At 71.2% G+C, this 107587-nt stretch carries 126 protein-coding genes and 4 tRNA genes (2 of these 130 running past the window's edge); 37 read left to right on the top strand and 93 right to left on the bottom strand.

Annotated features, from left to right (window positions below; translation table 11 throughout):
- Positions 1–240, bottom strand: the start of a protein-coding gene (locus tag ACF1BN_RS19585; protein ID WP_392332817.1) for a polysaccharide deacetylase family protein. Its footprint begins 687 nt before the window's first position; the window shows 240 of its 927 coding nt (coding positions 1–240); the start codon lies at positions 238–240; its stop codon lies off the left edge, out of view.
- A 126-nt stretch (positions 241–366) separates the two neighbouring features.
- Between ACF1BN_RS19585 and ACF1BN_RS19580 the strand changes: the two genes are divergently transcribed.
- Positions 367–1551 carry an SAM-dependent methyltransferase gene (locus tag ACF1BN_RS19580; protein ID WP_392332816.1) on the top strand — a complete coding sequence of 395 codons (1185 nt, stop codon included), beginning with the start codon at positions 367–369 and terminating at the stop codon, positions 1549–1551.
- On the opposite strand, the gene ACF1BN_RS19575 is transcribed toward ACF1BN_RS19580, so the two are convergent.
- The 8 genes from ACF1BN_RS19575 to tsaB all read right to left on the bottom strand — a co-directional run bounded on the left by ACF1BN_RS19575 (position 1487) and on the right by tsaB (position 7348).
- On the bottom strand, positions 1487–2152 hold the full coding sequence (locus ACF1BN_RS19575) for a hypothetical protein (RefSeq protein WP_392332815.1): 666 nt from the start codon (positions 2150–2152) through the stop codon (positions 1487–1489). The genes ACF1BN_RS19580 and ACF1BN_RS19575 overlap by 65 nt on opposite strands.
- 10 nt (positions 2153–2162) lie before the next feature.
- Positions 2163–3455 (bottom strand): RNA polymerase sigma factor, encoded by a 1293-nt coding sequence (locus tag ACF1BN_RS19570; protein WP_392332814.1) that lies wholly within the window; start codon positions 3453–3455, stop codon positions 2163–2165.
- Positions 3456–3471: 16 nt separating this feature from the next.
- On the bottom strand, positions 3472–3837 hold the full coding sequence (locus ACF1BN_RS19565; protein ID WP_392332813.1) for a YciI family protein: 366 nt from the start codon (positions 3835–3837) through the stop codon (positions 3472–3474).
- Positions 3838–3933: 96 nt separating this feature from the next.
- Complete coding sequence (locus ACF1BN_RS19560) at positions 3934–4767, bottom strand: polysaccharide deacetylase family protein (protein WP_392332812.1); 834 nt, start codon at positions 4765–4767, stop codon at positions 3934–3936.
- Positions 4768–4822: 55 nt separating this feature from the next.
- Entirely contained in the window at positions 4823–5077 is a 255-nt protein-coding gene (locus ACF1BN_RS19555; protein ID WP_392332811.1) for a hypothetical protein, read from the bottom strand.
- Positions 5074–6189 carry a tRNA (adenosine(37)-N6)-threonylcarbamoyltransferase complex transferase subunit TsaD gene (tsaD, locus tag ACF1BN_RS19550; protein ID WP_392332810.1) on the bottom strand — a complete coding sequence of 372 codons (1116 nt, stop codon included), beginning with the start codon at positions 6187–6189 and terminating at the stop codon, positions 5074–5076. The genes ACF1BN_RS19555 and tsaD overlap by 4 nt, the downstream gene beginning before the upstream one ends.
- Entirely contained in the window at positions 6189–6650 is a 462-nt protein-coding gene (gene rimI, locus ACF1BN_RS19545; protein WP_392332921.1) for a ribosomal protein S18-alanine N-acetyltransferase, read from the bottom strand. The genes tsaD and rimI overlap by 1 nt, the downstream gene beginning before the upstream one ends.
- 38 nt (positions 6651–6688) lie before the next feature.
- On the bottom strand, positions 6689–7348 hold the full coding sequence (tsaB, locus tag ACF1BN_RS19540; RefSeq protein ID WP_392332809.1) for a tRNA (adenosine(37)-N6)-threonylcarbamoyltransferase complex dimerization subunit type 1 TsaB: 660 nt from the start codon (positions 7346–7348) through the stop codon (positions 6689–6691).
- A 146-nt stretch (positions 7349–7494) separates the two neighbouring features.
- On the opposite strand from tsaB, the gene ACF1BN_RS19535 reads away from it, so the two are divergent.
- The gene (locus ACF1BN_RS19535) at positions 7495–8037 is read left to right on the top strand and encodes a hypothetical protein (RefSeq protein WP_392332920.1); all 543 of its coding nucleotides are present in this window, start codon (positions 7495–7497) and stop codon (positions 8035–8037) included.
- Between the two features lie 117 nt (positions 8038–8154).
- On the opposite strand, the gene ACF1BN_RS19530 is transcribed toward ACF1BN_RS19535, so the two are convergent.
- From ACF1BN_RS19530 to ACF1BN_RS19510, 5 genes are all read right to left on the bottom strand, one after another.
- Positions 8155–8325: a hypothetical protein gene (locus tag ACF1BN_RS19530; protein WP_392332808.1), complete on the bottom strand. Its 171-nt coding sequence runs from the start codon at positions 8323–8325 to the stop codon at positions 8155–8157.
- 111 nt (positions 8326–8436) lie between these two features.
- A complete protein-coding gene (gene tsaE / locus ACF1BN_RS19525; protein ID WP_392332807.1) occupies positions 8437–8937 on the bottom strand; it encodes a tRNA (adenosine(37)-N6)-threonylcarbamoyltransferase complex ATPase subunit type 1 TsaE in 501 nt (166 codons plus the stop codon).
- Positions 8938–8947: 10 nt separating this feature from the next.
- Positions 8948–10099: an alpha/beta fold hydrolase gene (locus tag ACF1BN_RS19520; protein WP_392332806.1), complete on the bottom strand. Its 1152-nt coding sequence runs from the start codon at positions 10097–10099 to the stop codon at positions 8948–8950.
- Between the two features lie 6 nt (positions 10100–10105).
- The gene (gene alr / locus ACF1BN_RS19515; RefSeq protein WP_392332805.1) at positions 10106–11257 is read right to left on the bottom strand and encodes an alanine racemase; all 1152 of its coding nucleotides are present in this window, start codon (positions 11255–11257) and stop codon (positions 10106–10108) included.
- Between the two features lie 101 nt (positions 11258–11358).
- Positions 11359–12810 (bottom strand): NAD(P)H-hydrate dehydratase, encoded by a 1452-nt coding sequence (locus ACF1BN_RS19510; protein ID WP_392332804.1) that lies wholly within the window; start codon positions 12808–12810, stop codon positions 11359–11361.
- Between the two features lie 384 nt (positions 12811–13194).
- Between ACF1BN_RS19510 and ACF1BN_RS19505 the strand changes: the two genes are divergently transcribed.
- Together ACF1BN_RS19505 and ACF1BN_RS19500 are read left to right on the top strand one after the other, a co-directional pair.
- Positions 13195–13764: a hypothetical protein gene (locus tag ACF1BN_RS19505; protein WP_392332919.1), complete on the top strand. Its 570-nt coding sequence runs from the start codon at positions 13195–13197 to the stop codon at positions 13762–13764.
- On the top strand, positions 13761–15278 hold the full coding sequence (locus ACF1BN_RS19500) for a YncE family protein (RefSeq protein ID WP_392332803.1): 1518 nt from the start codon (positions 13761–13763) through the stop codon (positions 15276–15278). The genes ACF1BN_RS19505 and ACF1BN_RS19500 overlap by 4 nt, the downstream gene beginning before the upstream one ends.
- A gap of 110 nt (positions 15279–15388) precedes the next feature.
- Here ACF1BN_RS19500 and ACF1BN_RS19495 read toward each other — a convergent pair whose 3' ends face one another.
- Together ACF1BN_RS19495 and glmS are read right to left on the bottom strand one after the other, a co-directional pair.
- On the bottom strand, positions 15389–15757 hold the full coding sequence (locus tag ACF1BN_RS19495) for a holo-ACP synthase (RefSeq protein WP_376604641.1): 369 nt from the start codon (positions 15755–15757) through the stop codon (positions 15389–15391).
- Positions 15758–15765: 8 nt separating this feature from the next.
- Positions 15766–17613: a glutamine--fructose-6-phosphate transaminase (isomerizing) gene (gene glmS / locus ACF1BN_RS19490; protein ID WP_392332802.1), complete on the bottom strand. Its 1848-nt coding sequence runs from the start codon at positions 17611–17613 to the stop codon at positions 15766–15768.
- A 130-nt stretch (positions 17614–17743) separates the two neighbouring features.
- Between glmS and coaA the strand changes: the two genes are divergently transcribed.
- Both coaA and ACF1BN_RS19480 read left to right on the top strand, forming a co-directional pair.
- Positions 17744–18751 (top strand): type I pantothenate kinase, encoded by a 1008-nt coding sequence (gene coaA, locus ACF1BN_RS19485; protein WP_392332801.1) that lies wholly within the window; start codon positions 17744–17746, stop codon positions 18749–18751.
- 18 nt (positions 18752–18769) lie between these two features.
- On the top strand, positions 18770–19720 hold the full coding sequence (locus ACF1BN_RS19480) for a DUF389 domain-containing protein (protein ID WP_392332800.1): 951 nt from the start codon (positions 18770–18772) through the stop codon (positions 19718–19720).
- Positions 19721–19788: 68 nt separating this feature from the next.
- On the opposite strand, the gene glmM is transcribed toward ACF1BN_RS19480, so the two are convergent.
- The 4 genes from glmM to ACF1BN_RS19460 all read right to left on the bottom strand — a co-directional run bounded on the left by glmM (position 19789) and on the right by ACF1BN_RS19460 (position 22878).
- Positions 19789–21147, bottom strand: coding sequence for a phosphoglucosamine mutase (gene glmM, locus ACF1BN_RS19475; RefSeq protein ID WP_392332799.1), 1359 nt, complete (start codon positions 21145–21147; stop codon positions 19789–19791).
- A gap of 129 nt (positions 21148–21276) precedes the next feature.
- Positions 21277–21789, bottom strand: coding sequence for a 30S ribosomal protein S9 (gene rpsI, locus ACF1BN_RS19470; RefSeq protein WP_030494273.1), 513 nt, complete (start codon positions 21787–21789; stop codon positions 21277–21279).
- Between the two features lie 44 nt (positions 21790–21833).
- Positions 21834–22277: a 50S ribosomal protein L13 gene (gene rplM / locus ACF1BN_RS19465; RefSeq protein WP_189974780.1), complete on the bottom strand. Its 444-nt coding sequence runs from the start codon at positions 22275–22277 to the stop codon at positions 21834–21836.
- A gap of 205 nt (positions 22278–22482) precedes the next feature.
- Positions 22483–22878, bottom strand: coding sequence for a winged helix-turn-helix transcriptional regulator (locus ACF1BN_RS19460; protein ID WP_392332798.1), 396 nt, complete (start codon positions 22876–22878; stop codon positions 22483–22485).
- A gap of 120 nt (positions 22879–22998) precedes the next feature.
- On the opposite strand from ACF1BN_RS19460, the gene ACF1BN_RS19455 reads away from it, so the two are divergent.
- Positions 22999–23937 carry an NADP-dependent oxidoreductase gene (locus tag ACF1BN_RS19455; protein ID WP_392332797.1) on the top strand — a complete coding sequence of 313 codons (939 nt, stop codon included), beginning with the start codon at positions 22999–23001 and terminating at the stop codon, positions 23935–23937.
- Positions 23938–24003: 66 nt separating this feature from the next.
- Here ACF1BN_RS19455 and ACF1BN_RS19450 read toward each other — a convergent pair whose 3' ends face one another.
- A complete protein-coding gene (locus ACF1BN_RS19450) occupies positions 24004–25626 on the bottom strand; it encodes an ABC-F family ATP-binding cassette domain-containing protein (protein ID WP_392332796.1) in 1623 nt (540 codons plus the stop codon).
- Positions 25627–25682: 56 nt separating this feature from the next.
- Here ACF1BN_RS19450 and ACF1BN_RS19445 point away from each other — a divergent pair, with 56 nt between their 5' ends.
- The gene (locus ACF1BN_RS19445; protein WP_392332795.1) at positions 25683–26741 is read left to right on the top strand and encodes a hypothetical protein; all 1059 of its coding nucleotides are present in this window, start codon (positions 25683–25685) and stop codon (positions 26739–26741) included.
- 10 nt (positions 26742–26751) lie between these two features.
- Here the strand turns inward: ACF1BN_RS19445 and truA are convergent, their stop codons facing one another.
- The 39 genes from truA to ACF1BN_RS19250 form a co-directional block, all read right to left on the bottom strand.
- A complete protein-coding gene (truA, locus tag ACF1BN_RS19440) occupies positions 26752–27606 on the bottom strand; it encodes a tRNA pseudouridine(38-40) synthase TruA (RefSeq protein WP_376602563.1) in 855 nt (284 codons plus the stop codon).
- An 82-nt stretch (positions 27607–27688) separates the two neighbouring features.
- A complete protein-coding gene (gene rplQ, locus ACF1BN_RS19435) occupies positions 27689–28159 on the bottom strand; it encodes a 50S ribosomal protein L17 (RefSeq protein WP_030759335.1) in 471 nt (156 codons plus the stop codon).
- A gap of 180 nt (positions 28160–28339) precedes the next feature.
- Positions 28340–29362 (bottom strand): DNA-directed RNA polymerase subunit alpha, encoded by a 1023-nt coding sequence (locus ACF1BN_RS19430; protein ID WP_030759338.1) that lies wholly within the window; start codon positions 29360–29362, stop codon positions 28340–28342.
- A 140-nt stretch (positions 29363–29502) separates the two neighbouring features.
- On the bottom strand, positions 29503–29907 hold the full coding sequence (gene rpsK / locus ACF1BN_RS19425; RefSeq protein WP_003956432.1) for a 30S ribosomal protein S11: 405 nt from the start codon (positions 29905–29907) through the stop codon (positions 29503–29505).
- 66 nt (positions 29908–29973) lie between these two features.
- Entirely contained in the window at positions 29974–30354 is a 381-nt protein-coding gene (gene rpsM, locus ACF1BN_RS19420; RefSeq protein ID WP_015035595.1) for a 30S ribosomal protein S13, read from the bottom strand.
- 190 nt (positions 30355–30544) lie between these two features.
- Positions 30545–30658 (bottom strand): 50S ribosomal protein L36, encoded by a 114-nt coding sequence (gene rpmJ, locus ACF1BN_RS19415; protein WP_003956441.1) that lies wholly within the window; start codon positions 30656–30658, stop codon positions 30545–30547.
- 63 nt (positions 30659–30721) lie between these two features.
- Entirely contained in the window at positions 30722–30943 is a 222-nt protein-coding gene (gene infA, locus ACF1BN_RS19410; protein ID WP_003956442.1) for a translation initiation factor IF-1, read from the bottom strand.
- A gap of 255 nt (positions 30944–31198) precedes the next feature.
- A complete protein-coding gene (gene map, locus ACF1BN_RS19405; RefSeq protein WP_392332794.1) occupies positions 31199–32050 on the bottom strand; it encodes a type I methionyl aminopeptidase in 852 nt (283 codons plus the stop codon).
- Positions 32051–32146: 96 nt separating this feature from the next.
- Positions 32147–32794, bottom strand: a complete 648-nt coding sequence (locus tag ACF1BN_RS19400; protein ID WP_392332793.1) for an adenylate kinase — start codon at positions 32792–32794, stop codon at positions 32147–32149.
- Positions 32794–34113, bottom strand: coding sequence for a preprotein translocase subunit SecY (secY, locus tag ACF1BN_RS19395; protein ID WP_392332792.1), 1320 nt, complete (start codon positions 34111–34113; stop codon positions 32794–32796). Before secY ends, ACF1BN_RS19400 begins: the two co-directional genes overlap by 1 nt.
- Before the next feature lie 216 nt (positions 34114–34329).
- On the bottom strand, positions 34330–34785 hold the full coding sequence (rplO, locus tag ACF1BN_RS19390) for a 50S ribosomal protein L15 (RefSeq protein WP_030494264.1): 456 nt from the start codon (positions 34783–34785) through the stop codon (positions 34330–34332).
- Between the two features lie 2 nt (positions 34786–34787).
- Positions 34788–34970: a 50S ribosomal protein L30 gene (gene rpmD / locus ACF1BN_RS19385; RefSeq protein ID WP_005313525.1), complete on the bottom strand. Its 183-nt coding sequence runs from the start codon at positions 34968–34970 to the stop codon at positions 34788–34790.
- Positions 34970–35575 carry a 30S ribosomal protein S5 gene (gene rpsE / locus ACF1BN_RS19380; protein ID WP_030201551.1) on the bottom strand — a complete coding sequence of 202 codons (606 nt, stop codon included), beginning with the start codon at positions 35573–35575 and terminating at the stop codon, positions 34970–34972. The genes rpmD and rpsE overlap by 1 nt, the downstream gene beginning before the upstream one ends.
- A gap of 45 nt (positions 35576–35620) precedes the next feature.
- The gene (gene rplR, locus ACF1BN_RS19375) at positions 35621–36004 is read right to left on the bottom strand and encodes a 50S ribosomal protein L18 (RefSeq protein WP_169088486.1); all 384 of its coding nucleotides are present in this window, start codon (positions 36002–36004) and stop codon (positions 35621–35623) included.
- 3 nt (positions 36005–36007) lie between these two features.
- Complete coding sequence (rplF, locus tag ACF1BN_RS19370; RefSeq protein WP_392332791.1) at positions 36008–36547, bottom strand: 50S ribosomal protein L6; 540 nt, start codon at positions 36545–36547, stop codon at positions 36008–36010.
- A gap of 20 nt (positions 36548–36567) precedes the next feature.
- A complete protein-coding gene (rpsH, locus tag ACF1BN_RS19365) occupies positions 36568–36966 on the bottom strand; it encodes a 30S ribosomal protein S8 (RefSeq protein WP_030759363.1) in 399 nt (132 codons plus the stop codon).
- Between the two features lie 223 nt (positions 36967–37189).
- Complete coding sequence (locus ACF1BN_RS19360; protein ID WP_003956452.1) at positions 37190–37375, bottom strand: type Z 30S ribosomal protein S14; 186 nt, start codon at positions 37373–37375, stop codon at positions 37190–37192.
- 5 nt (positions 37376–37380) lie between these two features.
- The gene (rplE, locus tag ACF1BN_RS19355) at positions 37381–37938 is read right to left on the bottom strand and encodes a 50S ribosomal protein L5 (RefSeq protein WP_360309124.1); all 558 of its coding nucleotides are present in this window, start codon (positions 37936–37938) and stop codon (positions 37381–37383) included.
- Positions 37935–38246, bottom strand: coding sequence for a 50S ribosomal protein L24 (rplX, locus tag ACF1BN_RS19350; protein ID WP_043230276.1), 312 nt, complete (start codon positions 38244–38246; stop codon positions 37935–37937). The genes rplE and rplX overlap by 4 nt, the downstream gene beginning before the upstream one ends.
- 2 nt (positions 38247–38248) lie before the next feature.
- Entirely contained in the window at positions 38249–38617 is a 369-nt protein-coding gene (rplN, locus tag ACF1BN_RS19345) for a 50S ribosomal protein L14 (protein ID WP_003956455.1), read from the bottom strand.
- A gap of 97 nt (positions 38618–38714) precedes the next feature.
- The gene (gene rpsQ / locus ACF1BN_RS19340) at positions 38715–38996 is read right to left on the bottom strand and encodes a 30S ribosomal protein S17 (RefSeq protein ID WP_024755411.1); all 282 of its coding nucleotides are present in this window, start codon (positions 38994–38996) and stop codon (positions 38715–38717) included.
- On the bottom strand, positions 38996–39220 hold the full coding sequence (rpmC, locus tag ACF1BN_RS19335) for a 50S ribosomal protein L29 (RefSeq protein WP_345039134.1): 225 nt from the start codon (positions 39218–39220) through the stop codon (positions 38996–38998). Before rpmC ends, rpsQ begins: the two co-directional genes overlap by 1 nt.
- Positions 39220–39639, bottom strand: a complete 420-nt coding sequence (rplP, locus tag ACF1BN_RS19330; RefSeq protein ID WP_030494257.1) for a 50S ribosomal protein L16 — start codon at positions 39637–39639, stop codon at positions 39220–39222. The genes rpmC and rplP overlap by 1 nt, the downstream gene beginning before the upstream one ends.
- A 5-nt stretch (positions 39640–39644) precedes the next feature.
- Positions 39645–40475, bottom strand: a complete 831-nt coding sequence (rpsC, locus tag ACF1BN_RS19325; RefSeq protein WP_030759375.1) for a 30S ribosomal protein S3 — start codon at positions 40473–40475, stop codon at positions 39645–39647.
- Positions 40475–40822 carry a 50S ribosomal protein L22 gene (gene rplV / locus ACF1BN_RS19320; protein ID WP_055517281.1) on the bottom strand — a complete coding sequence of 116 codons (348 nt, stop codon included), beginning with the start codon at positions 40820–40822 and terminating at the stop codon, positions 40475–40477. The genes rpsC and rplV overlap by 1 nt, the downstream gene beginning before the upstream one ends.
- Before the next feature lie 44 nt (positions 40823–40866).
- Positions 40867–41148: a 30S ribosomal protein S19 gene (gene rpsS, locus ACF1BN_RS19315; protein ID WP_043230274.1), complete on the bottom strand. Its 282-nt coding sequence runs from the start codon at positions 41146–41148 to the stop codon at positions 40867–40869.
- Between the two features lie 12 nt (positions 41149–41160).
- Positions 41161–41997, bottom strand: a complete 837-nt coding sequence (gene rplB, locus ACF1BN_RS19310) for a 50S ribosomal protein L2 (protein WP_017239576.1) — start codon at positions 41995–41997, stop codon at positions 41161–41163.
- 39 nt (positions 41998–42036) lie between these two features.
- A complete protein-coding gene (gene rplW, locus ACF1BN_RS19305; RefSeq protein WP_030759382.1) occupies positions 42037–42354 on the bottom strand; it encodes a 50S ribosomal protein L23 in 318 nt (105 codons plus the stop codon).
- The gene (gene rplD / locus ACF1BN_RS19300; RefSeq protein ID WP_392332790.1) at positions 42354–43004 is read right to left on the bottom strand and encodes a 50S ribosomal protein L4; all 651 of its coding nucleotides are present in this window, start codon (positions 43002–43004) and stop codon (positions 42354–42356) included. The genes rplW and rplD overlap by 1 nt, the downstream gene beginning before the upstream one ends.
- A 4-nt stretch (positions 43005–43008) precedes the next feature.
- On the bottom strand, positions 43009–43653 hold the full coding sequence (rplC, locus tag ACF1BN_RS19295; protein WP_392332789.1) for a 50S ribosomal protein L3: 645 nt from the start codon (positions 43651–43653) through the stop codon (positions 43009–43011).
- 11 nt (positions 43654–43664) lie between these two features.
- The gene (gene rpsJ / locus ACF1BN_RS19290) at positions 43665–43973 is read right to left on the bottom strand and encodes a 30S ribosomal protein S10 (protein WP_003948644.1); all 309 of its coding nucleotides are present in this window, start codon (positions 43971–43973) and stop codon (positions 43665–43667) included.
- 436 nt (positions 43974–44409) lie between these two features.
- Positions 44410–45654 (bottom strand): RNA polymerase sigma factor, encoded by a 1245-nt coding sequence (locus tag ACF1BN_RS19285; protein WP_392332788.1) that lies wholly within the window; start codon positions 45652–45654, stop codon positions 44410–44412.
- Positions 45651–46013 carry a YciI family protein gene (locus tag ACF1BN_RS19280; RefSeq protein WP_392332787.1) on the bottom strand — a complete coding sequence of 121 codons (363 nt, stop codon included), beginning with the start codon at positions 46011–46013 and terminating at the stop codon, positions 45651–45653. The genes ACF1BN_RS19285 and ACF1BN_RS19280 overlap by 4 nt, the downstream gene beginning before the upstream one ends.
- A gap of 125 nt (positions 46014–46138) precedes the next feature.
- On the bottom strand, positions 46139–47512 hold the full coding sequence (gene gdhA, locus ACF1BN_RS19275) for an NADP-specific glutamate dehydrogenase (protein WP_392332786.1): 1374 nt from the start codon (positions 47510–47512) through the stop codon (positions 46139–46141).
- Between the two features lie 399 nt (positions 47513–47911).
- Positions 47912–49105: an elongation factor Tu gene (gene tuf / locus ACF1BN_RS19270; protein WP_376603358.1), complete on the bottom strand. Its 1194-nt coding sequence runs from the start codon at positions 49103–49105 to the stop codon at positions 47912–47914.
- A gap of 161 nt (positions 49106–49266) precedes the next feature.
- Positions 49267–51393 carry an elongation factor G gene (gene fusA / locus ACF1BN_RS19265; RefSeq protein WP_392332785.1) on the bottom strand — a complete coding sequence of 709 codons (2127 nt, stop codon included), beginning with the start codon at positions 51391–51393 and terminating at the stop codon, positions 49267–49269.
- Positions 51394–51432: 39 nt separating this feature from the next.
- A complete protein-coding gene (rpsG, locus tag ACF1BN_RS19260) occupies positions 51433–51903 on the bottom strand; it encodes a 30S ribosomal protein S7 (RefSeq protein WP_030494244.1) in 471 nt (156 codons plus the stop codon).
- Positions 51904–51905: 2 nt separating this feature from the next.
- Complete coding sequence (rpsL, locus tag ACF1BN_RS19255; protein ID WP_003948652.1) at positions 51906–52277, bottom strand: 30S ribosomal protein S12; 372 nt, start codon at positions 52275–52277, stop codon at positions 51906–51908.
- Positions 52278–52576: 299 nt separating this feature from the next.
- Complete coding sequence (locus ACF1BN_RS19250; protein WP_392332784.1) at positions 52577–53026, bottom strand: helix-turn-helix domain-containing protein; 450 nt, start codon at positions 53024–53026, stop codon at positions 52577–52579.
- Between the two features lie 246 nt (positions 53027–53272).
- On the opposite strand from ACF1BN_RS19250, the gene ACF1BN_RS19245 reads away from it, so the two are divergent.
- Genes ACF1BN_RS19245 through ACF1BN_RS19235 form a run of 3 tightly spaced genes read left to right on the top strand, consistent with a single transcriptional unit; the run spans position 53273 to position 54620 of the window.
- Positions 53273–53695 carry a WhiB family transcriptional regulator gene (locus tag ACF1BN_RS19245; RefSeq protein ID WP_392332783.1) on the top strand — a complete coding sequence of 141 codons (423 nt, stop codon included), beginning with the start codon at positions 53273–53275 and terminating at the stop codon, positions 53693–53695.
- A complete protein-coding gene (locus tag ACF1BN_RS19240; protein WP_392332782.1) occupies positions 53692–54423 on the top strand; it encodes a hypothetical protein in 732 nt (243 codons plus the stop codon). Before ACF1BN_RS19245 ends, ACF1BN_RS19240 begins: the two co-directional genes overlap by 4 nt.
- On the top strand, positions 54417–54620 hold the full coding sequence (locus ACF1BN_RS19235) for a hypothetical protein (protein WP_030759416.1): 204 nt from the start codon (positions 54417–54419) through the stop codon (positions 54618–54620). The genes ACF1BN_RS19240 and ACF1BN_RS19235 overlap by 7 nt, the downstream gene beginning before the upstream one ends.
- Positions 54621–54690: 70 nt before the next feature.
- Here ACF1BN_RS19235 and ACF1BN_RS19230 read toward each other — a convergent pair whose 3' ends face one another.
- Positions 54691–55521, bottom strand: a complete 831-nt coding sequence (locus ACF1BN_RS19230) for a hypothetical protein (protein ID WP_392332781.1) — start codon at positions 55519–55521, stop codon at positions 54691–54693.
- Positions 55522–55817: 296 nt separating this feature from the next.
- Here ACF1BN_RS19230 and ACF1BN_RS19225 point away from each other — a divergent pair, with 296 nt between their 5' ends.
- The 4 genes from ACF1BN_RS19225 to ACF1BN_RS19210 all read left to right on the top strand — a co-directional run bounded on the left by ACF1BN_RS19225 (position 55818) and on the right by ACF1BN_RS19210 (position 57857).
- Positions 55818–56225: a hypothetical protein gene (locus tag ACF1BN_RS19225; protein WP_392332780.1), complete on the top strand. Its 408-nt coding sequence runs from the start codon at positions 55818–55820 to the stop codon at positions 56223–56225.
- A gap of 165 nt (positions 56226–56390) precedes the next feature.
- Positions 56391–56996 (top strand): phage tail protein, encoded by a 606-nt coding sequence (locus ACF1BN_RS19220; RefSeq protein WP_392332779.1) that lies wholly within the window; start codon positions 56391–56393, stop codon positions 56994–56996.
- Positions 56997–57093: 97 nt separating this feature from the next.
- Positions 57094–57384, top strand: coding sequence for a hypothetical protein (locus tag ACF1BN_RS19215; protein WP_392332778.1), 291 nt, complete (start codon positions 57094–57096; stop codon positions 57382–57384).
- A 215-nt stretch (positions 57385–57599) separates the two neighbouring features.
- Positions 57600–57857 carry a hypothetical protein gene (locus ACF1BN_RS19210; protein WP_392332777.1) on the top strand — a complete coding sequence of 86 codons (258 nt, stop codon included), beginning with the start codon at positions 57600–57602 and terminating at the stop codon, positions 57855–57857.
- A 65-nt stretch (positions 57858–57922) separates the two neighbouring features.
- Here the strand turns inward: ACF1BN_RS19210 and ACF1BN_RS19205 are convergent, their stop codons facing one another.
- Positions 57923–58858 (bottom strand): hypothetical protein, encoded by a 936-nt coding sequence (locus ACF1BN_RS19205; RefSeq protein WP_392332776.1) that lies wholly within the window; start codon positions 58856–58858, stop codon positions 57923–57925.
- A gap of 305 nt (positions 58859–59163) precedes the next feature.
- Between ACF1BN_RS19205 and ACF1BN_RS19200 the strand changes: the two genes are divergently transcribed.
- From ACF1BN_RS19200 to ACF1BN_RS19135, 14 genes are all read left to right on the top strand, one after another.
- Positions 59164–59376 (top strand): hypothetical protein, encoded by a 213-nt coding sequence (locus ACF1BN_RS19200; RefSeq protein ID WP_392332775.1) that lies wholly within the window; start codon positions 59164–59166, stop codon positions 59374–59376.
- Between the two features lie 90 nt (positions 59377–59466).
- A complete protein-coding gene (locus ACF1BN_RS19195; RefSeq protein ID WP_392332774.1) occupies positions 59467–60378 on the top strand; it encodes a hypothetical protein in 912 nt (303 codons plus the stop codon).
- Positions 60379–60409: 31 nt separating this feature from the next.
- Positions 60410–61615, top strand: coding sequence for a phage tail protein (locus ACF1BN_RS19190; protein WP_392332773.1), 1206 nt, complete (start codon positions 60410–60412; stop codon positions 61613–61615).
- Entirely contained in the window at positions 61612–62895 is a 1284-nt protein-coding gene (locus tag ACF1BN_RS19185; RefSeq protein WP_392332772.1) for a tape-measure protein, read from the top strand. Before ACF1BN_RS19190 ends, ACF1BN_RS19185 begins: the two co-directional genes overlap by 4 nt.
- Before the next feature lie 36 nt (positions 62896–62931).
- Positions 62932–63855: a phage distal tail protein gene (locus ACF1BN_RS19180; RefSeq protein WP_392332771.1), complete on the top strand. Its 924-nt coding sequence runs from the start codon at positions 62932–62934 to the stop codon at positions 63853–63855.
- 113 nt (positions 63856–63968) lie between these two features.
- Complete coding sequence (locus ACF1BN_RS19175; RefSeq protein WP_392332770.1) at positions 63969–65165, top strand: hypothetical protein; 1197 nt, start codon at positions 63969–63971, stop codon at positions 65163–65165.
- A gap of 34 nt (positions 65166–65199) precedes the next feature.
- On the top strand, positions 65200–66390 hold the full coding sequence (locus tag ACF1BN_RS19170) for a hypothetical protein (RefSeq protein WP_392332769.1): 1191 nt from the start codon (positions 65200–65202) through the stop codon (positions 66388–66390).
- 35 nt (positions 66391–66425) lie between these two features.
- Positions 66426–67568, top strand: coding sequence for a hypothetical protein (locus ACF1BN_RS19165; protein ID WP_392332768.1), 1143 nt, complete (start codon positions 66426–66428; stop codon positions 67566–67568).
- A 10-nt stretch (positions 67569–67578) separates the two neighbouring features.
- Positions 67579–68679, top strand: coding sequence for a hypothetical protein (locus tag ACF1BN_RS19160; protein ID WP_392332767.1), 1101 nt, complete (start codon positions 67579–67581; stop codon positions 68677–68679).
- Positions 68679–69320, top strand: coding sequence for a hypothetical protein (locus tag ACF1BN_RS19155; RefSeq protein WP_392332766.1), 642 nt, complete (start codon positions 68679–68681; stop codon positions 69318–69320). Before ACF1BN_RS19160 ends, ACF1BN_RS19155 begins: the two co-directional genes overlap by 1 nt.
- Before the next feature lie 25 nt (positions 69321–69345).
- Positions 69346–69795 (top strand): ATP-binding protein, encoded by a 450-nt coding sequence (locus ACF1BN_RS19150; RefSeq protein WP_392332765.1) that lies wholly within the window; start codon positions 69346–69348, stop codon positions 69793–69795.
- A gap of 74 nt (positions 69796–69869) precedes the next feature.
- Complete coding sequence (locus tag ACF1BN_RS19145; RefSeq protein WP_392332764.1) at positions 69870–70781, top strand: peptidoglycan-binding protein; 912 nt, start codon at positions 69870–69872, stop codon at positions 70779–70781.
- Positions 70782–70804: 23 nt separating this feature from the next.
- Positions 70805–71038: a hypothetical protein gene (locus ACF1BN_RS19140; protein ID WP_392332763.1), complete on the top strand. Its 234-nt coding sequence runs from the start codon at positions 70805–70807 to the stop codon at positions 71036–71038.
- Positions 71025–71288, top strand: a complete 264-nt coding sequence (locus ACF1BN_RS19135) for a hypothetical protein (RefSeq protein ID WP_392332762.1) — start codon at positions 71025–71027, stop codon at positions 71286–71288. Before ACF1BN_RS19140 ends, ACF1BN_RS19135 begins: the two co-directional genes overlap by 14 nt.
- Positions 71289–71359: 71 nt before the next feature.
- On the opposite strand, the gene ACF1BN_RS19130 is transcribed toward ACF1BN_RS19135, so the two are convergent.
- The 10 genes from ACF1BN_RS19130 to ACF1BN_RS19085 all read right to left on the bottom strand — a co-directional run bounded on the left by ACF1BN_RS19130 (position 71360) and on the right by ACF1BN_RS19085 (position 84598).
- On the bottom strand, positions 71360–75259 hold the full coding sequence (locus ACF1BN_RS19130; RefSeq protein WP_376601477.1) for a DNA-directed RNA polymerase subunit beta': 3900 nt from the start codon (positions 75257–75259) through the stop codon (positions 71360–71362).
- A gap of 100 nt (positions 75260–75359) precedes the next feature.
- Positions 75360–78842, bottom strand: a complete 3483-nt coding sequence (gene rpoB / locus ACF1BN_RS19125; RefSeq protein ID WP_392332761.1) for a DNA-directed RNA polymerase subunit beta — start codon at positions 78840–78842, stop codon at positions 75360–75362.
- 547 nt (positions 78843–79389) lie between these two features.
- On the bottom strand, positions 79390–79773 hold the full coding sequence (rplL, locus tag ACF1BN_RS19120; protein ID WP_364627775.1) for a 50S ribosomal protein L7/L12: 384 nt from the start codon (positions 79771–79773) through the stop codon (positions 79390–79392).
- Between the two features lie 111 nt (positions 79774–79884).
- On the bottom strand, positions 79885–80415 hold the full coding sequence (rplJ, locus tag ACF1BN_RS19115) for a 50S ribosomal protein L10 (RefSeq protein WP_030494216.1): 531 nt from the start codon (positions 80413–80415) through the stop codon (positions 79885–79887).
- Positions 80416–80659: 244 nt separating this feature from the next.
- On the bottom strand, positions 80660–81595 hold the full coding sequence (locus ACF1BN_RS19110) for a hypothetical protein (protein ID WP_392332760.1): 936 nt from the start codon (positions 81593–81595) through the stop codon (positions 80660–80662).
- Between the two features lie 153 nt (positions 81596–81748).
- Positions 81749–82477 (bottom strand): 50S ribosomal protein L1, encoded by a 729-nt coding sequence (gene rplA, locus ACF1BN_RS19105; protein ID WP_392332759.1) that lies wholly within the window; start codon positions 82475–82477, stop codon positions 81749–81751.
- A gap of 83 nt (positions 82478–82560) precedes the next feature.
- The gene (rplK, locus tag ACF1BN_RS19100) at positions 82561–82995 is read right to left on the bottom strand and encodes a 50S ribosomal protein L11 (protein ID WP_030494213.1); all 435 of its coding nucleotides are present in this window, start codon (positions 82993–82995) and stop codon (positions 82561–82563) included.
- A gap of 186 nt (positions 82996–83181) precedes the next feature.
- Positions 83182–84099, bottom strand: a complete 918-nt coding sequence (gene nusG / locus ACF1BN_RS19095) for a transcription termination/antitermination protein NusG (RefSeq protein WP_392332758.1) — start codon at positions 84097–84099, stop codon at positions 83182–83184.
- A gap of 44 nt (positions 84100–84143) precedes the next feature.
- Positions 84144–84422, bottom strand: coding sequence for a preprotein translocase subunit SecE (gene secE / locus ACF1BN_RS19090; protein WP_387270832.1), 279 nt, complete (start codon positions 84420–84422; stop codon positions 84144–84146).
- Between the two features lie 103 nt (positions 84423–84525).
- Positions 84526–84598: transfer RNA gene (locus ACF1BN_RS19085), tRNA-Trp, on the bottom strand.
- 203 nt (positions 84599–84801) lie between these two features.
- On the opposite strand from ACF1BN_RS19085, the gene ACF1BN_RS19080 reads away from it, so the two are divergent.
- Together ACF1BN_RS19080 and ACF1BN_RS19075 are read left to right on the top strand one after the other, a co-directional pair.
- On the top strand, positions 84802–86028 hold the full coding sequence (locus tag ACF1BN_RS19080; protein WP_392332757.1) for a pyridoxal phosphate-dependent aminotransferase: 1227 nt from the start codon (positions 84802–84804) through the stop codon (positions 86026–86028).
- Between the two features lie 126 nt (positions 86029–86154).
- Complete coding sequence (locus ACF1BN_RS19075; RefSeq protein ID WP_392332756.1) at positions 86155–87192, top strand: adenosine deaminase; 1038 nt, start codon at positions 86155–86157, stop codon at positions 87190–87192.
- Here the strand turns inward: ACF1BN_RS19075 and ACF1BN_RS19070 are convergent.
- From ACF1BN_RS19070 to ACF1BN_RS19045, 6 genes are all read right to left on the bottom strand, one after another.
- Positions 87189–88274, bottom strand: a complete 1086-nt coding sequence (locus tag ACF1BN_RS19070) for a UDP-N-acetylmuramate dehydrogenase (RefSeq protein WP_392332755.1) — start codon at positions 88272–88274, stop codon at positions 87189–87191. The genes ACF1BN_RS19075 and ACF1BN_RS19070 overlap by 4 nt on opposite strands.
- Positions 88275–88293: 19 nt before the next feature.
- A complete protein-coding gene (locus ACF1BN_RS19065) occupies positions 88294–88722 on the bottom strand; it encodes a MaoC family dehydratase (protein WP_392332754.1) in 429 nt (142 codons plus the stop codon).
- Between the two features lie 2 nt (positions 88723–88724).
- Positions 88725–89177, bottom strand: a complete 453-nt coding sequence (locus ACF1BN_RS19060; RefSeq protein ID WP_392332753.1) for a MaoC family dehydratase N-terminal domain-containing protein — start codon at positions 89175–89177, stop codon at positions 88725–88727.
- A gap of 84 nt (positions 89178–89261) precedes the next feature.
- Positions 89262–89426 (bottom strand): 50S ribosomal protein L33, encoded by a 165-nt coding sequence (gene rpmG, locus ACF1BN_RS19055; protein WP_003956487.1) that lies wholly within the window; start codon positions 89424–89426, stop codon positions 89262–89264.
- A gap of 116 nt (positions 89427–89542) precedes the next feature.
- Positions 89543–89615: transfer RNA gene (locus tag ACF1BN_RS19050), tRNA-Met, on the bottom strand.
- A gap of 44 nt (positions 89616–89659) precedes the next feature.
- Positions 89660–89732: transfer RNA gene (locus ACF1BN_RS19045), tRNA-Thr, on the bottom strand.
- A 205-nt stretch (positions 89733–89937) separates the two neighbouring features.
- Here ACF1BN_RS19045 and ACF1BN_RS19040 point away from each other — a divergent pair.
- Positions 89938–91200 (top strand): amidohydrolase family protein, encoded by a 1263-nt coding sequence (locus ACF1BN_RS19040; protein ID WP_392332752.1) that lies wholly within the window; start codon positions 89938–89940, stop codon positions 91198–91200.
- A 16-nt stretch (positions 91201–91216) separates the two neighbouring features.
- Positions 91217–91873 carry an NAD(P)H-binding protein gene (locus ACF1BN_RS19035; RefSeq protein WP_392332751.1) on the top strand — a complete coding sequence of 219 codons (657 nt, stop codon included), beginning with the start codon at positions 91217–91219 and terminating at the stop codon, positions 91871–91873.
- A 73-nt stretch (positions 91874–91946) separates the two neighbouring features.
- On the opposite strand, the gene ACF1BN_RS19030 is transcribed toward ACF1BN_RS19035, so the two are convergent.
- Positions 91947–92028: transfer RNA gene (locus ACF1BN_RS19030), tRNA-Tyr, on the bottom strand.
- A gap of 183 nt (positions 92029–92211) precedes the next feature.
- Between ACF1BN_RS19030 and ACF1BN_RS19025 the strand changes: the two genes are divergently transcribed.
- Genes ACF1BN_RS19025 through ACF1BN_RS19015 form a run of 3 tightly spaced genes read left to right on the top strand, consistent with a single transcriptional unit; the run spans position 92212 to position 93888 of the window.
- Positions 92212–92703 carry a YajQ family cyclic di-GMP-binding protein gene (locus ACF1BN_RS19025; RefSeq protein ID WP_043228851.1) on the top strand — a complete coding sequence of 164 codons (492 nt, stop codon included), beginning with the start codon at positions 92212–92214 and terminating at the stop codon, positions 92701–92703.
- Positions 92704–92758: 55 nt separating this feature from the next.
- On the top strand, positions 92759–93265 hold the full coding sequence (locus ACF1BN_RS19020) for a methylated-DNA--[protein]-cysteine S-methyltransferase (RefSeq protein ID WP_392332750.1): 507 nt from the start codon (positions 92759–92761) through the stop codon (positions 93263–93265).
- Entirely contained in the window at positions 93262–93888 is a 627-nt protein-coding gene (locus ACF1BN_RS19015) for an alpha-ketoglutarate-dependent dioxygenase AlkB family protein (protein ID WP_392332749.1), read from the top strand. Before ACF1BN_RS19020 ends, ACF1BN_RS19015 begins: the two co-directional genes overlap by 4 nt.
- A 40-nt stretch (positions 93889–93928) precedes the next feature.
- Here ACF1BN_RS19015 and ACF1BN_RS19010 read toward each other — a convergent pair whose 3' ends face one another.
- The 14 genes from ACF1BN_RS19010 to ACF1BN_RS18945 all read right to left on the bottom strand — a co-directional run bounded on the left by ACF1BN_RS19010 (position 93929) and on the right by ACF1BN_RS18945 (position 106706).
- Positions 93929–94948 carry a hypothetical protein gene (locus ACF1BN_RS19010; protein ID WP_392332748.1) on the bottom strand — a complete coding sequence of 340 codons (1020 nt, stop codon included), beginning with the start codon at positions 94946–94948 and terminating at the stop codon, positions 93929–93931.
- Between the two features lie 3 nt (positions 94949–94951).
- Entirely contained in the window at positions 94952–95386 is a 435-nt protein-coding gene (locus ACF1BN_RS19005; protein ID WP_392332747.1) for a YccF domain-containing protein, read from the bottom strand.
- A complete protein-coding gene (gene htpX, locus ACF1BN_RS19000) occupies positions 95383–96246 on the bottom strand; it encodes a zinc metalloprotease HtpX (protein ID WP_392332918.1) in 864 nt (287 codons plus the stop codon). Before htpX ends, ACF1BN_RS19005 begins: the two co-directional genes overlap by 4 nt.
- A 227-nt stretch (positions 96247–96473) precedes the next feature.
- Entirely contained in the window at positions 96474–96929 is a 456-nt protein-coding gene (gene mscL / locus ACF1BN_RS18995; protein ID WP_392332746.1) for a large conductance mechanosensitive channel protein MscL, read from the bottom strand.
- 43 nt (positions 96930–96972) lie between these two features.
- The gene (locus ACF1BN_RS18990; RefSeq protein WP_392332745.1) at positions 96973–98508 is read right to left on the bottom strand and encodes an NADH-quinone oxidoreductase subunit N; all 1536 of its coding nucleotides are present in this window, start codon (positions 98506–98508) and stop codon (positions 96973–96975) included.
- A complete protein-coding gene (locus ACF1BN_RS18985; protein ID WP_392332917.1) occupies positions 98508–100061 on the bottom strand; it encodes a NuoM family protein in 1554 nt (517 codons plus the stop codon). The genes ACF1BN_RS18990 and ACF1BN_RS18985 overlap by 1 nt, the downstream gene beginning before the upstream one ends.
- A 27-nt stretch (positions 100062–100088) precedes the next feature.
- Positions 100089–102068: an NADH-quinone oxidoreductase subunit L gene (locus ACF1BN_RS18980; RefSeq protein WP_392332744.1), complete on the bottom strand. Its 1980-nt coding sequence runs from the start codon at positions 102066–102068 to the stop codon at positions 100089–100091.
- Positions 102065–102427, bottom strand: a complete 363-nt coding sequence (gene nuoK / locus ACF1BN_RS18975) for an NADH-quinone oxidoreductase subunit NuoK (protein ID WP_392332743.1) — start codon at positions 102425–102427, stop codon at positions 102065–102067. The genes ACF1BN_RS18980 and nuoK overlap by 4 nt, the downstream gene beginning before the upstream one ends.
- On the bottom strand, positions 102427–102981 hold the full coding sequence (locus ACF1BN_RS18970) for an NADH-quinone oxidoreductase subunit J (RefSeq protein WP_392332742.1): 555 nt from the start codon (positions 102979–102981) through the stop codon (positions 102427–102429). The genes nuoK and ACF1BN_RS18970 overlap by 1 nt, the downstream gene beginning before the upstream one ends.
- A complete protein-coding gene (locus ACF1BN_RS18965) occupies positions 102978–103538 on the bottom strand; it encodes a NuoI/complex I 23 kDa subunit family protein (RefSeq protein WP_392332741.1) in 561 nt (186 codons plus the stop codon). Before ACF1BN_RS18965 ends, ACF1BN_RS18970 begins: the two co-directional genes overlap by 4 nt.
- Positions 103539–104501: a complex I subunit 1 family protein gene (locus tag ACF1BN_RS18960; protein ID WP_360309098.1), complete on the bottom strand. Its 963-nt coding sequence runs from the start codon at positions 104499–104501 to the stop codon at positions 103539–103541.
- Positions 104498–105676, bottom strand: a complete 1179-nt coding sequence (locus ACF1BN_RS18955; protein WP_392332740.1) for an NADH-quinone oxidoreductase subunit C — start codon at positions 105674–105676, stop codon at positions 104498–104500. The genes ACF1BN_RS18960 and ACF1BN_RS18955 overlap by 4 nt, the downstream gene beginning before the upstream one ends.
- The gene (locus ACF1BN_RS18950; RefSeq protein WP_392332739.1) at positions 105673–106323 is read right to left on the bottom strand and encodes an NADH-quinone oxidoreductase subunit B; all 651 of its coding nucleotides are present in this window, start codon (positions 106321–106323) and stop codon (positions 105673–105675) included. Before ACF1BN_RS18950 ends, ACF1BN_RS18955 begins: the two co-directional genes overlap by 4 nt.
- Positions 106314–106706: an NADH-quinone oxidoreductase subunit A gene (locus ACF1BN_RS18945; protein WP_376600847.1), complete on the bottom strand. Its 393-nt coding sequence runs from the start codon at positions 106704–106706 to the stop codon at positions 106314–106316. The genes ACF1BN_RS18950 and ACF1BN_RS18945 overlap by 10 nt, the downstream gene beginning before the upstream one ends.
- 156 nt (positions 106707–106862) lie before the next feature.
- On the opposite strand from ACF1BN_RS18945, the gene ACF1BN_RS18940 reads away from it, so the two are divergent.
- Positions 106863–107587, top strand: the 5' portion of a protein-coding gene (locus ACF1BN_RS18940) for a sensor histidine kinase (RefSeq protein WP_392332738.1). The gene runs 460 nt beyond the window's last position; the window shows 725 of its 1185 coding nt (coding positions 1–725); its start codon is at positions 106863–106865; the stop codon falls past the right edge of the window.

Here is a 107587-nt window from a genome sequence, read left to right as displayed (position 1 = left end):
GCCCCACTTCTTCGCGGCGGCGGCCCGGGCGGCCCGGCGCTGCGCCAGAGCGGCCTTCTTCTCCGCGGCGAGCCGGGCCGCGGCCTGCGCGGCGGTCCGCTCCGGGGCCTGCTGGCCGGCAGCGGGGGCGGGAGCGCCGGAGGACGCGGGCTCGGAGCCGCCCGCGCAGGCGGCGGTGGAGGTGAGCGCGGCGACGAGGAGCGCGGCACCGAGGGCGCGACGCGAGGAGCCCTTTGCCATCATTTCTTCCTTTTGTCGTACGAGCGGTATGGCGCCGCATCCTGTCAGCGCGACCCGCTCCTCCGGTCGCGACACCGCCGTACCGGCCCCACCGTCCCCCGCCCGGCCCACAGGGAGAATGGAAAGGTGACCGACCTCGCCGCCTTCGCCGCCCTGCTCGCCCCCGAGGGCCAGACGCTCCTCGCCGCCCTGCGCGACCACGACCCCGCACAGGAGCTGGCGGTCGCCTCCCGGCTGCGCCGGGACCACCCCGTCGAGCTGGTCTCGGCGGCCCTCGGGCAGGCCCGGCTGCGGCAGCGCGCGGTGGCGAAGTTCGGTCCCGAGGACGCGTACCGCATGTACTTCACGCCGAACGGCGTCGAGCAGTCCACCCGGGCGGCCGTCGGCACCTACCGCGCGGCCCGCCTCAAGGCCCTCGGCGTCGGCTCGGTCGCCGACCTCTGCTCCGGGATCGGCGGCGACGCGCTGGCCCTCGCCCGCGCCGGCATCTCCGTCCTCGCCGTCGACCGCGACCCGCTCACCGCCGAGGTCGCCCGCGCCAACGCCGCCGCGCTCGGCCTCGCGGACCTGATCGAGGTCCGCTGCGCCGACGTCACCGAGATCGACACCAGCCCCCACGACGCCGTCTTCGTCGACCCCGCGCGGCGCGGAGGGCGGGGCCGGATCTTCGACCCGGAGGCGTACTCCCCGCCGCTGTCCTGGGCCATGGAGGCGGCCCGCAAGGCCCCGCACGCGGCCCTGAAGATCGCCCCCGGCGTCCCCCACGAGACCGTCCCCGAAGAGGCCGAGGCGGAGTGGATCTCGGACGGCGGCGACGTGAAGGAGGCCGTCCTCTGGTTCGGTACGGAGCCCGGCGCCCGCCGCGCCACGCTGCTGCCCTCCGGTGCGAGCCTCACCGGCCGGGGACTGCCCGACCCGGCGGTCCGCCCCGTCGGCCGCTACCTCTACGAGCCGGACGGCGCCGTCATCCGCGCCCATCTGGTCGCCGAGGCCGCCGAGGAGCTGGGCGGCGGCCTGATCGACCCGACGATCGCCTACATCACCGCCGACACCCTGAGCCCCACCCCGTACGCCTCCGCCTACGAGATCACCGACGAACTCCCCTTCAACCTCAAGAAGCTGAAGGCCCTGCTCCGGGAGCGCGAGGTGGGCACGCTGACCGTGAAGAAGCGCGGCTCGGCCGTCGCGCCCGAGGAGATCCGGCGCAGGGTCGCGCCGAAGGGGCCGAACTCCGCGACGGTGCTGCTCACACGTGTCGCGGGGGCGCCGACGATGCTGATCGGCCGGCCCGCGCGGGCGGAGCGATCCTGATCGCCGTCCGGTAGTGCCCGACGGCCTTGAAGAGCCCGATCAGGCCGTTGATCCAGAAGATCAGGGCGACGCCCATGCCGTACGCGACGACGTAGTGGCCCCCGGCGGCCGGGGTCGCCCCGGCCGGCACGGCGAAGCCCAGCCACAGCCCGAGGCCGCACAGGACGGCGGAGAGCAGCATCCAGCAGGCGCTCTGCACGGGCCGGCGCAGCCGCGCGTCCGCCGCCGCGTCCCGGTCCAGCGCGGCCCAGGCGAGGAATCGTTCCCGCACCACGCGGTCCTGCCGCACCCCGCGCACGACGAGCCAGACGCCCGGCACCAGCACACCGAGACCGAGGACGGCGGCGATCAGCTGGATCAGCAAGGTGAACGGGTCGAGGATCGCCCGGTCGGGGTCGGCCAGCAGCATGCCCACCATGCCCCAGCCCAGCTGGAGCGTCAGCACCGAACCGGCGAACAGCGCGAACCGCCCGCCGCCGAGCAGCCGTCGCCCCAGCGCGTCGAGCGCCCTCGCCCGGTCCGCCAGGAGCGCCTCCCGGTCGGGCCAGCTCCGGACCTCGACGGGCGGGGGCGGCGGAGGCAGGGGGATACGCGGAGACATGCCCAGAACCCTAGGGCCTGCCGTCCCGGTCGGCCCGGACACCCCCAGGGCCCCCCGACTCCCCCGACTCCCCCGCGCGGCCCCGCAGCAACGCCCGCTCGCTCTCGTTCCGGGTGAGCTCCGCCGCCCGCGCGAACTCCGCCCGCGCCTCGTCCGCCCGCCCCAGCCTGGCCAGCAGGTCGCCGCGGACGCTCGGCAGCAAGTGGTAGCGGTCCAGGGCCGGTTCGGCGGCGAGCGCGTCGACGATCGGGAGCGCCGCGGCCGGCCCCTCGGCCATCGAGACGGCCACCGCCCGGTTCAACTCGACCACGGGCGAGGGCGCCAGCTCCATCAGCCGCCCGTACAGCCCGGCGATCACCGCCCAGTCCGTCTCCGCGTAGGACCCGGCGCGCGCGTGGCAGGCGGCGATCGCGGCCTGGAGGGCGTAGGGGCCGTACCCGCGCCCTCCCCCGGCCCGGGCGAGGGCGTCGTAACCGCGCCGCACGAGGAGGCGGTTCCACCGGCTCCGGTCCTGGTCGGCGAGGAGCACCGGCCTGCCGCCCGGCCCGGTCCTCGCGGGAGCACGGGACGCCTGGAGTTCGAGGAGGGCGGCGAGGCCGTGCGCCTCGCTCTCGCCGGGCATCAGGGCGGCGAGGCCGCGGGCCAGCCGGAGCGCGTCCTCGCAGAGCCCGGGCCGCAGCAGGTCGTCGCCGGCGGTGGCCGCGTACCCCTCGTTGAAGACCAGGTAGACGACCTCCAGGACGGAATCGAGCCGCGCCGCCCGCTCCGCCCCGTACGGCACCTCGAACTCGACGCCCGCCTTCGCGAGCGCCCGCTTGGCGCGGGTGATCCGGGCGGCGACGGTCGCCTCCGGGACGAGGAAGGCGCGGGCGATCTCGTCCGTCCGCAGTCCGCCGACCAGCCGCAGGGTGAGCGCCGCCCGGGCCTCGGCGGAGAGCACGGGGTGGCAGGTGGTGAAGACGAGCCGGAGCACGTCGTCGTCGATGTCGCCGGGGCCGGAGGGCTCGGGGTCGTACGACTCCTCCGGCAGCGCCCGGCCGACCTCGGCGAGCTTGCGCGCGTAGGTCTCGCGGCGCCGCACGAGGTCGACGGCGCGGTGCTTGGCGGTGGCCGTCAGCCAGGCGCCCGGGTTGTCCGGGACGCCCGTCCGCGGCCACTGCTCCAGAGCGGCGACCAGCGCGTCCTGGGCGATCTCCTCGGCGATGCCGACATCGCGGACGACGCGGGTCACCGTGGCGATGATCCGCGCCGACTCCATCCGGAAGACCGTCTCCAGCGTGCTCCGCACCGTCACGCCCTCCATGAGAGCACGGCCGGGGTCAGCCCTCCGGCATCTCCTCGACCTCGCGGACCTCCAGGCCGACCTTCCACTGCGGCGGGTGCACCGCGAGGAACCGCTTGCCCCACTCGACGGCCTCGGCCATGTCCTTGCACTGGAGCATCGCGTACCCGCCGACGACCTCCTTGGTCTCGGTGAAGGGCCCGTCGGTGAAGGACAGCTTCCCGCCCTCCCAGGTGATGCGGGTGGACTCGGCGGTCGGCCGCAGGCCCGCGGTGTCGACCATGGCGCCGGCCTTGGTGATCTCCTCGAAGAGCGCGCCCATCCGCTCCTCGAAGCCGGGGTCGGCGCTCTCCATGTCGATGGTGTTCTCCTCGATGCGGACGAGGGAGAGGAAGCGGGGCATGGTGACTCCTGGGGGTGCGGTGGCGGGGCCGTTCCCCGCCTTCCACACATACGTCGAACGGGCCCGGCCCGCATCGACACCACGCCCGGGAAATCTCTAGACGTAGTCCTCCAGGCGGGCCACCGTGAAGCCCTGCTCCTGGATCCTGCGGAGCATCGTCGCCGTCATCTCGGTCATCGTGCGGCCCTTGAGCTCGGCGGGGCCCCGGAAGTGGGCGAGGACGATGTCGCCGGGGTGGAGCCTCCGGTCGCCGCGCTGGTACTGCATGTTCTTGATCTGCATGGACTCGCGCCAGAGGACGATCGCGTCGACCCCGCACCGCCCGGCCGCCGCGCGGGTGGCCTCGTTCCAGTTGCCGAAGGGCGGGCGGAAGAGGCGGGGGGTGGTGCCGTACCGCTGCCGCAGCTTCTCCTGCTGGCCGCAGATCTCGCGGCGCTGGGCCTCCGGGGAGAGGGTGCGCAGGTTCGGGTGGGTGAGGGTGTGGTTGGCGACGCCGTGGCCCTGCCGGACGAGCGGGTCGAAGTAGCCGTAGTCCCCGCTGATCACCGAGTCGGTGAGGAACATCGTGAAGGGGACGTCCAGTTCGTCCATCATCCGCACGAACGCGGGGTCCTTCTCGGCCCCGTCGTCGATGGTGAGGAAGACGACCTTGTCCCGGGTGGGTATGTCGCTGATCACCGGGACCGGGCCGCCGGGCATCCGCTTCACCGGCTTGACGGCGGGCGGGGCGGGCGGCGCGGGGAAGGGCTTCAGGCCCCACTTCCCGTACGCGGCGGCCCGGGCGGCCCCGGGGGCGGGGGCCGGATCCGGCGCGGCGGCCTTCGCCGAGGGGGTCGCGAGCGGGACGGCCGGCGGGGCCTGGGCCGTGCAGCCCGTCATCAGGAGCACCACGGCGGTCAGCGCCGCCCACACCGCGATCTGCTTCTTCACGGGCTGTGGGATGCCCGAACCGCTCGAATGGTTGCCCGAACGCCGAACGGATCGGCTATTCGACCGATTCGAAGCGCCAGCGGTGGACCGGCCGGGTGATCAGCTCCGCCTCCGGCTCGGGCAGCTCGGGCAGCTCGGCGTCGAAGGTGTCCGCCTCCCACCAGGTGAGGACGAGGACCCGGTCCTGGGGGGCCCGGAACACCTCCCGGCGCAGCGGCTCGCGTGCCAGGACCCGGGCCCGCGCCCACTCCAGGAGCTCCGGGCCCCGGCCCTGCACGGCCCGGGCCTCCCACATGAGCGTGACCCTCACGAGTACAGGTTCTCCTTGCTGATCTCGTGCACGTGGTCGTGGTCGTGGTCGTGCGGGTGGGCGTGGGCGCCGGGCACGTGCGGGTCCGTCACCGGCAGCGAGGAGTCCGCCGACAGCTCCAGGTCGGAGGCGGCCCGGTTGCGGGCGACCATCTCGGCGCCGAGCGCGGCGACCATCGCGCCGTTGTCGGTGCACAGGCCCGGCCGGGGCACCCGGAGCCGGATCCCGGCCCGCTCGCAGCGCTCTTCGGCGAGGGCGCGGAGCCGCGAGTTGGCGGCGACGCCGCCGCCGATCATCAGGTGGTCGACGCCCTCGTCCTTGCAGGCCCGGACGGCCTTGCGGGTGAGGACGTCGACGACGGCCTCCTGGAAGGAGGCGGCCACGTCCCGGACCGGCACCTCCTCGCCGGCCGCCCGCTTCGCCTCGATCCAGCGGGCCACGGCGGTCTTCAGACCGGAGAAGGAGAAGTCGTACGCCGGGTCCCTGGAGCCGCTGAGGCCGCGCGGGAACGCGATGGCGGCCGGGTCGCCCTCCCGGGCGAGCCGGTCGATGACGGGTCCGCCGGGGAAGCCCAGGTCGAGGACGCGGGCGATCTTGTCGAAGGCCTCGCCGGCGGCGTCGTCGATGGTGGCGCCCAGCGGCCGCACGTCGGAGGTGATGTCGGCGGAGAGCAGCAGCGAGGAGTGCCCGCCGGAGACCAGGAGGGCCATCGTCGGCTCGGGCAGCTTGCCGTGCTCCAGCTGGTCGACGCAGATGTGCGAGGCCAGGTGGTTGACGCCGTAGAGCGGCTTGCCCAGCGCGTAGGCGTACGCCTTGGCGGCGGAGACGCCGACGAGCAGCGCGCCCGCGAGGCCGGGGCCCGCGGTGACCGCGATGCCGTCGAGGTCTCTCGCGGAGACGCCGGCGGTCTCCAGGGCCCGCTCGATCGTCGGGACCATCGCCTCCAGGTGGGCCCGGGAGGCGATCTCGGGCACCACGCCGCCGAAGCGGGCGTGGGTGTCGACGCTGGAGGCCACGGCGTCGGCGAGCAGGGTGGTGCCGTGGACGATGCCGACACCGGTCTCGTCGCAGGAGGTCTCGATGCCGAGGACCAGCGGTTCGTCAGCAGCCATCAGATCTCAGTCCCTGTTCCTTGAACGGTGAGTCGCATCACGAGCGCGTCGATGTTGCCCGGCTGGTAGTAGCCGCGCCGGAAACCGATGGGCTCGAAGCCGAAGCGCTCGTACAGCTTCTGCGCCCGGGTGTTGTCCACGCGCACCTCGAGCAGGACCTCGTCGCACTCGAAGGCCGTGGCGTGCTGGAGGAGGTCGGTGAGGAGCCGGGCGCCGAGCCCGGTGCCCCACTGCCCGCGGGAGACGGCGATGGTCTGGACGTCCCCGAGCCCGCCGGCCGCGGCGAGACCCGCGTAACCGGCCAGCTCCCCGGCGGCGGTCTCAGCGACCACGTACCGCCGGGTGGCCCGGGGCCCGCGCGCGTGCGCCAGCTCGGACCAGAACATCCCCTCCGACCAGGCGTCCTCGGGGAAGAGATCCGCCTCCAGGGCCAGCACCTCCGGCAGGTCCCACCAGCGCATCTCGCGCAGGACGGCACCGCCGGTCGCCGCTTCCCCGCTCACTGGGGGGTGACCACCTTGTAGTTCTTCGGCACCTGCGCGTCGGGGCGCCGCAGGTACATCGGCTGCGGGTCGAGGAAGCCCTCGCCGCCGGCCGCGAGCCGCTCGGCCGCGAGGGCGGCGAGCGCGGCGGCGGACTGGTGCTCCGGGCCGCGGGCGTCCGGGAAGGCGTCCGGGTAGAGCAGGGCGCCCGCGCCGACGACCGGCAGTCCGGCGAGCTCGGCGGCGATGTCGGCGGGCCGGTCGACGGAGGCGTCGGTGACCCGGGTGCGGGCGTCGTCGTACCGCGCCCAGTAGACCTCCTTGCGGCGGGCGTCCGTCGCCACGGCGAAGGGGCCTTCGAGGCCGGAGGCGTACGCGAGGCCGTCGAGGGTGCACAGGCCGTGCACGGGCACCCCGCCGAGGGCGGAGGAGAAGGCGGCGGCGGTGACGAGCCCGACCCGGAGTCCGGTGTAGGGGCCCGGGCCGACCCCGACCACGATGCCGGTCACCGCGTCGAGCGCGGTCCCGGCCTCTGTGAGGACCCGGTCGACGGCGGGGAGCAGCAGCTCCCCGTGACGGCGGGCGTCGACGGAGGTCGACTCGGCGACGACGGCCGTGCCGTCGTGGAGGGCGACGGTGACGGCGGGGGTGGCGGTATCCATGGCGAGCAACAGCACGCGAACAGCCTACGGCGCCACGAGCGGGCGATGCGGCGCGCGGCCCTCCGGGGGCCCGGCTGCTACCGTCGGGCCGGACAGCTCGTCAGGCTCGGGCACGTACGTACGAAGAGGTGGAGACGGTGGCAAGGAGCAGCTCGGGATTCGTGGCCGGGCTCACCGCGGCGGCCGTCGCCGTGGTCGCCTTCCTCGCCTACCAGGCGTCGGCGAGCGTGCCGGCCGACCTCGCGGAGCCCTCGCGGACGCCGAGCGCGGTCACCCCCTCGGCGTCGGCGCCGGCCGGGGCGAAGAAGCCCGCGAAGGACCCGCTGGCGGTGCCGGCGGCCTCGGGATCGGGCGAGCGGGTGGTGTACGGGCTGAAGGACCGCCGGGTGTGGCTGGTCGACGGGAAGAACAAGGCCACCCGCACCTTCACGGTGGCGCCGAGCTCGGTGAGCCCGGCACCCGGCGCGTACGCGGTGACCTCGCGGTCGGGTTCGGTGACCGGCTCGGACGGGGTGCAGATCGAGCACGTGGTCCGCTTCGCGACCGTGCAGGACGTGACGGTCGGCTTCAGCGCGGCGCTGGACGGCTCGATGCCGTCGCCGGACCCGGCGCGGAAGACCGGCGGCATCCGGATGAAGCGCGCCGACGGCGACGCGATGTGGACCTTCGCGACGGTCGGCTCGAAGGTCGTCGTCGTCCCCTGAGACGGGTCGGGCGCCTCGCGGCACTCCTCGGCGCCCCTGGGAACCTCCCGAGCCCCCTGGGCGCCCCTCGGCGTCCCTGAGGGTCACCCGGCGCCGGTCGCGCCGTCCCCGTAAGGGTTACGCGGCCTCGTCCCTCAGGTCCTGCTCCGGCTCGTCCTCCGGCCGCGCGTGCTCACGCGCGGGCGGGGTCGATACGGCGCTGGCCGCGGCGCAGGCTGCCAGCAGCTCGCTCATCGAGACGCGCTCCTCGGCGGTGCGGTCGTCGCGCTCCGGCATCTGCGTCGCCATGCATGCCTCCCGTAGGTTAGGTAGACCTAACCAGCTCGTGCCTCCATGTGACCACGGCACCGAGCGGCGGCGCAACATTTTCCCGACATGCTGTCGGAACCTACGTGAGGTTCACAGCAGCGACAGGTCCTCGTCGGCCCACCGTCCGCCGACCCCGCGCAGCACGACCGTGCGCCGGTCGTCGTCGGTGTCGCCGGTGACCCGGTGGATGAGCACGTGCAGCCGGTCGTCGGTCAGCTCCTCGACCTTGCCGTCGCCCCACTCCACGACCACCACGGACTCGGGCAGCGAGACGTCGAGGTCCAGGTCCTCCATCTCGTCCAGACCGCCGCCGAGCCGGTAGGCGTCCACGTGCACCAGGGAGGGGCCGCCGACGAGCGAGGGGTGGACGCGGGCGATGACGAAGGTCGGCGAGGTGACCGCGCCGCGCACGCCCAGGCCCTCGCCGAGGCCGCGGGTCAGCGTGGTCTTCCCGGCGCCCAGCTCGCCGGTGAGCATGACGAGGTCGCCGGGGCGGAGGGTCTTCGCGAGCCGGCGGCCGAGCTCCTGCATCCGCTCGGGGGAGTCGACGGAGAGGGTGGCGCCGGAGACGGGCGGGTGCGCTGCTTCCATACCCGCCAACCTATCCGCTCGCGGGACCCTCCCCCGAGTCCGGCGGTACGGCCCCGACCCTGGCCAGGAGGTCGAGGAGCGCGCCGGTGACCGCCTCGGGGCGCTCCAGCATCACCAGATGGCCGGCGTCGGGGACGAGGACCAGCTCGGCCCCGGGCAGTTCGGCGGCGATGACCTCGGTGTGCGAGGCGGGGGTGACGAGGTCCTGGTCCCCGGCGAGGGCCAGCGCAGGCAGGCCGCGGAAGGCGGCGAGCGCGAGCCGCTTGTCGTGCGCGGCGAAGGCCGGATAGAACTCGGCGACCACATCCACCGGGGTCGCCTCGATCATCCGCTCGGCGAAGCGGACGACGGCCGGATCGACGTCCTCGGAGGCGAAGGAGTACTTCTTCACCAGTCCGGCGAAGAGGTCGGCGGTGGCGCGGCGGCCCCTCTCGACCAGTTCCGCCTGGGAGCCGAGGGCCCGCAGCACGCCGGGCAGGACCCGGCGGACCGCGTTGACGCCGGCGACCGGCAGCCCGTACGAGACCTCCTCCAGGCGGCCCGCGGAGGTGCCGACCAGGGCGACGCCGACCACCCGGTCCCGGATCAGCTCGGGGTACCGCTCCGCCAGCGCCATCACCGTCATGCCGCCCATCGAGTGCCCGACGAGGACGAGCGGCCCCTCGGGCGCGGCGGCGTCGATGACGGCCCGCAGGTCGCGGCCGAGCCGGTCGATGGTGACGGGCACGCCGTCGGCGCCCGTCTGGGAGGCGCCGCGGGCGGAGCGGCCGTGCCCGCGCTGGTCCCAGAAGACGGTCCGCACCCGGCCCCGGAGGGCGGCGCGCTGGTAGTGCCAGGAGTCCTGGCTCAGGCAGAAGCCGTGGGAGAAGACGACGGTGACGACCGGGCCGGGGGCCTCGCCGGTCCCGTCGGCCTCGCCGACCTCGTCGACCTCGTACGCGAGGGCGGTGCCGTCGTCCGCGAGGGCGCGCTCGGGGGCACCGCGGAGGGTGCCGTACGGGCCGGTGGAGTCCAGGGCGAGCCGGGCCTTCCGGCGTACCGAGCGGCCCACCGTCAGGCGTTCGATCGCGACCCCGGCCGCCGCGCCGGCGGCCAGCACGCCTATCGCCGCGCCGGCGAACCCCGCGCGGCGCCAGCCGCCTCCCCCGGTCCCCTCCCCCATGGCGGGCTACTCCCCCACGTAGACGCGCGGCACGCGGGCGCCGATCCGGGTGACGATCTCGTACGCGATGGTGTCGGCGGCCTCCGCCCAGTCCTGGGCCGTCGGCTCGCCGTGCTCGCCGGAGCCGAAGAGGACGGCCTCGGTGCCGGGCGCGGGCCGGTCGCCGCCGAGGTCCACCACGAACTGGTCCATGGCGACCCGCCCGGCGACCGTCCGGACCGTGCCGTCGACCAGGACGGGGCCGCGGCCGGAGGCGTGCCGGGGGACGCCGTCGGCGTAGCCCACCGGGATCAGGCCGAGGGTGGTCTCGCCGCCGGTGACGTAGTGGTGCCCGTAGGAGACGCCGTGGCCGGCCGGGACCTCCTTCACCAGCGCGACGCTCGCCTTCAGCGACATCACCGGGCGCAGGCCGAGCTCGGCGGAGGTGCCCAGCTCGGGCGCGGGCGAGACGCCGTACATCGCGATGCCGGGCCGGACCAGGTCGAAGTGGGTCTCGGGCAGGGTGAGCGTGGCGGGCGAGTTGGCGATGTGGCGGACCTCGGGCTCGACGCCTGCCTTCTCGGCGTAGGCGAGCATCGAGCGGAAGACGTCGAGCTGGGCGGCGATCGAGGGGTGGCCCGGTTCGTCCGCGCACGCGAAGTGGGACCAGAGCCCCGTCACCTTGACCAGGCCCTCCTGCTCGGCCCTCAGCGCGTCGGTGACGAGCGCGGGCCAGTCGGCCGGCTGGCAGCCGTTGCGGCCGAGGCCGGTGTCGGCCTTGAGCTGGATACGGGCCGTGCGGCCGGTGCGGCGCGCGGCGGCGGTCACCTCGTCGAGGGCCCACCGGCCGCTGACCGCCATGTCGAGACCGGCCTCGACGCCCGCGTCCCACGGGTCGCCGGGGGTCCACAGCCAGCACAGCACGGGCACGTCGGTGATCCCGGCGGCGCGCAGCGCCAGCGCCTCCTGCGGGGTGGCCGTGCCGAGCCAGCTCGCGCCCGCCTCGAGGGCGGCGCGGGCGCAGCGCGCGGCCCCGTGTCCGTACGCGTCGGCCTTGACCACGGCCATGACCCGGACGTGGGGCGCGACGCGGGCGCGCAGCGCGCGGACGTTGGCGCGCAGCGCCCCGAGGTCGATCTCGGCGCGGGCTCGGCTGGGCGGCGGTGCTGTCTCAGTCATCGCGCCCAGTCTCTCAGGTGGCCGGAGTCCCGGCCGCGCGCCCCGGCTGTCGGCCCGGTCACCCGCCGCCGGGAGCCGCGGCCGGCCGGAGGCGCGGCGGGTCAGGGTTCCCTGACGTCCCGCCAGGCGGCGCGGAGCGCGTCGGCGACCTCGGTCGCGGTGACCGGGCCGGTGCCGCCGGCGGCGCGGCGGGCCGCGAGGCCGTGCAGGTAGGCGGCGCAGGAGGCGGCCTCGACGGGGTCGAGTCCGCCCGCGAGGAGGGAGCCGGCCAGACCGGAGAGGACGTCGCCGGAGCCGGCGGTGGCGAGCCAGGGGGTGCCGGTCGGGTTGACCCGCACCGGGCCGGTGCCGCCGGGGCCGCAGACCAGGGTGGTCGAGCCCTTGAGGAGGACGGTGGCGCCGTAGCGGCCGGCGAGCGCGCGGACGGCGGCGAGCCGGCCGGCCTCCACGGCCGCCCGGTCGGTGCCGAGCAGGGCGGCGGCCTCGCCGGCGTGCGGGGTGAGCAGGGTGGGCGCGGCGCGCTCGCGCAGGGCGTCGGGGTCGAGGGCGCGCAGGCCGTCCGCGTCGACGAGGACGGGGACGTCGGAGGCGAGGACCTCGGCGACGGCGGCCTCCGATCCGGGGCCGTCGCCGAGGCCGGGTCCGACGACCCACGCCTGGACGCGGCCGGCCTTGTCCGGCGGGCCCGAGTGCACCAGCGTCTCCGGGTGGGCGGCGATCACCGCCTCGCGGGCGGGGCCCACGTACCGGACGGCACCGGCACCGCCGCGCAGCGCGCCCGCGACGGCGAGGACGGCGGCGCCGGGGTAGCGGGCGGAGCCGGCGACGACCCCGAGGACGCCGCGCCGGTACTTGTCGCTCTCCGCGCCGGGCACCGGCAGCAGCCGGGCCACGTCCTCGTGCTGGAGGGCCTCCAGGGCGGGCACGGACGGGAGGGTGGCGGCGAGCCCGATGTCGACCAGCCGCAGGGCTCCCGCGTACTCCCGGGCGGGGTCGACGAGCAGTCCGGGCTTGTACGTGCCGAAGGTGACGGTGGCGTCGGCGCGCAGGGCCTCCCCGGTGACCTCGCCGGTGTCGGCGTCGACACCGCTGGGCAGGTCGACGGCGACGACGACCGCGTCGGAGCCGCGCGCGGCCCGGGCGACGGGCACGGCCTCGGGGCGCAGTCCGCCGCGCCCGCCGATGCCGGTGACGCCGTCGAGGACGAGGTCGGCGGCGGCCAGCGCCTCGTACGGGTCCTCGGTGACGCGTCCGCCGGCGGCCCGGAGCGCGGCGAGTCCGGCGCCGTGGGCGCGGGCGCCGAGCAGCACGGCGGTGACGCCGGCGCCGCGCCGGGCGAGCCGGGCGCCGGCGTAGAGGGCGTCGCCGCCGTTGTCGCCGCTGCCGACGAGGAGGACGACCCGGGCTCCGTACACCCGGCCCCTGCCGAGCAGGGAGCAGCAGGCGGCCGCGAGTCCGGCGGCGGCCCGCTGCATCAGCGTGCCTTCGGGCAGGCGGGCCATCAGCTCGGCCTCGGCGGCCCGGACGGTCTCCACGTCGTGAGCGGTACGCATGGTCAGCAGTCTGCCGCAGGTACGGGCCGCCCGCCGGGAAGGGCCGGGCGGGCGGCTGTCGCGACCTGCGCGGTACGGGCCGCCCGCCGGGAAGGGCCGGGCGGGCGGCTGCCGCGACCCGCGGTGAGAGGCCCGGGCGGGGCGGCTGCCGTGACGCCGGGGAGGGGCCGGGCGGCTGCCACGACCTGCCGGGGCCGCCGGATGGGCCGGCTCCGCGACCCGCGGGGAGAGGCCACAGTGCGGGGGCCTCGGGACCCTCGGGATGAGGCCGGGCGGGCGGGACGGTCCCCAAGAGGCGGCCGAAAAGCGCGGGTTGACGCCCCGTCGACGATCAACTTAGGTTTGCCTTACCTAACCGACTCGCCCTGGAAGGCCGGCTTCGCCATGCGCACCCGCACCCGCACCGCCCTCACCTCCGCCCTCGCCCTCGCCTCCGCGAGCGCCCTCACCCTCGGGCTCGCCTCCTCGGCCTCGGCCGCCACCGCCGGCCGTACCGTCACCGACGGCACCCGCAGCTACACGCTCTCCCTCACCGCCCCGAGCACCGCCGCGGCCACCGGCGCCAACGTCACCGTCACCGGCTCCGGCTACAACCCCGACCAGGGCGTCTACGTCGGCCTGTGCGCGATACCCGCGGGCGTGAACACGGCCGACCCCTCCACCTGGAACAGCAAGCCCACCCCCTGCCTCGGCGGCCAGGACGAGACCGGCACCACCGGCGCCTCCCACTGGGTGAACAGCGACTGGTACTGGATGTCCCCGTCCAACTCCTCCCCGTTCACCGAGTCCGGCGGCCTCGGCTCCTTCTCCGTCCAGATCCACGTCAAGGCCCAGCTCTCCTCCACCGTCACCTGCGGCCAGTCAGGCGTGACCTGCGCGATCGTCACCCGGGCCGACCACTTCGACAGCTCCGACCGCAAGTACGACGTCTACGTCCCGGTGACCTTCCAGTGAGAACAGCCCTTCTGACGGCCGCCGCCGCGCTCGCCCTCGCGGGCGGGGCGGCGGCCCCCGGCCCGGCCGGACCGCACCACGAGACGCTCCGCACGATCACCCCGTCCGCCGGGGCCGCCCTGGACGCCGAGGTCGACCCGGCCGCCGACCGCCTCTACGTGAGCAGCAGCGACGGCAGCGTCCACCACCTCACCGTGTACGACACGGCGACCGGCGCCGCCGTCGGCGACCCGGTGCCGCTGCCCGCCCCGGCGACCGTGCTCGCGCTCGGCACGGGCGGCACGCTCCACCTCGGCCTCTCCACCCGGATCGCCGCCTTCGACCCGGCGACCCGCACCCTGACCGACGACCGGATCCCGGTCACCGGCAGCGTCACCCTCCTCGCCGCCGACCCCGGCCAGGGCCGGCTGTACGTCGGCAACCAGGCCGCGAAGTCGGTCACCGTGTACGACACGGCCACCGGCGCACCCGTCGGCGACCCCGTCGTCCTGCCCTTCCACCCGGCAGGACTCGCCGTGGACACCGCCCGGCACACCGGGTACGCCACCTATGTCGGCGGCGCCGTCGAGAACGGCTCGGTCGTGTACAGGAACGTGCTCAACGCGGTCGACGGCGCCACCGGCCGCCTCACCGGCAGCGTCAGCCTCGGCTCCACCGCCCTCGGCTCCATGGGCGTCACCGTCGACCCGGCCACCCGCACCGGCTACGTCGCCAACCTGGCCGCCGGCACGGTCTCGGTCGTGGACCTCGCCGCCGAGCGGGTCACCGGCACGCTCCCGGTCCCCGGAAACCCGAAGGCGCTCGCGTACGACCCCGGCACCGCCGTCCTCTACGCGGCGCAGACCGGCAGCTCGTCCGTGGCCGTCGTCGACCCGGCGAAGGGCGAGGTCACCGAGACGATCCCGACCGGCGAACGCCCGGCGGCCCTCGCCCTGGACCCCGAGGACCACACGGTCTACACGGTGGCGGGCGGGGCGGTCACCCAGACGGTCCGGAGGACACCCCCGGAGCCGACCCCGGAACCGACCCCCACGCCCACGGGCAAGCCGACCCCCACGCCCACCGGAGAGCCCACCGGCACGGCCTCCCCCACCCCGACCGGCACCCCGGAACCGACCCCGACGGACACCCCGACCGACACCCCGACAGGCACGCCCACCGGAACCGCGTCCCCGACCACGACGGCGACCGCGACCTCGCCCCAGACCGCGACCACGGAGCCGGATCCGGACGACACGGGCACCGGCACCGTCGCTCCCGACGCGACGGCGGGCACTGGCTCGGGCTCCGGCTCGGGCGGCGGTGCCGGCACCGCCTCGGGCGGCGGCGGCTCCCTCCAGGCGGCCGGCTCCGACCCGGTCGCCGCCGGCTCGGCCGACGGCTCGGCGCTCGCCTCCACCGGCGGTCGCACCCTCACCCTCACCGTCGCGGCCGTCGCCTTCGCGGCCCTCGGCGGCACCGCCGTGGCCGTGGCCCGGCGCCGGCAGCGCGCCGAGGAGGGACCCGCCTTCTAGAGACCCCGCGCGCGGCACTCGCGACCACCGCCGGCCCCGGCGGTCGCGCGCGGCACGGAGCGGGGCCCGGCACCGCCTCCCCGCGGCCGGGCCCCGCTCCCGTCCCTCCGTCACCCCTCGGCGATCACCACCGCCGACGCCACTCCCGCGTCATGGCTCAGCGACAGGTGCCAGTGCTCCACGCCCAGCTCCGCCGCGCGGGCCGCCACCGTGCCGCGCACCCGCAGCCGGGGCCGGCCGGTGGACTCGACGTACACCTCGGCGTCCGTCCAGAGCAGGTTGCCCGGCGCGCCGAGCGCCTTCGCCAGTGCCTCCTTGGCCGCGAAGCGCGCCGCCAGGGAGGCCGGTCCGCGCCGCTCCCCGCTCGGCAGCATCAGCTCGTCGCGGACGAAGAGCCGGTCGAGCAGCGCCGGCGTCCGCTCCAGCGACGCGGCGAACCGGTCGATCTCCGCCACGTCGATCCCCACCCCGATGATCATCTCTTCACTCACTCCACCGTCACGGACTTGGCCAGGTTGCGCGGCTGGTCCACCTCGTTGCCCCGCGCGGTGGCCAGCTCGCAGGCGAAGACCTGGAGCGGCACCGTCGAGACGAGCGGCTGGAGCAGCGTGGGCGTGGCGGGGATCCGGACGAGATGGTCGGCGAAGGGGACGACGGCCTCGTCGCCCTCCTCCGCGATCACGATCGTCCGGGCGCCGCGGGCCCGGATCTCCTGGATGTTGGAGACGATCTTGTCGTGGAGGACCGAGCGGCCCTTCGGCGAGGGCACCACGACGACGACCGGCAGGTCCTCCTCGATCAGGGCGATCGGCCCGTGCTTCAGCTCGCCGGCCGCGAAGCCCTCGGCGTGCATGTACGCCAGCTCCTTCAGCTTCAGCGCGCCCTCCAGGGCGACCGGGTACCCGACGTGCCGGCCGAGGAAGAGGATCGTGTCCTTGTGGGCGAGGGAGCGGGCGAGCGCCCGTACCGGCTCCATCGTCTCCAGCACCCGCTCGACCTCCTCGCCGATCCTGGCGAGCTCGCGGACGACGGCGCGGATCTCGTCGCCCCACTTGGTGCCGCGCACCTGGCCCAGGTAGAGGGCGAGCAGGTAGCAGGCGACGAGCTGGGTGAGGAAGGCCTTCGTGGACGCGACCGCGACCTCGGGCCCGGCGTGCGTGTACAGCACGGCGTCGGACTCGCGCGGGATCGTGGAGCCGTTGGTGTTGCAGACGGCGAGGACCTTGGCGCCCTGCTCGCGGGCGTGCCGCAGCGCCATCAGCGTGTCCATGGTCTCGCCGGACTGCGAGATCGCGATCACCAGCGTCCGCTGCCCGAGGATCGGGTCGCGGTAGCGGAACTCGCTGGCCAGCTCCACCTCGCACGGGATCCGGGTCCAGTGCTCGATGGCGTACTTGGCGATGAGGCCGGCGTGGAAGGCGGTGCCGCAGGCGACGATGACGATCTTGTCGGCCTCGCGGAGCACCGCGTCGGGGATCCGCACCTCGTCGAGGGTGAGCCGCCCGGAGGCGTCGATCCGGCCGAGGAGGGTGTCGGCGACCGCCTTCGGCTGCTCGGCGATCTCCTTGAGCATGAAGTGGTCGTAGCCGCCCTTCTCGGCGGCGGAGGCGTCCCAGTCGACGTGGAAGGCACGCACCTCGGCGGGCGCGCCGTCGAAGTCGGTGACGGTGACGCCGTCCCTGGTGAGCTCGACGACCTGGTCCTGGCCCAGCTCGATCGCGGACCGGGTGTGGGCGATGAAGGCCGAGACGTCGGAGGCGAGGAAGTTCTCCCCCTCGCCGACGCCGACGACGAGCGGCGAGTTGCGGCGGGCGCCGACGACGACGTCCGGCTGGTCGGCGTGGACGGCGACCAGGGTGAAGGCCCCGTCGAGCCGCCGGCAGACCAGCCGCATGGCCTCGGCGAGGTCGCCCACCGAGGAGAACTCCTCCGCCAGCAGATGGGCGACGACCTCGGTGTCGGTCTCGGAGAGCAGGGTGTGGCCGCGCCCGGTGAGCTCCTCGCGGAGGGCGGCGAAGTTCTCGATGATCCCGTTGTGGACGACGGCGACCCGGCCCGCGTTGTCGAGGTGCGGGTGGGCGTTGGCGTCGGTGGGGCCGCCGTGGGTGGCCCACCGGGTGTGCCCGATGCCGACGGTGCCGCCGGCCAGCGGCCGTTCGACGAGCTCCTTCTCCAGGTTGACGAGCTTGCCCGCCTTCTTCGCGGCGGCGAGCCCGCCGTCCGCGAGCACGGCGACCCCGGCCGAGTCGTACCCGCGGTACTCCAGCCGCTTCAGCCCCGCGACGACCACATCAAGCGCCGACTGCCCGCCGACGTATCCCACGATTCCGCACATGGCGGCAGCCTACGGCCGAAGCGGGCGCCCGTCCCGGACCCCGCACGGAGTCGGGGCGGCATCCGTCAACCGCGCGGCACGTGACCCACCCCACGGCCCACGGCGCGCGGGAAGCCGGGACAATGGCGGGGTGATCACTTCGCCGCCACGAAGCGCCAACGGCAACGGTGCCGGGAACGGTGGGCCCCGCAGGGCCGCCGAGCCGACGCCGTACGTCGACCTCACCCGCGCCGAGTGGAGCGCCCTGCGCGACAAGACCCCGCTCCCCCTGACCGCCGACGAGGTCGAGCGGCTCCAGGGCCTCGGGGACGTCATCGACCTCGACGAGGTCCGGGACGTCTACCTGCCCCTCTCCCGGCTGCTCAACCTGTACGTGCAGGCCACCAGCGGACTGCGGGGGGCGTTGAACACCTTCCTCGGCGAGAAGGCCGAGCAGCGCGGCACCCCCTTCGTCATAGGGGTGGCCGGCTCGGTCGCGGTCGGCAAGTCGACGGTGGCCCGCCTCCTCCAGGCGCTGCTCGCCCGCTGGCCGGAGCACCCGCGGGTGGAGCGGATCACCACCGACGGCTTCCTCTATCCGATGGAGGAGCTGAAGGCGCGCGGGCTGATGTCCCGGAAGGGCTTCCCGGAGTCGTACGACCGGCGGGCGCTGACGAAGTTCGTCGCGGACGTGAAGGCCGGGAAGGACGAGGTCACCGCACCCGTCTACTCGCACCTCATCTACGACCGGGTGCCCGGCGAGCAGCTGGTGGTGCGGCGCCCCGACATCCTGATCGTCGAGGGGCTGAACGTGCTCCAGCCGGCGCTGCCCGGCAAGGACGGGCGGACCCGGGTGGGTCTGGCGGACTACTTCGACTTCTCGGTGTACGTGGACGCGCGGCCGGAGGACATCGAGGGCTGGTACCTCAACCGCTTCCGCAAGCTGCGGGAGACGGCGTTCCAGGACCCGTCGTCGTACTTCCGGCGGTGGACGCAGGTCTCCGAGGAGGAGGCCCTGGACTACGCCCGCACGATGTGGCGGACCGTCAACAGGGTGAACCTGCTGGAGAACGTGGCGCCGACGCGCGGCCGGGCGACGCTCGTCGTCCGCAAGGGCCCGGACCACAAGGTGCAGCGCCTGAGCCTGCGCAAGCTCTGATTTCCGTAAGCTCGGGGGATGTTGCATCTGCGGATGATCGTGCCCCCGGACCGCACGGAGGCGGTCACGGAACTGATCGGCTCGACGGTGGGCACCACCCATCTGGTGGTGCTGCCGGGGGCGGCGCGGGCCCCCGCGGGCGACGTGGTGATGTGCGACGTGGCCCGCGAGGCGGGGGACGAACTCCTGCACGGGCTGCGTGATCTGAAGCTGGATCAGGACGGTTCGATCGCGGTCGAGAACATCGACCTGTCGATGTCGCGGCGGGCGGACGCGGCCGAGGACGACGCTCCCGGCGAGGGCGCGGACGCGGTGATCTGGGAGCAGTTGGCGGAGGCGACCCACGAGGAGTCGACGCTCTCCGTCACGTACCTCTCCTTCATGCTGCTCGCGACGATGATCGCCGCCTGCGGTGTGGTCCTGGACAACGCGATCCTCATCGTGGGCGCCATGGCGGTCGGCCCGGAGTTCGGCCCGATCGCCGGGGTGTGCACGGCGATCGTGCAGCGGGCGCCGCGGCTGGCGGCCCGCGCGCTGATCGCGCTGCTGATCGGCTTCGTGGCGGCGATCGCGGTGACGACCTTGTTCAGCCTGCTCATGGACCGGCTGGACCTGTTCAGCGAGGAGATGCTGGACGGGGAGCGACCGCAGACCGGCTTCATCTGGCAGCCCGACCCGTTCTCGCTGGTGGTGGCGCTGCTGGCGGGCGCGGCCGGCACCCTGTCGCTGACCTCGTCCAAGTCGGGCGCGCTGGTGGGCGTGGCGATCTCGGTGACGACCGTGCCGGCGGCGGCGAACGCGGCGGTGGCCCTCAGCTACGGCGAGGTCGGCCAGACGTGGGGGTCGATCGAGCAGCTGCTGCTCAATCTGGTGGCGCTCATGGTGTCGGGCACCGCGACGCTCGCCCTGCAGAAGAGGCTGTGGCGGACCCAGCGCGGCAAGCTGCGGCGCCGCCTGCGGAGGGGCTGAGCCGGGCCGTACGGGAAGGGGCCCCGCGCACCGGAGTGCGCGGGGCCCCTTTCCGTACCGATCAGGCCCTAGCCCAGCGCGGACTTCACGACGTCGGCGAGACGCTGCGCGACCGAGCGGGCCTGCTCGATGTCGGCGGCCTCGACCATCACGCGGACCAGCGGCTCGGTGCCGGAGGAGCGGAGCAGGACGCGGCCGGTGGTGCCCAGTTCGCGCTCGGCGTCGGCGACGGCGGCGGCGAGTTCGGCGGACGTGGTGACCCGGGACTTGTCGACGTCCTTGACGTTGATGAGGATCTGCGGCAGCCGCTCCATCACGGAGGCCAGCTCGGCGAGGGACTTGCCGGTGGCGGCGACCCGGGCGGCCAGCATGAGGCCGGTGAGGGTGCCGTCGCCGGTGGTGGCGTGGTCGAGCACGATGACGTGCCCGGACTGCTCGCCGCCGAGGGCGTAGCCGTGCTCCTTCATGGACTCCAGGACGTAGCGGTCGCCGACCGCGGTCTGGACGAGGGTGAGGCCCTCGCGCTCCATGGCGAGCTTGAAGCCCAGGTTGGACATGACGGTGGCGACGACGGTCTCGCCGCGGAGGGTGCCGGCCTCGCGCATGGCGAGGGAGAGCACGGCGAGGATCTGGTCGCCGTCCACCTCCTCGCCGGTGTGGTCGACGGCGAGGCAGCGGTCGGCGTCGCCGTCGTGGGCGACGCCGAAGTCGGCGCCGTGCTCGATGACGGCGGCCTTGAGCAGCTCCAGGTGGGTGGAGCCGCAGCCGTCGTTGATGTTGAGGCCGTCGGGGGCGGCGCCGATGGTGACGACCTGGGCGCCGGCGCGGGTGAAGGCCTCCGGGGAGACGCGGGCGGCGGCGCCGTGGGCCTCGTCGAGGACGATCTTCAGGCCGTCGAGGCGGTTGGGCAGCACGGTGAGGAGGTGGGAGACATAGGTCTCGAAGCCCTCGTCGTAGTCGCGGACGCGGCCGACGCCGGCGCCGGTGGGGCGGTCCCAGGGAGCGCCGGTGCGGTGCTCCTCGTAGACGGCCTCGATCTTGTCCTCCAGGTCGTCGGCCAGCTTGTGGCCGCCGCGGGCGAAGAACTTGATGCCGTTGTCGGGCATGGCGTTGTGGCTGGCGGAGAGCATCACGCCGAGGTCGGCGCCGAGGACGCCGGTGAGGTGGGCGACGGCCGGGGTCGGCAGGACGCCGACGCGCAGGACGTCGACACCGGCGCTGGCGAGGCCGGCGACGACGGCCGCCTCCAGGAACTCTCCGGACGCGCGGGGGTCACGGCCGACCACGGCCGTCGGCCGATGGCCCTCGAAGGTCCCCGCCTCGGCGAGCACGTGCGCCGCCGCGACCGACAGGCCGAGCGCGAGCTCCGCCGTCAGGTCGGCGTTGGCGACGCCGCGTACGCCGTCGGTGCCGAAGAGTCGTCCCACAGCTGTCCTCCGAAAATGCGTGCCCAAAGGTGGAAAAAGTCCAGGGGTGCAAAAGGTTAAGAAAAAACGTACGCCCCGACGGCACGCGCAGTGCGCCGGGGCGTACGTACAAGCAGTGCTGGCAGGCGATTAACGCTTGCTGTACTGCGGAGCCTTGCGGGCCTTCTTGAGACCGGCCTTCTTCCGCTCGACCGCGCGGTCGTCACGGGAGAGGAAGCCGGCCTTCTTCAGCGCCGGGCGGTTGTTCTCGACGTCGGCCTCGTTCAGGGCGCGGGCGACACCGAGACGCAGGGCGCCGGCCTGGCCGGAGACACCGCCACCCGCGATGCGGGCGATGACGTCGTAGCGGTTGTCGAGCTCGAGCACCTTGAAGGGCTCGTTGACTTCCTGCTGGTGCACCTTGTTGGGGAAGTAGTCCTCAAGGGTGCGACCGTTGATCTTCCACTTGCCGGTACCCGGGACGATCCGGACGCGGGCGATGGCGTTCTTGCGACGGCCCAGGCCGGCGGCCGGCTGCGGGTCGCCGAAGCGGGAGGCCAGGGACTCGGAGGTGTAGTCACCCTCCACGACCTCGGTCTCGGTGGTGTACTCCTCGACGCCCTCGAACTCGTCGACGGGGGTCTCAGGGGTGGTCTCGGCCACGATGCTCCTCAGATTTCTTTCGTTCTTAGGGGGTGTGGCCGGAACTACTGCGCGACCTGGGTGATCTCGAACGGGACCGGCTGCTGGGCAGCGTGCGGGTGGTTCTCGCCCGCGTAGACCTTCAGCTTCGAGAGCATCTGACGGCCCAGGGTGTTCTTGGGGATCATGCCCTTGATGGCCTTCTCGACGGCCTTCTCGGGGTTCTTGGCCAGCAGCTCGTCGTAGCGGACGGAGCGCAGACCACCCGGGTAGCCGGAGTGGCGGTAGGCCATCTTCTGGGTCTTCTTGTTGCCGGACAGGTGGACCTTGTCGGCGTTGATGATGATGACGAAGTCGCCCATGTCCATGTGGGGGGCGTAGACCGGCTTGTGCTTGCCTCGCAGGAGGTTCGCAGCCGTGGTCGCCAGACGGCCCAGGACGATGTCCTGCGCGTCGATGATGTGCCACTGGCGAGTGACATCGCCGGGCTTGGGGCTGTACGTACGCACTTCGTAGCCTTCGCTTCTTCAGTGGATGGAGTCCAGACACACCTGAAGCGATCATGCAGCTGGGGCCTGCACTGCCGGGACGCGATGCCCGTATGCGAGCCACTGGTAACTGCTCCAGGGAACCTGCGTAAGGGCCCCTCGCGTGAGAACGACGCGGCCTATACGCATAACAAACCTGAAGACTACCCGGGCTCCCCGCGGCGGGTCAAAACGCGTCGTACGCCGCCCGCGCCGCCGCCACCTCCCCCATGTTCCCGTCCGCCCACGCCTTGACCGCCGCCACCACGGGCAGCAGCGAATCGCCCAGCGGCGTCAGCGCGTAGTCGACCCGGACCGGCACGGAGGGGGTCACGGTGCGGGTCACGAGGCCGTCGCGCTCCAGCCCCCGCAGGGTCTGCGTGAGCATCTTCTGGCTGACGCCGGCGACCTTGCGGCTCAGTTCGGCGTACCGCCGGGGGCCGTCCGCCAGGGCGTTCAGGACGAGGGTGACCCACTTGTCGGAGAGCCGGTCGAGGAGCTGCCGGGCGGGGCACTCGGCGAGGTACGCGTCGTACGCGCGGCGCGCCTCGGCGCGCCGCTCGGCGGCGGTACGGGTGGCCATGGGCGCTCTCCCTCGGGTGCGGTACGCACTTCCAGGTGCCTGCTTCCCGAAGGAGAGTAGCGCTCCCTAGGTTCGTGAGGAGCCTCACATCCGCCCGCCGTCCCGCGAAAGGCCCCTCCCATGCGCGCACTCGTCCTCGACTCCTTCGGCGGGCCGGAGGTCCTGCGGATCGCCGACGTCCCCGTCCCCGCCGCCGGCCCCGGGCGGGTGCGGGTGCGGGTCGAGGCCGCCACCGTGCACCCGGTGGACCTCGCGACCCGCGCCGGGGTCCTCGCCGAGGCCGGGGTGATGAGCGGCGGGGGCCGCCTCGGGCTCGGCTGGGACGTGGCCGGGGTGGTCGAGGAGACCGGCCCGGACGTCACCCACGTCCGCCCCGGCGACCGGGTCATCGGCATGAACGACCGGCTCGACGTGCCCCTCGGCACCCAGGCCGAGCAGGTCGTCCTGGACGCCCACGCGGTGGTGCCCGCCCCGGCCGGGCTCGAACCGGTGGCCGCCGCGACCCTCCCGCTGGCCGGTCTGACCGCCCTCCAGGCCCTGGACGCCCTCGCCCTGCCCGGCGGCGAGACGCTGCTGGTCACCGGGGCCGCGGGCGCGGTCGGCGGCTACGCGGTGCAGCTGGCCGCCGCGCGCGGCCTCCGGGTGGTGGCGACGGCCCGCGCCGCCGACGAGGCGTCCGTACGGGAGCTGGGCGCCGCGCTCTTCGTGCCCGCGGGCGCGGGCCGGCTCGGCGAGGAGGTCCGCGCCCTGGTGCCCGGCGGCGCGGCCGCGGCCCTGGACGCCGCCGTCCTGGGCGCGGCGGCCCTGGACGCGGTCCGTACCGGCGGCTCCTTCGCCGCCCTGGTCGCCGGCGGCGCCCCGTACCCCCTCCGGGGCATCCGGGTCGCCCCGGTCTGGGTCCGCGCGGACGGCGCCGGCCTGACCCGTCTGGCGTCCCTGGCCGAGGAGGGCGTCCTCACCCCCCGCGTCGCGGAGGCCCTGCCCCTGGCGGAAGCGGCGGAGGCCCACCACCGCCTGGCCCGGGGCGGCCTCCGCGGCCGCCTGGTCCTGGTCCCGTAGCGGCCCTGCCGCCCGGCCGGGTCCCGAAGCGGCCCTGCCGGGCCCGGTCGGGCCCCGTGACGGCCCCTACCGCGCCCGGTCGACCCGCCGCTCGTCCCACACCGGCTCGGTCGTCTCCCGTACGACGCCGTCCGAGCCGAAGACCAGGAAACGGTCGAAGCTCTTCGCGAACCAGCGGTCGTGGGTGACGGCCAGGACCGTGCCCTCGTACGACTCCAGTCCGTCCTGGAGGGCCTCCGCCGATTCCAGGTCCAGGTTGTCCGTCGGCTCGTCCAGGAGGAGCGCCGTGGTGCCGGCCAGCTCCAGGAGCAGGATCTGGAAGCGGGCCTGCTGTCCGCCGGAGAGCTTGTCGAAGGGCTGGTCGCCCTGGCGCTCCAGCTCGTACCGGCGCAGCATCGACATCGCCGCGCCCCGGTCCTTGGCGTGCTCGGTCCACAGGATGTCGACCAGCGGGCGCCCGGCGAGCTCGGGGTGGGCGTGGGTCTGGGCGAAGTGCCCGGGGACGACCCGCGCGCCCAGCTTCCACGTACCGGTGTGGGCCACCGACGCGTCACCGGCGAGGAGCCGCAGGAAGTGGGACTTGCCGGAGCCGTTCGAGCCCAGGACGCCGACCCGCTCCCCGTAGAAGATCTCCAGGGAGAAGGGCTTCATCAGACCGGTGAGCTCAAGGTTCTCGCAGGTCACGGCCCTGACGCCGGTACGTCCGCCGCGCAGCCGCATCCGGATGTCCTGCTCGCGCGGCGGCTCCGGCGGCGGACCGGCCTCCTCGAACTTCCGCAGCCGCGTCTGGGCGGCGGCGTACCGGGACGCCATCTCGTGGCTGACCGCGGCCGCCTGCCGCAGGTTGACGACCAGCTTCTTCAGCTGCGCGTGCTTCTCCTCCCAGCGCCGCTTCAGCTCCTCGAAGCGGGCGAACCGCTCGCGCCGGGCGTCGTGGAAGGTGTCGAAGCCGCCGCCGTGCACCCACACGTCGGAACCGGCCGCGCCGGGCTCCACCGCGATGATCTTCTGCGCGGCCCGCGACAGCAGCTCCCGGTCGTGGGAGATGAAGAGCACGGTCTTGCGGGTCTCCCGCAGCCGCTCCTCCAGCCACCGCTTGCCCGGCACGTCGAGGTAGTTGTCCGGCTCGTCGAGGAGCAGCACCTCGTCGCCGCCGCGCAGCAGCGACTCCAGGACGAGCCGCTTCTGCTCGCCGCCGGAGAGCGTCCGCACCTGACGGAACTGCGCCTTGTCGTACGGCACGCCCAGCGCGGCCATGGTGCAGATGTCCCACAGCGTCTCCGCCTCGTACCCCTGCACCTCCGCCCAGTCGGCGAGCGCCTGCGCGTACTTCATCTGCGCGGCCTCGTCGTCGACCGTCATGATCAGGTGCTCGGCCTCGTCGACGGCCTTCGCGGCCTCCCGGATCCGCGGGTGCGCCACGGAGACCAGCAGGTCGCGGACGGTCGACTCGTCCCGTACGGAGCCGATGAACTGCGGCATCACGCCGAGCCCGCCGCTGACGGTGACGGAGCCGCCGTGCGGCTGGAGGTCCCCCGCGATCATCCGCAGCAAGGTGGTCTTGCCGGCGCCGTTGGCCCCGACGAGCGCGACGACGGCGCCCTCCCCCACCCGGAAGGAGGCGTCCCCGAGCAGGACCCTCCCGTCGGGAAGGTAGTACTCCAGATGCGCGGCCTCGACATGTCCCATGAGGTGCATTGTCGCCGCCCGCGTCCGCTTCTCCCAAGCGGATTAGGATGCGCGGCATGAGCTTTGGGGGACCGCAGTGGCCACAGGAGCCGCAGCAGCAGGGGCAGGGGAACGGACAGCACGGGTACGGATACCCGCCCCAGCAGGGGAACGGGCAGCAGGGGGGGTACGGATACCCGCCGCCTGCGCAGGGGAACGACCGGCAGGGGGGATACGGATACCCGCCGCCGCAGGGTCCGCACGGACAGCAGCACGGGTACGGCTACCCGCCGCCGCAGGACCCCTTCGCGGGCGGCCGGGACGGCGACGGCACCCCTGACTGGGGCGCCCTCGCGGACGCCTCGGCGGCGGGCGGGCGCCGCAGGCGCCGACTGCTGATCGGCGGCGGTGTCCTCGCGACCGTCGCCGTCGGCGCCATCGTCGCCACCGCCGTCGTGGCGACGAACAAGAAGAACGACGAGGCCAAGAACGGCGGCGGACCGACCCCGACGGGCGCCGTCACCACGACGGCCCCGCCCACCCCCGCCCCGACCTTCTCCTCCGTGGCCCCGCCGCCCCCGCCGGACCCGAAGGACTACATCACCGATCCGAAGAAGGACACGGCGCCGCTGACCGCCGAGGGGCTGTACCCCGGCTCGAAGCTCACCATGTTCGGCCGCCCCTACAAGAAGGGCGCGACCTCCGCGGCGAAGAACTGCGCCTCGGTCACCACGGGCGGCCTCGGATCCGTCCTCCAGAAGAACGGCTGCGAGCGCGTCCTGCGCGCCACCTACGTCAAGGACGGCGTGGCGATCACGGTCGGCGTGGCCGTCTTCCCCTCGGAGAAGGCGGCGCTGGCCGCGAAGAAGCAGGCCACCGGCGGCATCGCGCCCCTCGCCGGCAAGGGCGTGAAGAACTTCTGCCACGCCACCGTCTGCCTGCGCCGCGCCAACTCGGTCGGCCGCTACGCCTACTTCACCCAGGCCGGCTTCGCCAACGGCAAGAAGGTCACCACCGGGGACAAGCCCGTCTTCCAGGCCAGCGACGACCTCGGCACCTTCGTCTTCAACCAGATCTACGCCCGCGGCAAGAGCCAGGCGAAGGCGGCGGCCGCCTCCTCCGCCCCGCCGCGGTAGCGGACCCGTCTCAGCAGCAGCCGGCGCCGGGGAGGGTCCGCTTGTTGCGGGCCTCTCGGCTGCGGGCGGCGAGCTGGTCGTCGGCGGGGTAGCCGACCTCTTCGAGGGTGAGGCCGTGGGGGCGGACGACGTGGACGGCGGAGTCCCGCACCCCGGCGGCCAGCACCTTGCCCGGCCACTCGACCGGCCGGTGCCCGTCGCCGACGAAGAGCAGCGCGCCGACGAGCGAGCGGACCATGTTGTGGCAGAAGGCGTCGGCCTTGACGGTGGCCTCCAGGACGCCGTCGGGCCGCCGCTCCCAGCGCAGCTCCTGGAGGGTGCGGATGGTGGTGGCGCCCTCGCGCTTCTTGCAGTACGCGGCGAAGTCGTGCTCGCCGATCAGCGCGGCCGCGGCCTCGTTCATGGCGTCCATGTCGAGCGTCCAGTCGTGCCACAGCACATGGCCGCGCAGCAGCGGGTCGACGCCGCCGGGGTGGTCGGTGACCCGGTAGGCGTACCGGCGCCAGATCGCGGAGAAGCGGGCGTTGAAGCCCTCGGGGGCCTCGGCGACGCTCCACACCCGGACGTCGTGCGACAGCCGCCCGGCGAGCCGCCGCAGCAGCTTCTCGCGGTGCTCCCGCCACAGCTCCTCCGGCAGGTCCACGTGGGCGACCTGACCGCGCGCGTGCACCCCGGCGTCGGTCCGGCCGGCGACGGTCAGCTCGAACGTCTCCGGGGACCGCGTCACGGTCTTCAGCGCGGACTCGATCTCGCCCTGCACGGTCCGCTGCCCGCGGGCCTGCTTGGCCCAGCCGGAGAAGTCCCGGCCGTCGTACGACAGGTCCAGCCGCACCCGTACGAACCCGGGCTGCACGTCATCACTCACCAGAAGATCCTCTCAGACACACGGGAACGGGCCCGCACCCCAGGGGGTACGGGCCCGTCCGCGAGAAACGTCGGAAGAACGCTTACGCGTCCTTCGCCTCGTCCTCGGTCGCCTCGGCGGCGGGGGCCTCGTCGGCCTCCTTGACGGCGCGCTTGGTGGCGGCCTCGGCCTCGGCGACGGTCGCCTTCTTGGCGATCTCGCCCTCGACCAGCTCGATCACGGCCATCGGGGCGTTGTCGCCACGACGGTTGCCGATCTTGGTGATGCGGGTGTAGCCACCCGGACGCTCCGAGTAGCGCGGGGCGATCTCGGTGAAGAGGGTGTGGACGATGCCCTTGTCGGTGATCGTCTGCAGCACCAGGCGACGGTTGTGGATGTCGCCCTTCTTCGCCTTGGTGATCAGGCGCTCGGCGACGGGACGCAGACGGCGGGCCTTGGCCTCGGTCGTCGTGATGCGGCCGTGCTCGAACAGCGACTTCGCCAGGTTGGCGAGGAGCAGCTTCTCGTGAGCGGCGGAACCGCCGAGGCGGGCACCCTTCGCGGGACGCGGCATGGTGTTTCTCCTTGTGATCTGCACCGGCCGTATGAGGTACCGGTGTCAGTGTCCGAGCGGGCGGTCACCCGTCGGAGATCCGGACAAGCCCCGAAGGGGCGAGTCCGGAAGGGGCGCGGGGAACTGCGCGATCAAGCACAGCGCACCCGCGCCGAAGTACGGACCCGAGGGCCCGAGCTCTCAGTACTGCTCGGTCTCGACGAACCCGGCGTCCGCGTCGTCGTCCGCGCCGAAGGCGTCCGCGGCGGCGGTCGGGTCGAATCCGGGCGGGCTGTCCTTGAGCGCGAGGCCCATGCCGGCCAGCTTCGCCTTGACCTCGTCGATCGACTTCGCACCGAAGTTGCGGATGTCGAGCAGGTCGGCCTCGGAGCGCGCCACGAGCTCACCCACGGAGTGGATGCCCTCGCGCTTGAGGCAGTTGTAGGAGCGGACGGTGAGCTCCAGCTCCTCGATCGGCAGCGCCAGGTCGGCGGCGAGGGCGGCGTCCGTCGGGGACGGGCCCATGTCGATGCCCTCGGCGTCGATGTTCAGCTCGCGGGCGAGACCGAACAGCTCGACCAGGGTCTTGCCGGCGGACGCCATGGCGTCGCGCGGGCGCATGGCCTGCTTGGTCTCGACGTCGACGATGAGCTTGTCGAAGTCGGTGCGCTGCTCGACTCGGGTCGCCTCGACCTTGTAGGTGACCTTGAGAACCGGCGAGTAGATGGAGTCGACCGGGATACGGCCGATCTCCTGGCCCACCTGCTTGTTCTGGACGGCGGAGACGTAGCCGCGACCGCGCTCGACGGTCAGCTCCATCTCCAGCTTGCCCTTGGCGTTCAGGGTCGCCAGGACGAGGTCGGGGTTGTGCACCTCGACACCGGCCGGGGGCGCGATGTCGGCGGCGGTGACCAGACCCGGGCCCTGCTTGCGCAGGTACATCACGACCGGCTCGTCGTGCTCCGAGGAGACGACCAGCTGCTTGATGTTGAGGATGAGGTCGGTGACGTCCTCCTTGACGCCCGGCACGGTGGTGAACTCGTGCAGGACACCGTCGACGCGGATGCTGGTGACAGCGGCACCCGGGATCGAGGAGAGGAGGGTACGGCGGAGGCTGTTGCCGAGGGTGTAACCGAAGCCCGGCTCCAGCGGCTCGATCACGAACCGGGAGCGGAACTCGTCGACGACCTCTTCGGTCAGCGACGGACGCTGAGCGATAAGCATGTGTGTTCCTTCAGTCGTGGACGCCCACTATTTGACGCCCGACGGTCACCGGGCGGAGCCCGGCGGTGTTACAAGGGTACGGGCGGCACGCCTCGGAAAGAGGCGCACCGCCCGAAAGCCCTGGTCAAGCAGGCCGTGCGTCAGACGCGGCGGCGCTTGGGGGGACGGCAGCCGTTGTGCGGCGTGGGGGTGACGTCCTGGATCGAGCCGACCTCGAGGCCGGTGGCCTGGAGGGAGCGGATCGCGGTCTCACGGCCGGAGCCGGGACCCTTGACGAAGACGTCGACCTTGCGCATGCCGTGCTCCTGCGCGCGGCGGGCGGCCGACTCGGCGGCCATCTGCGCGGCGAAGGGGGTGGACTTGCGCGAGCCCTTGAAGCCGACGTGGCCGGCGGAGGCCCAGGAGATCACGTTGCCCGAGGGGTCCGTGATCGAGACGATCGTGTTGTTGAACGTGCTCTTGATGTGCGCGTGGCCGTGAGCGACGTTCTTCTTTTCCTTGCGGCGCACCTTCTTGGCAGCGCCCTGACGTCCCTTGGGGGGCATCTCTTACTCCTACGGGAGGTGGTCGGTCCTACAGCGAAGACCGCTTGGTCGAGCGTCCGCTGAGGACTACTTCTTGCCCGGCTTCTTCTTGCCGGCGATGGCGCGACGCGGGCCCTTGCGGGTACGAGCGTTCGTGCTGGTGCGCTGACCCCGGACGGGCAGGCCACGACGGTGGCGAAGACCCTGGTAGCAGCCGATCTCGACCTTGCGGCGGATGTCGGCGGCGATCTCGCGGCGGAGGTCACCCTCGGTCTGGAGGTTGGCGTCCACGTACTCGCGGATCTTGACGAGGTCTTCCTCGGCAAGGTCGCGGACACGGGTGGACGGGTTCACGCCGGTCGCGGCGAGAATCTCCTCGGACCGGGTACGCCCGATGCCGAAGACGTAGGTGAGTGCGACCACCACGCGCTTCTCGCGCGGGATGTCAACACCGGAAACGCGTGCCATTCAATGGCTCCTGTGTTCTCGGGGGTCTGCTGCAGAACCGTTCCCGGCTGCCGTATGAGGTACAGGTCGGGTCCCCGGCCCCCGCCGGAGGTGCCGTCAGCCGTGGATCACGGCCGGACGGGCTCTGCGTATGTACGTATTGCTATGCGTCGCGCGAAGAACTGCGAAGTTGCAGGTCGGTCGGCGTGCGTCAGCCCTGGCGCTGCTTGTGGCGCAGGTTGTCGCAGATGACCATGACCCGACCGTGACGGCGGATCACCTTGCACTTGTCGCAGATCTTCTTGACGCTCGGCTTGACCTTCATGGGATGTGAGGTTCTCCGGGTCAGTGCCACCACCCGCGCGCGGAGGCGGGGTGCGGGCAAGATCTACTTGTAGCGGTAGACGATCCGGCCACGCGTCAGGTCGTACGGAGAGAGCTCCACGACGACCCGGTCGTCCGGGAGGATACGGATGTAGTGCATCCGCATCTTGCCGGAGATGTGCGCGAGGACCTTGTGACCGTTCTGGAGCTCCACCTTGAACATGGCGTTCGGCAGGGACTCGATCACGGTGCCCTCGATTTCGATGGCACCTTGCTTCTTGGCCACGCTTCGCCCTTCGAATCGGCTACCTTGATCGACTCTCACTCCCCGGTGCGGACACACGGGTACACGAGAGCCGACGCATCAGTCTACGTCAGGCCCCTCGAAAAGACGAATCCGGGGAATCTGCCCAACGCGGAAGATCATTACTCCGCCGGAACCCGACGGTTACGCCGGCGGTGCGGTCCTGCCCCACGCGCCACTCGCGGGCTCGGGGCCGGAGGCACGCACCACCCCGGCCCGGGGCCGGAGGCACACGGTCTACGCCAGCGGGTCCGGCGCCGCCGTGACGCCCAGCTCCGCGAGCTTCGCCTTGCCGCCGTCGACCGCGGTGAGGACCAGGGGGCCCTCCTCGGTGAGGGCGACGCTGTGCTCCCAGTGCGAGGACCAGGTCCCGTCGGTGGAGACGACCGTCCAGTCGTCCTCCAGGACCTCCGTGCGCGGGGTGCCGAGGGAGACCATCGGCTCGATCGCCAGGCAGAAGCCGGGGACCAGCTTCGGGCCCTTGCCGCGCTTGCGGGAGACGTAGTTCAGGAGGTGCGGGTCCATGTGCATCTCGGTGCCGATGCCGTGGCCGCCGTAGTCCTCGACGATGCCGTAGCGGCCGAGGCTGTGGTCGCCGGCGGCCGGCCGCGGCTGGCGCTTGATGTACGACTCGATCGCCTTCGAGATGTCGACCAGTCGCGCGCCCACCCGCATCGCGGCGATGCCGGCCCACATCGAGCCCTCGGTCACCCGGGAGAGCTCGATGAGTTCCGGGGCGTGACCGGTGCCGACGAAGGCGGTGTAGGCGGCGTCGCCGTGCCAGCCGTCGACGATCGCGCCGCAGTCGATGGAGATGATGTCGCCGTCCTTGAGGACGGTCTTCTCGTCCGGGATGCCGTGGACGACGACCTCGTTGACCGAGGTGCAGATGGTGGCGGGGAAGCCGCCGTACCCGAGGAAGTTCGACTTCGCCCCGTGGTCGGCGATCACCTTGCGCGCGACCTCGTCCAGGTCCTTCGTCGTCGCGCCCGGCACCGCCGCCTCGCGGGTCGCCGCGTGGATGGCGGCGACGACCAGCCCCGCCTCGCGCATCTTCGCGATCTGCTCCGGGGTCTTGATCTGGACCATCGTGACGGGGGCCTTTCCAACGAGTACGGGGACAGAACAACGATACGGCCGCGGCGCCCGTGAGGGGCACCGCGGCCGTACCGCGTGAGCGTGGGGTTACTTCTTCAGCGCGGCCATCGCGCGCGCCGTGACCTCGTCCACCTTGCCGAGCGCCGAGATCGTCACGACCAGGTTCTGCGCCCGGTAGTAGTCGATGATCGGCTCGGTCTGCGTGTGGTAGACCTCCAGCCGCTTGCGGACGGTCTCCTCGGAGTCGTCGGCACGCTGGTAGAGCTCGCCACCACAGGTGTCGCAGACGCCCGCGGTCTTCGGGGCGTTGTACTCGACGTGGAAGACGTGCGAGGAGTCGTTGCGGCAGATGCGGCGACCCGCGATCCGCTTCACGACCTCGTCCTCGGGGACCTCGAGGTCCAGGACCGCGTCCAGCTGCATGTCGTCGGCCTTCAGCACGACATCCAGGGCCTCGGCCTGAGCCACGTTGCGCGGGAACCCGTCGAGCAGGAAGCCGTTGACGGCGTCGGCCTGCTCCATACGGTCCTTGGCCATCCCGATGGTCACCTCGTCCGGGACGAGCTCGCCCCGGTCCATGTAACCCTTCGCCTCCAGGCCCAGCGCCGTGCCCTGCGAGATGTTGGCACGGAACAGGTCACCCGTGGAGATGTGCGGGATGGCCAGGTTCTTGGCGAGGAACGCGGCCTGCGTTCCCTTGCCGGCCCCGGGCGGTCCGACGAGGACGATTCGCATCAGCGGAGGAACCCTTCGTAATTGCGCTGCTGGAGCTGGCTCTCGATCTGCTTCACGGTCTCCAGCCCCACACCCACGATGATGAGGATGCTCGTCCCGCCGAAGGGGAAGTTGGCATTGGCACCGCCGAAGCCTGCCAACGCCATCGTCGGCACAAGAGCGATCAGACCCAAGTACAGCGAGCCCGGCCAAGTGATCCGGTTGAGCACGTAGCTCAGGTACTCGGCAGTAGGTCGACCAGCCCGGATACCCGGGATGAAGCCACCATACTTCTTCATGTTGTCGGCGACTTCCTCGGGGTTGAACGAGATCGCCACGTAGAAGAAGGCGAAGAACACGATCAGGAGGAAGTACGTCGCGATGTAGTAGGGGTGGTCACCCTTGACGAAGTGGGCTTCGATCCAGGTCTTCCAGCCCGCCTGCGAGCTGGAGAACTGCGCGATCAGCGCCGGGATGTAGAGCAGCGACGACGCGAAGATGACAGGAATCACACCTGCCTGGTTCACCTTGAGCGGGATGTAAGTGGACGTACCGCCGTACGACCTGCGGCCGATCATGCGCTTCGCGTACTGCACCGGGATGCGGCGCTGGGCCTGCTCGACGAAGACGACGAGGGCCACCATCACGAAGCCGATCAGGATGACGGTGCCGAACTCGATCCAGCCCTGGGCGAGCTTGCCGCTCTCCTTGATGGCCCACAGCGCGCCCGGGAAGCCGGCGGCGATCGAGATGAACATCAGGATCGACATGCCGTTGCCGATGCCGCGGTCGGTGATGAGCTCACCGAGCCACATCACGATGGCGGTGCCCGCGGTCATGGTGAGGACCATGACGGCGATGGTGAAGATCGTGGGGTTCGGGACGACCTGGTCGGCGACGTTGCAGCCGCTGAAGAGGGCGCCGCTCTTGGCGGTGGCCACGAGGCCCGTGCCCTGGAGGACCGCGAGCGCGATCGTCAGGTAGCGGGTGTACTGCGTGATCTTCGCCGTGCCGCTCTGCCCCTCCTTCTTGAGGGCTTCCAGTCGCGGGATCACGACGGTGAGCAGCTGCAGGATGATGCTCGCCGTGATGTACGGCATGATGCCGAGCGCGAAGATGGTGATCTGCAGCAGTGCGCCGCCACTGAACATGTTCACCAGGCCGAACAGGCTGTTGTTGCCCTCGCTCGCCTGGTCCACGCACATCTGGACGGCCTCGTAGCTGACGCCGGGGACGGGGACATGGGCCCCGAGGCGGTACAGCACGATGATCGCCAGCGTGAAGAGCAGCTTCTTGCGCAGGTCGGGCGTCTTGAACGCCCGGGCGAAGCCGGTGAGCACGGTGCCTCCTGCGACCCCCGCGCTATGCGTCAGAGGTGACGGTTTTGAGATTCGACAATGACTGATTGGATCAGTCCCGACTCCTGCGGTCTATACCGCATGAGCATGGACGGTGCACGCCACCTTACCGGCGACCATGCCCCCCTAGGAACGACCAACCGGGGATGCCCCTTTTGAGAGGCATCCCCGGTCGGATGTTCAGGCCATCGAGTCGTCTCAGACGAGCTCGGTGACGGTGCCGCCGGCGGCGGCGATCTTCTCCTTGGCGGAGCCGGAGACGGCGTCGACCGTCACCTGCAGCGCCACGGAGACCTCGCCGGTGCCGAGCACCTTGACGAGCTGGTTCTTACGAACCGCACCCTTGGCGACCAGATCGGCCACCGTGACCTCGCCACCCTGCGGGTAGAGCGCGGCCAGCTTGTCCAGGTTCACGACCTGGTACTCGGTGCGGAACGGGTTCTTGAAGCCCTTGAGCTTCGGGAGACGCATGTGGAGGGGCATCTGGCCACCCTCGAAGCGCTCCGGAACCTGGTAACGGGCCTTGGTGCCCTTGGTACCACGACCGGCCGTCTTACCCTTCGACGCCTCACCACGACCCACACGGGTCTTGGCGGTCTTGGCGCCCGGGGCGGGACGGAGGTTGTGGATCTTGAGCGGGTTGTTCTCCGCCATGATCAGTCGACCTCCTCAACCGTCACGAGGTGGCGGACGGTGTGCACCATTCCGCGGAACTCGGGGCGGTCCTCCTTGACGACCACGTCGTTCAGGCGCTTGAGCCCGAGCGAACGCAGCGTGTCGCGGTGGTTCTGCTTGCTGCCGATGTACGACTTCGTCTGCGTGATCTTGAGGCGAGCCATTACGCACCCGCTCCCGCACGCGCACGAAGCAGAGCCGCGGGGGCGACGTCCTCGAGGGGCAGACCACGGCGAGCCGCGATCTCCTCGGGACGCTGCAGGCCCTTGAGGGCCTCCACGGTCGCGTGCACGATGTTGATCGCGTTGTCGGAGCCGAGCGACTTCGACAGGATGTCGTGAACGCCGGCGCACTCCAGGACGGCGCGCACCGGGCCACCGGCGATCACACCGGTACCGGGGGAAGCAGGCTTGAGCAGGACGACGCCCGCGGCCTTCTCGCCCTGGATGGGGTGCGGGATGGTGCCCTGGATACGGGGGACCTTGAAGAAGTGCTTCTTGGCCTCCTCAACACCCTTGGCGATGGCGGCCGGCACCTCCTTGGCCTTGCCGTAACCGACACCCACGGTGCCGTCACCGTCGCCCACCACGACCAGCGCGGTGAAGCTGAAACGACGACCACCCTTGACAACCTTGGCGACGCGGTTGATCGCGACTACGCGCTCAACGTACGCGGTCTTCTCGGCGGCGGCAGCGCCACCGTCGCGGCCCTTCCGGTCCCGCCGCTCGCCGCCACCGGCACCGCTGCCGCGGCGCTGGGGTCCAGCCATTGGATTACCTCTCTCTGTTACGTCCGTTAGTCCCGGAACCGGGGCTTAGAACTTCAGCCCGGCTTCGCGGGCGGCGTCAGCCAGAGCGGCAATGCGCCCGGCGTACCTGTTGCCACCACGGTCGAACACGACGGCCTCGACACCGGCGGCCTTGGCGCGCTCGGCGACCAGGGCGCCGACCTGCTGGGCCTGCGAGGACTTGGAGCCCTCGCCACCGCGGACGGAGGCGTCCAGGTGGGACGCCGACGCCAGGGTGTGACCCTTGAGGTCATCGATGACCTGCGCGGTGATGCCGCGGTTCGAACGCGTCACGACGAGGCGCGGACGCTCCGCCGTACCCGACACGTTCTTGCGGATGCGCAGGTGACGACGCGCCTTCGCGGCGCGCTTGTAAGCGTCGCCCTTGGCGATCTTGACACCGTATGCCATGGCTTACTTACCAGCCTTTCCGACCTTGCGGCGGATGACCTCGCCGGCGTACTTGACGCCCTTGGCCTTGTACGGGTCGGGCTTCCGCAGCTTGCGGATGTTCGCCGCGACCTCGCCGACCTTCTGCTTGTCGATGCCCTCGACCGAGAACTTGGTCGGGGACTCGACCTTGAACGAGATGCCCTCGGGCGCCTCGATCAGGATCGGGTGGCTGTAGCCGAGCTGGAACTCCAGACCGGAGCCCTTCGCGGCCACGCGGTAACCGACACCGCTGATCTCGAGCGCCTTGACGTATCCCGCGGTCACACCGGTGATCATGTTGGCCACCAGCGTGCGGGACAGGCCGTGGAGGGCCTTGTTCTGACGCTCGTCGTTCGGACGGGTGACGTTCAGAACGCCGTCCTCGCCCTTAACGATCTCGATCGGCGCGGCGACGGTGTGGGTCAGGGTGCCCTTGGAACCCTTCACCGTGACCGTGCGGCCCTCGATGGTGACGTCCACGCCGGCGGGAACCGTGATGGGGAGCTTGCCGATTCGCGACATTGCTATTCCTCCGTTCCCGACTACCAGACGTAGGCGAGGACTTCCCCACCCACGCCCTTCTTCTGCGCCTGCTGGCCGGTCAGGAGACCGTGGGACGTGGAGATGATCGCCACGCCCAGGCCGCCGAGAACCTTCGGCAGGTTGGTGGACTTCGCGTAAACCCGGAGGCCCGGCTTCGAGATCCGCTTGATGCCCGCGATGGAGCGCTCACGGTTCGGACCGAACTTGAGGTCGACGACGAGGTTCTTGCCGACCTCGGCGTCCTCGACCTTCCAGCCCGTGATGAAGCCCTCCTGCTGGAGGATTTCCGCGATGTGAGACTTGATCTTGCTGTGCGGCATCGTCACGGTGTCGTGGTACGCCGAGTTCGCGTTACGCAGACGCGTGAGCATGTCTGCGATCGGATCAGTCATGGTCATGAATTGGCCTTCGGCCTCTCTCGCCGGGGTTTCCTGGTGCACCATCCCTCTCCCCGATCCGAGACGGGGCGGGTGCGGTGCGGTGGACCTACGGCGTAGTAAGTCGTAAGGGCGGCGGACGCCCAACCCCACTAGCCTAAGCCATGCGGGGGTGGGAGTCCGCCATCCCAATGCTTACCGAGAGACTCCGGTCATTCGCCAACGCCCAAAGGGCGAAGGGGAATTACCAGGAGCTCTTGGTCACGCCCGGCAGCTCGCCACGGTGAGCCATCTCACGAAGGCACACGCGGCAGAGGCCGAACTTGCGGTAGACGGAGTGGGGGCGGCCGCAGCGCTGGCAGCGCGTGTAGGCACGCACGCCGAACTTGGGCTTGCGGGCAGCCTTCGCGATGAGAGCCTTCTTCGCCATCTCGCTTACGCCTCCTTGAACGGGAAGCCGAGGTGACGGAGAAGCGCGCGGCCCTCGTCGTCGTTGGTCGCCGTGGTGACCACGGTGATGTCCATACCCCGGGTACGGTCGATCTTGTCCTGGTCGATCTCGTGGAACATGACCTGCTCCGTGAGACCGAAGGTGTAGTTGCCCCGGCCGTCGAACTGCTTCGGGGACAGGCCGCGGAAGTCGCGGATGCGCGGCAGCGCGAGCGACAGGGTGCGGTCCAGGAACTCCCACATGCGGTCGCCACGGAGGGTGACGTGGGCACCGATCGGCTGGCCCTCGCGCAGCTTGAACTGCGCGATGGACTTGCGGGCCTTGGTGACGGCCGGCTTCTGACCGGTGATCGTGGTGAGGTCGCGGATGGCGCCCTCGATCAGCTTCGAGTCACGGGCGGCGTCGCCGACACCCATGTTGACCACGATCTTCACGAGGCCGGGGATCTGCATGACGTTCTCGTAGGAGAACTCGTCACGCAGCTTGCCCGCGATCTCCTCGCGGTACTTCGTCTTGAGACGCGGAGTGGTGGTAGCCATCAGATGTCCTCACCCGTCCGCTTGGCAACGCGGATCTTGTTGCCCTCGTCGTCGAAGCGGAAACCGACACGCGTGACGACCTTCTTGCCGTCCTTCTCCACGACCAGCTGGACGTTGGAGACGTGGACCGGCGCCTCGGTGGTCACGATGCCGCCGGCCTGGTTCGGGCCGGCCTTCGTGTGCTTCTTGACCCGGTTGACACCCTCGACCAGGACACGGGAGTCGGCGGGGTAGGCCGCGATGACCTTGCCCTGCTTGCCCTTGTCCTTGCCGGTGATGACCTGGACCAGGTCGCCCTTCTTGATCTTCATGCTTACAGCACCTCCGGCGCGAGCGAGATGATCTTCATGAACTTCTTCTCGCGCAGCTCACGGCCCACCGGGCCGAAGATACGGGTGCCGCGAGGGTCGCCGTCGTTCTTCAGAATGACGGCGGCGTTCTCGTCGAAGCGGATGTACGAGCCGTCCTGACGACGACGCTCCTTGACGGTGCGAACGATGACCGCCTTGACGACGTCACCCTTCTTCACGTTGCCACCGGGGATCGCGTCCTTGACGGTGGCGACGATGACGTCACCGATGCCCGCGTAGCGGCGACCCGAACCACCGAGAACACGGATGCAAAGGATCTCCTTGGCACCAGTGTTGTCGGCGACGCGAAGTCGCGACTCCTGCTGGATCACGTCTATCTCCTGATTGTCTGCCGGTTCCCGGCAGGGGCACCGGAGTGCCCCTGCCGAGCCTGGCGGAACTGTTCCTAGGGGGTCCCCCTAGGAGGGATTACTTGGCCTTCTCGAGGATCTCGACGACGCGCCAGTGCTTCGTCGACGACAGCTTCCGGGTCTCCATCAGGAGGACGCGGTCGCCGATGCCGGCAGCGTTCTGCTCGTCGTGAGCCTTGAGCTTGTTGGTACGGCGGATGACCTTGCCGTACAGCGCGTGCTTGACGCGGTCCTCGACGGCGACGACGACGGTCTTGTCCATCTTGTCGCTGACGACCAGGCCCTCGCGGACCTTGCGAGCGTTGCGCTCGGTCTTCTCAGTCACGTTGCTCTCGCTCATCAGGCGTTCTCCACCGTCTCAATGCCGAGCTCACGCTCTCGCATGAGGGTGTAGATCCGGGCGATGTCCTTACGGACCGCCCGGAGACGGCCGTGGTTCTCGAGCTGACCCGTCGCCGCCTGGAAGCGGAGGTTGAACAGCTCTTCCTTGGCCTCGCGGAGCTTGCCAACAAGCTCCTCGTTGCCCAGCTCGCGCAGCTCGGACGCCTTGGTACCGGCCGACATCACAGCTCACCTGCCTCGCGCTTAACGATCTTGCACTTCATCGGCAGCTTGTGAGCCGCACGAGTCAGAGCCTCACGCGCGATCTTCTCGTTCGGGTAGGACAGCTCGAACATCACCCGACCGGGCTTGACGTTCGCGATCCACCACTCCGGCGAACCCTTACCGGAACCCATGCGGGTCTCGGCAGGCTTCTTCGTCAGCGGGCGGTCCGGGTAGATGTTGATCCAGACCTTGCCGCCACGCTTGATGTGGCGGGTCATCGCGATACGCGCGGCCTCGATCTGGCGGTTGGTCACGTAGGCCGGGGTGAGGGCCTGAATGCCGTACTCGCCGAACGCAACCTGCGTGCCACCCTTGGACATGCCATTGCGCTTCGGGTGGTGCTGCTTGCGGTGCTTGACCCTACGGGGGATCAGCATTTCGGTCAGGCCTCCGTTCCGGTGCTCTCAGCAGCCGGAGCGGCGGCGGCCTCGGCCTTGGGGGCCTCGGCAGCGGGAGCCTGCTGCGGCTTGCGACCGCGACCGCCACGCTCGCCACCGCGGCCACCGCGGCCGGCCGGGCGGTCAGCGCCGCCACGGGCCGGGCGGTTGCCCGCACGGGCAGCAGCGTTCTCGGCGCGGACCTCGGCGATGTTCTTGACGTCGCCCTTGTAGATCCAGACCTTCACGCCGATGCGGCCGAAGGTCGTCTTGGCCTCGAAGAAGCCGTACTCGACGTTCGCGCGCAGCGTGTGCAGCGGCACACGACCCTCGCGGTAGAACTCCGAGCGGGACATCTCGGCGCCGCCGAGACGGCCACCACACTGGATCTTGATGCCCTTGGCGCCGGCCTTCATGGCGGACTGCATGCTCTTGCGCATGGCCCGACGGAAGGAGACGCGGGAGGAGAGCTGCTCGGCGACGGCCTGGGCCACGAGCTGAGCGTCGACCTCGGGGTTCTTGACCTCGAGGATGTTCAGCTGGACCTGCTTGCCGGTCAGCTTCTCCAGCTGGCCGCGGATCTTGTCGGCCTCGGCGCCACGGCGACCGATGACAATGCCCGGACGAGCGGTGTGGATGTCCACGCGGACACGGTCACGGGTGCGCTCGATCTCAACCTTCGAGATGCCGGCGCGCTCCATGCCGGACGTCAGCATCCGACGGATGGCGACGTCTTCCTTGACGTAGTCCTTGTACAGCTTGTCGGCGTACCAGCGGGACTTGAAGTCCGTGGTGATGCCGAGCCGGAACCCATGCGGGTTAACCTTCTGGCCCATTACCGGGTTCCTTCCTTGCTGCTGACGACCACGGTGATGTGGCTGGTCCGCTTGCGGATCCGGTAGGCACGGCCCTGGGCACGCGGACGGAACCGCTTCAGGGTCGGGCCCTCGTCGACGTACGCCTCGCTGATGAACAGCGAGTTGGCGTCCGTGTGGTCGTAGTTGTGCGCGGCGTTGGCGATGGCGCTGTCGAGCACCTTGCCGACCGGCACGGAGGCTGCCTGCGGAGCGAATCGCAGAACAGCCTGAGCCTCCGTGGCATCCATGCCACGGATCAGGTCCACCACGCGGCGGGCCTTCATGGGCGTGACGCGGATGTACCGCGCCTGGGCCCTGGCTTCCATGGTTGTCCCTCTCAGTTACTTACGTGTCTGAATGCGATCCGCTACTAGCGGCGCTTCGACTTCCGGTCATCCTTGACGTGACCCCGGAAGGTACGCGTCGGCGAGAACTCGCCGAGCTTGTGCCCGACCATCGACTCGGTGACGAACACCGGGACGTGGGTCTTGCCGTTGTGCACCGCGATCGTGTGCCCGAGCATCGCCGGGATGATCATGGAGCGACGGGACCAGGTCTTGATGACGTTCTTGGTACCGGCCTCGTTCTGAGCGTCCACCTTCTTGATGAGGTGGCCGTCGACGAAGGGTCCCTTCTTGAGACTGCGCGGCATCTAAACCCGCTCCTAGCGCTTCTTGTTCGTCTTGCGGCGGCGGACGATGTACTTGCTCGAAGCCTTCTTCGGCGAGCGAGTACGACCCTCCTTCTGACCCCACGGGGAGACCGGGTGGCGACCACCGGAGGTCTTGCCCTCACCACCACCGTGCGGGTGGTCAACCGGGTTCATCGCCACACCGCGAACGGTCGGACGAACGCCCAGCCAGCGCTTGCGGCCGGCCTTGCCCCAGTTGATGTTCGACTGCTCGGCGTTGCCGACCTCGCCGATGGTGGCGCGGCAGCGGGCGTCGACCAGACGGATCTCACCGGACGGCATACGAAGGTGGGCCATCGTGCCCTCCTTCGCCAGCAGCTGCACGGAGGCACCCGCGGAACGGGCGAACTTGGCGCCACCGCCGGGACGGAGCTCGATCGCGTGGATCGTGGTACCGACCGGGATGTTGCGGAGGGCCAGGTTGTTGCCGGGCTTGATGTCCGCGCCGGGGCCGTTCTCGACGCGGTCACCCTGCGTCAGACCCTTGGGAGCGATGATGTAGCGCTTCTCGCCGTCCAGGTAGTGGAGCAGCGCGATGCGCGCGGTGCGGTTGGGGTCGTACTCGATGTGAGCGACCTTGGCCGGCACGCCGTCCTTGTCGTGACGACGGAAGTCGATCACGCGGTAGGCGCGCTTGTGTCCACCACCCTGGTGGCGAACGGTGATCCGGCCGGTGTTGTTACGGCCGCCCTTGCTGTGCAGGGGGCGGACCAGCGACTTCTCCGGCGTGGACCGCGTGATCTCGACGAAGTCGGCTACGGAGGAGCCACGACGGCCCGGCGTAGTCGGCTTGTACTTGCGGATACCCATTTCTCAGTCCTCGTCCGATATCGGACGACTCGACCGCCGTCAGGCGGTCGGGCCGCCGAAGATGTCGATTCGGTTGCCCTCGGCCAGGGTCACGATGGCGCGCTTGGTGTTGGCGCGCTTGCCGAAACCGGTGCGGGTGCGCTTGCGCTTGCCCTGACGGTTGATCGTGTTGACCCCGGTGACCTTGACCGAGAAGACCGCCTCGACGGCCTGCTTGATCTGGGTCTTGTTGGAGCCGGGCGCGACGATGAACGTGTACTTGTTCTCGTCGAGCAGGGCGTAGCTCTTCTCGGAGACAACCGGCTTGACGAGGACGTCGCGCGGGTCCGTGAAGGTCTTGCTGGTGATCTCGGCCATCAGGCTTCGTTCCCCTCGTTGTCGTCGGCCTTGGGGCCAGACACGAAGGACTCGAGGGCGGCCTGGGTGAAGACCACGTCGTCGGATCGCATCACGTCGTACGTGTTCAGCTGGCCCGGCTCCAGGATGTGCACCTGGGGCAGGTTGCGGGCGGACAGCCACGCGGCCTCGTCGGAACGCTCGACGACCAGGAGCAGGTTCTTGCGCTCCGAGATCTTGCCGAACAGCGTCTTGGCGGCCTTGGTGGAGACCTCACCCTCGACCACGCCGGTGACGACGTGGATGCGGGAGTGGTTCGCCCGGTCGGAGAGGGCACCGCGGAGGGCGGCGGCCTTCATCTTCTTGGGGGTCCGCTGCGAGTAGTCACGCGGCACGGGACCGTGCACGACGCCACCACCGGCGAACTGCGGGGCGCGGGTCGAACCCTGACGGGCGCGGCCGGTGCCCTTCTGGCGGTAGGGCTTCTTGCCACCACCACGGACCTCGCCACGCGTCTTGACCTTGTGCGTGCCCTGACGGGCGGCGGCCAGCTGCGCGACGACGACCTGGTGGATCAGCGGGACGCTGACCTTGGCTTCGAAGATCTCGGCCGGGAGCTCGACGGTCCCGGTCTTGTCGCCGGCAGGCGACAGAATGTCAATGGTGCTCATATCCTCAGGCCCCCTTGGCCGCGGTGCGGACCAGGACGAGGCCGCCGTTCGGACCAGGAACCGCGCCCTTGATGAGGAGCAGGCCCTTCTCCGCGTCAACGGCGTGAACGGTCAGGTTCTGGGTGGTCACGCGCTCGTTGCCCATGCGGCCGGCCATGCGCATGCCCTTGAAGACGCGGCCCGGGGTGGCGCAGCCACCGATCGAACCCGGCTTGCGGTGCACGCGGTGGGCACCGTGGGAGGCCTTGCCACCACGGAAGTTGTGGCGCTTCATGGCACCGGCGAAGCCCTTGCCCTTGCTCTTGCCGGTCACGTCGACCTTGATGCCCGCCTCGAAGACCTCGGCGGTGATCTCCTGGCCGAGGGTGTACTCGGCGGCGTCGGCGGTGCGCAGCTCGACGAGGTGGCGGCGCGGGGTGACGTCGGCCTTGGCGAAGTGGCCCTTGAGGGGCTTGTTCACCTTGCGCGGGTCGATCTCGCCGAAGGCGATCTGGACCGACTCGTAACCGTCGACGTCGTTCGTACGCACCTGGGTGACGACATTCGGGCCGGCCTTGACGACGGTCACCGGGACGACCCGGTTGTTCTCGTCCCAGACCTGCGTCATGCCGAGCTTCTCGCCCAGGATGCCCTTGATGTTCTTAGCCATCTCGCGCGCCCTCAGAGCTTGATCTCGATGTCGACACCGGCCGGCAGGTCGAGACGCATCAGCGAGTCAACCGTCTTCGGCGTGGGGTCGAGGATGTCGATGAGGCGCTTGTGCGTGCGCATCTCGAAGTGCTCGCGCGAGTCCTTGTACTTGTGCGGCGACTTGATGACGCAGTACACGTTCTTCTCAGTGGGCAGCGGCACCGGGCCCGCGACCGACGCACCAGTGCGGGTCACCGTCTCGACGATCTTCTTCGCCGAGGAGTCGATGACCTCGTGGTCGTAGGCCTTGAGCCGGATGCGGATCTTCTGTCCCGCCATGGCTACTCCGTAGTCCTGTCTTGTCGTCAAACGCTCTGGAGCCCGGAGGATCACCGTTCTCCTCCGACCCACGCGGTCGGGCGTGTCGCACTCCCTCTACGAAGAAGTCCCGAAGGATTTCCCAACCAAGGGGGTGCGGGCCGAAGACCGCGGGACGGGGGTGAACACCCACCGGGCGCCTGGTCGGTACCCCGCTGACACTTCCCGGAAGATTCCCGTACGTCCGCTCCTGATGAGGAGCGACGAGTACCGTGGGACTCGCTTCCGGTCCTCCCGACGGGAGGCGTGCAGCATCGGCACTCAACCGAGCAACCCCGCTAGTCTGCCATACGGGGCCTATGGGCCGCCAATCGGGTCGAAGACTGTACCCCACGTCACGTTCACCCACACGCACAGGTCGAACGGACTCCCGACGGCCGGACCGCCCTTCCCGGGGTCATCCCAGCCGGCGGGCCCGCTCCGTCAGGTGGCGGCGCTCGGGGGCGCTCGTGGTGCGGCGGGCCGCCTCCCGGTAGGCGACCGCGGCCGCCGCCGGGTCGCCGGAGAGCTCCAGCAGATGCGCCCGGGTGGCCAGGAGCCGGTGGTGGCGGGCCATGCGCTTGTCGGCCGCCAGCGTGTCGAGCAGGGCGAGCCCCGCACCCGGCCCCTCCACCATGGCGACGGCCACCGCGCGGTTGAGGGTGACCATCGGGTTGGCGCCGGTCCGCTCCAGGAGCTCGTACAGGGCGAGGATCTGCGGCCAGTCCGTCGCCCCCGCCGCCTCCGCCTCGTCGTGCACCGCCGCGATCGCCGCCTGGATCTGGTACGGGCCGACCTGCCCGCGCGGGAGGGTGCGGCTGATCAGCCCGACGCCCTCGGCGACCAGGGCCGCGTCCCAGCGGGAACGGTCCTGCTCCGCCAGCGGGACCAGCTCCCCGTGCGGACCGGTACGGGCCGCCCTGCGGGCGTCGGTGAGCAGCATCAGCGCCAGCAGGCCCGCCGTCTCGGCGTCCTCCGGGACCAGCCGGTGCAGCAGCCGGGCCAGCCGGATCGCCTCCGACGACAGCTCCGGCGCGGTCAGCTCCTCGCCGCCGCTCGCCGTGTACCCCTCGTTGAAGACCAGGTAGAGCACGTGCCGGACCTCGGCCAGCCGGGGCGCCCGGTCCCCGGCCCCGGGCAGGACGAGGGAGTCCCCCGCCGCCCGGACGGTCTGCTTGGCGCGGCTGATCCGCTGCGCCATCGTCGCCTCCGGCACCAGGAACGCGGCGGCGATCTGCGCGGTGGTGAGGCCGCCGACCGCCCGCAGGGTGAGCGCGATCCTGCTCGGCGGCGACAGGTCCCGGTGGCAGCAGAGGAAGAGCAGCGCCAGCGAGTCGTCCCGGTCGGTGTCCGGGGCCTCGTCGGCGGCGGGCGCCAGCAGCTCGGCGGCCGGGGTGGCGACCGCGACCGTGTCCTCGCGCCGGCGGCGGGCCGCCTCGCTGCGCACCTGGTCGACGTACTTGCGGTGGGCGACGGCCAGCAGCCAGCCGCCCGGCCGGTCCGGCACCCCCTGCTCCGGCCACTGCCGGGCCGCCGCGATCAGCGCCTCCTGGACGGCGTCCTCGCAGCCGTAGAAGTCGCCGTGGCGGCGGACGAGGGCGCCGAGGACCCGCGGGGCGCAGGCCCTCAGCAGCTCCTCGACGCCGGCCCGTTCCGCGGTCACACGTCCGCCGCGGACTCGTGCAGCACCGGCCAGAGCTCCACCGGGTCGACGTCCGCGAAGGGCATGTCCGCGGCGATCGCCTGGGCCCGCTCCAGGGACTCGCAGTCGAGGAGGTAGAAGCTGGCCAGGTACTCCTTGGTCTCCAGGTAGGGCCCGTCGGTGACGGCCGGGGCGCCGTCCTCGCGGCGCACCAGCTGGGCGGCGGCGGCGTCGGCGAGTCCGTAGGCGCCGACCAGTTCGCCGGTCTCCCGGTACTTCCGGTTGAAGGCCTCCTGGCGGGCGATCGCCTCCGGCCAGGCGTCGGCCGGGAACGCGTCCCACTTGGCCTGGTTGCCGTAGATCATCGCGACGTACTTCATCTCGGGTTCCTCCCCTGTCCCGCACGCCTCTCGCGGCGTGCTGTCACCCTAGGGTCGGAGCCGCCGCGAGGGTCTCGACATCGCCCGGAGGAATTCTCGGAAGAGGATTCCTCCGGGCGCGCGGGTCAGATCACGCCCTGCGCCAGCATGGCGTCCGCGACCCGCTCGAAGCCGGCGATGTTGGCGCCGGTGACGTAGTCGCCGGGGGCGCCGTACCGCTCGGCGGTCTCGTGGCAGGTGCGGTGGATGTCGGTCATGATCCCGGCCAGCTCCTCCTCGACCCGGGCCGCGGTCCAGGACGTGCGGGAGTGGTTCTGGGCCATCTCCAGGGCGCTGACGGCGACACCGCCCGCGTTGGCGGCCTTGCCGGGGCCGAAGGCGACACCGGCCCGCTGGAGCAGGTGGACGGCCTCGGCGGTGGTGGGCATGTTGGCGCCCTCGGCGACGGCCTTGACTCCGCCCTGGATCAGCGCGGCGGCGTCGTTCTCGTCGAGCTCGTTCTGGGTGGCGGAGGGCAGGGCGACGTCGGCGGGGACCTCCCACACCCGGCCGCCGGGCACGAAGCGGGCGGAGGCGCCGCGCCGCTCGGCGTAGTCGGCGACGCGGCCGCGCTCGACCTCCTTGATCTGCTTGAGCAGGTCGAGGTCGATGCCCTTGTCGTCGTACACGTAGCCGCTGGAGTCGGAGCAGGTCAGCGGGTTGGCGCCGAGGGCGAGGAGCTTCTCGATCGTGTAGAGCGCCACGTTCCCGGAGCCGGAGACGACGGCGGTCTGGCCCTCCAGGTCCTCGCCGCGCTCGCGGAGCATGGCGGCGGCGAAGAGGACGCTGCCGTAGCCGGTGGCCTCGGGCCGGATGGCGGAGCCGCCCCAGCCGGTGCCCTTGCCGGTGAGGACGCCGGCCTCCCAGCGGTTGGTGATCCGCCGGTACTGACCGAAGAGGTAGCCGATCTCGCGCCCGCCGACGCCGATGTCGCCGGCGGGGACGTCGGTGTGCTCGCCGAGGTGGCGGTACAGCTCGGTCATGAAGGACTGGCAGAAGCGCATGATCTCGGCGTCGCTGCGACCGTGCGGGTCGAAGTCGCTGCCGCCCTTGCCGCCGCCGATGCCGAGGCCGGTGAGGGCGTTCTTGAAGATCTGCTCGAAGCCGAGGAACTTCACGATGCCGAGGTTCACCGAGGGGTGGAAGCGCAGGCCGCCCTTGTAGGGGCCGAGCGCGCTGTTGAACTCGACGCGGAAGCCGCGGTTGACGTGCGTGCGGCCCCGGTCGTCCTGCCACGGCACCCGGAAGACGATCTGCCGCTCGGGCTCCACGAGCCGCTCCAGGAGGCCGGGGTCGGCGTACTCGGGGCGGGCCGCGAGCACCGGCGCGAGGCTGTCGAGCACCTCGTGGACGGCCTGGTGGAACTCGGGCTGGGCCGGGTTGCGCTGCTCGATCCCGGCGCGCAGGGCGTCGAGCGCGGACCGGGCGGCGGTGGTCTCGGCGGTGGTCTGGGACGGCACGGAGTACCCCCTTCTGGCACGGCTGCGCGCGCCAGGGAAGCGTGCGGGGCTCGGCGCCGTTGCCGAGCCATGACGGGCGGCGTCCTCGCGCGCCCCCGCACCTGTGGGACCGCCGCCAGCGGCAGTGTTACATCCATGTGAATGCAGGCACCAGTAAGCATTCCGACCCGTCCGCCATGCGAGACGGCGCCAAGGCCCTCCGAAGCCCGTTCCGCCGGGCGACGGTCGCACTGTCTCGCTGTCTCGCTGTCTCGCTGTCTCGCTGTCTCGCGGACGGGTCGGGGCGGACGCACGTGTACGCGGCGGGCCCGCCCGGACGCCAGAAGGCCCCGCACCTTCCGGTGCGGGGCCTTCTGTCACTGCTGGCAGCTCGTGCGAGCCGTCCAGGTCAGTTCAAGATCAGGCAGTGATCTTGACGACCTGGCCGGCGCCGACGGTCCGGCCACCCTCACGGATGGCGAACTTGAGGCCCTCCTCCATGGCGATGGGCTGGATCAGCTCAACGCTCATGGCGGTGTTGTCGCCCGGCATGACCATCTCGGTGCCCTCGGGGAGGGTCACGACGCCGGTCACGTCCGTGGTACGGAAGTAGAACTGCGGGCGGTAGTTGTTGAAGAACGGGGTGTGACGGCCACCCTCGTCCTTCGACAGGATGTAAGCCTGCGCCTCGAAGTTCGTGTGCGGCGTGACCGAGCCCGGCTTGATGATGACCTGGCCGCGCTCGACGTCCTCGCGCTTGATGCCACGGAGGAGCAGACCGACGTTCTCACCGGCCTGGCCCTCGTCGAGCAGCTTGCGGAACATCTCGATGCCGGTGACCGTGGTGGTGGTCTTCTCCTGCTTGATGCCGATGATGTCAACGGTCTCGTTGACCTTCAGGACACCACGCTCGATACGACCGGTGACGACGGTGCCACGACCGGTGATCGTGAAGACGTCCTCGATCGGCATCAGGAACGGCTTGTCGACGTCACGCTCGGGCTGCGGGATGGCCTCGTCGACGGCGTGCATGAGGCCGAGAAGCTTCTCGCCCCACTCCTTGTCGCCCTCGAGCGCCTTGAGCGCCGAGACGCGGACGACCGGCAGGTCGTCGCCCGGGAACTCGTACTCGGAGAGGAGCTCACGGACCTCGAGCTCGACGAGCTCCAGGATCTCCTCGTCGTCCACCATGTCGGCCTTGTTCAGGGCGACGACGATGTACGGAACGCCGACCTGGCGGGCCAGGAGCACGTGCTCCTTGGTCTGCGGCATCGGGCCGTCGGTGGCGGCGACCACGAGGATGGCGCCGTCCATCTGCGCGGCACCCGTGATCATGTTCTTGATGTAGTCCGCGTGACCGGGGCAGTCGACGTGGGCGTAGTGACGCGACTCGGTCTGGTACTCGACGTGCGCGATCGAGATCGTGATACCGCGCTGGCGCTCCTCGGGAGCCTTGTCGATCTGGTCGAAGGCCGAGGCCTCGTTCAGGTCCGGGTACGCGTCGTGCAGCACCTTGGTAATGGCGGCCGTGAGGGTCGTCTTACCGTGGTCGATGTGACCGATGGTGCCGATGTTGACGTGCGGCTTAGTCCGCTCGAACTTCGCCTTCGCCACTGGGGTCCTCCTGTGGAGTGGTTCTGAACGCCTTGCTTCATCGGCGCCAGGTGATCTTTGCTGGGGTGCCGTCCGGCAGGGGGTGTCCCTCGCGGGACGGCCCCCCACCGGTCGGTGTCAAGCCTAAAGCGTGTGCACGCAGTGCGTTGAACGCAGGTGCGTTACTCGCCCTTGGCCTTCGCGATGATCTCCTCGGCGACGTTCCGCGGAACCTCGGCGTAGGAGTCGAACTGCATCGAGTAGCTTGCGCGACCCGAGGTCTTGCTGCGGAGGTCGCCGACGTAGCCGAACATCTCCGACAGGGGCACGAGGCCCTTCACGATGCGGGCACCGTGACGCTCCTCCATGGCCTGGATCTGGCCACGGCGGGAGTTGATGTCGCCGATGACCTCGCCCATGTAGTCCTCGGGCGTGGTGACCTCGACGGCCATCATCGGCTCGAGGAGCACGGGAGAAGCCTTGCGCGCGGCCTCCTTGAAGGCCTGCGAACCGGCGATCTTGAACGCGAGCTCGGAGGAGTCGACCTCGTGGTAGCCACCGTCGAGAAGAATGACGCGGACGCCCGTCATCTCGTAGCCGGCCAGGATGCCGAACTGCATGGCCTCCTGCGCACCCGCGTCGACCGAGGGGATGTACTCCTTCGGGATGCGGCCACCGGTGACCTTGTTCACGAACTCGTACGACGCCTCGCCGCCCTCGATGGGCTCGATCGCGATCTGCACCTTGGCGAACTGACCGGTACCACCGGTCTGCTTCTTGTGGGTGTAGTCGTGACGCTCGACGGCCTTGCGGATCGTCTCACGGTACGCGACCTGCGGCTTGCCGACGTTGGCCTCGACCTTGAACTCGCGACGCATGCGGTCGACGAGGATGTCGAGGTGGAGCTCGCCCATGCCACCGATGATGGTCTGGCCGGTCTCCTCGTCCGAGTGGACCTGGAAGGAGGGGTCCTCCTCCGCGAGACGCTGGATGGCGACACCCAGCTTCTCCTGGTCACCCTTGGACTTGGGCTCGATCGCGACCTGGATGACCGGCGCCGGGAAGTCCATGGACTCCAGGATGACCGGGTTCTTCTCGTCGCACAGCGTCTCACCGGTGGTGGTCTGCTTCAGGCCCATGACGGCGACGATGTCGCCGGCGCCCACCGAGTCGATCTCCTCACGCTTGTTCGCGTGCATGCGGTAGATCTTGCCGATGCGCTCCTTCTTGCCCTTGACGGAGTTCAGCACCGCGGTGCCGGCCTCCAGGCGACCGGAGTAGATCCGGACGAAGGTGAGCTTGCCGAGGTGCGGGTCGCTCGCGATCTTGAACGCGAGGGCGGCCAGCGGCTCGTCGTCGGACGGCTTGCGCCGGACGACGACCTCGGCGTCCTTGACGTCCTGGCCCTCGATGGCCTCGACGTCGAGGGGCGACGGCAGGTAGCGGACGACCGCGTCGAGCAGGGGCTGGACGCCCTTGTTCTTGAACGCGGTGCCACAGAACACGGGGGTGACCGTGGTCTCGCCGCCCTTGCCGGAGGCGATGGTGATGCGACGGATCGCGGCGTAGAGCTGCTCCTCGGTGGGCTCGACGCCCTCGAGGAAGAGCTCCATGAGCTCCTCGTCGTTCTCGGCGACGGCCTCGACGAGCTTGCCGCGGTACTCGTCCGCGAGCTCCTGCTTGTCGGCCGGGATGTCGACGGTGTCGTACATCTCGCCCTTGGTCGCCTCGGCGGACCAGACGAGGGCCTTCATCTTCACGAGGTCGATGACGCCCTCGAAGTCGGCCTCGGCACCGATCGGGAGCTGCATGACGATCGGAGTGGCGCCGAGGCGGCCCACGATCATGTCGACACAGCGGAAGAAGTCGGCACCCGTGCGGTCGAGCTTGTTGACGAAGCAGATACGCGGAACGCCGTAGCGGTCCGCCTGACGCCAGACGGTCTCGGACTGGGGCTCGACGCCGGCCACGCCGTCGAACACGGTCACGGCACCGTCGAGCACGCGCAGGGAACGCTCCACCTCGACGGTGAAGTCGACGTGACCCGGCGTGTCGATGATGTTGATCGTGTGGTCGACGTTCTCGAGCGGCCAGTGGCAGGTGGTGGCAGCGGACGTGATCGTGATGCCACGCTCCTGCTCCTGCTCCATCCAGTCCATCGTGGCAGCGCCGTCGTGGACCTCACCGATCTTGTACGAAACGCCGGTGTAGAACAGGATCCGCTCGGTGGTGGTCGTCTTGCCCGCGTCGATGTGGGCCATGATGCCGATGTTGCGCACCTTGGCCAGGTCAAGCGAAGTGGTAGCCATAAGGCTTCAGTCTTCTCTCGGTCTCGATGGGGGTTGCGACTACCAGCGGTAGTGCGCGAAGGCCTTGTTGGACTCGGCCATCTTGTGCGTGTCCTCGCGCTTCTTGACCGAAGCACCCAGGCCGTTGGAGGCGTCCAGGAGCTCGTTCATGAGGCGCTCGGTCATGGTCTTCTCGCGGCGGGCGCGGGAGTAGCCGACGAGCCAGCGCAGCGCGAGGGTGGAGGCACGACCGGGCTTGACCTCGATCGGCACCTGGTAGGTGGCGCCACCGACACGGCGGGACTTGACCTCGAGAGCCGGCTTGACGTTCTCGAGGGCGCGCTTCAGCGTGACGACCGGGTCAGCACCGGTCTTCTCGCGCAGGCCCTCCATGGCGCCGTAGACGATGCGCTCAGCGGTGGAGCGCTTGCCGTCGAGCAGGATCTTGTTGATCAGCGACGTGACAAGAGGAGAACCGTAGACCGGGTCGATGATGACCGGGCGCTTCGGGGCGGGGCCCTTACGAGGCATTCTTACTTCTCCTTCTTGGCGCCGTAGCGGCTGCGGGCCTGCTTGCGGTTCTTGACACCCTGGGTGTCGAGGGAGCCGCGGATGATCTTGTAACGAACACCAGGCAGGTCCTTCACACGGCCGCCACGCACGAGCACGATGGAGTGCTCCTGCAGGTTGTGTCCCTCACCCGGGATGTAGGCCGTGACCTCGATGCCGCTGGTCAGACGCACACGCGCGACCTTACGGAGGGCCGAGTTCGGCTTCTTCGGGGTGGTCGTGAACACACGCGTGCAGACGCCACGGCGCTGGGGCGAACCCTCGAGTGCGGGCGTCTTGTTCTTCTCGACCTTGTCCTGCCGGCCCTTCCGGACCAGCTGCTGGATCGTAGGCACTACTTCTCCGGTTTCTGTGTGCCGTAAGTACTACTAACCTGGAACATTCACCGACCCACGCGGTCGGGTGTGTCGGACCCGGCGGACCTCCGCAGAAAGCGGAAGGGGCGCGGATCACGGTGGCCGATATTGGACTCACCGTGCGGTTGTGGACACGCACGGGAGCCCAGGCACACCCCAGGCACAAGGCATGAGCGTACCTATCGCACGGACTGCGGTCAAAAGAAAAGCCCACGCCGCCGGGACGGACCGTCGGTGGATCTTGGCCCGTCCCGGCGAAGCACAGAGGGGGCCCGCTGTCAATCGCGGGCGGTACGGCGGGATTCGGTGCGCGGTTCCTCGGGCTCGGCCCCGGTGTCAGGCTCCAGGAACTGGCTCACGACCTTGACGAAGACGCCCATGCGTTCGTCGGGGACGCCGAGCCAGCGGGCGAAGTCCTCCATCGTGGGCTGCCAGTCGGTCGGCGGGAGCAGGTCGGCCGCGAGGGGAAGTTCCTCGGGGGTGACCCGGCCGGAGCGGATCAGCATGTCGCGCACCGAGACCCCGAGGAGCGGGGCGATGCGGCGCATGGTCTCCAGGTCGGGCATGCTCTGCCGCTGGAGCAGGCGGGTCACCGCGGCCCGGTGGACCCCGGCCTCGTCGGCGATGCGGGACTTCCCGCCGCCGCGGGGACTGTCGATGTCGTATCCGCGCCGTCTCATCAGACCTTCGACCCAGCCGGCGAACTCGTCGAGCCCTTGACTGTTCATGCTCTACCGCTCCCTCATCATCCCCACCCTTCCGGGTTCCTCACTCTAGCGTGCTTGCGCGCACGGAATTACGTGCTTTCGGGCACGCAACCGTGTCGAATCGGTGAAGACCCTCCCGGTCCTTAGTTGCGAGCTCGCACGCAACATGCAACTCTGCTCTCCGCCGCACTCGCCGGCTCCTGGACGCCGGGCCCCCCACGGGGCGCCCCTGCGCCCGGCGGCCCCGGAACGTGGAGAGAACCCGTCTTGTCCCAGCACGACCCGACCCCCTGGCAGGCCGCCGCCGCGTGCGCCGGCCTCTCCCCGTCCGTCGTCTTCGCCCGCCGCGAGCGACAGGCGGCCCCCGCGCTGCGGGCCTGCGCCGCCTGCCCCGTCCGCCGCGAGTGCGAGGCGGCCGTCGCCCCCGCCGAGAGCTGGTTCGACGGCGTCTGCGCGGGCCGCCTCTGGCGCAACGGACGGCCCGTGAAGCCCCGTTCGTCCCGATACGCGAAGCCGGGCGCCGCCGACCCGCTCGGCCCGCCCGCCCCGGGACGCCCGACCGCCGCGGACGCGCCGCTGACCCCGCGCGCCGTCGCCGCGCAGCTCGACGCCGTGCTCGACCCCGCGCTCACCGCCGTGCTCGACCCCGCGCTCGCCGCCGCCCCGGTCTCCACCGGGGGGAACACGTGAGCGAGAACGCCGCCGCCGAGGCCGTCCTGCGGGACATCGCCCTCTGGGCCGCCGCCCTCGTCCGGCAGTTCCCCGAGCTCGCCGAGGAGCTGGCGCCCGGCCGTCGCTCCCCCGCGGGCACCGCCCCCGCCGCGCCGCGCCCCGGCGACGCCGAACTCCTCCGCCGGGAGCGGCGCGAGGCGCTGCTCCTGGAGCAGCGGCACGGGCTCGCCGTCCCCGGCCACGGCGCCGCCCCGATCCGGCTGCACGTGTCCGACTGCATCCGGGACGTCACCGACGGCGTGGTGGAGCTGGAGGAGGCCGTGTGCGCGCGGCTGGGGCTGCCGAGGCCGCCCAGGGCCGGGGTGACCGACCGGCTGCGCCGGGTCGTCGGGCTCCTGGACGGGATCGCGGCCCACCCGGATCTCGCCCGTCACGTGCGGGACGAGGTCCGGCGGATGGCCCGCCGGTGCGCGCGGACGCTCGGCGAGGCGGAGTCGGTGGTGCGGGTGGCCGGCCGCTGCCCGTGGTGCGACTCGGTCTCGCTGCGCGCCTTCCCCGACCGCCGGGCGGTGCTGTGCGTGAACCCCGCCTGCGTGTGCACCGATCCGGTGTGCGGCTGCCAGGACGATCCCGCCTACCGGCACCTGTGGCGGGAGGACGAGTGGGGGGAGCTGGCGGAGGCCTCCGGGGCCCTCACGGAGGAGATCGAGGCGGCGATGGACGACACGAAGGAAACCTCATGCTGAGCTCGCCCCACCTCCCGGCGCTGATCCCGGGACCGCTCGCCGCCGAGGAGGCGGGGGTCGCCCCGGCGACCATCCGCAAGTGGGTCCAGCTGGGCCATCTGCGGGCCGCGGGGCGGGCGGGGCGGGCGCAGCTCTTCCGCCTGGAGGACGTCTTCGCGGCGGAGCGGGCGGCCCGCCGCCGCCCCCGTACCGCCTGAGACCGCACCGCACCACCTCGTCGAGCCCCCGAGAGCGCCCCGTGTCCGTCATCGGACACGGGGCGCTTCCTCATGCCTTCAGGAAGGCGTGGAGGGAGTCGGTCAAGGTCTCGGTGAAGCGGGTGCGGACGTCCTCGCCGACCCGGTCGAGCGAGAGGTACGGGTTGAGGTCCTCCAGCTCCACCAGGAGCAGCCGGCCGTCGCGGGTGCGGCAGGCGTCGACGCGCTGGACGCCGTGGCGGAGCGTGTTCCAGTCGATGAAGCGGCGGGCGAAGGCGAGGTCGTCCGGGGTGGCGTCGTACGGCTCCAGGACCCAGCGGCGCTCGGGGTCGGGGGCGTACAGCGCGTACTGGAAGAGGTCGTCGACGAAGACGAAGGAGACCTCGTACGCGAAGTCGATCCGCGGCTGGACGAGGAGGCTCCCGTCCCGGGGGAGGCCGCCGAGCTCCCCGTACGGGACGAACCGCAGTCCTATGGAGTCGGCGCCGGCCTTGGGCTTGACGGCGTAGAGCTCGGACTCCGGGAGGAGCCCCAGGTCCTCGGGGCGGTCCACGGTGGGGATGACGGGGTGCCCGGCGGCGGTGAGGTCGAGGAGGTACTGCTTTCCGGCCATGTCGCCGCGGCCGTGGAGCGGGTTGTAGACGCGGGTGCCCCGGGCGGTGGCGCGGGCGCGGAAGCGGTCGTACGCCTCCTGGTGGTGGAGGACCGGGCCGCTGTTGCGCACGACGACGGCGTCGAAGGCGTCCATGAGGGCGGCGGCGTCGCGCGGGTGGCAGAGCGCGAGGTCGAAGGAGGCGCGGAGGCGGGCGGTGAGGTCGATGTCCTCGTCGCCGTAGCGGCGTCCGCGGGCCGGGTAGGCGAGGTCGGTGACGTAGAGCAGGCGGGGGCGGTCGGCGGACACGGGCGGCTCCTCGGGGGATCGGGACGGCCAACCTATCCGCCGCCGCGTCTGATCCGATAGGCATCGCCGCAGGTCAGGGGCGCTTCCTGAGATTTCCTGGGTGACGGGCCCCTTTTTAGTTGCGTGCGCGCACGCTCTCTGTCACAGTTGGTGCAGCGGCGGAGCTGCGCCCGGAGACGGGCCGCGGCTCCGCCGTCGGCCGTCCGGGCGCGGCTCCGCGCCCCTCCCCCTCCCGCCGGAGCCCCCGGACGGCCGCCCCCGCGTCCACCCACCGTCCCCTCCCGAGGAGAACCGCGATGACCACTCCCCCGAGTGCGTTCCCGGACGTCGAGAAGCTGGTCGTCGACGTCCTCAAGGCCGACCCGGCGCTGGCCGGGGCGGTGCTCGCCGTCCACCCGCCGACCGGCTTCGACGGCACGCAGGCCGCCGTCCTCGTCAACCGCCGCGGCGGCGCCTGGATCGGCGACCTGCACGTCGACATGCCACTGATCGAGTTCGAGGTGTACGGCCCCACCAAGGAGGCCGCCCACGTCCTCGCCAACGGCGCCCGGCGCGCGCTGCTCGCCACCCTCGGCAAGCAGATCGGCGGCTACGCCGTCCACGACGTGGAGGAGCAGGACGGGCCGCGCTGGCTGCCCGACTACCTCTACCGGGGCGCCAACCGCTACCTCTGCGTGCTGCGCCTCTCCCTCGGCGTCTTCTGACGCCCCGCCGGACCCGTCCGGCCCCGCCGGCCCCCGTCCGGCCCCACGCCGGCCCCCGTCCGGCCCACAGACCAGGCCCTGCCGTCCGGCGGGGCCTTTGCCGTACCCGGGTCCCTTCCCTTCGCCCGGGCGCGGCGCCCTCACCCACACAAGGAGAAACCCACCATGGCAGGAAACAACTCCGCCGAGATCCGCGTCGCCGGCTCCGGCAAGCTCTTCGTCGCCACCGCCGGCTCCCCGGCCCCGTCCTTCGGGGCCGACCCGGCCGCCGACTGGGCCTCGACCACCTGGACGAACCTCGGCTACACGACCGGCGACGGTGTGACCTTCTCCAAGAAGGACAAGCTGGAGCCGATCGACACCTGGCAGTCGGTCTCCCCGGTGCACTTCATCTACTCCAGCCGCGACCTCTCGCTGAAGTTCTCGATGCTCCAGTTCAACGAGGACACGCTGCCGTTCTTCATGGGCGGCGGCAAGGTCGAGGCCGAGCCGGCCGCGGCGACCGACACGTACAAGTACGAGATCGCCGAGCGTCCCTACGCGGACGTCCGCGCCCTCGGCCTGGAGTTCACCGACGTCAAGGTCGGCGGCACCGCGGTCACGTACCGCTTCATCATCCCGCGCGGCCAGGTCACCGCCTCCGACGACATCAAGCTGGCCCGCAAGGCGGCGTCCACCCTGGGCATCACCTTCACCGCGATGTCGAACGGCGACGGCAAGCCGCTGGCGACCTTCCTGATGAAGGACAACCAGTACGGCGCCTCGGCCTGATCCCCTCCGGGGCGGGACGGCGGCGCCCCCGCCGTCCCGCCCCGGGCCCTCGCCCCTCTCCCCCTCGCACGGATCCGATCAAGGAGTACGCATCACCATGGCCCGTTTCGACGTCAACGCCGCCCGCGCCCAGCGCCAGGAGGGCCGCAGCCGCTCCTGGACCTTCGAGCTGGACGGCGACACCTTCACCCTCCCCACGGAGCTCTCCCGCGCGACCGCGAAGGGCCTGCGCAAGCTCGACGACAACGACGTGGACGGCCTGCTCGCGCTCCTCATGGGCGCGGATCAGTTCGCCCGCTTCGAGGAGCACGAGGTCACCATGCAGGACATCGCCGCCATCCTGGAGGCGTACGGCCAGGAGACCGGGCTCGGCCTGGGGGAAGACTGAGCCTCGTCGAGTTCGTCGACGAACACGCCGAGGCCCTTGAGGCGGACCTGATCCGCTACTACGGGACCGACATCCTCGACTGGCACCAGGGCGAGCTGTCCAGCCGGCGGCTGCTGGTCCTGATCAAACACCTGCCGCGGGAGAGCGCGCTCCAGCGCCAGATCCACGGCGAGGCCGCCGAGTGGTCGGTCACCGACCACCTGCTGGCGGCGACCGTGGACCACCTCGCCGTCGGCAACTGGATGTTCTCCTGCGTCAACAGCGGGGAGGACGGCGATCCGCCCGAGTTCCCGAAGCCGGTCCCGCGCCCGGCGGCCAAGGAGGACGGGGACGAGGACGGTACCGGTGCCGGTACCAGTACCGGCGCCGACGCCGGGGCTCGGACCGGAGCGACCGGGGCGGATTCCGCCCCGCGGAACGGGGAGGCGCCCCCGGAGATCTCCCCCGGCCAGCTGGCCCGCTTCTTCGGCTGACCCGCTTCGTCGGCCGGCCCGCCCGGCGCGCTCGCCCGCGCCGCCCCTCCCGGAGTCCGTTCCCGTCAGGGGGCGGACTCCGGAGGTGCTTCCTGCGTGCGCTCGGCGGCCAGTTCCTCCTCCAGCGCCTTGGCGCGCTCGGAGAGCCTGCGGGGTTTGCGGGGTTCGGCCTCCCGGCGTTCGCCGGCGCCGGCGCCCTGCTGGACGGGGACGTGGGAGAGCGGCGGGACGATGGGGCGGCCGCCCTTGCCCCGTACGACTTTGCGCACGGGCCGCGCGGTGCGCCGGGCGCGGCCCTCCTGGACCGTGGCCGGGGCGTCGGGCACCGCCGTCCCGGGCGCAGGCTCCTTGCCGTGCTCGGGCTCCGGCTCACCCCCACGCACCCCTTCGCCGGGGCCGCCGCCCTCGCCGCGATACCCGGGGCCGGTCCCGGAGTCGGGCCCGGGGTCGGCCCCGCCCTCGTCGTGCCGGGGCTCGGGTCCGGCCTCGGCCTCGTGCCCGGCCTCGGGATCGGGTCCGGCCTCGGGATCGGGATCGGGTCCGGCCCCGGATTCGGACGAGGAGCCCTGTTCGAACAGTTCGCGCTCCCGGCGCACCCGCTCCTCCGCCTCGACCACGGCGGCCGGCGGTTCGAGGAGCCGGGCGAAGGGCAGGGCGATGACCCGGGCGCCGCCCTCCGGTCCGGTGTCCGTCCGGCGCTGCGGCCGCCGGATGCCCCGGCCGTCCCTCTGGCCCTGGGCGTAGGCGTCGGCGACACGGCGCTCGTACTCCCGCCGGATGCGCGGGAGTTCGTCGGAGACCGCCTCGGCCCAGCCGGAGGTGAAGGCGGTGGTCTCCCTGCGGTCGATCTCGGACCGGGGGATCACGGCGAGCTCCTCGGGGGCGTACCCGAGGACGTGGACGAGCTCGGAGAGCCGCGCGAAGAGGTGGGGCAGGTCGGGGTGGGAGGCGAGCCAGTCGACCACCCGCTCCCGCCGGTCGGCTTCCGGCTCCGTGTCCATGTCTCAGTACTGCCTTCCAGCCCCCTGGGGTCCCCGCGCGCCCCTCGCGCCCCTCGCCTTCCCGGAGTGGTCGGGTCCGGGAGAGCGTCCTCCAGGTTACCCGGTCGAAATTTCTTTTCGTCCACGGCCAACTCGTTCGAGAACCTGACGAGAAGACACGCCGTCAGCTCCATCTCGCTCGACAAACCTAGAACAGATGTTCCACACTCTGTTCGCACAGTAGTTCGAACACGTGGTGCCCCCGCTCTCCAGACACACGCGGCGCCGCCACACACGCACGGGCAAGCAAAGGAAGGCAGGCGTCCATGACTCAGCCGGGCGAGGCATCGCGACCGCACATCCCTCTCCAGGACCGCCTCCGCCAGCTCCTCGACGGACCCGTCGCCCTCGACAAGAGAGCCCTGCTCGGCACCCTGTACGCCGAGGTCTCCCGCCGCGAGACCGTCGCGTACGCGGCCGGCTGGAACGACGCCCTCGCGACGACCCGGGGCGGCCCCCGCCGGGACACCGACGCCTAGCCGCAGCGCACGCCCCTGCGCACGAGCCCCTGCCGGGATCGGCAGGGGCTTTTCGGCGCTTGGCCCTGACGGGCCGGAAGCGGAGCAACCATGCCAGAAACCAACGTCCCCGACCTGATCGCGGACCTCAAGATCACGGTGGTCCAGGGGCACATACGGCAGATCCTGGAGCACGCCGAAGTCCTCCGGGAGCTCTCGTTCAACTTCTCCTACCTCAAGGAGAAGGTCGAGGAGATGCACAAGGAGATCGTCAAGAACCCCGTCACGGAGTACTGGGAGGCCGCCGGCTTCGGCGGCATCGCCGCCGGCATCGAGAAGCTGTACGAGGGCGAGGGCATCGGCACGGCCATCAACTACTGGCTGTCGAACGGCGCCGGCGCCTTCGCGGCCATCGTCATCGGAGGCGTCGCCCTCTATCTCTCGGGCAAGCTCACCAACATCCAGCGCTCGATCCAGGAGTTCTTCAGTCGCGACGGCCTCATCCGGGGGTACGACGCGAACGGCGACGTCACCCGGCAGACCCGCGGAGCGATCGAGGGCCGGGAGCGCCGGGTCGCCAACGGCGGCACCAGCATCGCCGACCTCGTGGGCAACCCGGCCAACGCCCAGCAGGCCGAGACGCTGGCCAACGCGCTCGAGAAGCTGAACCCGCAGGTGGAGAGGTTCGACGCGAAGGCCCCCTCGTTCCTGAACTCCTTCAAGCGGCTGCCCAACCAGAGCAAGGCCGACAAGGCCGTGACCGTCCTCGAGACCGTGGGCGCGGCCATCAAGAAGGTCAACGCCGTGAAGCTGCGGAAGGTCGCCGAGGGCCTGGAGAAGCTCAACGACGAGCTGGGCAGGTTCCAGCCCACCAAGCTGCCCACGGACACCCAGCTCGGAAACACGGCCCAGGCGATGAACAACCTCGCCACCGAGACCGGAACCCTCCGCGACAAGTTCCGCGACCTCCGGACCACCATCGGCGGCCTCGACGACGTGATCGCCGGCGCCGGCGCCCGCTGACCCCCACCCACCCCCGAAAGGAGGTACACCCATGTCCCTCGTCAGAAACCTCAAGAACGCCTCGACCGCGCTCAACGGCTTCAGGACCCAGGCGGCGAACGCCGGCACCTCGGTCAAGAAGGTCGGCGACGCCGGGCGGTCCGCGTCCGGTCAGCTCAGGACGCTGCGTACGAACGCCCAGGGCGCCGGAACCCAGCTGAAGAACCTCAAGACCGCGTCCGACCAGGCCGAGCGGGCCATGAAGAAGGCCGGCGACACCGCGCAGTCCGCCGGCGGCAAGCTCGGCAAGTACGAATCCGGGGCCGGCAAGGCCGCCAAGGGCCAGGACAAGCTCAACAAGTCCATGAAGGGCAACTTCCTGGTCCGGCTGCTCGAACTCTTCATGCCGCTCATCGAGGCCGTCGTCGACATGGCGCTGCGCTCGAAGACCATGCAGACGGTGCTGAAGAAGGCGTTCAGCGCGATCAAGAGCGTGATCAGCTCGGTCATGAAGGCCATCGGGCCGATCATGAAGAAGGCCGGCAGCCTCATCAAGACGGTCTGGAACGGCATCAAGAGGGCCATCTCCACCGTCGTCAAGGCCGTCGCCACCGTCATCAAGACCTACGTGAAGATCTGGAAGACGGTCATCACCACGGTCATGAAGGCGATCAAGAGCGTCATCAGCACCGTGTGGAACGGGATCAAGCGCGTCATCACCCCGGTGGTGAACTGGATCAAGAGCGCGATCCCCCGGGCGTTCAGCGCCGTCAAGGACAAGATGTCGTCCATCTGGAACGGCCTCAAGGGCATCGCGTCCCGCGCCTTCGACGGCATCAAGAGCGGCGTCAAGGGTCCGATCAACGCCGTCATCGGCCTGATCAACTCCATGATCCGCGCCATCAACCGGGTCAAGGTCTCCGTCCCCGGCTGGGTCCCCGTCGTCGGCGGCAAGACCTTCGGCGTCAACATCCCGACCATCCCGATGCTCGCCACCGGCGGCGTCGTGATGCCCCGCACCGGCGGTGTCCCCGCCATCCTCGCCGAGGCCGGCGAGGCCGAGGCCGTCCTGCCGCTCTCCAAGCTCGACCGGCTCCTCGCGCTCACCGCCCGCCGCGCCCGCCAGGCGCAGGGCCAGAGCACCGGGGCGGGCGGCGGCCTCGTCATCGAGCACTACCACGCGGCCCGGGACAACAACCCGAAGGCCACCGCCGACGCGCTCATGTACCTGGTGAAGGCGCGTGGAGCCCGGGCATGAGCGGCGCCGCCCTCGCCCTGCCCCGCTTCCAGGTGGCCGTCGGCCCGATGCAGAGCCTGCGGCAGGGGACCGCCTCGGCGACCGGAGCGGCCCGGAACCTCCGGCAGGCCGCCCAGCGGGCGTCCTCCGGCGTCGGCGGACTCGTCGCCGCCGCCCGTAACGCCTCCACCGCCACCCGCGCCCTCGGCCAGAACTCCACCGCCACCCGCACCGCCCTCGACAAGCTCCGCCGCTCCCCCGCCGCCACCCGCCTCAAGCGGGTCGCCACCGCCGCCGGCAAGGCCGGCCGGGCCGCCGGGCGGATCGGCACCGCCGCCGGGGCGGTCCTCGGGCTCCTCCTGCCGCTGCTGCCCGTCGCCGATGTCATCACCGGCCTGATGGGCACCTTCGGCACCGTCATGACCATCGCCTCGGTCGCCATGACAGGCGTCAACGTCGCCATGCGGGCCAACCCGCTCGGCTTCCTCGTCGGCCTGATCGTGCCCATCGCCGCGTACCTCATCGAACTCGCCGTCAACTCCGAGACCGGACAGCGGATCATCCGCCAGGTCCTCCAGCAGGCGCTCAAGGGCTTCCAGTCCGTCTGGGCCTTCATCAGCCCCTTCATGAAGGCCCTCGGCAAGGCGATCGGCACCTACGCCAAGGCGTACCTGACCGTCTTCACCACCGCGCTGAAGATCGTCGGCTCGGCGATCGGCGGGATCGCGAGGATCGGCTCCGCCGTCCGCTCCGCGAGCAACGCCCTGAGCGGCATCGCCTCCCGCACCCTCGGCGGCATCAAGAGCGCCGTCCAGCCCGTCGTCCGCTGGATCACCGACAAGATCCCCGGCTTCTTCCGCACCGCCAAGGACGCCGTCGCCAAGGCGCTGGACGGCATCGGCGATCTGGTCCAGGGCGGCCTCAGCGCCGTCCTCGGCGTGGTCAAGGGGCCGATCAACGGCCTGATCGCCTTCGCCAACTGGATCATCGACGGGCTCAACAAGCTGAGCTTCGAGATCCCCCTCACCGGCAAGAAGTTCGGCGTCACGCTCGACAAGATCCCGATGCTCGCCGAAGGCGGCATCGTCGCGCCCCCCGAGGCCGGCGAGTACCGCATCGACGCGCTGAACGAGCTGGAGCACCGGCGCGTCCCCGCGCTCACCGAGCCGCCCGCGCGTCCGCACCGCGTCCGGGAGTTCCGCGAGCAACCGGGCGCCGGCCCCCGGGCCGCGGCGGAGGACCTGCTCTTCCTCCTGTCCGCCCACGCCCGCGCCGGCACCGAGCAGCCGGTCCTGACCTGACGACCCCGCCCACCCCCGAAGTGAGGTGACGGCCCCATGGCCGAGACCACGACCCCGTACGCCGGAAACTCCCACACCGCCGACCTCGCGCCCGGCTCGCTCATCACCCAGGACGGGCAGATGCAGTGGGCCGGGCTGCTGATCGGCCCCGGCACCCCCTTCGCCGTCGACAAGTCCGGCCTGACCGGCTGGGAGGACCTCCCCGAGTACGACTCCGCCGACGCCGACCGCCCGACCTCGCACGGCGCCTGGCCCGGCGCCCGCTACGCCAAGCCGCGCAAGACCGGCGGCACGATCGTCCTCATGCCCGAGCACGGCGGCGCCCCGGCGGCCGTGCGGGCGCTGCGCCAGGCGCTGGCCCTCCTCGACGAGGAGCGCTGGCTCGCCGTCCGGCTGCACGGCGAGACGCTCGCCGTGCGCGCCCGGATCGCCCAGCGCGTGGTCCCCGCCGACCAGGGCTTCGCCACCCAGGGCAGCTCCCGCATGTCCGTCCAGTGGCTCGCCACCGACCCGCGCCGGTACGCCGTCAACGAGCAGATCGCCACGAGCACGCCGCCGCAGCCGGAGGCCGGCCTCGTCTGGCCGCTGACCTGGCCGCTGTCCTGGGGCCAGGCCAAGAGCACCGGTGACGCCACCGTCGAGAACACCGGCTCCGCCCCCACCCACCCGGTGATCGTCTTCCGCGGCCCCTGCTCGATGCCGAGCGTCACCGAGCGCGTCAGCCGGCGCCGGCTGCGGTACGCCATCGACCTGACCGCCGGCGACGAGCTGACCGTCGACACCCGCGCGGGCACGGTCATGCTCAACAACTCCGCCTCCCGGCTGCACACGGCGATGGCCGACTCCACCCCGGAGGAGCTGTTCGTCCTGGAGCCCGGCCGCAGCGACCTCTCCTTCCGTCCGGAGGAGGGCACCGAGCAGGCCCTCATGACCGTCCGCTGGCGCAGCGCCGAGTGGTGACGTCCGCCTGACCCGGCCCGCACCCCGCGACCACCACCCCCGCCCGCCGGGCGGCGCCGCCGCGCGCCGCCCGGCGGGCGTTCCCTTCCCTCCGCTACCCCCGAGGTGACCCCATGACCGTACGAGCCGCCTGGCTCCACTCCGAAGGGCAGACCCGCGAGGACACGCGCATCACCCTCGCCGCCCTCCTCACCCCCAGCGGCCAGAGCGCCGAAGAGACCCCGCTCCGCTCCCGGGCCGGCATCGTGCCCGGCGGGTTCGGGCTGACCGGTGGCGCGCCCATGCAGGCGATCATCGGCACCGGCCGCGCGATCGTGCAGGGCAAGGACACCGCCCAGGGGGCGTACCTCGTCGCCGTCACGGCGCCGGAGCACCTGACCATCGAGGACGGCAACGCCCAGTACGACCGGATCGACCTGATCGAACTGGCCGTCGTCGACGACCCCTACGACTCCACCGGCACCACCGAGGCCGTCGTCCGCCTGGTCAAGGGCGAGCCGAGCGCGACCCCGGTCGCCCCGGCGAGCGGCCCCGGGAGCGTGCTCCCGCTGTACACGGTCAAGGTGCCGAAGGGCATCTCGGCCGGCACCGGCGGCATCGCCTGGGGCACCGCCGCCGTCACCACGCAGCACTGGCCGGTCGTCGCGCTCGGCGGCATCCTGCCGGCCAGCGGCTACAAGGGCGCCTACGTCGGCCAGTACCGGGACACCTCCGGGCTGCTCCAGCGCTGGGACGGCACCACCTGGGTCTCGTACCCGAAGGCCATCGGCGGCATCGCGCCGAGCACCACCGCCACCGGCTCCCACACCGGGCAGTTCCGCGACACCGGCTCCGGCCTCCAGCGCTGGGACGGCGCCGCCTGGCAGTACATCGAGGGCGCGTCGAAGGTGCTCTTCGGCGCGACCCAGTACCTGAGCACCCAACAGCAGACGCTCGCCGCGAACACCTGGACGCCGATCAGCCTGCCCACCGTCGAGGTCGACGACGCCCGCGCCTGGAACGGCACCACCACCTACACCGTGCCGCGCACCGGCTACTGGCGGCTCAACGGGCACGTCACCTACGCCAATGACGGCCAGACCGGCATGCGCGGCGCCCGGATCACCGTCAACGGCGTCAACCAGCCGCGGTTCACCTGGCTCAGCCCCGCGGGCAACGGCGCCGTCGTCGTCGGCGGCAGCGGACTCACCCGGCTGACCGTCGGCGACACGATCCAGCTCTCCGGCTTCCACAACCACACCGCCTCCGTCCGCACGCTCGGCGGCTCCGGCTACGGCTGCACGCTCGCCGCCGAGTGGATCCGGCCCTGACACCCGCCCACCCCTCCCCACCTCTGGAGAACCCGTGAACCTGCGCAGCAGCTGGGTCAGCACCAACGGTCAGACCCGTGAGGACACCCGCCTCACCCAGACCGGCGTCACCACCCTCGCCAACCCGGTCCAGGTCCGCTCCGGCATCCTGCCCGGCTCGTACGACGGCCGGTACCGGCTCGCCGCCTTCTGGACCTTCGGCTCCGCCCCGATGACCGCCACCGTCTCCGAGGGCCGCGCCGTCATCCAGGGCGGCATCTCCGAGGGCGCCTACCCGGTGACCCTGCCCAACTCCGAGACCCTCACCTTCGCCCCCGGCAACGCCTTCAACCGCATCGACCTGATCGTCCTCAAGATCTACGACGGCCTGTACGACGCCGAGAGCCAGCAGCGGCACGAGGCCAAGCTGGAGATCATCCAGGGCACCGCCGACGCCAACCCGCAGGTCCCCCAGATCCCGCCGCGCTGCCTGCCGCTGTACGAGGTGCTGGTGCCGGCCGGCGTCAGCGCGGGCAACGGCGGCATCCCCTGGAACACCTCGCTGAAGGACCTGCGCACCCCGGTCGTCTCCCTCGGCGGCATCCTCCCGGTCGAGGGCGAGGTCCAGGACGGCGCCTACCCGGGCCAGTACCAGGACGGCGGCGGCGCGCTCCAGCGCTGGGACGGCGGGGCCTGGGTGCCGTACCCGTCCGCGCTCGGCGGCATCGTCCCCAACTCGGCCTCCAGCACCCCCGCCAGCTACACCGGCCAGTACCGGGACTCCACCAGCGGCGTCCTCCAGCGCTGGAACGGCACGGCCTGGCTGCCGGCCGTTCCCGGCCCGTACTACACCGAGAACTACGACCAGGGCGAGACCGCCTCCGGCTCCTACGTCCACACGCTGACCGGCCGGACCACCAACCCGCTCAGGATCAGCTTCACCGCCCCGCCGTCGAGGGCGGTCGTGGCCGCGTACGGCTGCCGCACCCGCTCGCGTGACGACCTCTACTCGTACATGGCGCTGGAGCTCTCCCAGAACGGCACCGTCCTCATCGCCCCCGACGACGAGTACGGGCTCTACACCGCCAGCACCACGACGACCTCGGCCTCCAGCATGCGCCGGTTCACGAACCTGACCGCGGGCGCCACCTACACGCTCACCGCCTACTTCCGGGTCGTCCCCGCCACCCCGGCCGTCAAGGCGTTCTTCGACAACACGTACATCAAGGTCGACCCGCTGCCGTAGCCGCGCCCCCACCACCCGCCGAGAGGAGAACCCCCATGCCCGTGCGTCCCGGCTGGCTGCTGCCCAGCGGCCAGACCCGCCAGACGACCCGCCTCACCCACCTCGGGGCCGGCACCCCGGTCGACCCGCTCGTCTCCCGCTCCGGCGTCCTGCCGGGGTCCACGGACGGCAAGTACCGGGTCAGCGGCCTGTCGATGACCGGCAGCGGCCCGATGACCGCGACCGTCCATCCCGGACGGGCCCTCGTCCAGGGCCGGCCCGAACAGGGCGCGTACCCCGTCGCCCTCGACGGGGACACCGTCCTCGCCTTCGGCGACGGCGACGCGCTCCACCCCCGGATCGACCTCGTCGTCCTGCGCGTCTACGACGACGAGTTCGACAGCCTCACCCGGCACGAGGCCGTCCTGGAGATCGTCGTCGGCCAGCCGAAGGCCACCCCGGCCGCGCCGCCCGCCCCGGCCGCCTCGCTGCCGCTCTTCACGGTCCGGGTCAAGGCGGGCGCCTCCGCCGGCACCGGCGGCATCGCCTGGACCGGCGGCGACCTGACCGACCTGCGCACCACGATCACCGGCGTCGGCGGCATCCTGCCCGTCCACAACAACGCCGGCGTGCCCGGCTCCTACCCCGGCCAGTACCAGGACAACGACGTCGCCCACCAGCTCCAGCGGTGGAGCGGCACCGGCTGGGTCGCTTATCCGAAGGAGATCGGCGGCATCGCCCCCCAGAGCGCGCTCTCCGTCGGCGGCTACACCGGCCAGTACCGGGAGCACAACGGGGTCCTCCAGCGGTGGAACGGCACCGGCTGGGCGGCCTACCACCCGCCGGTGGAGGCCGAGACCACCACGACCGGCGCGGTCGCGCTCGCCAACTGGACGCTCGTCTCCTACGAGGCCCGGCGCACCCGGAGCGGACTGTGCGGCATGCAGGTCACGCTCACCCGCAGCGGCCCCCAGGTCGACGCCAACAGCGCCGGCAACATCAACGACGAGCCGCTGTGCACCCTGCCGCCCGGCTGGCGCCCCTCGCTGTCCATGGACGTGACCGCCTCCGACGGCTTCGGCGACGGCTCGGCCTGGCTCTCCACGGGCGGCCAGGTCACGCTGCGCACCTGGGTCTCGAACGGCGCCCTCGTCCCGGGCCGCAACATCCGCGTCAGCGCCACCTACATCCTTCCGTGAGGTCCGCCCCATGAGTCTCGACACTCCCTACCGGGCCGTCTTCTGCGACCTGGTGACCGACCAGACCCTCGACATCCTGCCGCTGCGGGACGTCTCCTTCGAGGACTACATCGGCCGGGCCGGCTCGCTCTCCGGCACCGTCCCCATCCCCGACCGGACCATGGCCGAACGCGCCCACAAGATCAAACCCGGCCGGACCACCGTCTACCTGGAACGCGGCGGCTTCCTCTGGTGGGGCGGCATCGTCTGGACGACCAACCTCCAGGGCAGCGACCGGGGCGTGGTGACCCTCTCCGTCCAGGCCGCCACCTTCGACTCGTACGCCGGCCGCCGCCGGATCCGCGACGAGATCAAGTACAACCAGACCGAGCAGTTCGACATCGTCCGCGACCTGTGGGACCGGCTCGGCGACGGCCTCGGGGCGAGCCGGATCGAACCCGGCGACGACATTCCCGCGCAGCCTGTGCCGCGCACCACCGCCTACCAGCTCGGCGACGAGACCGTCTACCAGGAGGCGCTGGACCAGCTCGGCGCGTACGAGGACGGCGTCGAGTACCAGATCCTCGTGTACCGCGACCCGGCCGAGGCGCGCCGGATCCGCCGGCTGCGGCTCGGCTCGCCGAAGATCCGCACCGGTGCGACGGACGTCGTCTTCGACCGGCCCGGGACGATCCTCAGCTACTCGCTCCCGGACGACGCCACCCGCGGCGGCACCACCTCGGTCGCCCGCGGCGCCTCCGCCAACAACAACGCCGCCGCCACCTCCCGCCCGACCCTGTCGGCGCAGGCCGAGGCGGAGGGCCTGCCCGACCTCTGGCCGCAGCTGGACCTGTCCACCGACTTCAACGACATCAGCGACCCGGCCACGCTCGACGCGCTGGCCCGCGCCGTCCTGAAGGAGGCCCAGGGCTCGGTGGTGATCCCCGAGCTCAGCATCCGGCTCTCCGACATCGTCCCCTCGACGCTCCTCGGCCGCACCGCCCGCGTCCGGATCACCGACGAGTGGCACCCGACGGGCCTCGACGCCCGCTACCGCATCGTCGGCGTCAAGGTCAGGCCGGCCGAGCGGGGCCGCCCCGACACCGCCGAACTCGCCCTGGAGGAAGCCTGATGGCACTGCTCCCCGAGGACATCATCGACCGGCTGATCCAGATGGAGCGCCGGCTCAACGCCCTCTCCACGGCGGTCAACGTCCGCCCGCCGCTCACCGAGCTCGTCAACGGCTCGCTCACCCTGAAGCGGCAGACCGACCCGGACGACCCGGCGACCGCCGTGCTCGTCGCCCAGCTCACCACCCCCGGCCCGGGCGGCAGCAAGCCCGTGCTGCGGGTCAACGACGCCTACGGCCACGAGGTCCTCTCCGACGACATCGTCACCGGCGGCCTCGCCCGGCCCTGGCTGCCGATGCTGCCGCCGCAGGACATGGCCTCCGCGAACTGGCCGGCGACCTCCGCCACCACCTGGACCACCATCGCCCAGTCCCAGAACCCGATCTGGCAGCCCAAGATGCGGCTGCGGATGTACACCCGGGTGTCCTCCGGGGCCTCCGGGCAGATCCGGGTGATGGTCGGCGGCGTCCAGTTCGGCCAGACCATCGCCGCCGGCACGGTCTTCGACCACACCGCGGCCGTCACCACCGCCATGCAGACCGACTTCGGCAAGGACCTGAACGTGGAGATCCACGCCATCGTCACCAGCGCCACCGGCACCGTCTACGCCAAGCCGGTGCTGATGCACGGCCGTCAGACCTGACCGCCCCACGAGAGGAGAGCACGCCATGATCCCCGACCCCACCCAGCCCTGGGGCGTCGCCATCGACTACGCGGGCCGCGGCACCGTCGCCGAGGCCGGCCACACCGTCGCCCTGCGCCTGTACGACAACACCCTCGGCGGCCCCCTGGAGCTCGACCCGACGACGGGCGAGTACCCGGCGGTGTACGTCACGGCCCAGGTCGTCGAGAGCGGCGCGGGCGGCGCCCAGCTGCGCGGCTACGGCCTCGCCATGGTCCAGCCGGTGAACGGCCGCCCCGCCGTGCCCGACCCGGCGACGGTCGTCCGGGCCGTCACGGACGCGCTGGCCGACTTCGAGACCCGCAGGGCCGCCTTCGCCACACTCTGCGCCGCCTGGATCCCGGCCCCCGAACCGGAGCCCGAGCCGGAGCCGGAGCCGGAACCGGAACCCGAGCCGGAGCCCGAGCCGCAGCCGGAGCCCGAGCCCGCTCCGTAACCCCCGCGCACCACCCCGCACGCCCGCCCCGCGCCGCCGACGGCCGGGGCCTTCGCATGTCTGGAGGACAACAGTTGGCCACTCCCCTGTCCGCGGACCGGCTCCTCGCCGCGCTCCGCGCCGAAGGCGTCACCGTCGTCGAACACCCCGGCTGGCGCACCCACCACCGCAACCACACCGGCGCCTGGGGCCCCGTCGCCGGCGTCATGATCCACCACACCGTGTCCAGCGGCTCCGCGTCCTCCGTCGCGATGTGCTCCGACGGCTACGACAGCCTGCCGGGCCCGCTCTGCCACGGCGTGATCACCAAGGACGGCACGGTGCACCTGGTCTCCGCCGGGCGCGCCAACCACGCCGGCGGCGGCGACCCGTCCGTGCTGCGGGCCGTCGTCACCGAGGCGTACGGCGACCGGCCGCCGGTCCCGCGCGAGCACCAGGGCAGCCCCGGCGCCGTGGACGGCAACTCCCGCTTCTACGGCTTCGAGTGCGTCAACCTCGGCAACGGCACCGACCCCTGGCCGGCCGCCCAGCTCGACGCGATCGAACGGGCCTCCGCCGCGCTCTGCCGGGCCCACGGCTGGGGCGCCCGGTCCGTCATCGGCCACCTGGAGTGGTCCGACTGGAAGAGCGACCCCAAGGGCTTCGGCATGCCGGGGATGCGCGACCGGGTGCAGAAGCGGCTCGGCGCCGCCCCGGCCCCGAGGCCCACCTCCCCCGCGAAGCCGGCCACCCCCCGCCACCAGCCCTTCCCCGGCACCGCCTTCTTCCGGAACAACCCCAGCTCGCCGGTGGTCACGGCGATGGGCCGCCGGCTGATGGCCGAGGGCTGCGGGCGCTACACGGTCGGCCCGGGCCCCCGCTGGTCCGAGGCCGACCGCCGGTCGTACGCCGCCTGGCAGCGCAAGCTCGGCTTCCGCGGCACCGACGCGGACGGCTGGCCCGGCGCCGCCTCGTGGAACGCCCTGAAGGTCCCGTACACGAAGTAGACGACAACGAGGAGAGTTCCCCCATGTCCGAAGCCGCGAAGCGCACGGCCCGCACCGTGCTGCAGACCGCCGTCGCCCTCGCCCTGGTCCTGCCGGCGCTCGTCGACGCCTCCGGCCTCCCCGCCACCCTGCCCTGGGTGGCCGGCGCGCTCGCCGTCGCCGGCGCCCTCACCCGGGCCATGGCCGTCCCCGCCGTCCAGCTGCTGCTGCCCTCCTGGCTGCGTACCGAACCCGGGGGTGCCGATGACCGAGGCTGATCCGAACGACCCGGTCGCGGTGGCGGTCGAACTGGAGCGGCTCCGCGGCACCCTCGAAGCCGGCTTCGCCCGCGTCGACGGCTCGCTCGCCCTGCTGGTGCAGCGCAGCGACCAGACCGACAAGCAGCTCGCCGACCACGAGGCCCGCCTCGACGACCTGGAGCGGGCCCGCTGGCCGCTCGCCTCGATCGCCGCGCTCACCGCGGGCGCCGGCGTGCTGGTCGCCGTCTGGGAGCTGGCGGGCCGCTAGCGTCCCGGAAACCCCGAAGGGCGGCCACCCCGTACGCAACGGGGTGACCGCCCTTCGGTCGAGCGTCTCGCTTACTGGTTGTACGGACCGTAGTCGTAGTCCTCCAGCGGAACGGCCTGGCCGGAGCCGGTGCCGAACGGCGAGTAGTCGAGGTCGTCGTAGCCGACGGACGAGTACATCGCCGCCTTGGCCTCCTCGGTCGGCTCGACCCGGATGTTGCGGTAGCGGGAGAGACCCGTACCGGCCGGGATGAGCTTACCGATGATGACGTTCTCCTTGAGGCCGATGAGGCTGTCGGACTTGGCGTTGATCGCCGCATCCGTCAGGACTCGGGTCGTCTCCTGGAAGGAGGCGGCCGACAGCCAGGACTCGGTCGCCAGCGAGGCCTTGGTGATACCCATCAGCTGCGGACGGCCGGAGGCGGGGTGACCGCCCTCGGTGACCACGCGACGGTTCTCGGTCTCGAACTTCGACCGCTCGACCAGCTCGCCCGGGAGGAGCTCCGCGTCGCCGGACTCGATGATCGTCACGCGGCGGAGCATCTGCCGGATGATGATCTCGATGTGCTTGTCGTGGATCGACACGCCCTGCGAGTTGTAGACCTTCTGGACTTCGCCGACCAGGTGGACCTGGACCGCGCGCTGACCGAGGATCCGGAGCACGTCGTGCGGGTTGGTGGCACCCACGGTGAGCTTCTGGCCCACCTCGACGTGGTCGCCCTCGCCCACAAGCAGACGGGCACGCTTCGAGATCGGGAACGCCGTCTCGTCGGTGCCGTCGTCCGGGGTGACGACGATCTTCTTGGTCTTCTCGGTCTCCTCGATCCGGACGCGACCGGCCGCCTCGGAGATCGGGGCGACACCCTTGGGCTGACGCGCCTCGAAGAGCTCGACGACACGCGGCAGACCCTGGGTGATGTCGTCACCGGCCACACCACCGGTGTGGAAGGTACGCATCGTCAGCTGGGTACCGGGCTCACCGATGGACTGGGCGGCGATGATGCCGACCGCCTCACCGATGTCGACCAGCTTGCCGGTGGCCAGCGAGCGGCCGTAGCAGAAGGCACAGGTGCCGACGGCGGACTCACAGGTCAGGACCGAGCGGGTCTTGACCTCCTCGACACCGGCGCCCACGAGGGCGTCGATGAGCACGTCACCCAGGTCGACGTTGGCCGGCGCGATGACCTTGCCGTCCACGACGACGTCCTCGGCGAGCATCCGCGCGTACACGGAGGTCTCGACGTCGTCCGTCTTCCGCAGGACACCGGCCTCGTCCTTGGCCGCGATCCGCAGCTTCAGACCGCGCTCGGTGCCGCAGTCCTCCTCGCGGATGATCACGTCCTGCGAGACGTCCACCAGTCGACGGGTCAGGTAACCCGAGTCGGCGGTACGCAGGGCGGTGTCGGCGAGACCCTTACGGGCACCGTGCGTCGAGATGAAGTACTCGAGGACGGTGAGGCCCTCACGGAAGGACGCCTTGATGGGACGCGGGATCGTCTCGTTCTTGGCGTTCGACACCAGACCACGCATACCGGCGATCTGACGCATCTGCATCATGTTTCCTCGGGCGCCCGAGTCCACCATCATGAAGATCGGGTTCGTCCGCGGGAAGTTCGCGTTCATCGCCTCGGCGACCTCGTTGGTCGCCTTGGTCCAGATCGCGATGAGCTCCTGAGTGCGCTCTTCCTTCGTGATGAGACCGCGCTCGTACTGCTTCTGGACCTTCTCGTCCTGCTCCTCGTAGCCCTTGACGATGGCCTTCTTGGCCTCGGGCACGACGACGTCGGAGATGGCCACGGTGACGCCCGAACGGGTCGCCCAGTGGAAGCCGGCCGCCTTCAGGTTGTCGAGCGTCGCCGCCACGATGACCTTGGGGTAGCGCTCCGCCAGGTCGTTGACGATCTCGGAGAGCTGCTTCTTGCCCACCGAGTAGTCGACGAACGGGTAGTCCTCGGGCAGCAGCTCGTTGAAGAGCGCACGGCCCAGCGTCGTCTTCAGACGGAAGCTGTCACCCTGCTGCCACTCCGGCTCGCCCTCCTCGGCGACCGGGGGGACCCAGCCGCGCGGCGGGACGGTGCCGATCGGGAAGCGGATGTCGATCTCCGACTGGAGCGCGAGCTCACGGCCGTCGAAGGCCATGATCGCCTCGGCCGTCGAGCCGAACGCGCGGCCCTCGCCCTTGGTGTCACGCAGCTCGCCGTCGGTGGTGAGGAAGAACAGACCGAGGACCATGTCCTGGGTCGGCATCGTCACCGGACGGCCGTCGGCCGGCTTCAGGATGTTGTTCGAGGACAGCATCAGGATGCGGGCCTCGGCCTGCGCCTCCGCGGAGAGCGGCAGGTGCACGGCCATCTGGTCACCGTCGAAGTCCGCGTTGAACGCGGTGCAGACGAGCGGGTGGATCTGGATGGCCTTGCCCTCGACCAGCTGCGGCTCGAAGGCCTGGATGCCGAGGCGGTGCAGCGTGGGCGCACGGTTCAGCAGGACCGGGTGCTCGGCGATGACCTCTTCGAGGACGTCGTACACGACGGTGCGGCCGCGCTCGACCATCCGCTTGGCGCTCTTGATGTTCTGCGCGTGGTTCAGGTCGACCAGGCGCTTCATCACGAACGGCTTGAAGAGCTCCAGCGCCATGGCCTTCGGCAGACCGCACTGGTGCAGCTTCAGCTGCGGACCGACGACGATGACGGAACGCGCCGAGTAGTCGACACGCTTGCCGAGCAGGTTCTGACGGAAACGACCCTGCTTGCCCTTCAGCATGTCGCTGAGGGACTTCAGCGGACGGTTGCCGGGGCCCGTCACCGGGCGACCGCGACGGCCGTTGTCGAAGAGGGCGTCGACCGCCTCCTGGAGCATCCGCTTCTCGTTGTTCACGATGATCTCGGGGGCACCGAGGTCGAGCAGGCGCTTCAGACGGTTGTTGCGGTTGATCACACGGCGGTACAGGTCGTTCAGGTCGGAGGTCGCGAAGCGGCCACCGTCGAGCTGCACCATCGGACGGAGGTCCGGCGGGATGACCGGCACGCAGTCGAGAACCATGCCCTTGGGGCTGTTCGCGGTCTGCAGGAACGCGGAGACGACCTTGAGGCGCTTGAGCGCGCGGGTCTTCTTCTGGCCCTTGCCGGTGCGGATGATCTCCCGGAGCTTCTCCGCCTCCTCCTCCAGGTCGAAGGACTCCAGGCGCTTCTGCAGCGCCGCGGCACCCATCGAGCCGTCGAAGTACGTGCCGAAGCGGTCACGCAGCTCGCGGTAGAGGAGCTCGTCGCCCTCCAGGTCCTGGACCTTGAGGTTCTTGAAGCGGGACCAGACCTCGTCCAGACGGTCGATCTCGCGCTGCGCGCGGTCGCGCAGCTGCTTCATCTCGCGCTCGGCACCCTCGCGCACCTTGCGGCGCACGTCGGCCTTGGCGCCCTCGGCCTCCAGCTCGGCCAGGTCGGACTCGAGCTTCTTGGCGCGGTTCTCCAGGTCGGAGTCACGGCGCTGCTCGATCTGCTGACGCTCGACGGAGACGTGGGCCTCCAGCGACGGCAGGTCGCGGGTGCGGCGCTCGTCGTCGACGTACGTGATCATGTACGCCGCGAAGTAGATGACCTTCTCGAGGTCCTTCGGGGCGAGGTCGAGCAGGTAGCCCAGACGCGACGGAACGCCCTTGAAGTACCAGATGTGGGTGACGGGGGCGGCGAGCTCGATGTGGCCCATCCGCTCACGGCGCACCTTGGCGCGGGTGACCTCGACGCCACACCGCTCGCAGATGATGCCCTTGAAGCGGACGCGCTTGTACTTGCCGCAGTAGCACTCCCAGTCCCGGGTCGGACCGAAGATCTTCTCGCAGAAGAGTCCGTCCTTCTCGGGCTTCAGGGTGCGGTAGTTGATGGTCTCCGGCTTCTTGACCTCGCCGTGGCTCCACTGACGGATATCGTCAGCGGTGGCCAGACCGATCCGGAGCTCGTCGAAGAAGTTGACGTCGAGCACTATGCGTCAATCCCTCTCAGGGTTGTAAGGCTGTGGGGTCTGATACGGGGGTCCTGGGGCCGGCGGGGGGACCATCGCTGGTCCCCCTGCCGGACTCCCGTCAGACCTCTTCGACGCTGCTCGGCTCGCGCCGGGACAGGTCGATGCCGAGCTCCTCCGCTGCGCGGAAGACGTCCTCGTCGGTGTCGCGCATCTCGATGGACATGCCGTCCGAGGACAGCACCTCCACGTTGAGGCACAGGGACTGCATCTCCTTGATGAGCACCTTGAAGGACTCGGGGATGCCGGGCTCAGGGATGTTCTCGCCCTTGACGATGGCCTCGTAGACCTTCACGCGGCCGGTCACGTCGTCGGACTTGATCGTCAGCAGCTCCTGGAGGGCGTACGCGGCGCCGTAAGCCTCCAGCGCCCACACCTCCATCTCACCGAAGCGCTGGCCACCGAACTGGGCCTTACCACCCAGCGGCTGCTGGGTGATCATCGAGTACGGGCCGGTCGAACGCGCGTGGAGCTTGTCGTCGACCAGGTGGTGGAGCTTGAGGATGTACATGTACCCGACCGAGATCGGGTCCGGGAACGGCTCGCCGGAGCGGCCGTCGAACAGGCGCGCCTTACCGGTCGGGAGCACCATGCGCTCGCCGTCGCGGTTCGGGATGGTGTGCTGGAGCAGACCGGCGAGCTCGTCCTCACGGGCACCGTCGAAGACCGGGGTCGCGACGTTGGTGCCGGGGGCGACGGAGTCGGCGCCGATCGCCTGGAGGCGCTGGGCCCACTCGTCCGCGAGGCCGGAGACGTCCCAGCCGCGGCTGGCGAGCCAGCCGAGGTGGATCTCCAGGACCTGTCCCGGGTTCATTCGGGACGGGACACCCAGCGGGTTGAGGATGATGTCGACCGGGGTGCCGTCCTCGAGGAAGGGCATGTCCTCGATCGGGAGGATCTTGGAGATGACACCCTTGTTGCCGTGGCGGCCGGCGAGCTTGTCACCGTCGGTGATCTTGCGCTTCTGGGCGACGTAGACGCGGACCAGCTGGTTCACGCCCGGGGGAAGCTCGTCGCCCTCCTCGCGGTCGAAGACGCGGACGCCGATGACCTTGCCGGTCTCGCCGTGCGGGACCTTCAGCGAGGTGTCGCGGACCTCACGGGCCTTCTCGCCGAAGATCGCGCGGAGCAGGCGCTCCTCCGGGGTCAGCTCGGTCTCGCCCTTGGGCGTGACCTTGCCGACCAGGATGTCGCCGGCGACGACCTCGGCACCGATGCGGATGATGCCGCGCTCGTCGAGGTCGGCGAGGACCTCCTCGGAGACGTTCGGGATGTCCCGGGTGATCTCCTCGGGGCCGAGCTTGGTGTCACGGGCGTCGACCTCGTGCTCCTCGATGTGGATCGAGGAGAGGACGTCGTCCTGGACGAGGCGCTGCGACAGGATGATCGCGTCCTCGTAGTTGTGACCCTCCCACGGCATGAACGCGACGAGCAGGTTCTTGCCCAGCGCCATCTCGCCGTTCTCGGTGGCCGGACCGTCGGCGAGGACCTGGCCCTCGATGACGTGGTCACCCTCGGCGACGACGACCTTCTGGTTGACCGAGGTGCCCTGGTTCGACCGGGAGAACTTGTGCAGGCGGTACGTGTTGTACGTGCCGTCGTCGTTGGCGACCGTGATGTAGTCGGCCGACAGCTCCTGGACGACACCGGCCTTCTCGGCCTTGAGGACGTCGCCGGCGTCGGTGGCGCAGCGGTACTCCATGCCGGTGCCGACGAGCGGGGCCTCCGCCTTGATGAGCGGGACGGCCTGGCGCATCATGTTCGCGCCCATGAGGGCGCGGTTGGCGTCGTCGTGCTCGAGGAAGGGGATCATGGCGGTCGCGACCGACACCATCTGGCGCGGCGAGACGTCCATGTAGTCCACGTCCTCGGGGAGGACGTAGTCGACCTCGCCGCCACGCTTGCGGACCAGGATGCGGTTCTCGGTGAAGCGGAGCTCGTCGTCGAGCGCGGCGTTGGCCTGCGCGATGACGAAGCGGTCCTCCTCGTCGGCGGTGACGTAGTCGACCTCGTCGGTGACCTGGCCGTCGACGACCTTGCGGTACGGCGTCTCGATGAAGCCGAACGCGTTGACGCGGCCGTACGAGGCGAGCGAACCGATCAGACCGATGTTCGGTCCTTCGGGGGTCTCGATCGGGCACATGCGTCCGTAGTGGGACGGGTGCACGTCTCGGACCTCGAAGCCGGCCCGCTCACGGGAGAGACCACCGGGGCCCAGCGCGGACAGACGACGCTTGTGCGTCAGACCCGAGAGCGGGTTGTTCTGGTCCATGAACTGGGACAGCTGGCTGGTGCCGAAGAACTCCTTGATGGAGGCGACGACCGGCCGGATGTTGATCAGGGTCTGCGGCGTGATCGCCTCGACGTCCTGGGTGGTCATCCGCTCACGGACGACGCGCTCCATACGAGCCAGACCCGTGCGGACCTGGTTCTGGATGAGCTCGCCGACGTTGCGCAGACGACGGTTGCCGAAGTGGTCGATGTCGTCGGTCTCGACGACGATCTCGTTGCCGTTCTCACCGGTCGTCTCGGTCTCGCCCGCGTGGAGCTTCACGAGGTACTTGATCGTGGCGATGACGTCGTCGGTGGTGAGCACGCCGGCGTCGAGCGGCTCGTCGGCGCCGAGCTTCTTGTTCACCTTGTAGCGGCCGACCTTCGCGAGGTCGTAGCGCTTCGGGTTGAAGTAGAGGTTCTCGAGCAGCGTCTGAGCGGCCTCACGGGTCGGCGGCTCGCCCGGACGGAGCTTGCGGTAGATGTCGAGCAGCGCGTCGTCCTGGCCCTGGGTGTGGTCCTTCTCCAGGGTGGCGCGCATGGACTCGTACTCGCCGAACTCCTGCAGGATCTGCTCGGTGGTCCAGCCGAGCGCCTTCAGGAGGACGGTGACCGACTGCTTGCGCTTGCGGTCGATGCGGACACCGACGAGGTCGCGCTTGTCGATCTCCATCTCCAGCCAGGCACCCCGGGACGGGATGATCTTGGCGGAGAAGATGTCCTTGTCGGACGTCTTGTCGATCGAGGAGTCGAAGTAGACGCCGGGCGAGCGGACGAGCTGCGACACGACGACACGCTCGGTGCCGTTGATGACGAAGGTGCCCTTGTTGGTCATGAGCGGGAAGTCGCCCATGAAGACCGTCTGGGACTTGATCTCGCCGGTCTCGTTGTTGGTGAACTCGGCGGTGACGAAGAGCGGGGCGCCGTACGTGAAGTCACGGTCCTTGCACTCGTCGATGGAGTTCTTCGGCGGCTCGAAGCGGTGGTCGCGGAAGGTCAGCGACATCGACCCGGAGAAGTCCTCGATCGGGGAGATCTCCTCGAAGATCTCCTCCAGACCGGACTTGGTGGGGACGTCCTGTCCCGACTCAAGGGCAGCCTCGACGCGAGCCTTCCAGGCGGCGTTGCCGAGCAGCCAGTCAAAGCTCTCGGTCTGCAGCGCGAGGAGGTTCGGAACCTCGAGGGGCTCCTTGATCTTTGCAAAGGAGATGCGCAGCGGGGCGGTGCTGGCGCCGTTGTTCATGTTGTTCGAGGCGTTGCGCGAGGCGGCCAAGAGGGGGTCCTTCCGAGGGCTCGGACTCACTACGCGCGTACCGGTCCCCAGCAACGCTTCACGGCAGACGTTTCCTGAGATGACCAGAAGGCCAGGTCAGACGGGGTCGGTCCACGAAGCTGATGCGAAGGTATGCCCCTGGTGACGGGCAGGGGGCAGCTAACAGGCAGCGCAAAGGGTCAGTGTAGCCACTTGGCTCACTGATGTCCAGGGCGACTTCTTCGCGACCCTCGTTGCTCTCAACTCCGCGGTACTCGCGCCGTGTGGCGCACCTCGATACTGCCCGTTCGGTCGTCGATCCATGCCTCGGAAACGGATCGTTGTGACGACGCGTCCTGAGAATTGCGCGCGGCGTGCCGTTCGTCAAGGCCCCCGCCCGTGAGCGGCGCACGGCGAAGATCACCATACTCCGCTTCCGGAGACCCGTACGACCCCCGCCACGCGGGTCCCGGGAACGCCGAAAGGCGACCACCCGTATGGATGATCGCCTTTCGGTGCCTCCGCGTTACACGGGGGCGGGAGTCAGCTTCAGCGACTCGAAACGGCCTTACTTGACCGTGACGGAGGCGCCGGCGGCCTTGAGGGACTCGGCAGCCTTCTCGGCGGCCTCCTTCGCGACCTTCTCGAGGACGGGCTTCGGGGTGCCGTCGACGAGGTCCTTGGCCTCCTTGAGGCCCAGGGAGGTGAGCTCGCGCACGACCTTGATGACCTGGATCTTCTTGTCGCCGGCACCCTCGAGGATGACGTCGAACTCGTCCTGCTCCTCAGCGGCCTCGGCCGGGGCGCCCGGGGCACCCGGGGCGGCAACGGCGACGGCCGCGGCGGCGGTGACGTCGAACTTCTCCTCGAAGGCCTTCACGAACTCGGAGAGCTCGATGAGGGTCATCTCCTCGAACTGGGCGAGGAGGTCGTCCTGAGAGAGCTTCGCCATGATGGGCGATCCTTCCACTAATTCGGCAGGTGCCGATGTGTCTTGAGAGGCGGGCGTAACGGCCCGCTACGACCCGTGCGCTAGGCGGCGCGGATCAATGCGCGAGCCGAATTACTCGGCACCGCCCTGCTCGGCCTGCTTGGCACGGAGCGCGTCCACGGTGCGGACGAGCTTCGACGGCAGCGCCTGGAAGAGCTGAGCAGCCTGAGACTGCTTGCCCTTGAAGGCACCGGCCAGCTTGCTGAGCAGAACCTCGCGGGACTCGAGGTCCGCAAGCTTCTTGATGTCGTCGGCGGAGAGAGCCTTACCGTCAAGGACACCGGCCTTGATGATGAGGTTCGGGTTCTCCTTGGCGAAGTCACGCAGGGCCTTCGCCGACTCCACCGGGTCACCGGTGACGAAGGCGACCGCGGTCGGACCAGCGAAGTGCTCGTCCAGTGCGGTGATCCCGGCCTCGTTGGCCGCGATCTTGGTCAGCGTGTTCTTCACCACGGCGTACTGGGCGTTCTCACCGAGCGAGCGGCGCAGCGTCTTGAGCTGCGCGACGGTGAGACCCCGGTACTCGGTCAGCACGGCGGCGTTGGAGCTGCGGAACTGGTCCGTGAGCTCGGCCACCGATGCAGCCTTGTTGGGCGTCGGCATAGTGCGTTCGCCTCCTTCCGGGTGATGAGGACCGCTCAGAAGGGGCTGAACAAACAAAACGCCCCGGCGCAGGCGCACGGGGCTCAGCTCGACCGGATTCGCATCCGGGAACTTTCCACAGTCACCTGCGCGGGTCGTCCGCAGTCAGCGGATCCTTCGGCCACCGCACCCGGTAGGGCACAGCAACGACCAGCGGTCTTTGGCTTCTGTGGAAGAGTACGTGACGGCGGGCGTCAGGGGCAAATCAGTCCTGAAGGGCCTCGGAGCCCTTGCCCTCCTCCAGCGCCTTGCCGGCGTCCTGGAGCATCTTGAAGAGGTCGACGGTCTCGTCGGCCGGCGGGACCTGGACGGCGGCCTTGGTGCCGTAGTCGCTGTAGTCGGCGCGCATCTCCATGGAGCCCTTGCCCATCTTCATGGCGACGTCCATGCGGGCCGGGTAGCCGTCCTTGTTGACCCAGACCTCGGTGTCGTAGCCCGTCATGCCGAGCTGCTTCACCGTCTCGGTGAACTTCTTGCGCTCATCCGCGGAGAGGAGCTCCGCGGACCCGCCGGCCTTCATCATCTGCTCGACGGTGAGCGTGCCCTTGTAGTGCTCGGTGTCCATGCCGTTGACCTTCTCGGCACCGACGTGCTTGAGGTCCGGGGACTCCAGGAGGAGGGCGAGCTGCTGGGCGGGGTCCTGGTTCATCTGGTCCAGGCCACCGGTCATCTGCTTCTGGAGGGCCTTGTCGCCGGAGGCGTCGGCCGCCGCCTTCAGGTCCAGCTTCATCCAGCGCTTGCCGTCCATCTGGGCGGCCTGCTTCTCGCCCATGTCCATGTACATGACGCCGTCGACCATGACCATGCGGACTTCCTCGGGCGCCTCGGGGTCGCCGGCGCTCAGCATCGAGCCCTTGACGGTGAGGTCCATCACCGCCGGGTCCCAGCCCATGGAGCCCGTCATGTCGGCGGTGCCGGACTCGGCCCCCATGCCCTCCATCTTCATGGTCATCTTGACCTTGGCGGACTTGGCCGCCGCCGTCTTCTCGTACGCCACCTTGATGAACTGCGCGGCGTTGGTCGGGTCGCCCGCCTTGGCGGCCGCGCCCGTCTTGTCGCCGTCGTTACATCCCGCCAGGCCCGCCACGAGGCCCGCGGCGGTGAGCGCGACGCCCGCGCGCTTCCAGGTCGTCTTGCGCATAGGTGTTCCCCACCCCTTGATCTTCGTCTTTGCGTTCTCTTGAACCGTAACGCACCTCTACGACAGTGAAGACGCAATAAAAGCCGCCCCCCGTTCCTCCGGAGAGGAAGCGGGGGGCGGCTTTCAGGACTGACTGCGCCGAGCCGGAAGGGCTCAGACCGCGGCCGGGTCCTCCTCGACGAGGAGGTTCCGGGTGCGGTTGCCGTCGACCGGGATGCCGGGGCCCATCGTGGTGCTGATGGCGGCCTTCCGGATGTAACGGCCCTTGGCGGCGGACGGCTTCAGACGGAGGATCTCCTCCAGGGCCGCGCCGTAGTTCTCCACCAGCTGCGTGTCGTCGAAGGACGTCTTGCCGATGATGAAGTGCAGGTTCGAGTGCTTGTCGACGCGGAACTCGATCTTGCCGCCCTTGATGTCGTTGACAGCCTTGGCGACATCGGGGGTCACGGTGCCGGTCTTCGGGTTCGGCATGAGACCACGCGGACCGAGCACGCGGCCGAGGCGGCCGACCTTGCCCATGAGGTCCGGGGTGGCGACCACGGCGTCGAACTCGTTCAGGCGCTGGCCCTTGGCGATCTCGTCGATCAGCTCGTCGGAGCCGACGATGTCGGCGCCCGCGGCGACCGCGGCCTCGGCACGCTCACCGGTCGCGAAGACCAGGACCCGGGCGGTCTTGCCGGTGCCGTGCGGGAGGTTCACGGTGCCACGGACCATCTGGTCGGCCTTGCGCGGGTCGACACCCAGGCGGAAGGCGACCTCGACGGTGCCGTCGAACTTCGTGGTGGAGGTCTCCTTGGCAAGGCGGACGGCCTCGAGCGGGGCGTAGAGCTTCTCCCGGTCGATCTTGGCGTCCGCAGCGCGGAGGGACTTGCTGCGCTTCACTTCTGCTCCTGGTGTGTTTCAGGTGTGGAGTCGTGGTGCGGGCCAAGCGCTGGCCCTACCACTGAGGTCACGAGAGGGGGTGATCAGCCCTCGACCGTGATGCCCATGGAACGGGCGGTGCCGGCGATGATCTTCGACGCGGCGTCCAGGTCGTTCGCGTTGAGGTCGGGCATCTTGGTGGTGGCGATCTCGCGGACCTGCGCCTCGGTGATCTTGGCGACCTTGGTCTTGTGCGGCTCGCCGGAGCCCTTCTCCACGCCCGCGGCCTTGAGGATCATCTTGGCGGCCGGGGGGGTCTTGGTGATGAAGGTGAAGGAGCGGTCCTCGTAGACCGTGATCTCCACCGGGATCACCCAGCCACGCTGCGACTCGGTCGCGGCGTTGTAGGCCTTGCAGAACTCCATGATGTTGACGCCGTGCTGACCGAGCGCGGGGCCGACCGGCGGGGCCGGGTTGGCCGCACCGGCGTTGATCTGGAGCTTGATAAGCCCCGTGACCTTCTTCTTCTTGGGAGGCATTGCTCTCTCCGGGTCCTAGTGAGAGTTTTCAGCCGATCCATCCGGTCATCCGGATGGAGGCATACCGCACAACGATAACGGGTATGGCTGCGCGTCCAAAAACCGAGCAGGTCAGAGGGGCTGTAGCAGCCCCTCTGACCTGTCCGGAAACTCGGGAACGATCTCTGGGAACGATCTCCTGCGAGATCAGTTCTTCTGGATCTGGTCGAAGCTGAGCTCGACCGGGGTCTCGCGACCGAAGATCTCGACGAGGCCCTTGACCTTCTTCGAGTCCGGGTTGATCTCGTTGATCGTGGCCTGGAGGGTGGCGAAGGGGCCGTCGGTGACGGTGACCGAGTCGCCGACCTCGAAGTCGAGGACCTGGACCTCCAGCTTGCGGGCCGGAGCCGGCTTGCCCTCGGCCTCGGCGGCCTCGCGGGCGGCCTTCTCCTCGGCCTCCGGGGCGAGCATCTTGACGATCTCGTCCAGGGTCAGCGGGTACGGGTCGTAGGCGTTGCCCACGAAGCCGGTGACGCCGGGGGTGTTGCGGACGACGCCCCAGGACTCGTTCGTCAGGTCCATGCGGACCAGGACGTAGCCGGGGAGCTTGTTCTGCTTGACGTTCTTCCGCTCGCCGCCCTTGATCTGGACGATCTCTTCCTCGGGCACCTCGGCCTGGTAGATGAAGTCCTCGACGTTGAGCGAGACGGCGCGCTGCTCCAGGTTGGCCTTCACGCGCTTCTCGTAGCCCGCGTAGGTGTGGATGACGTACCACTCGCCGGGCAGGGTGCGCAGCTCCTCTCGGAGCGCGGCGACGGGGTCGACCGGGGCGGCCGGCTCGGCCTCCTCCTCGGTCTCCTCGATCTCGGCCTCGGCCTCGGCGATGTCGTCGTCGGCCTCGTCGGCCTCCTCGACCTCGTCGGCGGGCTCGGACTCGTCGTCCTCGTCGGCGGAGTCCTCGTCGGACTCGTCGTCCTCGTCGGCCTCGACGGCGGAGTCCTCGGCGGCCTCTTCCGCCGCGGCGTCCGCAGCCTGGTCCTCGTCCTCGTCGGCGGCCTCGATGATGTCCAGCTCGTCCTCGACGGACTCGGACTCGAAGGCGTCGTTCAGGTTCGCGTCAGACACGGTGGCTGCTTCTTCCTGCGATACAGATGGGGTGGAACAAAAAGTCAGCCGAAGACGTACTTGACTGCTTCCTGGAAGCCAAAGTCAATCACGGTGACCAGGCCGATCATGACGACCACGAAGATGATCACGACAGTGGTGTACGAGGACAGCTGACTGCGTGTCGGCCAGACGACCTTACGGAGCTCGGCGACGATCTGGCGATAGAAGACGGCGAGACGGCCCAGGGGGCCCTTCTTCCCGCGCTTGCCGCCCTTGCGGCCCTTCTTCGTGGAAGCATCCTCGGCATCAGGCATGTCGATGGAGCCAACGGCGTCCGTCACGATCTCTCACCTGATTCCGGGTCGGCCGTGCCGCGCCCGGGTGGAGCCGCACGGCGGTGCAATGAAGTACGTACATGCGCACAACACCTGGCGGTGTGTGTAGCAGGGCCGGAGGGACTTGAACCCCCAACCGCCGGTTTTGGAGACCGGTGCTCTACCAATTGAGCTACGACCCTTTGTGGCGTCCCCCAACCTACCCCATGCGTGACGGGTTCGGTGCGGGCCAACGAGGAGTGAGTGTACGTGACCTTGGGCCCTCACGTCGAACAGGAACCGCGCCGACCTGGCCCAGGGCCCCTTCCCGACCGGTATCGACCGCTCCTGTCCGCTCCCTGAAACCTGTGTGCCGGGCCGGGAAACGGTCTGGGACGATGGCCGTATGAGCGCTGCTACCCCTCCCACCGAGCGTCGGGTCTCCGCCCGGATCGGTGCGATCTCCGAGTCCGCCACCCTCGCCGTCGACGCCAAGGCCAAGGCCCTCAAGGCCGCCGGGCGCCCGGTGATCGGTTTCGGCGCCGGTGAGCCGGACTTCCCGACCCCCGACTACATCGTCGACGCGGCCGTCGAGGCCTGCAAGAACCCCAAGTACCACCGCTACACGCCGGCCGGCGGCCTGCCCGAGCTGAAGGCCGCGATCGCCGCCAAGACGCTCCGCGACTCCGGCTACGAGGTCGACGCCTCCCAGGTCCTGGTGACCAACGGCGGCAAGCAGGCGATCTACGAGGCCTTCGCCGCGATCCTCGACCCGGGCGACGAGGTCATCGTCCCGGCCCCGTACTGGACCACCTACCCCGAGTCGATCCGCCTCGCCGGCGGTGTCCCGGTGGAGGTCGTGGCCGACGAGACGACCGGCTACCGCGTCTCGGTGGAGCAGCTGGAGGCGGCCCGCACGGAGCGGACCAAGGTCGTCCTCTTCGTCTCCCCGTCGAACCCGACCGGTGCCGTCTACAGCGAGGCCGACGCCGAGGCGATCGGCCGCTGGGCCGTCGAGCACGGCCTGTGGGTCCTCACCGACGAGATCTACGAGCACCTGGTCTACGGCGACGCGAAGTTCACCTCGCTGCCGGCGATCGTGCCCGAGCTGCGCGACAAGTGCGTCGTGGTCAACGGCGTCGCCAAGACGTACGCGATGACCGGCTGGCGCGTCGGGTGGATCGTCGGCCCCAAGGACGTCGTGAAGGCGGCGACCAACCTCCAGTCGCACGCGACCTCCAACGTCTCCAACGTGGCCCAGGTCGCCGCGCTGGCCGCCGTCTCCGGCAGCCTGGACGCGGTCGCCGAGATGCGCACCGCCTTCGACCGGCGCCGCCAGACCATCGTGCGGATGCTGAACGAGATCGACGGCGTCCTCTGCCCGACGCCGGAGGGCGCGTTCTACGTGTACCCGTCGGTGAAGGAGCTGATCGGCAAGGAGATCCGCGGCAAGCGTCCGCAGAGCTCCGTCGAGCTGGCCGCGCTGATCCTGGACGAGGCCGAGGTCGCGGTGGTCCCGGGCGAGGCGTTCGGCACCCCCGGCTACCTGCGCCTGTCGTACGCGCTCGGTGACGAGGACCTGGTGGAGGGCGTCTCCCGGATCCAGAAGCTGCTGGCCGAGGCCCGCGACTGACACCGGCCCCGACCGCACGGGAGCGGGCCCCGGTTCTTCGGAACCGGGGCCCGTTTCTGCGTTCGGGCGGGTATCGATCGGGGAATGGCCGTGCATACCGCCGTTCGGGTAAGGCAGGATCGGTCGATGGAGCACCCCCGCGATCTCACCCTGCTGCCCAAGGCCCATCTGCACCTGCACTTCACCGGTTCGATGCGGCCCACCACCCTCATCGAGCTGGCCGACAAGTACGGCGTGCACCTCCCCGAGGCGCTGAGCAGCGGGACTCCCCCGCGCCTGCGGGCCACGGACGAGCGCGGCTGGTTCCGCTTCCAGCGCCTGTACGACATCGCCCGCTCCTGCCTGCGCTCCCCTGAGGACATCCAGCGGCTGGTGCGGGAGGCGGCGCAGGAGGACGTGCGGGACGGCTCGGGGTGGCTGGAGATCCAGGTGGACCCGACCTCGTACGCGCCGCATCTGGGCGGGCTGATCCCCGCCCTGGAGATCATCCTGGACGCGGTCGACTCGGCGGCCCGGGAGACCGGGCTCGGGATGCGGGTGCTGGTGGCGGCGAACCGGATGAAGCATCCGCTGGAGGCCCGCACCCTGGCCCGGCTCGCGGTGCGGTACGCGGACCGGGGCGTCGTCGGCTTCGGGCTCTCCAACGACGAGCGCCGGGGCATGGCCCGCGACTTCGACCGGGCCTTCGCGATCGCCCGCGAGGGCGGCCTGCTCGCGGCCCCGCACGGCGGGGAGCTGACCGGGCCCGCCTCCGTACGGGACTGCCTGGACGACCTGCGGGCGTCCCGGGTCGGGCACGGGGTGCGGGCGGCGGAGGACGGGCGGCTGCTGCGGAAGCTCGCGGAGCGGGGCGTGACGTGCGAGGTGTGCCCGGCGTCGAACGTGGCGCTCGGGGTGTACGAGAAGCACGAGGACGTGCCGCTGCGGACCCTCTTCGAGGCGGGCGTCCCGATGGCGCTGGGCGCCGACGACCCGCTGCTCTTCGGCTCCCGGCTGGCCGCCCAGTACGAGATCGCCCGCCGCCACCACGGCTTCACGGACGCGGAGCTGGCGGAGCTGGCGCGCCAGTCGGTGCGGGCGTCGGCGGCCCCGGCGGACGCCTCGCAGAAGCTGCTGTCCGGGATCGACGACTGGCTGGCGGCGCCCGCGGGCCGGTCCGTCTAGAGGCTGACGCCGACCGTCACGGGCTCGTTGACGAGGGTGACGCCGAAGACGTCGTGGACGCCGGCGACGACCTCGCGGGCGAGGGCGAGCAGGTCCTCGGTGGTGGCCTCGCCGCGGTTGGTGAGGGCGAGGGTGTGCTTGGTGGAGATCCGGGCGGGCCCGGAGCCGTATCCCTTGGTGAAGCCGGCCCTGTCGATGAGCCAGGCGGCGGAGGTCTTGGTGCGGCCGTCGCCGGCCGGGTAGGCGGGCGGGGTGACCTCGGGGCCGAGCCGGTCGGCGACGCGGGTGAGGAAGGTCTCGTACTGGACCGGCGTGAGGATCGGGTTGGTGAAGAAGGACCCGGCGGACCAGGTGTCGTGGTCCTCGGGGTCGAGGACCATGCCCTTGCCGGCGCGGAGCCCCAGCACGGTCTCCCGCACGTGGGCGAGCGGCACCCGGTCGCCGGCCGCGACGCCGAGGGCCCGGGCGGTCTCCGGGTAGGCGATCGGCGCGGAGAGCCCGCCGGCGTCCTCCAGCTCGAAGCGGACGCGCAGCACGACGTACCGGTCGGGCCGGTCCTTGAAGAGGCTGTGGCGGTACGAGAAGGCGCACTCGGCGTTGGTGAGGGTGACGGTCTCCTCGGCCCGGCGGTCGTACGCGACGACCTCGGTGAGGGTGGCGGAGACGTCCTGGCCGTAGGCGCCGACGTTCTGGATCGGGGTGGCGCCGGCCGAGCCGGGGATGCCGGCGAGGCACTCGATCCCGGCGAGTCCGGCCTCGACGGTCCGTGCGACGGCGTCCGTCCAGACCTCGCCCGCGGCGAGCTCCAGGCGGGTCCCGTCGAGGGAGAGGCCGGTGGTGGCGAGGTGCAGGGCGGTGCCCTCGAAGCCCTTGTCCCCGATGACCAGGTTGGAGCCGCCGCCGATGATCAGCAGCGGGGTCCCGGCCGCGTCGGCCTCGCGGACCGCGGAGATCACCTCGGCGTCGGTGGTGGCCGTGACGAGCCGGGTGGCGGGGCCGCCGAGCCGGAAGGTGGTCAGGGGGGCGAGAGGGGCGTCCTTGAGCTGCTGCACGGGCCCAAGGGTACTTACCTCAGGGGGCAAGTACCCTTCGCGCGACCGCTCAGGCGAGGCGGACCACGGCCCGGCTCATGCCGAGGACCTTCTGGCCGGCGCTGGTCGCCGTCAGGTCGACGCGGACGAGGTTGTCGTCCAGCTTGGCGCCGACCTTCGCGGTGACCTCGATCACGGCGCCGACGCCGTCGTTCGGGACGACGACCGGCTTGGTGAAGCGGACGCCGTACTCGACGACGGCGGCGGGGTCGCCGGCCCAGTCGGTGACGACGCGGATCGCCTCGGCCATGGTGAACATGCCGTGGGCGATGACGTCCGGGAGGCCGACCTCGACCGCGAACTTCTCGTTCCAGTGGATCGGGTTGAAGTCCCCGGAGGCGCCCGCGTACTGGACGAGGGTGGCGCGGGTCACGGGGAAGGTCTGCGCGGGCAGCTCGGTGCCGGCCTCGACCTCGGCGTAGGCGATCTTCGCGGTCATGGTCAGGCCTCCTCGGGGGCGCGGGAGACGAGCTTGGTCCAGGCGGTGACGACGTGCTCGCCGGTCTCGTCGTGGACCTCGCCGCGGATGTCCAGGATGTCGTTGCCGGCCAGCGACTTGATGGCCTCGATGGTGGAGGTGACCGCGAGGCGGTCGCCGGCGCGGACGGGCCGGGTGTAGGCGAACTTCTGGTCGCCGTGGACGACGCGGCTGTAGTCGAGGCCGAGCTGCGGGTCCTCGATCACCTGCCCGGCGGCCTTGAACGTGATGGCGAACACGAAGGTCGGCGGGGCGATCACATCGGGGTGGCCGAGTTCCTTCGCCGCCTCGGCGTCGGTGTACGCGGGATTCGTGTCAGCGATCGCCTCGGCGAATTCGCGGATCTTCTCCCGGCCGACCTCGTAGGGCGCGGTGGGCGGATAGGTCCGGCCCACGAAGGACTGGTCGAGCGCCATGGCCTCGATACCTCCTGCTGAATCTGATGCGTGAAACGCCACGAGGCCGCCCCCAGGTGGGGGCGGCCTCGTGAACGAGCCTGATTAGCGCGTCTCGCGGTGCGCGGTGTGCGAGTTGCAGCGGGGGCAGTGCTTCTTCATCTCAAGACGGTCCGGGTTGTTGCGCCGGTTCTTCTTGGTGATGTAGTTCCGCTCCTTGCACTCCACGCAGGCCAGCGTGATCTTCGGGCGGACGTCGGTGGCAGCCACGTGAGTGCTCCTTGACGGACGGATGGATGGACTGGCGGCGACCCCAGGTCAGAGACTTGAGGCGCACAAAAAGAGTAGCCGATCGCAGGACCGACCCCACAATCGGCTACCGTGTGTAGCGGTGACCGGACTTGAACCGGTGACACAGCGATTATGAGCCGCTTGCTCTACCGACTGAGCTACACCGCTTTGATGTCGGTAGCCCCGCCCGAAGGCGGGATTCCCTACACCAGAGCCCCAATACGGAATCGAACCGTAGACCTTCTCCTTACCATGGAGACGCTCTGCCGACTGAGCTATTGGGGCGAGCGAGGAAGACATTACACGGTCCGCGGCCCATCGCCCAAATCCGTTCTGGCGTGGCCCCGGGCCGGGCGCCCGGCCCGCCCCGTACGCCACTCGTGGACTCATCGGTACGACTATTGCGCTCCTCCTCGAAGGCGCGGCCGGCCGCCCCTAGGCTCTGCCCCACGCTGCGTGATCTCGATCTTGGTGACTGGTGAGGAGCCCGATGTCGGCCGACAGCAAGCAGCCCCGTCAGCCCTCCGACGACGGGGGCGGCGCGGCCACCGAGGACGCGAACGCGCTCCTGCTGTCGAACGCGCGGCTGACCGACGGACGGACCGTGGACGTGCGGCTGGTGCGGGGCCGGATCGAGGCCGTCGGCACCGCCGGGAGCCTCACCACGCTCGGCGCCCGGGTGGACCTGACCGGCCATCTGCTGCTGCCGGCCCCCGCGGAGCCGCACGCCCACGCCGACACCGCGCTCTCCGCCGCCACCCCCGGCCCGGTCTCGTACGCCCCCGAGGAGGTGCAGCGGCGGGCCACCGAGGCGGCGCTGCTCCAGCTCGGGCACGGGGCGACCGCGCTGCGGGCCCACGTCCGGATCGGTGACGTGCACGCGCTCGGCCCGCTGGAGGCGGTCCTCCAGGCCCGGCGCTCGCTGCGCGGCCTGGCGGACCTGACGGCCGTGGCGGTGCCCCGGCTGCTGACCGGGGCGGCGGGCGCGGACGGTCTGGCGATGCTCCGGGACGCGGTGAAGATGGGCGCCGCGGTGGTGGGCGGCTGCCCGGACCTGGACCCGGACCCGGCGGGGTACGTGGAGGCGGTCCTGGAGGTCGCAGCCGAGCACGGGGTGCCGGTGGACCTGCACACGGACGGGGACGACCCGGCCCGGCTCGCGCGGTTCGCGGCGATGGCCGGCGGGCTGCGGCCGGGGGTGGCGATCGGGCCGTGCGCGGGGCTCGCGCGGCTGCCGGAGGACGTGGCGGGCCGGACGGCGGACCGCCTGGCCGCGGCGGGGGTGACGGTGGTCTGCCTGCCGCAGGGCGGCTGCGCGGGCACCGAGCGGCGGGGCACGGCCCCGGTGCGGCTGCTGCGGTCGGCGGGAGTGCGGCTGGCGGCCGGCGGCGGCTCGCTGCGGGACACGGCGAACCCGGTGGGGCGCGGGGACCCGCTGGAGGCGGCCTTCCTGCTGGCCTCCCTCGACGGGCTGTCGCCGGAGGAGGCGTACGGGGCGGTGAGCGCCGGCGCGCGGGAGGCGATGGGACTGCCGGAGGTGCGGGTGGAGGCCGGCTTCCCCGCGGAGCTGGTGGCGGTGCGGGGCGAGCGGCTCGCGGGCGTGCTGTCGCTGGCGTACAGCCGGATCGTGGTGCACCGGGGGCGGGTGGTGGCGCGGACGAGCGCGGTGCGGGAGTACTGCGACTCGGCGGCGGCGCTGGACCTGCCGCGACAGGCGGGCCGGCCGGATCCGGGAGGCCCGGCGGCCCGCTGAGCCGTACGGTCGGGGTATGCGCATCGTCATCGCTGGAGGACACGGTCGGATCGCCCTGCGCCTGGAGCGGCTGCTCTCGGCGGGCGGACACGAGGCGGTCGGGATCATCCGCCGCCCGGAGCAGGCGGAGGACCTGCGGACGGCGGGCGCCGAGCCCGTCGTGCTGGATCTGGAGTCGGCGTCCGTGGAGGAGGTCGCGGAGGTCCTGAAGGGCGCGGACGCGGCCGTCTTCGCGGCGGGCGCGGGCCCGGGCAGCGGCGTCGCCCGCAAGGAGACGGTGGACCGCGACGCCGCCGTCCTGCTGGCGGACGCGGCGGAGCGGGCGGGCGTCCGCCGCTTCCTCGTCGTCTCGTCGATGGGCGCGGACGCGTCCCACGCGGGCGACGAGGTCTTCGACGCCTATCTGCGGGCCAAGGGGGCGGCGGACGACGCGGTCCGCTCCCGTCCGGGCCTGGAGTGGACGGTCCTGCGCCCCGGCATGCTGACGGACGACGCGGGCAAGGGCCTGGTCCGCCTGGAGGCCCGGACGGGCCGCGGCCCGATCCCCCGCGACGACGTGGCCGCGGTCCTCGCCGAACTGGTCGAGACCCCCGCGACGGCCGGCCTGACCCTGGAACTGGTCACGGGCCCGACCCCGGTCACGGTCGCCGTGAAGGACGTCGCCGGCAACTGACCCCGGGCCCCGGCCCCCCACCCCCGGAAACGAGTGAAGGTCCCCGGTGAGAACACCGGGGACCTTCTTCACGTGGCGACGCCAGGATTCGAACCTGGGTAGGCTAAGCCGACGGATTTACAGTCCGCTCCCATTGGCCGCTCGGGCACATCGCCATGGGTTCGCTGCCCTGGTTCCCCGCTGTTCTGCGGTGTTCCCTGGCAACGACGTAAACAATACCTGATCCCCGGGGGTGGTTCGCCACCGGGTTGATCGGCGGGTGATCAGAGGTTCGGGCCGTTGCTCACCCCCTAGGCTTTGGGGGTACCCCACAGCATCCGAGCAAGGAGCCACGAGTCATGGCCGACTCCAGTTTCGACATCGTCTCCAAGGTCGAGCGGCAGGAGGTCGACAACGCCCTCAACCAGGCCGTGAAGGAGATCTCGCAGCGCTACGACTTCAAGGGAACCAACGCCTCGATCTCCTGGTCGGGCGAGAAGATCCTGATGCAGGCGAACGGCGAGGAGCGCGTGATGGCGATCCTCGACATCTTCCAGACCAAGCTGATCAAGCGCGGGATCTCGCTGAAGTCGCTGGACGTCGAGGGTGAGCCGCAGCTGTCCGGCAAGGAGTACAAGCTCTTCGCGTCGGTCACCGAGGGCATCTCGCAGGAGAATGCCAAGAAGGTCGCGAAGACCATCCGGGACGAGGGCCCCAAGGGCGTCAAGGCGCAGGTCCAGGGCGACGAGCTGCGGGTCAGCTCGAAGAGCCGGGACGACCTGCAGGCCGTGCAGGCGCTGCTCAAGGGCAAGGACTTCGACTTCGCGATCCAGTTCGTGAACTACCGGTAGTTCCGTGTCCGAAAGCCGCCGGTCCTCGGGCCGGCGGGGCTCGCACACTGGAGTCATGGACGACATCACCGTGTACGCGTACGCCGACGGCCCCCTGGGCGAGATGCTGCTGACCGGGCGGGTCTCGACGGGGGGCCGCGCCGTGCTGCGGTCGCTCTCGCTGCCCGGGCAGAAGGGGGCCCTGGCGGTCGAGGACGGCTGGGTGCGCGACCAGGGGGCCTTCGCGGAGGTCCTGGCGCAGCTGGAGGAGTACTTCGGCGGGCGGCGGGAGCGGTTCGACGTGCCGCTCGCCGGGGACGCCGGGACGGAGTTCCAGCGGCGGGTGTGGGCGGCCCTGGAGGAGATCCCGTACGGGACGACCGTCAGCTACGCGGAGATCGGGCGGCGGGTCGGGGCGGGCGGGGCCGGGGTGCGGGCGGTGGGGACGGCGATCGGGCGCAATCCGCTGCTCGTGGTGCGGCCCTGCCACCGGGTGATCGGCGCGGACGGGAGTCTGCGCGGGTACGCCGCCGGGCTCGACCGGAAGCGGTCGCTGCTGGATCTGGAGGGAGCCCTCGCGTGACCGAGGGGCTGTTCCCGCGCGAGCGGGCCGAGCCGGCGCCCGGGGCGGTGCACGTGCCGGGGTGGCTGCCGTCCGAACGGCAGCGGGAACTGGTCGCGGCCTGCCGGGAGTTCGGGCGCGGGCCGCTGGCGTACCGGCAGACCGTGCTGCCCGGCGGGGGCGTGATGTCGGTGCGTTCGCTCTGTCTGGGCCGGCAGTGGGTCCCGTACCGGTATCTCGACTCCGTCGCCGTGGAACTGCCCGGCTGGCTGGTCGCGTTGGGGCGGGCGGCGGTCGCCGAGGCGTACGGGGAGGACGGCGGTTTCGCGCCCGACACCGCGCTGGTGAACTTCTACGGGGACGGCGCCCGGATGGGCATGCACCAGGACAAGGAGGAGCGGTCGGGGGCGCCGGTGGTGTCGCTGAGCCTCGGCGACCGGTGCGTCTTCCGGCTGGGCAACGCCGAGGGGCGGGGGCGGCCCTGGAGCGATGTGGAGCTGGCCTCCGGGGACCTGTTCGTCTTCGGCGGGGAGTCGCGGTGGGTGTACCACGGCGTGCCGAGGGTGTTCCCGGGCACGGCCGATCCGTCGCTGGGGCTGTCCGGGCGGCTCAACATCACCCTGCGGGAGACCGGCCGTCCGTGAGCCCGCCGGCGGCCGGGTGTGCGATCGCGAACGGGTGCGGTCAGGCGAGGACGACGTGGACGCCCGCCGCGCCGAGGCCGTCGACCCACTCCTGGAAGGTGGGCGGGCGGGGCTCGGCGAGGAGCGGGGTGACGCCGAGACAGGCGCGGGCGGTGGCCGCGTCCCGCCAGACGAGGGTGCTGCCGGACAGGGCGGGGCCGAGGGTGCGCGGGGTGCCGCCGGGGAAGGCGCGGCCGGGGCCGAGGACGGCCTCGCCGAGGGCGCAGAGGAAGGCGTCGCCGTCGGTGGTCGCGCGCCCGTCCAGCGTGTACGTCTCGCCGGTGACGGCTCTCGGGGTCCGGTGGGCGCGGCGGGCGGCCTGGCGCAGCCACTCGGCGCGGGCGGTGCCGGTGAAGCGGCGCCAGGTGCCTTGGGCGGGCGGCTCGTGGTCGTGGAAGAGGTCCCAGACCTCGCGGTGCTGGTGCGGCAGGAGGCCCGCGCGGGGGAAGGCGACGGTCAGGTCGACGAGCTCGTGGTGGCGGCGGGAGGCGGCGACGGCGGTGACCCGGCCGGCCTCGGCCTCGTACTGGGGGCCGGCCGTGAGATCGAGTATCTGGTAGCGGACGGCCTCGTACTCCGCCGCGCCGGCGGCGAGGGCGTCGCGGAGCGCTCCGCGCGGGGAGCAGCCGAGGAAGGTGACCTGGCCGTGGGTCAGCTCCTCGGGCGGTTCGGGCGAGACGCGGACGAGGTTGCCGCAGGGGACCGCGCCGTGCGTCCCGTGGAGGCGGCGCGGCGGGCCCGCGGACTCGACGGTGACGACGTCGCCGCGGGCGCCGAGGACCCGGACGGCGGTGAGCCGCCAGGCGGTGTCGGGGGTCTCGACGTCGAGGGTACCGAGGGGGGCGGTGCCCTCGACGATCGCCTGGGTGACGGCCCGGGCGAGTTCTCCGCGTGGTTCGCAGCCGCGTAGCTCGTGGCGGACCCGCGGGGGCGGGGCGGGGTCGCCGTAGAGGCCGCGGACGTCGTGGCAGAGGGCGACGGCGTGGAGGCCGGAGAGCAGGGCGTAGCGGGGTTGGTGCACGGGTCAGAAGCCGGGGTGGCGGTACTGCTGCTGCGGGGTCGTCGGGGCGCCGTGGCCGTACGCCTGGTCGGTGGGGACGATGTCCTTGCCGAGCGGCAGCAGCGAGACGGGGATGAGCTTGAAGTTCGCGATGCCGAGCGGGATGCCGATGATCGTGATGCAGAGCGCGATGCCGGTGACGATGTGGCCGATGGTGAGCCACCAGCCGGCGAGGATCAGCCACAGGACGTTGCCGACGCAGGAGGCGGCGCCGGCGCCGGGCTTGTCGACGACGGTGCGGCCGAAGGGCCAGAGGGCGTAGAGGCCGATCCGGAAGGCCGCGAGGCCGAAGGGGATGCCGATGATGGTGATGCAGAGCAGCACTCCGGCGAGGAGGTAGGCGAGGAACAGCCAGAAGCCGGAGAGGACGAGCCATATGACGTTGAGGACGGTCTTCACGGTCGGCGACCTGCCATCTCTTCGAGGCGAGCGATCCGCTCGGCCATGGGCGGGTGGGTCGAGAACATCTTGGAGAGTCCCTTGCCCGGGCGGAAGGGGTTCGCGATCATCATGTGGCTCGCGGTCTCGATCCGCGGCTCGGGCGGCAGCGGGAGCTGTTTGGTGCCCGCTTCGAGCTTCCTGAGGGCGCTGGCGAGGGCGAGCGGGTCGCCGGTGAGCTGGGACCCGGAGGCGTCGGCCTCGTACTCGCGGGAGCGGGAGATGGCGAGCTGGATGATCGAGGCGGCGATGGGGCCGAGGATGATGATCATCAGGTAGCCGAGGAGGCCGGGTCCGTCGTCGTCGCTGGAGCGGCCGACGGGGATCAGCCAGGCGAAGTTGACGAGGAACATGACCACGGAGGCGAGCGCGCCGGCGACCGAGGAGATGAGGATGTCCCGGTTGTAGACGTGGCTGAGCTCGTGGCCGATGACTCCCCGGAGCTCGCGCTCGTCGAGGATGGCGAGGATGCCCTCGGTGCAGCAGACGGCCGCGTTGCGCGGGTTGCGGCCGGTGGCGAAGGCGTTGGGCGCCTGCGTCGGGGAGATGTAGAGGCGGGGCATCGGCTGGCGCGCCTGGGTGGAGAGCTCCCGGACCATCCTGTAGAGGGCGGGGGCCTCGAATTCGCTGACGGGGCGGGCGCGCATGGCGCGCAGGGCCAGCTTGTCGCTGTTCCAGTACGCGTACGCGTTGGTGCCGATCGCGACGACGAGTCCGACGATCAGGCCCGTACGGCCGAAGAAACTGCCGATGACGATGATGAGGGCGGAGAGCCCTCCGAGGAGTACGGCGGTCCTCAGCCCGTTGTGCCGGCGGTGCACGGTACGCCCTCCAAGTGGTGCGGCAGGGGAACCCTTTGCTTCGTGGTCCACGCGTCCAGTGGACCCTCACGTACTGGTCAACGCCAGGCGAGAGGCTGCGGTTCCCCCGGCCGCACCGGGGGCGTATTACGCCGTTCGGGTGATGGTCACCCGGGACACCCGGGGCGGCCGGGACACCCGGGGCAGCCGGGGCGGCCGGGGCGGCCGGGTCACCCGGGGCGATGTCGTCAGCGGGCCGCGGGGACGGAGAGCTTCTCCAGGCCGGCGGCGGTCGGCTCGACCTCGCTGGTGCAGTGGGCGCAGCGGGAGGCGACGGCCGGGATCTCGGTGAAGCAGCGGGGGCAGTCGCGCTTCTCGGCCTTGGGGTCGAGCGCCTCCTCCTTGGCGAACCGCTGCTGGACCTTCGCGAGCGGGGCGACGATCAGGAAGTAGAGGACCGCGGCGGTGATGACGAAGGCGATGGTGGCGGAGATGGCCAGGCCGTAGGGGAAGACGGTCTTGCCGACGTGGAACTGGGCGTCGTTGAAATTGCCCACGGAGCCGGTGGCGAGACCGATGAGCGGGGTGATGAAGGCCTTGCTGAAGCCGGTGACGACGGCGGTGAACGCGGTTCCGACGGCCAGGCCGATGGCCATCGAGATGACGTTCCCGCGGAGTATGAAGTCCTTGAATCCGTTCAGCACGGGGTGTTGCTCCTAGAGGTGGGGTTCCGTGGGGGGCGTGGGGTCAGAAGAGGCCGCCCGTCGCGAAGCGGAGAACGAGCTGCGGGTATCCCGACAGGACGGCTCCGGCGGCGGCGGTCAGCGCGATCGCCAGGGTGACGGGCGCGGGGGCCCGCCGCGGTGTCGTCGGGACGGCGTCCTCCGGCGTGCGGAACAGCAGGGCCGTCCACCGCAGGTAGTACGCGAGGCCGATGACGACGTTGACGCCCATGACCACGGCCAGCCAGCCGAGGCCCGCGTCGACGGCCGACGAGAAGACGGTCACCTTGGCGAAGAGGCCGATGATACCCGGGGGCAAACCGGCCAGATTCAGGAGGAAGAAGGCGAGCGCGAGGGCGGCGGCGGGGCTGGTGGCGTGGAGCCCGGCGTGGTCGGCGATCCGCTTGCCGGGGTGGGCGCGGGCGACGAGGGCGACGACCGCGAAGGCGCCGAGGTTCACGACCGCGTACATGAGGGCGTACGCGACGGTGGCGCCGACCTGGTCGTCGCCGGAGTACGCGGCGGCGGCGATCGGCACCAGGAGGTAGCCGGCCTGGGCGACGGAGGACCAGGCGAGCAGCCGGACGGCGCTCCCCTCGCGCGTGGGGTCCTGCCGGAGGGCGGCGACGTTGCCGGCGGTCATGGTGAGGGCGGCGAGGACGGCGAGGACGGGGCCCCAGATGTCGGCGTGGGAGGGGAAGGCGACGACGGTCACCAGGATGAGGCCGGTGAAGCCGACGGCCTTGCCGACCACGGACAGGTAGGCGGCGACGGGCAGCGGGGCGCCGCTGTAGGTGTCGGGGACCCAGAAGTGGAAGGGGACGGCGGCGACCTTGAAGGCGAAGCCGACGAGGGTGAGGGCGACGCCGGCCTCGGCGAGGGTCTGGAGCTGTCCGGGGACGTCGTCGAGGCGGGCGGCGATCTCGGTGAGGTGGAGGGTGCCGGTGGCGGCGTAGACGAAGCTCACGCCGAGGAGGGTGACGGCCGTGGCGGTCACCGAGGAGAGGAAGAACTTGAGGGCGGCCTCGCTGGAGCGCCGGTCGCCGCGCTTGAGGCCGACGAGCGCGAAGGCGGGCAGCGAGGCGACCTCCAGGGCGACCACGAGGGTGGCGAGGTCGCGGGAGGCGGGCAGCAGGGCGGCGCCGGCGGCGGAGGAGAGCAGCAGGAACCAGTACTCGCCGGCCGGGAGCTTGCCCGCGCGCGTGGCGGGCAGCGAGAGCAGGGCGGTGAGGAGGGCACCGCCGAGCACGAGGAGCTGGATGACCAGGGTGAAGTGGTCGGCGGTGTAGCTGCACCCGGCGGTCTGGGCGTGGCTGTCGGTCCGGGCGGCGGCGGTGAGGCAGAAGGTGGCCCGGTCGCCGGCGCGCAGCGGCAGGAGGAGCGCGAGGGCGGCGGCGAGGCCGGTGATCGAGATCCGTCCGAGGAGCCGCTTGCGTTCGGCGGGGACGAAGAGGTCGGCGACGAGGACGCCGAGCGCGACCAGGGCGGTGAGCGTCGGGGGCGCGATCGTCAGCCAGTCGACGGACTGGACGAGGGAGGCGTCGGCGGTGCTGGCGGACATCACTGGGTGCCTCCCGCGAGGAGCTGCTGGACGGCCGGGTCGGTGAGGCCGAGGAGGACCGCGGGCCAGAGTCCGGCGAGGACGGTGAGGGCGACGAGCGGGGTCCAGGCGGCCAGCTCGTACGGCTGGACGTCGGCGAGCTCCGGTTCGCCGGCCGGGCGGGGGCCGCCCATGCAGACGCGGCGGACGACGATCAGCAGGTACGCGGCGGTGAGCAGGGTGCCGAGGCCGCCGAGGGCCATGAAGACGAGGTACGCGGTGCGGTTCAGGCCCTCGGCCGGGTCGAAGGCGGCGAAGAGGGCGAGCATCTCGCCCCAGAAGCCGGCGAGGCCGGGCAGTCCGAGGGAGGCGACGGCCGCGAAGGCGAGGAGGGCGCCGAGGCGGGGGGCGCGGCCGTAGAGGGCGGCGCCGGTGGCCCCGGCGAGGGTGTCGAGGTCGGCGGTGCCGTACCGGTCCTTCAGGGCGCCGACGAGGAAGAAGAGCAGGCCGGTGATGAGGCCGTGGGCGATGTTGGCGAAGAGGGCGCCGTTGACCCCGGTGGGGGTCAGGGTGGCGATGCCGAGGAGGACGAAGCCCATGTGGCCGACGGAGGAGTACGCGATCAGCCGCTTGAGGTCGCCCTTGGCGCCGGGCCGCGCCAGGGCGAGGCAGGCGAGGGAGCCGTAGACGATGCCGGCGGCGGCGAAGGCGGCCAGGTAGGGGGCGAGGGTGTGCATGCCGTCGGGGGCGATCGGGAGGGCGATGCGGACGAAGCCGTACGTGCCCATCTTCAGGAGCACGCCGGCGAGGAGGACCGAGCCGACGGTGGGGGCGGCGGTGTGGGCGTCCGGCAGCCAGGAGTGCAGCGGCCACATCGGGGTCTTCACGGCGAGCCCGACGCCGATCGCGAGTACGGCGGTGACCTGCACCGACGTGGTCAGTCCACGGCCGTTGTCGGTGGCGAGCGCCACCATGTCGAAGGTGCCCGCCTCGACCCCGATCAGGAGCAGGCCGAGCAGCATGATCACGGAGCCGAGCAGGGTGTAGAGGATGAACTTCCCGGCGGCGGCCCGCCGGCCCTCGCCGCCCCAGCGGGCGATGAGGAAGTACATCGGGACGAGGACCATCTCGAAGGCGAGGAAGAAGAGGACCAGGTCGAGGACGGCGAAGGTGGCGAGGGTGCCGGCCTCCAGGACGAGCAGCAGCGCGACGAACGCCTTCGGGGACGGGCCCGCGGGCGGCTTGAAGAAGGAGTACAGCGCGCAGAGGAAGGTCAGCAGCGCCGTCAGCACCAGGAGCGGGAGCGAGATGCCGTCGACACCGAGGTGGATCCGCACGTCCAGTGCCCTGATCCAGCTGATGTCCGTGGTGGCCTGCATCCTCGACGGGTCGTCGTGGTCGAAGCCGAGGGTCAGGGCGAGCGCGGCGAGCAGGATCACGCCGGTGACGGTGACGCCGTGGCGGAGCACGGCCTGCTCGGGCGACTTCCCCTTCAGTCCTGGCGGGGCGGGCAGGAGCGCGGCGACGGCGCCGAGGAGGGGCGCCGCGACGATGAGCACGAGAAGGAACTGCATCACGGATTCGCTGATATCGATCACGGCTCACGCTCCGGCGAAGGCGTTGGCGACGGCGACGGCGACGATCGCCAGGAGGACGGAGCCGGCGAGCAGGGCACTGAGGTAGGTCTGCAGGTTGCCGGTCTGGGCGCGGCGGACGAGCCATCCGAGGCCCTTGGCGGAGCCGGCGGCGCCGCTCACGTAGGTGTCGACGACCTCGCGGTCCAGGAAGCGGACCAGGGAGGCGGCGCCGAGCACGGGGCGGACGAAGACCTTCCGGTACAGGGCGTCCAGGTGGAAGCCGTCGGCGGCCGGACCGTGCAGCGGGCCGAGGAGGGCGCGGCCGGGGTCGGCCGGGTCCCGCGCGGGGTGCGGCAGGTGCAGCGCCTCGGCCTCGACCAGACCGGCGTCGGCGTCCGGGTGGGCGACGTGCGGGGTCGGGACGGCGGGTACGGCCCGGGCGGCGAGGGTGCGCCAGACGGCGTAGGTGACGGCGCCGCCCGCGACGGCGAGACCGGTGCCGAGGACGGCGGTGGTGAGGGTCGGGGTGAGGGCCTCGCCGTCGAACCAGTCGTCGAGGTACACGGCGCTCAGCCCGAAGCCGAGGGACGGGATCGCGAGGACCCACAGGACGGAGGTCATGGCGATCGGCTGCCGGCCGTGACGCGGGGCCTCGGGGCCGTGGCCGCGGAAGGCGCGGAGCCAGAGGCGCAGCGCGTACGCGGCGGTGAGGAGGGCGGTCAGCAGGCCCGCGACGAGGATCGTCCAGCCGGCCCCGGCGGGGGCGGTGGTCCGGTCGCCGAGCGCGGTGTGCTCGGCGGCGACGAGGACAGCCTCCTTGGAGAAGAAGCCGGCGAAGGGCGGGATCGCGGCGAGCGCGAGGAGGGCGACGGTCATCGTCCAGTACGCGTCGGGGATCCGCTTCGCCAGGCCTCCCATCCGGGACATGGCGGTCAGGGAGTTGGTGCCGGCGGCGTGGATGACCGCGCCGGCGGCGAGGAAGAGCAGCGCCTTGAAGGCGGCGTGCGAGAGGAGGTGGAAGACGGCGGCGCCCCGGTCGCCGACGGCGAGCGCGCCGGCCATGTAGCCGAGCTGGCCGATCGTCGAGTAGGCGAGGACCCGCTTGATGTCGTCCTGGGCGAGCGCGGCGAGCGCCGAGCCGACCATGGTGACCGCGGCCATCACGGCGAGCACGGTCATCGCGGCGGCGGACGCGGCGAAGACCGGGAGGAGCCGGGCGACGAAGTAGATGCCGGCGGCGACCATGGTGGCCGCGTGGATGAGCGCGGACACCGGCGTCGGGCCGGCCATGGCGTCCGGGAGCCAGGTGTGCAGCGGGAACTGCGCGGACTTCCCGGCGACGCCGGCGAGCAGCAGCAGCGCCACCAGGGTCGGGTGGTCGAGGCCGCCGGACGCGACGGTGGAGAGGATGCCGTCGATGCGGAAGGTGCCGGCGTCGGTGGCGAGGGCGAAGAGCCCGAAGAGGAAGGGGACGTCGCCGAGCTTGGTGACGAGGAAGGCCTTCAGGGAGGCGGAGCGCGCCTCGGGGGTCTCCCAGTAGTGCCCGACGAGGAAGTACGAGCAGATGCCCATGATCTCCCAGCCGACCAGGAGCACCATCAGGTCGCCGGAGTAGACGACGAGGAGCATCGCGGCGGTGAAGAGGGAGACGAGGGCCGCGTACGAGGGGTAGCGGGGGTCCTCGCGGAGGTAGCCGGTCGAGTAGATCTGCACGCAGCTCGCGACCACGCCGACGAGGACGGCGACGAGCGCGGCGAAGCCGTCGATGTGGAGTCCGAGGGAGATCGGGACGGAGCCGGTGGGGGTGAGCTGGGTGCTCGCCTCGATCACCGTGTTCCCGCCCTGGCGGATCGCCACGAGGACGGCGAGGACGGCGGCTGCGAGGGTCGGGAGCACGGCGAGCGGCCGGACGAAGCCGGGGGCGGCGCGGCCGACGGCGAGCCCGGCGGCGGCGCCGAGGAAGGGCAGGAGGGGGACGAGGACGGCGAGGGTCGTGGTGGTCACGCGGCGGCCTCGGCCTTCTCGTCTGTCTCGTCTGTCTCGTCGGGGCGGTGCGCGGGTTCCGCCGTGTCGCGGAGGCGGTCGACGTCGGAGGTGCCCCGGTTGCGGTACACCATCAGGACGATGGCGAGGCCGATGCCGATCTCGGCGGCGGCGATGGCGATGGTGAAGAGGGTGAGGGCCTGGCCCGCGTGGAGGGCGTCGCGGAGCCAGACGTCGAAGGCGACGAGGTTCAGGTTGACGGCGTTGAGCATCAGCTCGACCGACATCAGGACCAGGATGGCGTTGCGGCGGGCGAGGACGCCGTACAGGCCGACGCAGAAGAGGAGCGCGGCGAGGACGGCGGGGTAGGCGAGGTGCATCAGTCCCGCTCCCCTTCCGGCTTCTTGCGGGACAGGACGATGGCGCCGACCAGCGCGGCGAGCAGGAGCACGGACAGTGCCTCGAAGGGCAGCACCCAGTGCCGGAAGAGGATCTCGCCGGTCACGCCGGTGGAGCCCTGCGCGGGCCCGTCCAGCTCGATCCAGGTCGTGCGGAAGGCGTCGACGACGACCCAGACGAGGGCGGCCGCCGCCGCGAGCGCGACGCCGAGGGCGACCGGCCGGTTGCCCGAGTCGGCGTCCGGGGAGCGCCCGATGGGGGCCTTCGTGAGCATGAGCCCGAAGAGGAGGAGGACGACGACCGAGCCGACGTAGATGAGGACCTGCACCCAGGCGATGAACTCGGCGGTCAGGAGCAGGTACTCCACGGCGAGGCCGCCGAGCGCGACGACGAGCCAGAGCGCGGCGTGCACGAGCTGCTTCGTGGTGACCGAGACGATCGCGGCGCCGAGGGTGACGAGGCCGACGAGGAGGAAGGCGATCTCGACGCCGGAGGGCGAGAGGAAGCCGGGGGCGGTCTGGGCGGCCAGGGTCACTGCGGGCCCTCCTGCTGCTGGGCCGCGGCGGCCTGCGCCGCGGCCTTCTCGGCGGCCTTGCGGGCGGCGGCGATCTCCTTGGGCTCCTCCGCCGCCGGGTCGAGCGCGGGCGGCTCGGGGACGGTCCACATCCACGCGCGGAGCTTGTCCCGCTCGTGGGTGAGCTCGTGGATGTCGGTCTCCGCGTACTCGAACTCCGGCGACCAGAAGAGCGCGTCGAAGGGGCACACCTCGATGCAGATCCCGCAGTACATGCAGAGGGAGAAGTCGATGGCGAAGCGGTCGAGGACGTTCCGGCTGCGCTCGCGGCCGCCGGGGGCGGCGGCCGGGACGGTCTCCTTGTGGGAGTCGATGTAGATGCACCAGTCCGGGCACTCGCGGGCGCACAGCATGCAGACCGTGCAGTTCTCCTCGAAGAGCGCGATCACCCCGCGCGACCGGGGCGGCAGCTCGGGCTGCGCGTCCGGGTACTGCGCGGTGACCGTCTTCCGCGTCATCGTGCGGAGGGTGACGGCGAGGCCCTTGGCGAGGCCGGAGCCGGGGATGTTCGGGGACATTTAGCTGATCGCCACCTTCACGATGCCGGTGAGCGCGATCTGCGCCAGGGCGAGCGGGACCAGGGTCGTCCAGGCCAGCTTCTGGAGCTGGTCCTCGCGCAGGCGCGGGTAGCTCACCCGCAGCCAGATGACGACGAAGGCCAGGACGGCGGTCTTCAGCAGCGTCCAGAGCCAGCCGAGGCCGTCGGCGCCCCAGGGGCCGTGCCAGCCGCCGAGGAAGAGGACGGTGGTGAGGCCGCAGAGGACGACGATGCCGGCGTACTCGGCGAGCAGGAAGAGCGCGAAGCGGAGACCCGTGTACTCGGTGTACGCCCCGAAGATGATCTCCGAGTCGGCGACCGGCATGTCGAACGGCGGGCGCTGGAGCTCGGCGAGTCCCGCGACGAAGAAGACCAGCGCGCCGACGATCTGCCACGGCACCCACCACCACTCGAAGGCGTCGAGGACGCCGGTGAGGGAGACGGTGCCGGCCGCCATCGCGACGGACGCGGCGGCGAGCAGCATCGGCAGCTCGTACGCGAGCAGCTGGGCGGCGGTGCGGAGGCCGCCGAGGAGCGAGAACTTGTTCGCGGACGCCCAGCCGGCCATCAGGCTGCCGAGCACGCCGACGCCCATGACCGCGAGCACGAAGAAGATGCCGGCGTCGACGACCGCGCCGACGGAGCCCGGTGCGACCGGGATCGCGACGAGGACGAGCAGGTACGGGAGGAGGGCGACGGCCGGCGCGAGCTGGAAGACCCGCCGGTCGGCGTCCTTCGGGACCACGTCCTCCTTCTGCGCGAACTTCACGCCGTCGGCGACGAGCTGGGCCCAGCCGTGGAAACCACCGGCGTACATGGGTCCGAGCCGGCCCTGCATGTGGGCCATCACCTTGTGCTCGGTCTGCCCGACGACGAGCGGCAGCACGAGGAACGCGGCGAAGACGAGCAGCAGCCGGACGGCGACGTCGAGTGCGTCGTTCACGCGGGATCGCCTCCGGCGGGGTCGGGGTCGCGGTCGGGGTCTGTTTCGGTGCCAGGGTCAGGGCGGGTGTGGGGGGCAGGGTCAGGGCTGGTGTCGGGGGCAGGGCGGGTGTGGGGGGCCGTGTCGGGGGCCGCGTCGGGGCGCTTGCCGGGGTCGGGGTCGGGGTCGCCTGCGGCGGGCCTGGCCTCCGGGGTCGGTACGGGGGGTTCAGGGGTGTCGTCGTCGAAGGCCGGGCGGGCGTGGTGCCAGGGGGCGTCCGCGCTGCGCGTGCGCGGCGGCGACGCGGGGGCCGTCGGGGTCTCGCCGGACTGCTCCGCCTGCTGGCTCGCGGAGCCCTGCGACGCGCTGCGCGAGCGGCGGGGCGCGGCCGGGGGCGACTGGCTCGCGGAGCCCTCGGACGCCGAGCGGGCGCGGCGGGCCGGAGGGGCTCCGGTCTCCGGGGCCGCCGGAGCCGGGGGCGACTGGCTCGCGGAGCCTTCCGAGGTCGTGCGGGCGCGGCGGGGCGGGGCTTCCTGGGCGGCCGAGCCGTCCGCCGCCGTGCGGGTGCGGCGGGGCCGGTCGGCGGCGGCACCTCGGGCGGGGCGTTCGGGGGCCGGGGGGAGCTGGCCCTTGAGGGGGCCCCATTCGTTGGGGTCGGGGACGCCCGGCGGGAGCATCTGGCGGCGCTTGGGGCCGCCGTCGTGCGACTCGCCCGGCTCCTTCGCGCCCGGCCACGCCTTGGCGACGCGGGCGGCGAGGACGAAGTCCTTGCGGAGCGGGTGGCCCTCGAAGTTCTCGGGGAGGAGCAGCGGCGTGAGGTTCGGGTGGCCCTCGAAGACGACGCCGAACATCTCGTGGGTCTCGCGCTCGTGCCAGGCCGCGCCCGCGTACACGCCGATGGCGGTGGGGAGGGCGGGGGCCGCGTGGGGCACGGTGGTGCGGAGCAGGAGGCGGCGGGGGGCGCCGTCCCCGACGGCGACGACGTGCGCGCAGACGCGGAAGCCCGTGCCGGGCTCGTCCACCGCGCTCAGCCAGTCGAAGTAGGTGCAGCCCAGCTCGTCCCGGGCGGTCCGCAGCGCGTCGAGCCAGTCCGTGACGGGGACGTCGACGGTCAGCAGGTCGTACGCCCGCTCCGCCGCCGCCTCGTCGCCGAACAGGTCCGTCACGGCTTCGGGAAGGGAGTCGTAGCGGTTCATCGGTCGTCGCCTCCCGGCGGCGGGGTGACCAGCGGGCTGGTGAGCTGGGACACGGAGGCCGGGGCCGTGGTGCCGTACCGCTCGGCGAGGTTCTCCCGCGCGATCTTCTCCTGGAGCTTGAGGATGCCTTGGAGGAGCGCCTCGGGGCGGGGCGGGCAGCCGGGGACGTACACGTCGACGGGGATGATCTGGTCGACGCCCTTGGTGACCGAGTACGAGTCCCAGTAGGGGCCGCCGCAGTTCGAGCAGGCGCCGAAGGAGATGACGTACTTCGGCTCGGGCATCTGCTCGTAGAGCCGCTTCACGGCCGGCGCCATCTTGTCCGTGACCGTGCCGGAGACGATCATCAGGTCGGCCTGGCGGGGGCCCGGCGCGAAGGGGATCACGCCGAGGCGGATGAAGTCGTGGCGGGCCATGGACGCGGCGATGAACTCGATCGCGCAGCAGGCGAGGCCGAAGTTGAAGACCCAGAGGCTGTAGCGGCGGCCCCAGTTCAGGACGACCTTCATCGGCTCCGGGGCCAGCCGGGAGAGCGTGCCCAGCTTCGGGGCGGGCAGGGGGACGGCGCTCCCGGCGCCTCCGGAGGCGCCTCCGGAAGGAGTCGTCTCCGGTGTCGCGTCCGGTGTCACGTCCGGTGTTACGTCCATGTCAGGACGCCCTTCTTGTACGCGTAGAGCAGCCCGACGGCGAGGAAGCCGAGGAAGACGAACATCTCGACGAGGGTGGTGGCGCCGTAGCCGGGCGCGGCGAAGACCGTCGCCCACGGGAAGAGGAAGATCGAGTCGACGGCGAAGATCACGTAGAGGAAGGCGTAGACGTAGTAGCGGACCTGGGTGTGGGCCCAGCCCTCCCCCACGGGGTCGACGCCGCATTCGTACGTGAGCAGTTTCTCCGGGGTCGGCACGACGGGCCGGAGCAGCCGCCCGGCGCCGAAGGCGACCGCGACGAAGAGCACGCCGACGACGGCGAGCAGGCCGACGACGGAGTACGTATCGAAGTAGTCCGCCGCGAATACGGTCGGTTCCCGCACGTCCGCCGCCCCTCTAGTCCCTCGCCGCCGTTTTCACGGACGCGAGTCTAGGCCCTGCTAAAAGGAGCGTAAGCAGGTGCGGGTGGGGTTATCCCCCCGGGCCGACACCCACCTCCCCCATGGCCCGGAGGGGGCGGGGGACGGCAGGCTGGGGGCATGACCGCTGATCATCCGAGCACTCCCTCCCCCGCCGTCGCGGCCCGCAACCCGCCCGCGCGGCGACGGACCGCGTACGGGAAGGAGACCTGGAAGGAGATCTCCTTCCTCCTCCTGAACCTGCCCGCCTCGCTCGTGGGCTTCGTCTACGCCATCACCTCGGTGGTCGTCGGGGTCGCCCTGTCGGTGACCGTGATCGGCCTGCCGCTGCTGGCGGCGGGCCAGGCGGGCGCGCGCGGGATCGGCCGGTCCGAGCGGGCCCGGGCGCGGGCGATGCTGGACGTGGACGTGGCCGAGCCGTCGCGGCTGCCGCGCGTCGGGGGCACGCTGCCCTGGCTGTGGGCGCGGCTGGCGGACCCGGTGGCGTGGCGGACGCAGCTGTACGGGCTGATCAGGCTGCCGTGGGGCGTCTTCACCTTCTCCGTCACCTTGGTGGCGCTGGTGGCGCTGTGGCCGGTGCTGCCGTTCATCGCGCGGGGCCTGGCGGCGGCGGACCGGGGCATGGTCCGGGGGCTGCTCTCGCCCTCGGACGAGCTGGAGCGGCGGATCGCCGAGCTGGAGTCGGACCGGGGCGTGGTGGTGGACACGGCGGCGGCGGACCTGCGGCGGATCGAGCGGGACCTGCACGACGGGGCGCAGGCGCGGCTCGTGGCGCTGGCGATGGGGCTCGGCCTCGCGAAGGAGAAGCTGCACGAGGATCCGGACGCGGCGGCGGCGATGGTCGC

Source organism: Streptomyces sp. NPDC014861 (genome assembly GCF_043081625.1).
Lineage (GTDB): Bacteria > Actinomycetota > Actinomycetes > Streptomycetales > Streptomycetaceae > Streptomyces.
The sequence above is the reverse complement of the archived record's forward strand: the minus strand, read 5'-3'. Positions and strand labels throughout refer to the sequence as shown.

Excerpts from the sequence above, each read along its gene's own strand:
- ACF1BN_RS19080 (WP_392332757.1), top strand. The coding sequence starts at position 84,802 with ATGAGCGCTGCTACCCCTCCCACCGAGCGTCGGGTCTCCGCCCGGATC.
- ACF1BN_RS18950 (WP_392332739.1), bottom strand. The coding sequence starts at position 106,323 with ATGGACGTAACACCGGACGTGACACCGGACGCGACACCGGAGACGACT.
- ACF1BN_RS19140 (WP_392332763.1), top strand. The coding sequence starts at position 70,805 with ATGTCCGAAGCCGCGAAGCGCACGGCCCGCACCGTGCTGCAGACCGCC.
- ACF1BN_RS18965 (WP_392332741.1), bottom strand. The coding sequence starts at position 103,538 with ATGTCCCCGAACATCCCCGGCTCCGGCCTCGCCAAGGGCCTCGCCGTC.
- ACF1BN_RS19460 (WP_392332798.1), bottom strand. The coding sequence starts at position 22,878 with ATGGCCACCCGTACCGCCGCCGAGCGGCGCGCCGAGGCGCGCCGCGCG.
- rplD (WP_392332790.1), bottom strand. The coding sequence starts at position 43,004 with ATGAGCACCATTGACATTCTGTCGCCTGCCGGCGACAAGACCGGGACC.
- tsaE (WP_392332807.1), bottom strand. The coding sequence starts at position 8,937 with ATGGAAGCAGCGCACCCGCCCGTCTCCGGCGCCACCCTCTCCGTCGAC.
- ACF1BN_RS19025 (WP_043228851.1), top strand. The coding sequence starts at position 92,212 with ATGGCCGACTCCAGTTTCGACATCGTCTCCAAGGTCGAGCGGCAGGAG.
- rplC (WP_392332789.1), bottom strand. The coding sequence starts at position 43,653 with ATGGCTAAGAACATCAAGGGCATCCTGGGCGAGAAGCTCGGCATGACG.
- ACF1BN_RS18990 (WP_392332745.1), bottom strand. The coding sequence starts at position 98,508 with ATGTCCGCCAGCACCGCCGACGCCTCCCTCGTCCAGTCCGTCGACTGG.
- rplW (WP_030759382.1), bottom strand. The coding sequence starts at position 42,354 with ATGGCCGAGATCACCAGCAAGACCTTCACGGACCCGCGCGACGTCCTC.
- ACF1BN_RS19160 (WP_392332767.1), top strand. The coding sequence starts at position 67,579 with ATGAGTCTCGACACTCCCTACCGGGCCGTCTTCTGCGACCTGGTGACC.
- rpsG (WP_030494244.1), bottom strand. The coding sequence starts at position 51,903 with ATGCCTCGTAAGGGCCCCGCCCCGAAGCGCCCGGTCATCATCGACCCG.
- ACF1BN_RS18985 (WP_392332917.1), bottom strand. The coding sequence starts at position 100,061 with ATGCAGTTCCTTCTCGTGCTCATCGTCGCGGCGCCCCTCCTCGGCGCC.
- rplF (WP_392332791.1), bottom strand. The coding sequence starts at position 36,547 with ATGTCGCGAATCGGCAAGCTCCCCATCACGGTTCCCGCCGGCGTGGAC.
- ACF1BN_RS19175 (WP_392332770.1), top strand. The coding sequence starts at position 63,969 with ATGACCGTACGAGCCGCCTGGCTCCACTCCGAAGGGCAGACCCGCGAG.
- ACF1BN_RS19480 (WP_392332800.1), top strand. The coding sequence starts at position 18,770 with ATGTTGCATCTGCGGATGATCGTGCCCCCGGACCGCACGGAGGCGGTC.
- ACF1BN_RS19155 (WP_392332766.1), top strand. The coding sequence starts at position 68,679 with ATGGCACTGCTCCCCGAGGACATCATCGACCGGCTGATCCAGATGGAG.
- rpmC (WP_345039134.1), bottom strand. The coding sequence starts at position 39,220 with ATGTCGGCCGGTACCAAGGCGTCCGAGCTGCGCGAGCTGGGCAACGAG.
- rpsK (WP_003956432.1), bottom strand. The coding sequence starts at position 29,907 with ATGCCCCCCAAGGGACGTCAGGGCGCTGCCAAGAAGGTGCGCCGCAAG.
- rplQ (WP_030759335.1), bottom strand. The coding sequence starts at position 28,159 with ATGCCGCGTCCCGCGAAGGGTGCCCGCCTCGGCGGTTCCGCCGCTCAC.
- ACF1BN_RS19530 (WP_392332808.1), bottom strand. The coding sequence starts at position 8,325 with ATGGCGACGCAGATGCCGGAGCGCGACGACCGCACCGCCGAGGAGCGC.
- ACF1BN_RS19195 (WP_392332774.1), top strand. The coding sequence starts at position 59,467 with ATGCCAGAAACCAACGTCCCCGACCTGATCGCGGACCTCAAGATCACG.
- rpmD (WP_005313525.1), bottom strand. The coding sequence starts at position 34,970 with ATGGCTCGCCTCAAGATCACGCAGACGAAGTCGTACATCGGCAGCAAG.
- rimI (WP_392332921.1), bottom strand. The coding sequence starts at position 6,650 with ATGCGCTGGTGGGACCTGCCGGAGGTGCTGGCCCTGGAGGCGGATCTC.
- ACF1BN_RS19035 (WP_392332751.1), top strand. The coding sequence starts at position 91,217 with ATGCGCATCGTCATCGCTGGAGGACACGGTCGGATCGCCCTGCGCCTG.
- rpsC (WP_030759375.1), bottom strand. The coding sequence starts at position 40,475 with ATGGGCCAGAAGGTTAACCCGCATGGGTTCCGGCTCGGCATCACCACG.
- rpmJ (WP_003956441.1), bottom strand. The coding sequence starts at position 30,658 with ATGAAGGTCAAGCCGAGCGTCAAGAAGATCTGCGACAAGTGCAAGGTG.
- ACF1BN_RS19205 (WP_392332776.1), bottom strand. The coding sequence starts at position 58,858 with ATGGACACGGAGCCGGAAGCCGACCGGCGGGAGCGGGTGGTCGACTGG.
- rpsS (WP_043230274.1), bottom strand. The coding sequence starts at position 41,148 with ATGCCGCGCAGTCTCAAGAAGGGACCCTTCGTCGACGGCCACCTCATC.
- ACF1BN_RS19060 (WP_392332753.1), bottom strand. The coding sequence starts at position 89,177 with ATGGCGCTCGACCAGTCCTTCGTGGGCCGGACCTATCCGCCCACCGCG.
- ACF1BN_RS19565 (WP_392332813.1), bottom strand. The coding sequence starts at position 3,837 with ATGCCCCGCTTCCTCTCCCTCGTCCGCATCGAGGAGAACACCATCGAC.
- ACF1BN_RS19445 (WP_392332795.1), top strand. The coding sequence starts at position 25,683 with ATGAGCTTTGGGGGACCGCAGTGGCCACAGGAGCCGCAGCAGCAGGGG.
- ACF1BN_RS19250 (WP_392332784.1), bottom strand. The coding sequence starts at position 53,026 with ATGAACAGTCAAGGGCTCGACGAGTTCGCCGGCTGGGTCGAAGGTCTG.
- ACF1BN_RS19520 (WP_392332806.1), bottom strand. The coding sequence starts at position 10,099 with ATGGGGGAGGGGACCGGGGGAGGCGGCTGGCGCCGCGCGGGGTTCGCC.
- ACF1BN_RS19575 (WP_392332815.1), bottom strand. The coding sequence starts at position 2,152 with ATGTCTCCGCGTATCCCCCTGCCTCCGCCGCCCCCGCCCGTCGAGGTC.
- rplX (WP_043230276.1), bottom strand. The coding sequence starts at position 38,246 with ATGAAGATCAAGAAGGGCGACCTGGTCCAGGTCATCACCGGCAAGGAC.
- rplO (WP_030494264.1), bottom strand. The coding sequence starts at position 34,785 with ATGGCGGAGAACAACCCGCTCAAGATCCACAACCTCCGTCCCGCCCCG.
- ACF1BN_RS19450 (WP_392332796.1), bottom strand. The coding sequence starts at position 25,626 with ATGGGACATGTCGAGGCCGCGCATCTGGAGTACTACCTTCCCGACGGG.
- rplV (WP_055517281.1), bottom strand. The coding sequence starts at position 40,822 with ATGGAAGCCAGGGCCCAGGCGCGGTACATCCGCGTCACGCCCATGAAG.
- ACF1BN_RS19495 (WP_376604641.1), bottom strand. The coding sequence starts at position 15,757 with ATGATCATCGGGGTGGGGATCGACGTGGCGGAGATCGACCGGTTCGCC.
- ACF1BN_RS19110 (WP_392332760.1), bottom strand. The coding sequence starts at position 81,595 with ATGCGCAAGACGACCTGGAAGCGCGCGGGCGTCGCGCTCACCGCCGCG.
- ACF1BN_RS19225 (WP_392332780.1), top strand. The coding sequence starts at position 55,818 with ATGACCACTCCCCCGAGTGCGTTCCCGGACGTCGAGAAGCTGGTCGTC.
- rplL (WP_364627775.1), bottom strand. The coding sequence starts at position 79,773 with ATGGCGAAGCTCTCTCAGGACGACCTCCTCGCCCAGTTCGAGGAGATG.
- rpsE (WP_030201551.1), bottom strand. The coding sequence starts at position 35,575 with ATGGCTGGACCCCAGCGCCGCGGCAGCGGTGCCGGTGGCGGCGAGCGG.
- ACF1BN_RS19135 (WP_392332762.1), top strand. The coding sequence starts at position 71,025 with ATGACCGAGGCTGATCCGAACGACCCGGTCGCGGTGGCGGTCGAACTG.
- rpsJ (WP_003948644.1), bottom strand. The coding sequence starts at position 43,973 with ATGGCGGGACAGAAGATCCGCATCCGGCTCAAGGCCTACGACCACGAG.
- ACF1BN_RS19510 (WP_392332804.1), bottom strand. The coding sequence starts at position 12,810 with ATGCGTACCGCTCACGACGTGGAGACCGTCCGGGCCGCCGAGGCCGAG.
- ACF1BN_RS19455 (WP_392332797.1), top strand. The coding sequence starts at position 22,999 with ATGCGCGCACTCGTCCTCGACTCCTTCGGCGGGCCGGAGGTCCTGCGG.
- ACF1BN_RS19570 (WP_392332814.1), bottom strand. The coding sequence starts at position 3,455 with ATGGAGGGCGTGACGGTGCGGAGCACGCTGGAGACGGTCTTCCGGATG.
- map (WP_392332794.1), bottom strand. The coding sequence starts at position 32,050 with ATGGTCCAGATCAAGACCCCGGAGCAGATCGCGAAGATGCGCGAGGCG.
- rplR (WP_169088486.1), bottom strand. The coding sequence starts at position 36,004 with ATGGCATACGGTGTCAAGATCGCCAAGGGCGACGCTTACAAGCGCGCC.
- ACF1BN_RS19185 (WP_392332772.1), top strand. The coding sequence starts at position 61,612 with ATGAGCGGCGCCGCCCTCGCCCTGCCCCGCTTCCAGGTGGCCGTCGGC.
- tsaD (WP_392332810.1), bottom strand. The coding sequence starts at position 6,189 with ATGGCTGCTGACGAACCGCTGGTCCTCGGCATCGAGACCTCCTGCGAC.
- ACF1BN_RS19020 (WP_392332750.1), top strand. The coding sequence starts at position 92,759 with ATGGACGACATCACCGTGTACGCGTACGCCGACGGCCCCCTGGGCGAG.
- ACF1BN_RS19200 (WP_392332775.1), top strand. The coding sequence starts at position 59,164 with ATGACTCAGCCGGGCGAGGCATCGCGACCGCACATCCCTCTCCAGGAC.
- fusA (WP_392332785.1), bottom strand. The coding sequence starts at position 51,393 with ATGGCTACCACTTCGCTTGACCTGGCCAAGGTGCGCAACATCGGCATC.
- alr (WP_392332805.1), bottom strand. The coding sequence starts at position 11,257 with ATGACTGAGACAGCACCGCCGCCCAGCCGAGCCCGCGCCGAGATCGAC.
- ACF1BN_RS19280 (WP_392332787.1), bottom strand. The coding sequence starts at position 46,013 with ATGAAGTACGTCGCGATGATCTACGGCAACCAGGCCAAGTGGGACGCG.
- rpsQ (WP_024755411.1), bottom strand. The coding sequence starts at position 38,996 with ATGAGCGAGAGCAACGTGACTGAGAAGACCGAGCGCAACGCTCGCAAG.
- rplK (WP_030494213.1), bottom strand. The coding sequence starts at position 82,995 with ATGCCTCCCAAGAAGAAGAAGGTCACGGGGCTTATCAAGCTCCAGATC.
- ACF1BN_RS19360 (WP_003956452.1), bottom strand. The coding sequence starts at position 37,375 with ATGGCGAAGAAGGCTCTCATCGCGAAGGCTGCCCGCAAGCCCAAGTTC.
- ACF1BN_RS19150 (WP_392332765.1), top strand. The coding sequence starts at position 69,346 with ATGATCCCCGACCCCACCCAGCCCTGGGGCGTCGCCATCGACTACGCG.
- ACF1BN_RS19075 (WP_392332756.1), top strand. The coding sequence starts at position 86,155 with ATGGAGCACCCCCGCGATCTCACCCTGCTGCCCAAGGCCCATCTGCAC.
- ACF1BN_RS19400 (WP_392332793.1), bottom strand. The coding sequence starts at position 32,794 with ATGCGAATCGTCCTCGTCGGACCGCCCGGGGCCGGCAAGGGAACGCAG.
- ACF1BN_RS19065 (WP_392332754.1), bottom strand. The coding sequence starts at position 88,722 with ATGACCGCGAAGATCGCCTACGCCGAGGTCGAGGCCGGCACCGAGCTG.
- rpsH (WP_030759363.1), bottom strand. The coding sequence starts at position 36,966 with ATGACCATGACTGATCCGATCGCAGACATGCTCACGCGTCTGCGTAAC.
- ACF1BN_RS18955 (WP_392332740.1), bottom strand. The coding sequence starts at position 105,676 with ATGAACCGCTACGACTCCCTTCCCGAAGCCGTGACGGACCTGTTCGGC.
- ACF1BN_RS19505 (WP_392332919.1), top strand. The coding sequence starts at position 13,195 with ATGCGCACCCGCACCCGCACCGCCCTCACCTCCGCCCTCGCCCTCGCC.
- ACF1BN_RS19220 (WP_392332779.1), top strand. The coding sequence starts at position 56,391 with ATGGCAGGAAACAACTCCGCCGAGATCCGCGTCGCCGGCTCCGGCAAG.
- nuoK (WP_392332743.1), bottom strand. The coding sequence starts at position 102,427 with ATGCACCTCGCCTACCCCGCCGTCCTCGCCGCGCTCCTCTTCTGCGTC.
- rplB (WP_017239576.1), bottom strand. The coding sequence starts at position 41,997 with ATGGGTATCCGCAAGTACAAGCCGACTACGCCGGGCCGTCGTGGCTCC.
- ACF1BN_RS19040 (WP_392332752.1), top strand. The coding sequence starts at position 89,938 with ATGTCGGCCGACAGCAAGCAGCCCCGTCAGCCCTCCGACGACGGGGGC.
- glmS (WP_392332802.1), bottom strand. The coding sequence starts at position 17,613 with ATGTGCGGAATCGTGGGATACGTCGGCGGGCAGTCGGCGCTTGATGTG.
- ACF1BN_RS19215 (WP_392332778.1), top strand. The coding sequence starts at position 57,094 with ATGGCCCGTTTCGACGTCAACGCCGCCCGCGCCCAGCGCCAGGAGGGC.
- ACF1BN_RS19430 (WP_030759338.1), bottom strand. The coding sequence starts at position 29,362 with ATGCTTATCGCTCAGCGTCCGTCGCTGACCGAAGAGGTCGTCGACGAG.
- rpsM (WP_015035595.1), bottom strand. The coding sequence starts at position 30,354 with ATGGCACGCGTTTCCGGTGTTGACATCCCGCGCGAGAAGCGCGTGGTG.
- ACF1BN_RS19235 (WP_030759416.1), top strand. The coding sequence starts at position 54,417 with ATGCTGAGCTCGCCCCACCTCCCGGCGCTGATCCCGGGACCGCTCGCC.
- ACF1BN_RS19180 (WP_392332771.1), top strand. The coding sequence starts at position 62,932 with ATGGCCGAGACCACGACCCCGTACGCCGGAAACTCCCACACCGCCGAC.
- rplP (WP_030494257.1), bottom strand. The coding sequence starts at position 39,639 with ATGCTGATCCCCCGTAGGGTCAAGCACCGCAAGCAGCACCACCCGAAG.
- ACF1BN_RS19190 (WP_392332773.1), top strand. The coding sequence starts at position 60,410 with ATGTCCCTCGTCAGAAACCTCAAGAACGCCTCGACCGCGCTCAACGGC.
- ACF1BN_RS19165 (WP_392332768.1), top strand. The coding sequence starts at position 66,426 with ATGCCCGTGCGTCCCGGCTGGCTGCTGCCCAGCGGCCAGACCCGCCAG.
- rplJ (WP_030494216.1), bottom strand. The coding sequence starts at position 80,415 with ATGCCGACGCCCAACAAGGCTGCATCGGTGGCCGAGCTCACGGACCAG.